At 71.2% G+C, this 112,839-nt stretch carries 100 protein-coding genes and 1 pseudogene (1 of these 101 running past the window's edge); 40 read left to right on the top strand and 61 right to left on the bottom strand.

Annotated features, from left to right (window positions below; translation table 11 throughout):
• Window positions 1–417: 417 nt before the first annotated feature.
• Window positions 418–1,653, bottom strand: a complete 1,236-nt coding sequence (lysA, locus tag ACIBEJ_RS37735) for a diaminopimelate decarboxylase (protein WP_397187726.1) — start codon at window positions 1,651–1,653, stop codon at window positions 418–420.
• 122 nt (window positions 1,654–1,775) lie between these two features.
• Between lysA and ACIBEJ_RS37740 the strand changes: the two genes are divergently transcribed.
• From ACIBEJ_RS37740 to ACIBEJ_RS37770, 7 genes are all read left to right on the top strand, one after another.
• A complete protein-coding gene (locus tag ACIBEJ_RS37740) occupies window positions 1,776–2,645 on the top strand; it encodes an ABC transporter substrate-binding protein (protein WP_397187727.1) in 870 nt (289 codons plus the stop codon).
• A complete protein-coding gene (locus tag ACIBEJ_RS37745) occupies window positions 2,642–3,481 on the top strand; it encodes an amino acid ABC transporter permease (protein WP_397187728.1) in 840 nt (279 codons plus the stop codon). The genes ACIBEJ_RS37740 and ACIBEJ_RS37745 overlap by 4 nt, the downstream gene beginning before the upstream one ends.
• A 2-nt stretch (window positions 3,482–3,483) precedes the next feature.
• Window positions 3,484–4,236, top strand: a complete 753-nt coding sequence (locus ACIBEJ_RS37750; protein ID WP_397187904.1) for an amino acid ABC transporter ATP-binding protein — start codon at window positions 3,484–3,486, stop codon at window positions 4,234–4,236.
• Complete coding sequence (locus ACIBEJ_RS37755) at window positions 4,236–6,074, top strand: amidohydrolase family protein (protein ID WP_397187729.1); 1,839 nt, start codon at window positions 4,236–4,238, stop codon at window positions 6,072–6,074. The genes ACIBEJ_RS37750 and ACIBEJ_RS37755 overlap by 1 nt, the downstream gene beginning before the upstream one ends.
• A complete protein-coding gene (locus ACIBEJ_RS37760; RefSeq protein WP_397187730.1) occupies window positions 6,071–6,844 on the top strand; it encodes a serine hydrolase in 774 nt (257 codons plus the stop codon). Before ACIBEJ_RS37755 ends, ACIBEJ_RS37760 begins: the two co-directional genes overlap by 4 nt.
• A 48-nt stretch (window positions 6,845–6,892) precedes the next feature.
• A complete protein-coding gene (locus tag ACIBEJ_RS37765) occupies window positions 6,893–7,816 on the top strand; it encodes a LysR family transcriptional regulator (protein ID WP_397187731.1) in 924 nt (307 codons plus the stop codon).
• Window positions 7,817–7,920: 104 nt separating this feature from the next.
• Complete coding sequence (locus ACIBEJ_RS37770; protein WP_397187732.1) at window positions 7,921–9,681, top strand: hypothetical protein; 1,761 nt, start codon at window positions 7,921–7,923, stop codon at window positions 9,679–9,681.
• A 318-nt stretch (window positions 9,682–9,999) separates the two neighbouring features.
• Here ACIBEJ_RS37770 and arc read toward each other — a convergent pair whose 3' ends face one another.
• A complete protein-coding gene (gene arc, locus ACIBEJ_RS37775; protein ID WP_397187733.1) occupies window positions 10,000–11,763 on the bottom strand; it encodes a proteasome ATPase in 1,764 nt (587 codons plus the stop codon).
• Between the two features lie 204 nt (window positions 11,764–11,967).
• Window positions 11,968–12,816 carry a tRNA (adenine-N1)-methyltransferase gene (locus ACIBEJ_RS37780; RefSeq protein WP_397187734.1) on the bottom strand — a complete coding sequence of 283 codons (849 nt, stop codon included), beginning with the start codon at window positions 12,814–12,816 and terminating at the stop codon, window positions 11,968–11,970.
• A 55-nt stretch (window positions 12,817–12,871) separates the two neighbouring features.
• Here ACIBEJ_RS37780 and ACIBEJ_RS37785 point away from each other — a divergent pair, with 55 nt between their 5' ends.
• Window positions 12,872–13,978 carry a GNAT family N-acetyltransferase gene (locus tag ACIBEJ_RS37785; protein WP_397187735.1) on the top strand — a complete coding sequence of 369 codons (1,107 nt, stop codon included), beginning with the start codon at window positions 12,872–12,874 and terminating at the stop codon, window positions 13,976–13,978.
• A gap of 88 nt (window positions 13,979–14,066) precedes the next feature.
• Window positions 14,067–14,561: a hypothetical protein gene (locus ACIBEJ_RS37790; protein ID WP_397187736.1), complete on the top strand. Its 495-nt coding sequence runs from the start codon at window positions 14,067–14,069 to the stop codon at window positions 14,559–14,561.
• A gap of 91 nt (window positions 14,562–14,652) precedes the next feature.
• Here the strand turns inward: ACIBEJ_RS37790 and ACIBEJ_RS37795 are convergent, their stop codons facing one another.
• Both ACIBEJ_RS37795 and ACIBEJ_RS37800 read right to left on the bottom strand, forming a co-directional pair.
• Window positions 14,653–15,009: a hypothetical protein gene (locus ACIBEJ_RS37795; RefSeq protein ID WP_397187737.1), complete on the bottom strand. Its 357-nt coding sequence runs from the start codon at window positions 15,007–15,009 to the stop codon at window positions 14,653–14,655.
• A 5-nt stretch (window positions 15,010–15,014) separates the two neighbouring features.
• On the bottom strand, window positions 15,015–15,977 hold the full coding sequence (locus ACIBEJ_RS37800) for a DUF4145 domain-containing protein (protein WP_397187905.1): 963 nt from the start codon (window positions 15,975–15,977) through the stop codon (window positions 15,015–15,017).
• Window positions 15,978–16,180: 203 nt separating this feature from the next.
• On the opposite strand from ACIBEJ_RS37800, the gene ACIBEJ_RS37805 reads away from it, so the two are divergent.
• The gene (locus ACIBEJ_RS37805) at window positions 16,181–19,234 is read left to right on the top strand and encodes an AAA family ATPase (RefSeq protein WP_397187738.1); all 3,054 of its coding nucleotides are present in this window, start codon (window positions 16,181–16,183) and stop codon (window positions 19,232–19,234) included.
• A 321-nt stretch (window positions 19,235–19,555) separates the two neighbouring features.
• Here ACIBEJ_RS37805 and ACIBEJ_RS37810 read toward each other — a convergent pair whose 3' ends face one another.
• Entirely contained in the window at window positions 19,556–21,034 is a 1,479-nt protein-coding gene (locus ACIBEJ_RS37810) for an FHA domain-containing protein (protein WP_397187739.1), read from the bottom strand.
• 195 nt (window positions 21,035–21,229) lie between these two features.
• A complete protein-coding gene (locus ACIBEJ_RS37815) occupies window positions 21,230–22,318 on the bottom strand; it encodes a site-2 protease family protein (RefSeq protein ID WP_397187740.1) in 1,089 nt (362 codons plus the stop codon).
• A gap of 151 nt (window positions 22,319–22,469) precedes the next feature.
• Here ACIBEJ_RS37815 and ACIBEJ_RS37820 point away from each other — a divergent pair, with 151 nt between their 5' ends.
• From ACIBEJ_RS37820 to ACIBEJ_RS37830, 3 genes are all read left to right on the top strand, one after another.
• A complete protein-coding gene (locus ACIBEJ_RS37820) occupies window positions 22,470–23,327 on the top strand; it encodes a RecB family exonuclease (RefSeq protein ID WP_397187741.1) in 858 nt (285 codons plus the stop codon).
• Window positions 23,328–23,720: 393 nt separating this feature from the next.
• The gene (locus tag ACIBEJ_RS37825; RefSeq protein WP_397187742.1) at window positions 23,721–24,899 is read left to right on the top strand and encodes a histidine kinase; all 1,179 of its coding nucleotides are present in this window, start codon (window positions 23,721–23,723) and stop codon (window positions 24,897–24,899) included.
• Window positions 24,896–25,579: a response regulator gene (locus tag ACIBEJ_RS37830; protein WP_397187743.1), complete on the top strand. Its 684-nt coding sequence runs from the start codon at window positions 24,896–24,898 to the stop codon at window positions 25,577–25,579. The genes ACIBEJ_RS37825 and ACIBEJ_RS37830 overlap by 4 nt, the downstream gene beginning before the upstream one ends.
• 394 nt (window positions 25,580–25,973) lie before the next feature.
• On the opposite strand, the gene ACIBEJ_RS37835 is transcribed toward ACIBEJ_RS37830, so the two are convergent.
• The 6 genes from ACIBEJ_RS37835 to ACIBEJ_RS37860 form a co-directional block, all read right to left on the bottom strand.
• Window positions 25,974–26,996 carry an ABC transporter ATP-binding protein gene (locus tag ACIBEJ_RS37835; RefSeq protein WP_397187744.1) on the bottom strand — a complete coding sequence of 341 codons (1,023 nt, stop codon included), beginning with the start codon at window positions 26,994–26,996 and terminating at the stop codon, window positions 25,974–25,976.
• Window positions 26,993–28,018: an ABC transporter ATP-binding protein gene (locus ACIBEJ_RS37840; protein ID WP_397187745.1), complete on the bottom strand. Its 1,026-nt coding sequence runs from the start codon at window positions 28,016–28,018 to the stop codon at window positions 26,993–26,995. Before ACIBEJ_RS37840 ends, ACIBEJ_RS37835 begins: the two co-directional genes overlap by 4 nt.
• Entirely contained in the window at window positions 28,015–29,034 is a 1,020-nt protein-coding gene (locus ACIBEJ_RS37845) for an ABC transporter permease (protein ID WP_397187746.1), read from the bottom strand. Before ACIBEJ_RS37845 ends, ACIBEJ_RS37840 begins: the two co-directional genes overlap by 4 nt.
• A gap of 94 nt (window positions 29,035–29,128) precedes the next feature.
• Window positions 29,129–30,895, bottom strand: a complete 1,767-nt coding sequence (locus ACIBEJ_RS37850) for an ABC transporter substrate-binding protein (protein ID WP_397187747.1) — start codon at window positions 30,893–30,895, stop codon at window positions 29,129–29,131.
• A gap of 70 nt (window positions 30,896–30,965) precedes the next feature.
• Window positions 30,966–31,964: an ABC transporter permease gene (locus tag ACIBEJ_RS37855; protein ID WP_397187748.1), complete on the bottom strand. Its 999-nt coding sequence runs from the start codon at window positions 31,962–31,964 to the stop codon at window positions 30,966–30,968.
• A 297-nt stretch (window positions 31,965–32,261) separates the two neighbouring features.
• Entirely contained in the window at window positions 32,262–32,765 is a 504-nt protein-coding gene (locus tag ACIBEJ_RS37860) for a cellulose synthase (protein ID WP_397187749.1), read from the bottom strand.
• Between the two features lie 576 nt (window positions 32,766–33,341).
• Between ACIBEJ_RS37860 and ACIBEJ_RS37865 the strand changes: the two genes are divergently transcribed.
• The gene (locus ACIBEJ_RS37865) at window positions 33,342–33,515 is read left to right on the top strand and encodes a hypothetical protein (RefSeq protein ID WP_397187750.1); all 174 of its coding nucleotides are present in this window, start codon (window positions 33,342–33,344) and stop codon (window positions 33,513–33,515) included.
• On the opposite strand, the gene ACIBEJ_RS37870 is transcribed toward ACIBEJ_RS37865, so the two are convergent.
• Window positions 33,512–34,180 carry an HAD family hydrolase gene (locus tag ACIBEJ_RS37870; protein WP_397187751.1) on the bottom strand — a complete coding sequence of 223 codons (669 nt, stop codon included), beginning with the start codon at window positions 34,178–34,180 and terminating at the stop codon, window positions 33,512–33,514. The genes ACIBEJ_RS37865 and ACIBEJ_RS37870 overlap by 4 nt on opposite strands.
• Window positions 34,181–34,712: 532 nt before the next feature.
• Entirely contained in the window at window positions 34,713–38,177 is a 3,465-nt protein-coding gene (metH, locus tag ACIBEJ_RS37875) for a methionine synthase (RefSeq protein ID WP_397187752.1), read from the bottom strand.
• A 127-nt stretch (window positions 38,178–38,304) separates the two neighbouring features.
• Between metH and ACIBEJ_RS37880 the strand changes: the two are divergent.
• From ACIBEJ_RS37880 to ACIBEJ_RS37900, 5 genes and pseudogenes are all read left to right on the top strand, one after another.
• Window positions 38,305–38,700, top strand: a pseudogene (locus tag ACIBEJ_RS37880) (universal stress protein); the annotation flags it as partial.
• 121 nt (window positions 38,701–38,821) lie between these two features.
• Window positions 38,822–39,676, top strand: coding sequence for a PAC2 family protein (locus ACIBEJ_RS37885; RefSeq protein WP_397187753.1), 855 nt, complete (start codon window positions 38,822–38,824; stop codon window positions 39,674–39,676).
• A gap of 244 nt (window positions 39,677–39,920) precedes the next feature.
• Entirely contained in the window at window positions 39,921–40,415 is a 495-nt protein-coding gene (locus tag ACIBEJ_RS37890; protein WP_397187754.1) for a hypothetical protein, read from the top strand.
• An 82-nt stretch (window positions 40,416–40,497) separates the two neighbouring features.
• Window positions 40,498–40,908: a hypothetical protein gene (locus ACIBEJ_RS37895; RefSeq protein ID WP_397187755.1), complete on the top strand. Its 411-nt coding sequence runs from the start codon at window positions 40,498–40,500 to the stop codon at window positions 40,906–40,908.
• Window positions 40,905–41,102, top strand: coding sequence for a DUF6186 family protein (locus tag ACIBEJ_RS37900; protein WP_397187756.1), 198 nt, complete (start codon window positions 40,905–40,907; stop codon window positions 41,100–41,102). Before ACIBEJ_RS37895 ends, ACIBEJ_RS37900 begins: the two co-directional genes overlap by 4 nt.
• Here the strand turns inward: ACIBEJ_RS37900 and ACIBEJ_RS37905 are convergent.
• The 7 genes from ACIBEJ_RS37905 to ACIBEJ_RS37935 all read right to left on the bottom strand — a co-directional run bounded on the left by ACIBEJ_RS37905 (window position 41,033) and on the right by ACIBEJ_RS37935 (window position 50,479).
• On the bottom strand, window positions 41,033–41,740 hold the full coding sequence (locus tag ACIBEJ_RS37905; protein ID WP_397187757.1) for a sirohydrochlorin chelatase: 708 nt from the start codon (window positions 41,738–41,740) through the stop codon (window positions 41,033–41,035). The genes ACIBEJ_RS37900 and ACIBEJ_RS37905 overlap by 70 nt on opposite strands.
• Window positions 41,737–42,873, bottom strand: a complete 1,137-nt coding sequence (locus ACIBEJ_RS37910; protein ID WP_397187758.1) for a uroporphyrinogen-III synthase — start codon at window positions 42,871–42,873, stop codon at window positions 41,737–41,739. The genes ACIBEJ_RS37905 and ACIBEJ_RS37910 overlap by 4 nt, the downstream gene beginning before the upstream one ends.
• Window positions 42,870–43,208 carry a nitrite reductase small subunit NirD gene (nirD, locus tag ACIBEJ_RS37915; RefSeq protein WP_397187759.1) on the bottom strand — a complete coding sequence of 113 codons (339 nt, stop codon included), beginning with the start codon at window positions 43,206–43,208 and terminating at the stop codon, window positions 42,870–42,872. Before nirD ends, ACIBEJ_RS37910 begins: the two co-directional genes overlap by 4 nt.
• The gene (gene nirB / locus ACIBEJ_RS37920) at window positions 43,205–45,643 is read right to left on the bottom strand and encodes a nitrite reductase large subunit NirB (RefSeq protein ID WP_397187760.1); all 2,439 of its coding nucleotides are present in this window, start codon (window positions 45,641–45,643) and stop codon (window positions 43,205–43,207) included. The genes nirD and nirB overlap by 4 nt, the downstream gene beginning before the upstream one ends.
• Window positions 45,640–47,034 (bottom strand): FAD-dependent oxidoreductase, encoded by a 1,395-nt coding sequence (locus tag ACIBEJ_RS37925; protein ID WP_397187761.1) that lies wholly within the window; start codon window positions 47,032–47,034, stop codon window positions 45,640–45,642. The genes nirB and ACIBEJ_RS37925 overlap by 4 nt, the downstream gene beginning before the upstream one ends.
• Window positions 47,031–49,082 (bottom strand): molybdopterin oxidoreductase family protein, encoded by a 2,052-nt coding sequence (locus ACIBEJ_RS37930; protein ID WP_397187762.1) that lies wholly within the window; start codon window positions 49,080–49,082, stop codon window positions 47,031–47,033. Before ACIBEJ_RS37930 ends, ACIBEJ_RS37925 begins: the two co-directional genes overlap by 4 nt.
• A gap of 86 nt (window positions 49,083–49,168) precedes the next feature.
• Window positions 49,169–50,479, bottom strand: coding sequence for an MFS transporter (locus ACIBEJ_RS37935; protein WP_397187763.1), 1,311 nt, complete (start codon window positions 50,477–50,479; stop codon window positions 49,169–49,171).
• Between the two features lie 178 nt (window positions 50,480–50,657).
• Here ACIBEJ_RS37935 and def point away from each other — a divergent pair, with 178 nt between their 5' ends.
• Entirely contained in the window at window positions 50,658–51,137 is a 480-nt protein-coding gene (gene def, locus ACIBEJ_RS37940; RefSeq protein WP_397187764.1) for a peptide deformylase, read from the top strand.
• Window positions 51,138–51,246: 109 nt separating this feature from the next.
• On the opposite strand, the gene ACIBEJ_RS37945 is transcribed toward def, so the two are convergent.
• The 6 genes from ACIBEJ_RS37945 to ACIBEJ_RS37970 form a co-directional block, all read right to left on the bottom strand.
• Window positions 51,247–51,849 (bottom strand): D-glycero-alpha-D-manno-heptose-1,7-bisphosphate 7-phosphatase, encoded by a 603-nt coding sequence (locus tag ACIBEJ_RS37945; RefSeq protein WP_397187765.1) that lies wholly within the window; start codon window positions 51,847–51,849, stop codon window positions 51,247–51,249.
• A gap of 701 nt (window positions 51,850–52,550) precedes the next feature.
• Entirely contained in the window at window positions 52,551–53,774 is a 1,224-nt protein-coding gene (gene mshC, locus ACIBEJ_RS37950) for a cysteine--1-D-myo-inosityl 2-amino-2-deoxy-alpha-D-glucopyranoside ligase (RefSeq protein WP_397187766.1), read from the bottom strand.
• Window positions 53,771–54,427 carry an NRDE family protein gene (locus ACIBEJ_RS37955; RefSeq protein WP_397187767.1) on the bottom strand — a complete coding sequence of 219 codons (657 nt, stop codon included), beginning with the start codon at window positions 54,425–54,427 and terminating at the stop codon, window positions 53,771–53,773. The genes mshC and ACIBEJ_RS37955 overlap by 4 nt, the downstream gene beginning before the upstream one ends.
• Before the next feature lie 33 nt (window positions 54,428–54,460).
• A complete protein-coding gene (locus ACIBEJ_RS37960; RefSeq protein ID WP_397187768.1) occupies window positions 54,461–55,228 on the bottom strand; it encodes an SCO1664 family protein in 768 nt (255 codons plus the stop codon).
• Window positions 55,225–55,773 (bottom strand): DUF3090 domain-containing protein, encoded by a 549-nt coding sequence (locus ACIBEJ_RS37965; protein ID WP_397187769.1) that lies wholly within the window; start codon window positions 55,771–55,773, stop codon window positions 55,225–55,227. The genes ACIBEJ_RS37960 and ACIBEJ_RS37965 overlap by 4 nt, the downstream gene beginning before the upstream one ends.
• 9 nt (window positions 55,774–55,782) lie before the next feature.
• Window positions 55,783–56,469, bottom strand: coding sequence for an MSMEG_4193 family putative phosphomutase (locus ACIBEJ_RS37970; RefSeq protein ID WP_397187770.1), 687 nt, complete (start codon window positions 56,467–56,469; stop codon window positions 55,783–55,785).
• A 64-nt stretch (window positions 56,470–56,533) separates the two neighbouring features.
• On the opposite strand from ACIBEJ_RS37970, the gene ACIBEJ_RS37975 reads away from it, so the two are divergent.
• A complete protein-coding gene (locus ACIBEJ_RS37975) occupies window positions 56,534–57,481 on the top strand; it encodes an aldo/keto reductase (RefSeq protein WP_397187771.1) in 948 nt (315 codons plus the stop codon).
• Window positions 57,482–57,606: 125 nt separating this feature from the next.
• The gene (locus tag ACIBEJ_RS37980) at window positions 57,607–58,419 is read left to right on the top strand and encodes a hypothetical protein (protein ID WP_397187772.1); all 813 of its coding nucleotides are present in this window, start codon (window positions 57,607–57,609) and stop codon (window positions 58,417–58,419) included.
• 283 nt (window positions 58,420–58,702) lie between these two features.
• Here ACIBEJ_RS37980 and fabI read toward each other — a convergent pair whose 3' ends face one another.
• Both fabI and ACIBEJ_RS37990 read right to left on the bottom strand, forming a co-directional pair.
• Window positions 58,703–59,467 carry an enoyl-ACP reductase FabI gene (fabI, locus tag ACIBEJ_RS37985; RefSeq protein ID WP_397187773.1) on the bottom strand — a complete coding sequence of 255 codons (765 nt, stop codon included), beginning with the start codon at window positions 59,465–59,467 and terminating at the stop codon, window positions 58,703–58,705.
• A 1-nt stretch (window position 59,468) separates the two neighbouring features.
• Complete coding sequence (locus ACIBEJ_RS37990) at window positions 59,469–60,164, bottom strand: beta-ketoacyl-ACP reductase (RefSeq protein WP_397187774.1); 696 nt, start codon at window positions 60,162–60,164, stop codon at window positions 59,469–59,471.
• A 77-nt stretch (window positions 60,165–60,241) separates the two neighbouring features.
• Here ACIBEJ_RS37990 and ACIBEJ_RS37995 point away from each other — a divergent pair, with 77 nt between their 5' ends.
• Together ACIBEJ_RS37995 and ACIBEJ_RS38000 are read left to right on the top strand one after the other, a co-directional pair.
• The gene (locus ACIBEJ_RS37995; RefSeq protein ID WP_397187775.1) at window positions 60,242–61,735 is read left to right on the top strand and encodes a TldD/PmbA family protein; all 1,494 of its coding nucleotides are present in this window, start codon (window positions 60,242–60,244) and stop codon (window positions 61,733–61,735) included.
• On the top strand, window positions 61,735–63,102 hold the full coding sequence (locus ACIBEJ_RS38000; RefSeq protein WP_397187776.1) for a metallopeptidase TldD-related protein: 1,368 nt from the start codon (window positions 61,735–61,737) through the stop codon (window positions 63,100–63,102). The genes ACIBEJ_RS37995 and ACIBEJ_RS38000 overlap by 1 nt, the downstream gene beginning before the upstream one ends.
• A 50-nt stretch (window positions 63,103–63,152) precedes the next feature.
• On the opposite strand, the gene ACIBEJ_RS38005 is transcribed toward ACIBEJ_RS38000, so the two are convergent.
• Entirely contained in the window at window positions 63,153–63,365 is a 213-nt protein-coding gene (locus ACIBEJ_RS38005; RefSeq protein ID WP_397187777.1) for a dodecin, read from the bottom strand.
• A gap of 134 nt (window positions 63,366–63,499) precedes the next feature.
• Between ACIBEJ_RS38005 and ACIBEJ_RS38010 the strand changes: the two genes are divergently transcribed.
• The gene (locus ACIBEJ_RS38010; protein ID WP_397187778.1) at window positions 63,500–63,778 is read left to right on the top strand and encodes a DUF3099 domain-containing protein; all 279 of its coding nucleotides are present in this window, start codon (window positions 63,500–63,502) and stop codon (window positions 63,776–63,778) included.
• Window positions 63,779–64,071: 293 nt separating this feature from the next.
• Here ACIBEJ_RS38010 and ACIBEJ_RS38015 read toward each other — a convergent pair whose 3' ends face one another.
• From ACIBEJ_RS38015 to ACIBEJ_RS38030, 4 genes are all read right to left on the bottom strand, one after another.
• Entirely contained in the window at window positions 64,072–64,863 is a 792-nt protein-coding gene (locus tag ACIBEJ_RS38015; protein ID WP_397187779.1) for an NTP transferase domain-containing protein, read from the bottom strand.
• A gap of 160 nt (window positions 64,864–65,023) precedes the next feature.
• On the bottom strand, window positions 65,024–66,013 hold the full coding sequence (gene moaA / locus ACIBEJ_RS38020) for a GTP 3',8-cyclase MoaA (RefSeq protein WP_397187906.1): 990 nt from the start codon (window positions 66,011–66,013) through the stop codon (window positions 65,024–65,026).
• A gap of 19 nt (window positions 66,014–66,032) precedes the next feature.
• Window positions 66,033–66,938 (bottom strand): GNAT family N-acetyltransferase, encoded by a 906-nt coding sequence (locus ACIBEJ_RS38025; RefSeq protein ID WP_397187780.1) that lies wholly within the window; start codon window positions 66,936–66,938, stop codon window positions 66,033–66,035.
• A 31-nt stretch (window positions 66,939–66,969) separates the two neighbouring features.
• On the bottom strand, window positions 66,970–68,157 hold the full coding sequence (locus ACIBEJ_RS38030; RefSeq protein ID WP_397187781.1) for an RtcB family protein: 1,188 nt from the start codon (window positions 68,155–68,157) through the stop codon (window positions 66,970–66,972).
• Window positions 68,158–68,343: 186 nt separating this feature from the next.
• Between ACIBEJ_RS38030 and ACIBEJ_RS38035 the strand changes: the two genes are divergently transcribed.
• Both ACIBEJ_RS38035 and ACIBEJ_RS38040 read left to right on the top strand, forming a co-directional pair.
• Complete coding sequence (locus ACIBEJ_RS38035; RefSeq protein ID WP_397187782.1) at window positions 68,344–69,129, top strand: isocitrate lyase/phosphoenolpyruvate mutase family protein; 786 nt, start codon at window positions 68,344–68,346, stop codon at window positions 69,127–69,129.
• Window positions 69,130–69,175: 46 nt separating this feature from the next.
• A complete protein-coding gene (locus ACIBEJ_RS38040) occupies window positions 69,176–70,033 on the top strand; it encodes a VOC family protein (RefSeq protein WP_397187783.1) in 858 nt (285 codons plus the stop codon).
• A gap of 26 nt (window positions 70,034–70,059) precedes the next feature.
• Here the strand turns inward: ACIBEJ_RS38040 and ACIBEJ_RS38045 are convergent, their stop codons facing one another.
• Complete coding sequence (locus ACIBEJ_RS38045) at window positions 70,060–72,264, bottom strand: glycogen debranching N-terminal domain-containing protein (RefSeq protein WP_397187784.1); 2,205 nt, start codon at window positions 72,262–72,264, stop codon at window positions 70,060–70,062.
• Window positions 72,265–72,353: 89 nt separating this feature from the next.
• Here ACIBEJ_RS38045 and ACIBEJ_RS38050 point away from each other — a divergent pair, with 89 nt between their 5' ends.
• Genes ACIBEJ_RS38050 through ACIBEJ_RS38065 form a run of 4 tightly spaced genes read left to right on the top strand, consistent with a single transcriptional unit; the run spans window position 72,354 to window position 76,330 of the window.
• Window positions 72,354–73,319, top strand: a complete 966-nt coding sequence (locus ACIBEJ_RS38050; protein WP_397187785.1) for a LacI family DNA-binding transcriptional regulator — start codon at window positions 72,354–72,356, stop codon at window positions 73,317–73,319.
• Window positions 73,316–74,539, top strand: coding sequence for an extracellular solute-binding protein (locus ACIBEJ_RS38055; protein WP_397187786.1), 1,224 nt, complete (start codon window positions 73,316–73,318; stop codon window positions 74,537–74,539). The genes ACIBEJ_RS38050 and ACIBEJ_RS38055 overlap by 4 nt, the downstream gene beginning before the upstream one ends.
• A 4-nt stretch (window positions 74,540–74,543) precedes the next feature.
• Window positions 74,544–75,527: a carbohydrate ABC transporter permease gene (locus ACIBEJ_RS38060; RefSeq protein WP_397187787.1), complete on the top strand. Its 984-nt coding sequence runs from the start codon at window positions 74,544–74,546 to the stop codon at window positions 75,525–75,527.
• Window positions 75,524–76,330, top strand: coding sequence for a carbohydrate ABC transporter permease (locus ACIBEJ_RS38065; protein ID WP_397187788.1), 807 nt, complete (start codon window positions 75,524–75,526; stop codon window positions 76,328–76,330). The genes ACIBEJ_RS38060 and ACIBEJ_RS38065 overlap by 4 nt, the downstream gene beginning before the upstream one ends.
• A gap of 95 nt (window positions 76,331–76,425) precedes the next feature.
• Here the strand turns inward: ACIBEJ_RS38065 and ACIBEJ_RS38070 are convergent, their stop codons facing one another.
• Both ACIBEJ_RS38070 and ACIBEJ_RS38075 read right to left on the bottom strand, forming a co-directional pair.
• The gene (locus ACIBEJ_RS38070) at window positions 76,426–77,049 is read right to left on the bottom strand and encodes a trimeric intracellular cation channel family protein (RefSeq protein ID WP_397187789.1); all 624 of its coding nucleotides are present in this window, start codon (window positions 77,047–77,049) and stop codon (window positions 76,426–76,428) included.
• Window positions 77,050–77,059: 10 nt separating this feature from the next.
• Window positions 77,060–78,547: a peptide MFS transporter gene (locus ACIBEJ_RS38075; protein ID WP_397187790.1), complete on the bottom strand. Its 1,488-nt coding sequence runs from the start codon at window positions 78,545–78,547 to the stop codon at window positions 77,060–77,062.
• 150 nt (window positions 78,548–78,697) lie between these two features.
• Here ACIBEJ_RS38075 and ACIBEJ_RS38080 point away from each other — a divergent pair, with 150 nt between their 5' ends.
• The 3 genes from ACIBEJ_RS38080 (at window position 78,698) to ACIBEJ_RS38090 (ending at window position 82,210) form a co-directional block, all read left to right on the top strand.
• Window positions 78,698–80,536 (top strand): AMP-dependent synthetase/ligase, encoded by a 1,839-nt coding sequence (locus tag ACIBEJ_RS38080; protein ID WP_397187791.1) that lies wholly within the window; start codon window positions 78,698–78,700, stop codon window positions 80,534–80,536.
• 68 nt (window positions 80,537–80,604) lie between these two features.
• The gene (locus ACIBEJ_RS38085) at window positions 80,605–81,588 is read left to right on the top strand and encodes a hypothetical protein (RefSeq protein ID WP_397187792.1); all 984 of its coding nucleotides are present in this window, start codon (window positions 80,605–80,607) and stop codon (window positions 81,586–81,588) included.
• Window positions 81,589–81,715: 127 nt separating this feature from the next.
• Window positions 81,716–82,210: a hypothetical protein gene (locus ACIBEJ_RS38090; protein WP_397187793.1), complete on the top strand. Its 495-nt coding sequence runs from the start codon at window positions 81,716–81,718 to the stop codon at window positions 82,208–82,210.
• A 59-nt stretch (window positions 82,211–82,269) separates the two neighbouring features.
• On the opposite strand, the gene ACIBEJ_RS38095 is transcribed toward ACIBEJ_RS38090, so the two are convergent.
• Window positions 82,270–83,697 carry a PLP-dependent aminotransferase family protein gene (locus tag ACIBEJ_RS38095; protein WP_397187794.1) on the bottom strand — a complete coding sequence of 476 codons (1,428 nt, stop codon included), beginning with the start codon at window positions 83,695–83,697 and terminating at the stop codon, window positions 82,270–82,272.
• 71 nt (window positions 83,698–83,768) lie between these two features.
• Between ACIBEJ_RS38095 and ACIBEJ_RS38100 the strand changes: the two genes are divergently transcribed.
• Window positions 83,769–84,374, top strand: a complete 606-nt coding sequence (locus ACIBEJ_RS38100; protein WP_397187795.1) for a YitT family protein — start codon at window positions 83,769–83,771, stop codon at window positions 84,372–84,374.
• Window positions 84,375–84,455: 81 nt separating this feature from the next.
• Window positions 84,456–86,228 carry a glycoside hydrolase family 15 protein gene (locus ACIBEJ_RS38105; RefSeq protein WP_397187796.1) on the top strand — a complete coding sequence of 591 codons (1,773 nt, stop codon included), beginning with the start codon at window positions 84,456–84,458 and terminating at the stop codon, window positions 86,226–86,228.
• A gap of 116 nt (window positions 86,229–86,344) precedes the next feature.
• On the opposite strand, the gene ACIBEJ_RS38110 is transcribed toward ACIBEJ_RS38105, so the two are convergent.
• The 4 genes from ACIBEJ_RS38110 to ACIBEJ_RS38125 all read right to left on the bottom strand — a co-directional run bounded on the left by ACIBEJ_RS38110 (window position 86,345) and on the right by ACIBEJ_RS38125 (window position 90,322).
• Window positions 86,345–87,646: a lanthionine synthetase LanC family protein gene (locus ACIBEJ_RS38110; RefSeq protein WP_397187797.1), complete on the bottom strand. Its 1,302-nt coding sequence runs from the start codon at window positions 87,644–87,646 to the stop codon at window positions 86,345–86,347.
• A 118-nt stretch (window positions 87,647–87,764) separates the two neighbouring features.
• Window positions 87,765–88,661 carry a hypothetical protein gene (locus ACIBEJ_RS38115; protein ID WP_397187798.1) on the bottom strand — a complete coding sequence of 299 codons (897 nt, stop codon included), beginning with the start codon at window positions 88,659–88,661 and terminating at the stop codon, window positions 87,765–87,767.
• A gap of 43 nt (window positions 88,662–88,704) precedes the next feature.
• On the bottom strand, window positions 88,705–89,610 hold the full coding sequence (locus ACIBEJ_RS38120; RefSeq protein WP_397187799.1) for an LD-carboxypeptidase: 906 nt from the start codon (window positions 89,608–89,610) through the stop codon (window positions 88,705–88,707).
• Window positions 89,597–90,322 (bottom strand): SIR2 family NAD-dependent protein deacylase, encoded by a 726-nt coding sequence (locus ACIBEJ_RS38125; protein ID WP_397187907.1) that lies wholly within the window; start codon window positions 90,320–90,322, stop codon window positions 89,597–89,599. Before ACIBEJ_RS38125 ends, ACIBEJ_RS38120 begins: the two co-directional genes overlap by 14 nt.
• A 42-nt stretch (window positions 90,323–90,364) precedes the next feature.
• Here ACIBEJ_RS38125 and ACIBEJ_RS38130 point away from each other — a divergent pair, with 42 nt between their 5' ends.
• The gene (locus tag ACIBEJ_RS38130; protein ID WP_397187800.1) at window positions 90,365–91,249 is read left to right on the top strand and encodes a sulfotransferase family protein; all 885 of its coding nucleotides are present in this window, start codon (window positions 90,365–90,367) and stop codon (window positions 91,247–91,249) included.
• Here the strand turns inward: ACIBEJ_RS38130 and ACIBEJ_RS38135 are convergent.
• From ACIBEJ_RS38135 to ACIBEJ_RS38155, 5 genes are all read right to left on the bottom strand, one after another.
• Window positions 91,221–93,107: an ABC transporter ATP-binding protein gene (locus ACIBEJ_RS38135; RefSeq protein WP_397187801.1), complete on the bottom strand. Its 1,887-nt coding sequence runs from the start codon at window positions 93,105–93,107 to the stop codon at window positions 91,221–91,223. The two genes, ACIBEJ_RS38130 and ACIBEJ_RS38135, sit on opposite strands and share 29 nt — an antisense overlap.
• A gap of 39 nt (window positions 93,108–93,146) precedes the next feature.
• Window positions 93,147–93,968, bottom strand: a complete 822-nt coding sequence (locus ACIBEJ_RS38140; protein ID WP_397187802.1) for an enoyl-CoA hydratase/isomerase family protein — start codon at window positions 93,966–93,968, stop codon at window positions 93,147–93,149.
• 122 nt (window positions 93,969–94,090) lie between these two features.
• Window positions 94,091–94,306 carry a helix-turn-helix domain-containing protein gene (locus ACIBEJ_RS38145; RefSeq protein WP_157247547.1) on the bottom strand — a complete coding sequence of 72 codons (216 nt, stop codon included), beginning with the start codon at window positions 94,304–94,306 and terminating at the stop codon, window positions 94,091–94,093.
• A gap of 113 nt (window positions 94,307–94,419) precedes the next feature.
• On the bottom strand, window positions 94,420–96,018 hold the full coding sequence (locus ACIBEJ_RS38150) for an ABC-F family ATP-binding cassette domain-containing protein (protein WP_397187803.1): 1,599 nt from the start codon (window positions 96,016–96,018) through the stop codon (window positions 94,420–94,422).
• Window positions 96,019–96,211: 193 nt separating this feature from the next.
• Window positions 96,212–96,889 carry an acVLRF1 family peptidyl-tRNA hydrolase gene (locus ACIBEJ_RS38155; protein ID WP_397187804.1) on the bottom strand — a complete coding sequence of 226 codons (678 nt, stop codon included), beginning with the start codon at window positions 96,887–96,889 and terminating at the stop codon, window positions 96,212–96,214.
• 678 nt (window positions 96,890–97,567) lie between these two features.
• Here ACIBEJ_RS38155 and ACIBEJ_RS38160 point away from each other — a divergent pair.
• Together ACIBEJ_RS38160 and ACIBEJ_RS38165 are read left to right on the top strand one after the other, a co-directional pair.
• On the top strand, window positions 97,568–98,569 hold the full coding sequence (locus ACIBEJ_RS38160; protein WP_397187805.1) for an EAL domain-containing protein: 1,002 nt from the start codon (window positions 97,568–97,570) through the stop codon (window positions 98,567–98,569).
• 304 nt (window positions 98,570–98,873) lie between these two features.
• Window positions 98,874–100,184, top strand: a complete 1,311-nt coding sequence (locus tag ACIBEJ_RS38165; protein WP_397187806.1) for an aminotransferase class V-fold PLP-dependent enzyme — start codon at window positions 98,874–98,876, stop codon at window positions 100,182–100,184.
• A gap of 33 nt (window positions 100,185–100,217) precedes the next feature.
• On the opposite strand, the gene hisG is transcribed toward ACIBEJ_RS38165, so the two are convergent.
• From hisG to ACIBEJ_RS38230, 13 genes are all read right to left on the bottom strand, one after another.
• Window positions 100,218–101,063 carry an ATP phosphoribosyltransferase gene (hisG, locus tag ACIBEJ_RS38170; RefSeq protein ID WP_397187807.1) on the bottom strand — a complete coding sequence of 282 codons (846 nt, stop codon included), beginning with the start codon at window positions 101,061–101,063 and terminating at the stop codon, window positions 100,218–100,220.
• A 14-nt stretch (window positions 101,064–101,077) separates the two neighbouring features.
• Window positions 101,078–101,341 carry a phosphoribosyl-ATP diphosphatase gene (locus tag ACIBEJ_RS38175; protein WP_184974198.1) on the bottom strand — a complete coding sequence of 88 codons (264 nt, stop codon included), beginning with the start codon at window positions 101,339–101,341 and terminating at the stop codon, window positions 101,078–101,080.
• 478 nt (window positions 101,342–101,819) lie between these two features.
• Entirely contained in the window at window positions 101,820–103,784 is a 1,965-nt protein-coding gene (locus ACIBEJ_RS38180; protein WP_397187808.1) for a DEAD/DEAH box helicase, read from the bottom strand.
• 310 nt (window positions 103,785–104,094) lie between these two features.
• A complete protein-coding gene (locus ACIBEJ_RS38185) occupies window positions 104,095–104,457 on the bottom strand; it encodes a metal-sulfur cluster assembly factor (RefSeq protein ID WP_397187809.1) in 363 nt (120 codons plus the stop codon).
• On the bottom strand, window positions 104,454–104,891 hold the full coding sequence (gene sufU / locus ACIBEJ_RS38190) for a Fe-S cluster assembly sulfur transfer protein SufU (protein WP_397187810.1): 438 nt from the start codon (window positions 104,889–104,891) through the stop codon (window positions 104,454–104,456). The genes ACIBEJ_RS38185 and sufU overlap by 4 nt, the downstream gene beginning before the upstream one ends.
• Before the next feature lie 2 nt (window positions 104,892–104,893).
• Window positions 104,894–106,147: a cysteine desulfurase gene (locus ACIBEJ_RS38195; protein ID WP_397187811.1), complete on the bottom strand. Its 1,254-nt coding sequence runs from the start codon at window positions 106,145–106,147 to the stop codon at window positions 104,894–104,896.
• Window positions 106,147–106,893: a Fe-S cluster assembly ATPase SufC gene (gene sufC / locus ACIBEJ_RS38200; RefSeq protein ID WP_397187812.1), complete on the bottom strand. Its 747-nt coding sequence runs from the start codon at window positions 106,891–106,893 to the stop codon at window positions 106,147–106,149. Before sufC ends, ACIBEJ_RS38195 begins: the two co-directional genes overlap by 1 nt.
• A complete protein-coding gene (locus ACIBEJ_RS38205; protein WP_397187813.1) occupies window positions 106,894–107,211 on the bottom strand; it encodes a non-heme iron oxygenase ferredoxin subunit in 318 nt (105 codons plus the stop codon).
• Window positions 107,208–108,329, bottom strand: a complete 1,122-nt coding sequence (sufD, locus tag ACIBEJ_RS38210; protein WP_397187814.1) for a Fe-S cluster assembly protein SufD — start codon at window positions 108,327–108,329, stop codon at window positions 107,208–107,210. The genes ACIBEJ_RS38205 and sufD overlap by 4 nt, the downstream gene beginning before the upstream one ends.
• Complete coding sequence (gene sufB / locus ACIBEJ_RS38215) at window positions 108,329–109,741, bottom strand: Fe-S cluster assembly protein SufB (protein ID WP_397187815.1); 1,413 nt, start codon at window positions 109,739–109,741, stop codon at window positions 108,329–108,331. The genes sufD and sufB overlap by 1 nt, the downstream gene beginning before the upstream one ends.
• On the bottom strand, window positions 109,738–110,490 hold the full coding sequence (locus ACIBEJ_RS38220; protein ID WP_397187816.1) for a helix-turn-helix transcriptional regulator: 753 nt from the start codon (window positions 110,488–110,490) through the stop codon (window positions 109,738–109,740). The genes sufB and ACIBEJ_RS38220 overlap by 4 nt, the downstream gene beginning before the upstream one ends.
• A gap of 82 nt (window positions 110,491–110,572) precedes the next feature.
• Window positions 110,573–111,790 (bottom strand): multidrug effflux MFS transporter, encoded by a 1,218-nt coding sequence (locus tag ACIBEJ_RS38225; protein WP_397187817.1) that lies wholly within the window; start codon window positions 111,788–111,790, stop codon window positions 110,573–110,575.
• Window positions 111,791–111,873: 83 nt separating this feature from the next.
• Entirely contained in the window at window positions 111,874–112,650 is a 777-nt protein-coding gene (locus ACIBEJ_RS38230) for a VOC family protein (RefSeq protein ID WP_397187818.1), read from the bottom strand.
• Between the two features lie 146 nt (window positions 112,651–112,796).
• Between ACIBEJ_RS38230 and ACIBEJ_RS38235 the strand changes: the two genes are divergently transcribed.
• Window positions 112,797–112,839 carry the 5' portion of an ABC transporter ATP-binding protein gene (locus ACIBEJ_RS38235; protein ID WP_397187819.1) on the top strand. The gene runs 866 nt beyond the window's last position, so 43 of the gene's 909 nt are visible here — the first part of the coding sequence; its start codon is at window positions 112,797–112,799; its stop codon lies beyond the right edge, outside the window.

The raw sequence follows: 112,839 nt of genomic DNA on the forward strand, positions 1-112,839 counted from the left end.
AGCCCGTGGCCCAAGCAGCCCGTGGTCCAAGCAGCCCGTGGTCCAAGCAGCCCGTGGTCCAAGCAGCCCGTGGTCCAAGCAGCCCGTGGTCCAAGCGTTCCGCGGCTCAAACGCCTACCAGCCACTCGGTAGTGCCAAGCGCGGCAGTCCTAGCGATCTGTGGCCCAAACGCCTACCAACCACTCGGTAGCGTCAGGTCACCTTCCGACCACTCGGTAGTCCAAGCGAACGGGCCCCGAACCACCAACCAACCACTCGGTAGCCCACAGCCACCCCTCACAGCCGCCTGTCGAGCGTTAGTCCCACGCTGCCTGCCTATCAAGCAGTCGGTCGGTAATCCCAAGCCACCTGTCAAGCGGTTGGTCGGTAGTCCCAAGTCGCCTGCCAAGTGGTTGGTAGGTGCGGGAGGGGGTGGGGTCAGGGGTAGAGGTGGAGGAGGTCGGATTCGGTTTCCCGGCGGACCACCACCCGGGCCTGGCCGTTCTGGACCGCGATCACCGGTGGCCGGGGCACGTGGTTGTAGTTGCTGGCCATCGACCGCTGGTAGGCACCGCTGGCCGGTACCGCGAGGACGTCCCCGGGCTCCAGGTCAGCGGGCAGGCGGGCGTCGTGGACGAGGATGTCGCCGCTCTCGCAGTGCTTGCCGACCACCGTGAAACCCCGGTCTGCAGAGGAGGGGCGGGAGGCCAGGGCGGCCGTGTACGGGGAGCCGTACATCGCCGGGCGCGGATTGTCGCTCATGCCACCGTCCACGCTGACGTAGCCGCCCTTGATGGTGCCGACCGTGTAGAGGGCCACGGTGGACGGGCCGGCGATGGAGCGGCCGGGTTCCACGGACAGGTGCAGGCCGCCGGTCTCCTTCTGCAGGACGGTCACGAGTTCCGCGGGCGTGGGCGGCTGGGGGTCGCCGGGGCGGTAGGCGATGCCCAGGCCGCCGCCCAGGTCCAGGCGGTCGACGCCCATGGCCGCGGCGAAGGCGGTCATGCGGCGGGCGGCCTCGGCGAAGCCGTCCAGGCTGAGGATCTGCGAGCCGATGTGGGAGTGCAGGCCCGACAGGCGCAGGGACGGCCGGGCGCGGACCAGGGCGACGGCGCGCTCGGCGTCGCCCGCCGACAGGGAGAAGCCGAACTTGGAGTCCTCCCCGCCGGTCGCGATGGACTTGTGGGTGCGGGCGTCGACGCCGGGGGTGACGCGGATCATGACGGGCTGGACGACGTCGTGCTCGGCGGCTATGGCGGCCAGCCGTTCCAGCTCCGTGGAGGAGTCGAGCACGACGCAGCCGACGCCCCACGCGACGGCGCGGCGCAGTTCGTGCTCGGACTTGTTGTTGCCGTGGAAGACGACGCGGCCGGGGGGCATGCCGCCGGCCTGGGCGACGGCGAGTTCGCCGCCGGTGCACACGTCGAGGTTGAGCCCGAGCCCGTCCAGCCAGCGCACGACCTCCGGGCACAGGAACGCCTTGCCGCCGTAGTGCACCTCGCCGCCGGGCAGCGCGTCGCGCCAGGTCTGGGCGCGGGCGCGGAAGTCGGCCTCGTCGAGGATGTAGGCGGGGGTGCCGTGTTCGCGTGCCAGGTCGGTGACGGCGATGCCGCCCAGGTGCAGGACGCCTTCAGACCACGTGGCGCCGATCGGCCACACGCTGTCGATGCTCATGGCGCGCCAGCGTAGGAAGCGTAACGGGTGCCTATGGGCCAGCGTCGAAGGTTTCGATGCTGAGGGGCAGAAGCGTGCACATCCCTTGGGATCAGGCGAACTGCTCGCCAACGATGGCCGCCATGCGAAAACACCTGGTCATCGCGCTGGTCGCGGTGTGCGCGCTGGGCGCGGGCTGCGGCAGGTCGTCCTCCGGTACGGCGGCGCCCGAGGCCCCTTCGGCGGCCGGCAAGAGCGCCAAGGAGCTGGTGCCGCAGAGCGTCCGCGACGCGGGCGTGCTGCGTGTGGCGACGTCGGAGGGCTACCCGCCGATGGAAATGTACAAACCGGGCACGCAGGAGCTGACCGGCGTGGACCCGGACCTGGCCGCGGCCATCGGCGCCCGGCTCGGACTGAAGACGACGGTGACGAACGCCGCGTTCGACGGACTCATTCCCGGGCTGCAGGGCGGCCGGTGGGATGTCGCGATGTCGTCGCTGAGCGACACCGCGCAGCGCCGCCAGGCCGTCGACTTCGTGGACTACTTCAACGCCGGCGGCTCGGTCATGGTCAAGAAGGGCAACCCCGAGGGCATCACGACGCTGGCCGACCTGTGTGGCAAGAAGGTCGTGCTGGCCAAGGGCTCCTCGAACCTCGACATCGGCAAGCGCCAGAACGACAAGTGCGACAAGAAGATGGAAATCCTGCAGAGCGAGGACGCGCCGACGGGCCTGCTGACGATCGACTCGGGCCGGACGGTGGCGACGATCGTGGACTCGCCGGTGGCGTACATGTACGCGAAGGAGACCGGCAAGTACGAGGTGCTGCCTGAGCAGTACGACGCCGGTCCCTGGGGCATCGCGATCGGCAAGCAGAACACGGGTCTGCGCGACGCCATCGCGAAGGCGCTGCAGGAGATGGTCGACGACGGGTCGTACAAGGCGATCCTCGACAAGTACGGCACCGGCCCCAACGCCGTCTCCAAGGTGACGATCAACACGGGTGCCCCGTGACGGCCGAGCTTCCGATCGAGGCGGTGAAGCCGCGGCGCCCCGGACGGATGGCCGCCGCGGCCCTCGCCGGGCTCGGGCTGGTGTGGCTGGCGTACACGGTCGTCGTCAACGAGAACCTGCACTGGGACGTGATCGTGGCGTTCCTGTTCGACGGCAGAATTCTCGGCGGGCTGCTGGTCACGATCGCGCTGACGGTGCTGTCGATGGGGCTGGGCGTGGTGCTGGGGGTGACGGCGGCGGTCATGCAGCTCTCCGACAGTCCTGTGCTGCGCGGCGCCTCGGCCCTGTACACGTGGTTCTTCCGCGGCACGCCGCTGCTGGTGCAGTTGATCTTCTGGTTCAACATCGGGCTGGTCTTCCCGGTGATCGGGATCGGCGTGCCGTTCGGCGGGCCCATGCTGGTGGAGTGGCAGGCGCACCAGCTCATCACGCCGTTCATCGCGGCGTTGCTGGGGCTGACGATCAACGAGGGCGCGTACATGGCGGAGATCGTCAGGGCGGGCATCCGCTCGGTGGACCCCGGCCAGCGCGAGGCGGCCGAGTCGCTTGGCATGTCGCACCGGAAGATCCTGCGCCGGGTGGTGCTGCCGCAGGCGATGCGGGTGATCATCCCGCCGACCGGCAACCAGTTCATCTCGATGCTGAAGACGACATCGATGGTGTCGGTGATCGCCGGCGCGGAGCTGCTGACCGTCTCGCAGCGCATCTACCTGGAGAACTTCGAGGTGATCGCGCTGCTGGTGGTGGCGTCGCTGTGGTACCTGCTGCTGACGAGCGTCGCCAGCGTCGGCCAGCACTTCCTGGAAAAGCGCTTCAGCAGGGGGTACGCGTCGTGAGCATGGTCAGGCTGGAGTCGGTGAGGAAGAAGTACGGCGCGCTGGAGGTGCTGAAGGGCGTCAGCCTGGAGGTGCCGGAGGGCGGTGTGGTGTGTGTCGTGGGCCCGTCGGGTTCCGGCAAGTCGACGCTCCTGCGCTGCGTGAACCGGCTGGAGACGATCGACGCGGGCCGCGTCTGGGTGGACGGCGAGCTCGTCGGCTACCGGGAGCGGGCCGGGCGGCTGCACCTGCTGCGGCCGGACGAGCTGTGCAGGCAGCGGCAGAAGGTCGGCATGGTGTTCCAGCGCTTCCATCTGTTCCCGCACATGACGGCGCTGGAGAACGTGATGGAGGGGCCGTGCGCGGTCCAGGGCGTGCCGAAGGCCGAGGCGGCGCGGCGGGCCGGGGAACTGCTGGTGCGGGTGGGGCTGGCCGACCGGGCCGGGCACTACCCCTCGCAGTTGTCGGGCGGCCAGCAGCAGCGGGTGGCGATCGCCCGCAGCCTGGCCATGAACCCGAAGGTGATGTTGTTCGACGAGCCGACCAGCGCCCTGGATCCGGAGCTGGTGCAGGAGGTCCTGGCGGTCATGCGTGACCTGGCGGCGAGCGGGATGACCATGATCGTGGTGACGCACGAGATGGGGTTCGCGCGGGAGGCGGGTGACCACCTGGTGTTCGTGGACGACGGACTGATCGTGGAGGAGGGCCCGCCGCGCGAGGTGCTGGCCAACCCCCGGCACGAGCGGACCCGGGCGTTCCTCGGGCAGGTGCTGTGATGCTGGACCTGCTCGTCACGGGCGCGCTGCTCGCCGACGGCACCGGCGCCCCCCTGCGCCGCGCCGACGTGGGCGCGCGAGACGGCCGCCTGATCCTCCTCCCCCCTTCCAACCCCACCCAGAGGTACGGCCCCGCCACCCCAGGCACCGCCACCCCAGGCAACGGCGCCTCGGGCTCCGGCGCCTCGGGCGGGAGTGCCCCGGGCTACGGCCCATCGGGCCATGGCGCTCCGGGCAGGGGCGCTCCGGGTTATGGCGCTCCGGGGAACGGCGCACCGGGACACGGCACCTCGGGTAGCGGCGCCTCGGGCGGCTACGCCTCGGGCCTCGACGGCCTCGGCGGCCTCGGCGGGGTGGGTGGCGATGGGCCGGGTGGGGGTGTCTTGGCTCGGGTGGTGCTGGATGGGACCGGGATGGTGGTGGCGCCCGGGTTCATCGATGTGCACACCCATTCCGATGCCGCCTCACTGTTCGGGCCCGAGTTCGCCGAGTTGGCGGCGGCGCCGGTGCGGATGGGGGTGACGACCGAGATCTGTGGCAACTGCGGGTCGAGCCTGTTCCCCGCGCTGCCGGAGCGGCTGGAGGAGCTGTCGCGGTCGAGCCGGGTCTCCTTCGGCGGACGGGTCCCGATATTTCGGGACTTCGCGGGGTTCGCTCAAGCGCATGCCGGGGCGCCGCGGGCCAATCATCTCGCCTCCCTGGTCGGGCACGGCACACTGCGGGCCGGAGTGGTCGGGTATGAGGACCGGGCGGCGACGCCGTACGAGCTGGACGTCATGTGCGGGCTGCTCGGCGACGCGCTCGCGGCGGGCGCGGCGGGGCTGTCGACCGGGCTGATCTACACGCCGGGCACCTACGGAGGGACCGACGAGGTGGTGGCGCTGGCCCGGGTGGCCGCGCGGTACGGCCGGCCGTACGTGACCCATCTGCGCGACGAGATGGCGCGCGTGGAGGAGGCGCTGGAGGAGGCGGTCGAGATCGCCCGCAGGAGCGGCGCGGCGCTGCACGTCTCCCACCACAAGACCGCGGGCAGGCACGCCTGGGGCAGGACCGAGCGGACCCTCGCCCGCCTGGCCGCGCTGCGTGCCGAGGGCATGGACGTCACCTGCGACGTCTACCCCTACACGGCGGGCAGCACCTCGCTGTCGGCCATGCTGCCGCCGTGGGCCAACGACGGCGGCACCGCCGCGCTCCTGGAACGGCTGCGCGACCGGAACCAGCGCGAGCGGATGCGCCAGGCGATCGCGGACGGCGTGCCCGGCTGGGAGAACACCGTCGGCAACGGCGGCTGGGACCTCATCTCGGTGGCCTCGGCGGCCGGGCACCGCGAGCTGGAGGGGCGCACGATCGCCTCGCTCGGCGGCGACCCGGTGGACGCGGCGGCCGAGCTGCTGCTGGCCGAGCGCGGCGAGGTGACGATCATCAGCCATTCGATGCGCGAGGACGACGTGCGCCGGGTGCTGGCGGCGGAGTTCACGATGATCGGCTCGGACGGGGTGCCGAAGCCGGGGCGGCCGCATCCGCGGATCGCCGGGACGTTCCCGCGGGTGCTGGGGCACTACGCGCGCGAGGAGGGCCTGTTGTCGCTGGAGGCGGCGGTGCACAAGATGACCGGGATGGCGGCCGGGCGGTTCGGCCTCACCGGGCGGGGGGTGGTGCGCGACGGGGCGCGGGCCGATCTGGTGGTGTTCGACCCGGCCACGATCGCGGACGCGGCCACCTACGCCGACCCGCTGCTCCCCCCTCGGGGGCTGGCGGCGGTGGTGGTGGCGGGCGTGCCGGCCGTGCTCGACGGCGAGCTGACCGGCGCGACTCCGGGCGGGATCGTCACCCCATGAGCACCCTGAACCCCGATAGCAACCTCAGCAGTCCCACGACTCTGGTAGAGCTTGCCGCGGCCTGCCCCGGGACGCTGGCCGTCGCGGTGCGCCACCCCGGCGGCGGGTTCGGCGTCAACGAGGACGCCGAACTGCCCCTGGCCAGCGTCGGCAAGCTGCTCCTGCTGGCCGAGGTCGCGATGAGCATTGAGGGCGGCATCCTGGACCCCGCCACCCCGGTGCACCTGACGGACGAGGACTACTGCGGCGGCTCCGGCCTGCTCCTCGGCTTGAGCGCGCGTACCTGGAACGTCGCCGACCTGGCCCTGATGACCGCGGCCGTCAGCGACAACACCGCCACCAACGCGCTCCTGCGCACCGTCGGCCTCGACCGGGTCAACGCGGCGGGCGCCGCGCTCGGCCTGACCAGGACGCGGCTGCTCGACCGCATCCGTGAGCCGCGCGGCCCCGAGCACCCGCCGACGTTCGCCGTGGGGACGGCGGCGGAGCTGGCGGGACTGGCGGCGCTGGTGGCCGGGAGCAACGGCTGGCAGGTCCAGCTACGCGAGTGGATGCTGGCCAACACCGACCACACACTCGTGCCCGCGCTGGTCCGCCACGACCCGGAGGGCGCGTGGCTGGCCAACAAGACCGGCACCGACGAGGGCGTGCGCTCCGACGTCGGGCTGATGGGCGAGCGGGCCTACGCCGTGCTCGCCTGCGGCCCCGCGGGCGCCGAGGACGAACTGGCCGCCGCGGTGCGCCAGGTGGGCCTGCTCATCGCCGCCTGACCTGGGCTGATTAGGGTAGGCCCACGTCCGTTCGACAGAGGAGGCCGCATGCTCGGCAGCCACCGACTCCGGGTGCTGCTGGAGGTGTTCCGCACCGGCAGCATCGCCGGGGCCGCGCGTGGCCTGAAGCTGTCGCCGTCGGCCGTCTCCCACCAGCTCGCCAAGCTGGAGGAGGAGGCGGGCGTCGGCCTGGTGGAGCGCAACGCGCAGAGCCTGCGCCTGACCGAGGCCGGCCGCCGGCTGGCCCACCGGGCGCAGGAGGTCGTTGACATCCTGGAGGCGGCGGAGAAGGACCTGCTGGCCCAGGCCAGGGTCGACGCGGGCGAGCTGCGGATCGGCTTCTTCGCCTCGGCCGGGTACCGCCTGCTGCCGCTGGCCCTGTCGCGCTTCGCCGCCCGCTATCCGAGCGTGCGGCTGGACCTGGTGGAGGGCCAGCCGTACGAGCTGCTGCCCGATCTCGAGCGCGGCGCGCTCGACGTGCTCGTCGTCTTCGAGCACGCGCTGGACCCGTGGAAGTGCCCGGACGGGGTCGAGGTCCTGCACCTGTTCGACGAGCCGCAGCTCCTGGTGGTGCCCGCCGGGCACCAAGCCGCCCAGCGTCCCCGTGTACGGCTGGCCGAGCTGGCCGGCGAGCACTGGATCACGACGTTCGGCGCCGAGCACCCGGTCTCGACGCTGGAACGCGCCAGCGCGCTGGAGGGCTTCACCCCGCAGGTGCGCTGCCGCAGCGACCACTACGAGGTGACGATCGGGCTGGTGCGCGCCGGGCTCGGCGTGGCGCTGGTGCCGAGCCTGGGCCTGCAGGGGGTCACCGGCGTGCAGGTGTGCCGGGTGGTCAACCAGCGGCTCTACCGCCGCATCGGCGTGGCCCGCCGCCCCACCAACCCGAACCCGGCGGCCCGCTCGTTCATCGCCTACCTGCGCACCGCCGCGGGCCAGCTCCTCAACTCCCTGGACCCCGGCCTGCGCTGAGGCGTGGGAAGCCGACGTCTTGACGTCGTGCGGGGATTGCCGCATCGTTTCTTGCAACCGTTTGCAGTCCGCCCCGACGATCGGCGATGGTGATGCGACGTCCCTTGTTATCCAGGCTGCCGGCCGTACTGGCCCTGATCTCCGCCGCCCTCCTGTCCCCCGCGACCGCGCGCGCCGAGAGCCCGCAGGACGTGCGGGGCTGGACGATCCTGTCCGACGACGACGCCGGCGCCGACGCGGTGATCGCCGCCGCGCCCCGCTACGACATCAACCACCTGCAGCTCAGCCACGACATCGTGCACGACCTGCGGGAGGTCAGGGAGGAGCCCAGGCGGGTCCAGGCCAACCGGCTGACCGCCGCCGCGCACGCCGCCGGCGTCGACGAGGTGGCCATCTGGGACCACTCGCTCTACAGCCTGACCTACTACCCCGAACGCTTCCGCACCGGCCCGAACGGCACCATCGACCTGGACGACCCCGCCTTCTGGGCGTGGTTCAAGCAGGACTACCGGGAGATGCTCGACCTGGTGCCCGACATCGACTCGGTGGTGCTGACGTTCATCGAGACCGGCGCCAGGATCGAGCGCCAGCACTCCACCCGGCTGACCACCGACAGCCAGAAGCAGGCCCACCTCATCGACCAGGTGGCCGACGTGATCGTCGAGGAGCGCGGGCTCAACCTGTACCTGCGCACGTTCGGCTACTACCCGGCCGAGATGCAGCGCACGATCGACGCGATCGCGCTGGTGGACAACCGGGACGTGCGGGTGATGGCCAAGGCGCAGCCGCACGACTTCTTCCTCACCCACCCCGTGGACCGCACGGTGGAGCGGATCGACCGGCCCGTGCTCATCGAGTACGACACCGCCGGGGAGTACAACGGCCAGGGCAAGATCGCCAACGCCTGGCCGGAGGAGCACGTCAACCGCCTGCGCCACTACCAGAGGCTCCCGAACGTGATCGGCTACGTGGCCCGCACCGACCGCTACGCCGACTCGCGCATCGTCGGCACCCCGACCGAGATCAACCTGTACGCGCTGGCCCGCGCCACCGCCGACCCCCGGGTCCGCCCCGCGAGCATGTATCGCGAGTTCGCCGCGCGCACCTACGGCCGCCGGGCCGCGGACAAGGTGGCCTCGGCGCTGTCGAAGTCGTACGACATCGTCACCTCCGCCCTCTACACGCTCGGCACCAACACCGCCAACCACTCCCGCCTGGACTTCGAGCCGTACTGTTCGAGCTGGCACCGCAGCGTCTCGGGCAAGTGGATCGAGCCGCCGCTCACCCGGGTGCGGCACACGGTGAACCGCACGTTCGACTTCTGGAAGGACGTCGTGCAGCACCTGGCCCCGGTCACCTGCAAGACGCAGCCGACCTTCCGCACCGAGGCCGGCTACGTCCTGGGCAACGGCTGGGTCACCCCGCACAACCTGATGAACGTCCGCTACCTGCGCTACGTGCTGAAGGAGAAGGACTTCGGCGTACGGCTGGCCGAGCAGGCCCTGCGCGAGATCAGGGACGCCAGGCGCCACCTGTCCTCCGATCACTACCGGCAGCTCAACGCCTACTTCGAGCGCACGGTCCTGACGGCGAGGCTGCAGCGCGCGGTCGCCAAGGCGTACTTCGGCTACCGCGTCTACGTCCAGGGCCCAGAACACCAGACAGACCGCCTCAAACGCCTCATCTGGCAGGGACTCGACGAGTCACGTGAGGTCGCCACCGCCATCACCACCTACCCGGACAAGGCCGCGGGCGGCGAGTGGAACTGGGTGAGGGACGCCGAGGAGGCGGAGAAGTATTACCAGCGCATCTCAACAGGCTGGGACCGCTACGACAACATAGCCGTCCCCCCGCCCAAAGGATGACGCAGCGTAGCCAACACCCCCGAATCAGCAGATCGCCCAGGAAAAGGGTCCCCCGAAACCACCCGGCCAAGGAAGGGGTTGCCGGTCGGGTGGGTAAGGAGCGCTCGTCACGGCGGGAAGCCGCGCGGCCGCCGGCCGTCACCCTGGAGTGCCGCCCGCGCGCGTCGGCGGGTGGGGGTGGGGCCGGCCTGCCGTAACGGATGGTGGGGTTGAAGCCGCGGACGGCGGGGTTGAGGCCGCGGAAGTTCGCGCGGGAGAAGCTTCAGACGCCGCGGGCCGCGCGGAGGGATCCGCGCGGCCCGACGAAAAGCATGGCAACTACAGGTACTGGCCGGTGTTGGCTACGGTGTCGATGGAGCGGCCGGCTTCGGATCCCTGCTTGCCGGAGACCAGGGTGCGGATGTACACGATCCGCTCGCCCTTCTTTCCGGAGATCCGCGCCCAGTCGTCCGGGTTGGTGGTGTTGGGCAGGTCCTCGTTCTCGGAGAACTCGTCGACGCAGGCGGTCAGCAGGTGCTGCACCCGCAGGCCCTTCTGCCCCGACTCCAGGAACTGCTTGATGGCCATCTTCTTGCCCCGGTCGACGATGTTCTGGATCATCGCGCCGGAGTTGAAGTCCTTGAAGTACAGGACCTCCTTGTCGCCGTTGGCGTAGGTCACCTCGAGGAAGCGGTTCTCCTCGCTCTCGGTGTACATGCGCTCCACGACGCTCTGGATCATGCCCGCGATGGTGGACTCGCGCGAGCCGCCGTGCTCGTTGAGGTCCTCGCCGTGCAGGGGAAGGTCGGTGACGAGGTACTTGGAGAAGATGTCCTTCGCCGCCTCGGCGTCCGGCCGCTCGATCTTGATCTTGACGTCCAGGCGGCCGGGCCGCAGGATCGCCGGGTCGATCATGTCCTCGCGGTTGGAGGCGCCGATGACGATGACGTTCTCCAGGCCCTCGACGCCGTCGATCTCCGACAGCAACTGGGGCACGATGGTGTTCTCGACGTCGGAGCTGACGCCGGAGCCTCGGGTGCGGAAGATCGAGTCCATCTCGTCGAAGAACACGATCACCGGGGTGCCCTCTGAGGCCTTCTCACGCGCCCGCTGGAAGACCAGGCGGATGTGCCGCTCGGTCTCGCCGACGTACTTGTTGAGCAGCTCGGGGCCCTTGATGTTGAGGAAGAAGCTCTTGCCTTCCTGGCCGGTCTTCTCGGCGACCTGCTTGGCCAGCGAGTTGGCGACCGCCTTGGCGATGAGCGTCTTGCCGCAGCCGGGCGGGCCGTAGAGCAGCACGCCCTTCGGGGGCCTGAGCTTGTGCTCGCGGAAGAGGTCGGCGTGCAGGTAGGGCAGCTCGATGGCGTCCCTGATCTGCTCGATCTGCCGCATGAGGCCACCGATCTCGTTGTAGGAGATGTCGGGGACCTCTTCGAGCACCAGCTCTTCGACTTCTGACTTGGGAATGCGCTCGTAGACGTAGCCGGAGCGCGGCTCGAGCAGCAGCGAGTCGCCGGCCCTGATGGGCTGGCCGACCAGCGACTCGGCCAGGCGCACGACGCGTTCCTCGTCGGCGTGCGAGATGACCAGGGCGCGCTTGCCGTTGTCGAGCAGTTCCTTGAGCATCACGATCTCGCCGACCTCTTCGTAGCCGAGTGCCTCGACCACGTTGAGCGCCTCGTTGAGCATGACCTCCTGGCCACGCCGGAGCGAGTCGACGTCGACGGCAGGGCTGACGTTCACGCGGAGCTTGCGCCCTCCGGTGAACACCTCGATCGTGCCGTCTTCTCTGGCCTCCAGGAAGGTGCCGAACCCGGATGGCGGTTGCGCCAGCCGGTCCACCTCTTCCTTGAGGGCGACGATCTGGTCCCTGGCCTCCTTGAGGGTTGCCACCAGGCGTTCGTTCTGGCCGGTCACCGCCGCCAGATTCGCCTGGACCTCGTGGAGACGCTCTTCGAGGACCCTGGCCTGACGGGGTGACTCGGCCAGCTTCCGCCTCAGCGCGGTGATCTCCTCTTGGAGGAAGGAGACCTGTGTTGTGAGATCAGCGACCTCCCGTTCGCGCTGCGCGGCTCGAGCCTCAGCATCATCGCGAGCTGCCACGCCCCGTCACCTCCTTCCCAGTCGAGGGCGACTACTAAGGACCTTACCTATCTCGGGCCCCTCCGTAACCTGGCCGGGCAGTGTTCGTAGAGTGACATTCGGTATTCGGTGAATAATCCCCAATGGTGCGTTTAATCCTGCCAGCATATGAACACGGCGAGATGTTCCCGTGTCACGCACCAACGCACCCTCGTGGCCAAATTGTCATAGTTCTTCGGTGGTCCCCTTCGGTCGTCTGCGGCGCGGCGGCGGGGTGACGCCGTCGGCCATGCGGCGGGCGGTGACGAGGAAACCCGTGTGGCCGATCATCCGATGATCAGGTCTCACGGCCAAACCCTCGACATGCCAGTCGCGAAGGAGGGTCTCCCACGCATGGGGCTCGGTGAAACTCCCGTGATCCCGAATCGTCTCGACCGTCTTGGACATCTGGGTCGTCGTGGCGACGTAACAGCAGATGACGCCACCTGGAGTGAGCGCCTTGGCGGCGGCGTCCACGCACTCCCACGGGGCCAGCATGTCGAGGATGACCCGGTCGACGTCGATCTCGTCGATGCTCTCGTTGAGGTCGCCGACGACCAGGCGCCAGGTGTCGGTCTCGCCGCCGTAGAACTTCTCGACGTTCTTGCGGGCGACGTCGGCGAACTCCTGGCGGCGCTCGTACGACGTGACGTGTCCCTCAGGCCCGACGGCCCGCAGCAGGAAGCAGGTCAGGGCGCCGGAGCCGACCCCCGCCTCGATCACCCGGGCGCCGGGGAAGACGTCGGCCATGCCGACGATCATCGAGGCGTCCTTCGGGTAGATCACCGCGGCGCCGCGCGGCATCGCCAGGGTGTAGTCCTGCAGCAGGTGCCGGAAGGCCAGGTACTGGGTGCCGCCGGAAGAACGCACCACCGAGCCCTCGGGCTGCCCGATCAGGTCGCTGTGCGGGATGGCGCCCTTGTGGGTGTGGAAGACGCCGTCCGCCTTGAGCGTGATCGTGTGGCGCTTGTTCTTGGGGTCGGTGAGCTGCACCTGATCCCCCGCCTGGAAAGGCCCATGCCTGCGGAAACCCATGGCGGCAAGGTTATCGGGATTCCGACTGGTCCCGGACGCGCGGTATGAAGGGGGGATGTTCCCGCACGATGTGATCTCCGCCGGCCCGCTCGTCCTGCGGCCCCCCACCGCCGAAGACACCGACGCCGTCGTGGCTGCCTGCGACGACCCGGTGACGGCCCGGTTCCTGCCGTTCCTCGCCTCGCCGTACACGGCCGAGGACGCCCGCGCCTACCTGCGCGCCGCCGAGGACAAGTGGGCGAACGGCGGAGCGGAGTTCACCGTCACCCGCGAGGGCCGTTACGTGGGCGCGGTGGGGCTGCAGCCGATCGACCGCTACGGCACCACCTCGGTCGGCTACCTGGTCGCCCCGCACGCCCGCGGCACCGGCGTGGCCAGCACCGCCGCGAGGGCGATCTCCGACTGGGCGCTCGACCACGGGGCCGCCCGCGTCGAACTGGAGGCCGAGGTGAGCAACCTCGCCAGCCTGCGCGCCGCCTACAAGGCCGGGTTCCGCCAGGAGGGCGTCAGGCGCGACGGCAAGCGGCTGCGCGACGGCAGCAGGACCGACCAGGTGACGTTCGGCAGGGTGGCGGGCGAGCCGGCGGAGCCGGCGGAGCCGTACTTCCCCTTCTTCCCCGGCGGGCACCTGACCGACGGCGTCGTACGGCTCTCGCCCCTCGGCGAGCAGCACGCCGCGGCGTTCCTGGCACTGTTGAACGACCCGCTCGTGCGCGCGTACTCGCTGGCCGCCCCCGGCCCGCTGGCCGACTACGTGCGCCGGGGCCGCTACACGGGCTTCTGGTGGATGTCCGGCCAGCGGGTGGAGGTGGCGATCACCGACGCGGCCACGGGCGAGTTCGCCGGGCACGTGCAGCTCGTGAACGTGGCGCCGGTGCTCCACCAGGCCATGGTCGGCTACTCCCTGATGCCGGCCTTCCGCGGCAGGGGCTACCTCAGCAGGGCGCTGGCGCTGCTGGTGGAGTGGGTGTTCGCGGCCACGCCGCTGCGCCGCCTGACCGCAGGCACCGCCGTGGACAACACCGCCTCCCACCGGGTGCTGGAGCGGGCCGGCTTCACCCGCCAGCACGTTCACAGGCAGCTTCTCCCCCGCCCCGACGGCGGCTGGTCCGACGACGTCGAGTGGCTGCTCCTGCACCCGAAGCTGGCGGAAAAATCCTGATTACCGGTTGGGGTCTGGCCAAGGGCGAATCCGGAGGTAATAGTCGAAACCACCGACCCATCAGGCACCGCCGGCTGTTGGGACCTCCATGGGAAACCGCCGCACCGACGTCGCTGTGCACGAGCTCATCCAGGACTTCTCCCGCGTGGACGTGGGCGCCCTCATCGAACGCCTGGCCCGGTCGGCGGCGGTCGTGACGGACGCGGACTACGCCGGGCTCGTCCAGGTGGACCCGCTCCAGGAGCTGGCCAGGTCCGTGGCCCTGCACGGGCCGCCCGGCGACCCGCTGCGGGTGCGGACGTGGCTGGCCGAGTCCGGGGTGCTGAAGGAGCTGGCCGCCTGCCACGAGCCGGTGCTTCTGCCGCGCGACCTGCCGGTGGGCGAGCCGGGGTTCCTGGCGGTGCCGGTGCCGCTGGCCACGCGGGAACAGGCGTTCCTGTGGATCGCCGGCCGGGACTTCGACGACGCCGACGCGCACCTGCTCGGCCGCTTCGCCACGGCCGCGGGACGCGCGCTGGAGGCGGCCAGCGGGATGGAGGCCGCGGTACGCCTGCTGCGCGGTGTCCAGGCATTCGCCCCCTGACCGGCGAGAACGCGCCTTCCAGGGCCGGGTGCGCTTTCGGAGCCGGGCGTGCCTTCAGCGCCGAGCGTGCCTGCAGGGCCGGGTGCGGCTTTCAGGGGCCCGCGGTGTGCAGGGCGTCGCGCAGCAGGGCGTCCACCTGCCTGGCCAGCCGGTCGACGTCCACGTCACCGCGCAGGTCGAGCTCGGTCACCTGCTGACCCACGCGCAGTTTCAGCGTGACCCCCCGGCCCCGGACCCGCAGCCACATCTCCACGGTACGGCCCAGCGCCTCCGCCTGAGCCTCGGCCTCCACCGCCACCAGCAGCTCCGCCGCCCCGGGGCCCATCCGCCCAGGCCTCGGCGGCGCCGTACGCGAGCTGACCCGCCCCCGCAGCGCGTCCACGTCGCGCAGCCACTCCTCCAGGGAGTGCACCAGGTCGGCCTCCCCCTCCAGCGTGATGTCCGGCATGGCTCTCATTTCACGATCGCGGCGGTGCGGGCGGAGGTGACGCGGATCAGGTCACGGGGCGCGAGCTCCAGCTCCAGGCCGTGCCGTCCGCTGGGGATGTAGACGCTGTCCTGCCCGGCCGCGCCCGCGTCGAGCACCGACGGCAGGTACGGTAGCGCCACCGGGCTCAGGACGTCGGCCTCGATCGCCTCGCCGATGCGTTCGACGTCGGCCCGCGAGGCCACCCTGGCGGCGCCGGCGCCGAACGCGGCGGCCAGCGCCTCCTCGTCGATGCGGCCCTCGATCGGGGCGACCGCCACGACGGCGTGGTGGCCGAGGTAGAGGACGACGGCCTTCAGCATGCGGGGCGGCGGGACGCCGAGGGCCAGCGCGACGGCGGCGCGGGACTTGGTCTGGGCGGGGTCGTGCGGATAGGGGTGGACGGCGAATGGCGTACGCGTTTTCCGGAGAATGCGCATCGCGGCGGTCTCCGGCGCCGGGGAACGGCCTTTCCCGGAGGGCCGGGCCCGCCGTACCTGAAAGTCACGATATTTCGGGGAAAATACATATAAATAGTCAATGAAGGCTTCGGCGAGTTCGACCGCGTCGGCGGCCTCCTGGCGGGTGAGCGGGGCGGCGCCGAGGTGGGCGGCCTCGTTTCCGAGTTCGCGCAGTTCCTCGGCCCAGCTCAGGAGCCAGCCGTCGATCCGGCCCGCCGCCCGCAGCTCGCGCAGGGCGTGGAAGAGGGTACGGCCGGCGATGCCGTGGTCGGCGCAGACCGCCTCCAGCAGGCGCCGCACGTGCAGCACGGCGGCGGCCGGAGAGCCCGCGCGCAGGCCCGCCCTGGCCTGGGTGAGCTCGGCCCGCACGAGGGCGGGAACCTGCTCGCCGATCTCCCTGCCGGGCGCGGGCCACAGCACCTCGGCGGGGCGCGCGGGCAGGTCGTCGGGGTCGGCGTCGGGCCCCGGCTCACCTGACAACAGCAGCATCACCTGGCGGCAGCTCTGACAGACGGCCAGTACAAAAGGGCGTAATTCGGACGGTAGAAAAACCCGGTGCGGCGCGTCGGCTTCACGGGCCAGCGTCTGCCGTCCGCAACCCGGGCAATCGACGTCGAATTTCGCCCCCCACCGCGCCACAGAACGGAAGATATTCGATCACATAAATTGCATCAAGGGCGTAATCTCCCAGTATGAAGACCTGGCCGTTCGCCGGGCGCAGGCAGGAACTGGAGCACCTGGTCCGCCTCGCGCGCGACCCGACCGCGCAGGGCGTGCTCGTCGCCGGTCCCGCCGGGGTGGGCAAGAGCAGGCTCGCGGGGAAGGTCCTGGAGTCCTTCCGCCCCGGCAGGGTCGCCCTCCTGCCGGTCACCGCGACCAAGGCGGCCAGCGGCATCCCCAACGGCGCGCTGGCCGACCTCATCCCCCGCGACCACCCGCCCCACCTGGTCAACACCCTGCGCTGGGCCGGCGAGGAACTCCTCAAACAGGCCCGCGGCCGCACCCTCGTCCTCGCCGTGGACGACGCCCACCTGCTCGACAGCCACTCGGCCGAGGTCGTCGCCTCTCTGGTACGGGGCCGGCAGGCCCGCCTCGTGGCCACGCTCCGCACCGGCGAGCCCGCGCCCGACTCGATGACGGCGCTGTGGCGCGACGGCCACGTGCGCCGCCTGGACGTGGACCCCTTCAGCGAGGCCGACCTCGTGGCCGTGCTCGCCGCGGCGCTCGGCGGGCCGCCCGACGACGCCACCGCCCGGCGGCTCGGCGAGGTCACCGAGGGCAACGCGCTGTTCCTCCAGGAGGTCGTGACGGCGGCGCGCGCCTCTGGAGCGCTCCACCCCATCCAGGGGGTGTGGAAGCTGACCGGCGACCCGCCGCTGGCCCCGCGCCTGGCCGACCTCATCCACGAGCGCATCGGCGCGCTGTCACCGGCGTTGAAAGCGGTCCTGGAGTACACGGCCTTCGCCGAACCGGTAGGCGCCAGGACCCTGTCCGCGCTGTGTTCGGAGGAGGCCGTCCTGGAGGCCGAGGAACGCGGCCTCATCAAGGTCACCGTGGACCGGCGCCGCGAGATCGCCCGCCTCGGCCACCCCCTCTACGGCGAGGTGGCCCGCGAGCACTGCCCGGAACTGCGCCGCCGCCGCAGGCACGCCGACCTCGTCGCCGCCGTCGAGCCCACCGGCCTGCGCCGCGTCGAGGACCTCGTCCGCGTCACGGTCTGGCGCCTGACCGCCGGCTTGGGCGCCGCCCCCGAGCCGCTGCTGGCCGCCTGCCGCCTGGCGTGGGCGGCCCACGACTACCCGACCGCGATCCGGCTGGGCGAGGCGGCGGTGGAGGCCAGCACGGACACGGCGCCGGCCACGGGCGTGGACGCGGCGAGCATGAGCGCCGCGAACACGGACGCCATGGCGGGCACCGGCGTGGACGCCACGGGCGGCCGGATGGAGCCGGCGGGCACCGGGATCGACGCGGCGGCGGCCATCCAGCTCGCCACCGTCCTCGACTACGCCCAGCAGCCCGACCGCGCCCGTGCGGTCCTGGACGCCGTTCCCCCGCCCCGCGACGAACCGGGCCGCGCCCGCCTCGTCCAGGCCGTGGCCAGCAACCTGGCCTGGGGCATGGACCGGCTGGGCGACGCGCTCGACCTCCTGGCCACCACCGAGAAGTCGCTGCGCGACCCGGCCCTGCGCCTGCAACTGGCCACCCGCCGCCTGTCCCTGACCGCCTCGGCCGCCCGCCCGGCCGACGCCCTCCACCTCAGCGACACCCTCCTGTCCCCCGCCACATCTGCGCCGCCCTCGGAGACGACCTGGCATCCTCTCCCTCCCGGCACCCCGACCACCGCTCCACGCCCGACGTCCGGGCCGATCGAGCCCGTGCCGCTCAAGGCCGTGGTGACCGGCATGCCGTTCCAGGAAGAGACCCCCCTCGACGAGGCAGCAACCCTCCCGGAGGAAGCAGCCCTCCCCGAAGCGGCGCTCCCAGAGGCGGCACTTCCCGAAACGGCGGCTTTCCACGAAGCGACAGCCCTTTCCGAGGGGGCGGCCCGTGGCGAAGCAGTGGCCTTGGCCGAGCGGCCCGGTGGGATCGCCGCGCCGGAACGTGGGGCACGGCTGGGGCCGGTGTTGCGGGCCCAGGTGCTGAACTCGCGGGCCCTCGCCCTCTGCTACTCCGGCCGCACCAGGGAGGCCACCGACCTGGTCCGCGAGGCGCTGGAGGACGCCCCGGCCTGGCGCGACGGCATCCCCGCGCTCGTCTCACCCCTGCACTCCACCTGGGCCATGTGCGGCTACTTCGCCGGTGACCTCCCTCTCATGGACGCCGCCATCGCCTCCATGCGCGCCGAACTGGCCGGCCGGCGCGGCTGGTCGCGCGGCGAGGGCAGCCTGGCGCTGTCACGTGGCCACGCCGCGACCCTGAGAGGCGAGCTGGGCGCCGCACTCCTCATCCTGCACTCCCCGGCCAACCACGAGACCGCCGTGACCGTGGGGGGCTGTATGGGGGCTTATGCGGCGGTTCAGGCGCTTCGAGGGGACGCCCCGGCCGCCCGCGCCACCCTGGACGCCGCCCTGGACCGCAACCGCGCCACGTGGACCGCGTTCACCCGCTGGGTGGCGCTGACCCGCGTGTGGATAGCCGCCGCGGCCGGCGACCCGGAACACGCCGCCGACCTCGCCCTCTCGGTCGCCGCGGAGTGCCGCGAGGCGGGCCTGTCGGCGTTCGAGTCGGTCGCGCTGCACGACGCGGTGCGCCTGGGCGCACCCCACTCCGCCCTCCCCCGCCTGGAGGAGCTCACCGCGGTGGTCGACGGCTCCAGGGTACGGCTGGCCGCCCGCCAGGCCCGCGCCCTGGCCGCCGAGGACCCGGGCGGACTCCTGGACGTGGCCGGCGGCTTCGACACCCTGGGCCTGCGCCTGCACGCGGCGGAGGCGGCGGCTCAGGCCGCGTCCCTGCTCCGCCGCACCAGGGGCGAGAAGGCGGCAAGGGCGGCCGCCACCGAGGCCTGGTCGCTGGCCGGAGCCTGCCAGGGCGTGGACACCCCCGCCCTGCGCGGCCTGGCCGCCCCCAACCTCACCAGCCGCGAACTCCAGGTCGCCAAACTGACCGCCGCGGGCCTGAGCCACCGCGAGATCGCCGAACGCCTGGGCATAGCCATCCGTACTGCCATGAACCACCGCAACCAGGCCTACTGGAAACTGGGCGTCAACACCCCGGCCGAACTCGCCAAGGCCCTGACCCGCCACTGACACCCACACCCCGGTGAACCCGCCCGACCAGGACGCAGACTGCCCCTGCGCATCCGAGGGCTCGGTCAGCGAGGGCGCGGTCAGGTGGCCGGCAGTGCGCACGTCGCGGCAGGGTGGCGTGCGGCCGACGACCGTTGCCCTGGAGGGCCGCCCGCCACCGGCGGCGGGTGGGGGTGGGCGCGGCCTGCCGTAACCCCGAGGCTCTTGGTTCTAAGAGCAACCACAACGGTTCCAAGAGCAACCACAACAGTGCGCGGCGGTTCTAAGAGCAACCGCAACGATGCGCGGCGGTTCCAGGAGCGACCACGACGATGCCCGGCGTCAGCCGCGGTGGGCCTCGAAGCGCATGGTGCGGGAGACGCCGACGCGGACGGTGGTGCCGGGGGTGATGGTGACGGGCTCGTTCGGCGGGATGTCGTAGAAGTTGGGGTCGCCGGGCGGCTGGATCTGGGTGCCGTTGACGGAGCCGAGGTCGACGAGGTTGACGTCCCAGCCGTCCAGGGCGACGCGCAGGTGGCGGCGGGAGACGGAGCCGTCGGGGCTGGTGACCTTGGCGGGGCGGGCGGTGCCGCCGGCCACCTCGGGGGCGCGCTCGGGGTCGCGGCCCAGCAGGTAGTCGGCCTCCAGCGGCAGCGCCATGCCGTCGTCCAGGATGAGGACGCCGAGCGAGGGCCGCGGGCCCTTGTAGGGGACGAGCGTGCGCTGCACCAGCGCGATGCCGCAGACCGCGCAGTAGGGGACGCGGGGGTCGTTGAAGTGGTCGTTCTTGCAGTCCACGCCGTAGACCATGGGACGCTGGTCGCCGTCCGAGGGCGCGGCGCCGTTGCCGGGGGGCACCTCGTCCGCCCGGGGCACCGCGCCCATGGGGCCGGACGGCGGCTGGGGCGGACCCTGCTGCGGCAGCGGCGGCGGACCCCACGGGTCCTGCGCGGGCTGCTGCCCGGACGGCGCGCCCTGCTGCTCGAAAGGCGGCTGCTCGAAAGGCGGCTGCTCGAACGGAGGCTGCTCGAAGGGCGGCTGCTCCAACGGCGGGGGCTGATCGAAGGTCGACTGCTGCTCGAACGGCGCGGGCTGGTCGAAAGGCGCGGGCTGGTCGAACGGCTGGGGCGGCTGCTGCGGGCCGGACGAGGGACGCTCCTCGCGCACCTGCTCGGGACTCGGCATCGGGTACGGCATCTGCACCGGTTCCGGCTCCGGCTTGGGCTGCGGCAGGAGGTCGGGCTCCATGTGGATGGCGGTGTGCGGAAGCTCCTCGGTCAGCGGCCGCGAGGCCGAACGCCGTCCCACGGACTCGGCGGGTTTGGCGGGCTGCACGGGCTGGGCGGGCGCGTCGACCATGTCCGCGACCAGGCCGGCGCCGCCGACCACGCCGCCGTCGAACTGCACCGCCGGGTGCGGCTGTCCCGCCCCGGGCAGGCTGAGCTCGACGCGGTGCACGTGTCCGGTGATGAGCCGGTCGGCCCACGTGAGGGAGTCGCTGCCGGCCAGACGGGTCTCGCCGTCCGCGGTGGTGACCGTGGCGGTGGCCGCCCCGCTGACGAGTACGGCCACGCCGCCGCCCACCGGCCCGGCCACGGCGCAGGTGGCCGGGTCGCCGGTCATCGCGCGGGCCAGCGCCTGGGCGGCGCGACGGGCCAGCGCCCTGCCGTCGCCACCGGTGGCGGCGGTCTCCCGCAAGGCCTCGATCAGCTCGGTGCCGGTCGCCTCAGAAGCGTCGCATACCAGCAGCAGGCCGCCCACGTAGGCGACCAGCCCGTTGCCAGGAAGCGGACGCACCACTCCGAAGCCCTGGTCCGTCACTGAACCTCTCCTCCCCGGAAGCCGGCGGTTGTGCGGCACCGGCACCTTGGTGCTGGCCGCCAGCCTTACGCATACCCAGTCGGCCGCGGAGACAAGGTCTCGATTCGGTGAAACCCCTGGACCGTGGCAAACCCCGCACTGGTGCAAGTCTGACCAAAGGGCACCCTATCGGCCAGACCTGCGGGGGGAAAACAGTCAGACCCCCGAGAAGACCTTGTTGACGTCCGCGGTGGCGAGCACGCCGTAGATCTCGCCGCCCCGCTCGACCAGCAGGTACTCGGCCGCGGGCGACTCGCGCATGGCGTCGATCAGCGGCTCGCCGGACAGGTCGGCGGCCAGGACCATCGCGGGTTCGAGCGACTTGGCCAGCGCGCCCACCTCGACCCAGGGGCGGCGGTGTTCGGGCGTGGCCTGGACGGCGGCCTCGTTGACGATCGCCACCGGCCGGCCTTCGTGGTCGACCACGACGACGGCGCCCGCGTGCTGCTCGGCGGCCTGGCGCAGCGCCTCCGACAGCGGCGTCGAGGCGGTCACCGGGATGGCCCTGCGGGCGAGCTGGCGGGCGTTGACCTGCGGGATGCGGGCGCGGATGCGGGCGACGTTCAGCGCCTGGCTGGCCCCCATCCAGATGAACGAGGCCAGCACCACCGACCACACCAGTTGCAACGTGTCGATCGGACGGTCGCTGAGCAGCGACAGCACCACCGGGACGAGGATCAGCACGACGGCCAGGCCCCTGCCGGTCCAGCCCGCGGCGGCGGTGCCGCGGCCCGGGTTGGAGGTGATCTTCCACACGCCGGCCCGCAGCATGCGCCCGCCGTCGAGCGGCAGGCCCGGCAGCAGGTTGAACACGCCGACGATCAGATTCGACCACCAGAGCTGCCTGATCAGGATCTCGGGGATGCCGGCCCCGTCGATCACGAACGCGTCGGCCAGCAGGCCCACCGCCGCCAGTCCCAGCGACAGGATCGGCCCCGCCGCGGCGATCATGAACTCCTTGCCGGGCGTCGGCGGCTCCTTCTCGATCTCGGACACGCCGCCGAGGAGGTAGAGCGTGATGCGCCGGACGGGCAGGCCGTACCACTTGGCGAGGACGCTGTGGGCGAGCTCGTGCAGAAGCACCGACAGATAGAGGAGTACGGCGAAGGCGAAGGCCACCCCGTATGCCTCGAAGTCCCCCATGCCGGGCAGGCGGAAGACGTCCTGGAAGCTGATGGTGATGAAGCCCGCGATGATGAGCCAGGTCCACGACACGTAAACGGGGATGCCGAACGGGCTTCCCATCCGAAGACCGGAGAATTCCTGCCGCGGCCGCTGGTCGCTCACTGGACTCCCTCTGAGATCGTGCTGTTGCTGCCTTGATGCTACGCGGCCGATCGCGTGATCCCGGCTCCGCGGCCCCCATTCTGTCGGGGTCTTGACCTACAGTGCCTGCATGACGTTGACCGAGCCCGAGATCATCGGAGCCCTCTCACCCTCCCGGGCGGGCGACTTCATGACCTGTCCGCTTCTCTACCGCTTCCGCGTGATCGACCAGTTGCCGGAGAAGCCGTCGCAGGCGGCCGTGCGCGGCACGGTGGTCCACGCCGTGCTGGAGCGCCTGTATGACCTGCCCGCGCCGCGCCGGTCGGTGGCGGCGGCGCTGGAGCTGCTGGGGCCGCAGTGGGAGCGCCTGCTGGGCGAGGAGCCGGCGTTCGCCGAGATGTTCGCCGACGACGCCGAGCAGCGGGAGTGGCTCGACCAGGCGCGGGCGATGCTGGAGCGCTACTTCACCCTGGAGGACCCCACCCGCCTGGAGCCCGCCGAACGCGAGCTGTACGTGGAGGCGGTGCTCGACAGCGGCCTCCTGCTGCGCGGCTACGTCGACCGCCTCGACGTGGCGCCCACGGGCGAGGTGCGGGTGGTCGACTACAAGACCGGCAGCGCGCCGGGGCCGGACTTCGAGGCCAAGGCGCTGTTCCAGATGAAGTTCTACGCGCTGGTGCTGTGGCGGCTGCGCGGGTCGGTGCCGCGGTTGCTGCAGCTCGTGTATCTGGGCGGGAGCGGCGAGGTCCTCAGGTACGCACCCGACGAGGCCGACCTGCGCGCCACCGAACGCAAGGTGGAGGCGTTGTGGACGGCGATCCGGCGGGCGCTGGAGACCGGGGAGTGGCGGGCTCGGCGGTCGCGGTTGTGTGACTGGTGCGACCATCAGGCGCTGTGCCCGGAGTTCGGCGGCACACCCCCGCCGGTGCCGGACCGCAAACCCGGCGACGCCGTCCGCACCCGCCGCTCCGCCACCGACGAGCTCTAGCCCTTTCCTCCCTGCTCCCCCCGGACCCCAGCCATCAACCCCCGCCCTACCCACCTCCCCGGCCGCTCGGCCCGCTCCTTCGGCCGCCCTACCGTCAACCCCTAACCGCCTCGGACACCGCACGCTGGGCAACCACTCCAGGCCGACCGCACGGGCAGAGTGCCACCGCTTGGGATCAGCAGGGTGCCACCGCCTGGGGGCGCCCACCGCTTCGGCCCGGTGAGGGCGGGCGCCAAGGCCCTTTGCCAGCGACACCGGGCCGGTGAGGCGGGCTCTGGCCAAGGCAGGTCGCGTGTGTGGCCAGAGCGCTGATGGGTTTCTGCGGTGGTGAGGAGGGGGGATTCCTCCCAGAGTAGGAGGAGTCACGGCTTGAGCTGGGCCTACAGTGAATCCGTGCGCAACGATCGAGCCCTGTTTCGCGACACGGTCCTTGCCGTGGTGCTGGCCGCGGGCTCGCTCGCGTTGTTCCTCTTCTACGATGCCGCCGACCTGCTGACCCAGCCCGGCCAGCCCTACGGCGCGGTACGGTCGCCCGATCTGGTGGGCGGGGCCCTGGTGGTGCTGACGGCGGTGCCGCTGGCGGTTCGCCGGCAGTGGCCGGTCGGGGCGCTGGTGGCCAGCGCGGTCCCCGACACCCTGCTCAACGCGCTCGGCTACAGCATCGGCCTGGCCAGTGTCGCGGGGCTGGTGCTGCTGTACTCGGTGGCGGCCAGGCGTGGGCTGGCGGTGGCGCTGGCGGCGCTGATGTTCGCGGTGCTGGTGTATGCCGTGGGGGCGCTGATCAGCCCGCTCGATGCGCTGACCTGGGCGGACCACCTGATCGTGGTGGTGCTGCTCGCCGGAGCCTGGGGAGTGGGGCGGGCGATCCGGCTCCGGCGGGCGTACTTCGAGGAGCTGAAGGACCGGGCGGCGCGGCTGGAGCGGGCCAGGGAGGCCGACACCCGGGCGGCGCGGGCCGAGGAGCGCTCGCGGATCGCGCGCGAGCTGCACGACGTGATCGCCCACCACGTCAGCGTGATGACGGTGCAGGCCGCCGCGGCGCGCAAGGTGCTGCTGTCCGATCCCGAGCTGGCCAGCGAGGCGCTGTCGGCCGTGGAGCACACCGGGCGCAAGGCCATGGCGGAGATGCGGGAGATCGTCGGCGTGCTGCGCGCCGGTTCACCGGCCGAGCTGGGGCCGCAGCCGGGGATGTCGGCGCTGCCCGCGCTGGTGGAGCAGATGCGCGAGGCCGGGCTGACGACGCGGCTGACGGTCGAGGGGCAGGCGGCGCCCGTACCGGCGGGGATCGAGCTGGCCGCCTACCGGCTGGTCCAGGAGGGGCTGACCAACAGCCTGCGGCACGCGGGGCCGGGGGCTGAGGCGGTGGTGACCGTACGGCACGAGCCGCGCGAGCTGGACGTGCGGGTCGAGGACGACGGCCGGGGCGCCGCGGGGGTGGCGGCACGGCCAGGGCATGGTTTGGTGGGGATTCGCGAGCGGGTGGCGCTTTATGGTGGAATCCTGAGCATCGGTCCTCGGCCGGGGGGCGGTTTCGAGGTGCGGGCCAGGTTCCCGCTGAAGGACGGAAGATGACGATCAGAGTGCTGCTGGTGGACGACCAGCCGCTGCTGCGTACCGGTTTCCGCCTGATCCTCGAGGCCGAGCCCGACATCACGGTGGTGGGACAAGCCGGCGACGGCAAGGACGCGCAGGAGCAGACCAGGGCGCTGCTGCCCGACGTGGTGCTGATGGACATCCGCATGCCGGGCGTCGACGGCATCGAGGCCACGCGGCGGATCGTGCGCGAGGCGGCGTCCGGGGCGCATGTGCCGAAGGTGCTCGTGCTGACGACGTTCGACCTGGACGAGTACATCGTGGAGGCGTTGCGGGCCGGGGCCTCGGGGTTCCTGCTGAAGGACGTGCCGCCGGACGAGCTCGTGCAGGCGATCCGGGTCGTAGCCGACGGGGACGCGATCGTGGCGCCGAGCGTGACGCGGCGGCTGCTGGACCGGTTCGCGGCCAAGCTGCCCTCCGCCTACGAGGAGAGCACTCCGGCGCGGCTGGACCGGCTGACGGAGCGGGAGCTGGAGGTGCTGCGGCTCATCGCCAAGGGCATGTCCAACGCGGAGATCGCGGCCAAGCTGGTGGTGAGCGAGACCACGGTGAAGACGCACGTGGGCAACGTCCTGACCAAGCTCGGCCTCCGCGACCGCGTCCAGGCCGTCGTCCTGGCCTACGAAACCGGCCTGATCACCCCAGGCGCCCTGTCCTAACCCCCAGAAACGCCCCTGGCCCCGGGCGGAGGGGCCCGGAAGGCTGCCCTGCTCCGGCCGGTTCGCCCCGAAGTCAGCCCTGCCCAGGATGGTTTGCTCGGAAAACTGTCCTGCCTTGGATGGGCGGTGAGGTGGGCGACAGCCGAGGGCGCGCCGCGCGGTGAGCGCCCCGTGCGGCGGGGGTCGGCGCGGAGAGCGGTGGCGAGCTGGGCGGCGGTGCCCGGTCTACGGATCGCCGTTGCGGCGGGGAGCACGTCAGACTGCCGGGCGACCTTGCACGGACGCGCGCCCGCGTCGGCGGGGGGCGTCTGGTGGGCTTGCCGTAACGGAAAAGCGGCCATAAAGAAGGGCGCCCACCGAAACCACGACTATCGGTGGGCGCCGGAACGACCGGTCAGGAGGCCGCCTCGCTCGTCACAGCGGAAGGCGCCGGGGCGTTCTCGGGGAAGTGGCAGGCGACGCGGTGGCCGCTGGAGAGTTCCTCGAGCGGGGGTTCCACCGTCTTGCAGATCTCCTGCGCCTTCCAGCAGCGCGTGTGGAAGCGGCACGCGGGCGGCGGGTTCAGCGGGCTCGGAACGTCGCCCGTCAGCCGGATGCGCTCGCGGTCCTTGCGGTTCTTCGGGTCCGGCACCGGCACCGCCGACAGCAGCGCGTTCGTGTACGGGTGCATCGGCGCGCTGTAGAGCCGCTTGCGGTCGGCGATCTCGACGATCTTGCCCAGGTACATGACCGCGACCCGGTCGCTGATGTGGCGGACCACCGACAGGTCGTGGGCGATGACCACATACGTCAGGTCGAGCTCGTTCTGCAGGTCTTCCAGCAGGTTGACGACCTGGGCCTGGATGGAGACGTCCAGGGCCGAGACGGGCTCGTCGGCGATGATCAGCTTGGGCTTGAGCGCGAGCGTGCGGGCGATGCCGATGCGCTGACGCTGGCCGCCGGAGAACTCGTGCGGGTAGCGGTTGTAGTGCTCGGGGTTGAGGCCGACCAGCTCCAGGATCTCCTGGACCGCCTTCTTGACGCCGCCCTCGGTGCTGATGCCCTGGATGCGGAACGGCGCGCCGACGATGGCGCCGACCGTGTGCCGGGGGTTCAGGGACGAGTACGGGTCCTGGAAGATCATCTGCATGTCGCGGCGGAGCGGCCTGAGGCGGCCCTGCGACATGTGGGTGATGTCCTCGCCCTCGAAGACCACCTGGCCGCCGGTCGGCTCCAGCAGGCGGGTGACGAGACGGCCGGTGGTGGACTTGCCGCAGCCGGACTCGCCGACCAGGCCCAGCGTCTCACCCTTGAAGACGTCGAAGGAGATGCCGTCGACGGCCTTGACCGCGCCGACCTGCCGCTTGAACAGGCCCTTGGTCACGGGGAAGTGCTTCTGCAGGTCGTTCACGGACAGCAGGGGCTCGTTTTCGCTCACTGGGTCTCCAGCACTGGCTTGATCTCATTCTCCCACAGCGCGCGCCGCTCGGTCTTGGGCAGGTGGCAGCGCACCATGTGCCCGCCCTCGGTTTCGAGCAGGGCCGGAACCTCGGTGTTTGCCTTGCCGCCGGTCCGGTCGGCGTAGGGGCAGCGCGGGTGGAAGGCGCAGCCGTCGGGCACGTTGATGAGCGAAGGGGGCGAGCCCTTGATCGGCAGCAGCCGTTCAGTGCGCTCGCGGTCCAGCCGCGGCATCGATCCCAGTAGACCCCATGTGTAGGGGTGCTCGGGCCGGTAGAAGATGTCTTCCGCGGCGCCGTACTCGATGCACTTTCCGCCGTACATGACCAGGATGTCGTCGGAGAGCTCGGCGACGACGCCCAGGTCGTGGGTGATGATGATCAGCGCGGAGTTGAACTCCGTCTGCAGGTCGCGCATGAGGTCCAGGATCTGGGCCTGCACGGTCACGTCGAGCGCGGTGGTCGGCTCGTCGGCGATGAGCAGTTCCGGGTCGCACGACAGCGCCATGGCGATCATGGCGCGCTGGCGCATGCCGCCGGAGAAGTGGTGCGGGTAGTCGTCGACGCGCTTGCCCGGCGTGGGGATGCCGACGCGGCCGAGCATGTCGATGGCGTGCTTGCGGGCGACCGACTTCGACACGTCGTGGTGGATGCGGTACGCCTCGATGATCTGGTCGCCGACCGTGTAGTACGGGTGCATGGCCGACAGCGGATCCTGGAAGATCATCGCCATCTTCTTGCCACGCAGCCGGCGCACGTGCTCGGCGGTGGCGGAGACGAGTTCCTCGCCGTCCAGCCAGATCTCGCCGGAGATCTTGGCCCTGCCGCCCTTGTGCAGCCCCAGGATGCCGAGGCTGGTGACGGACTTGCCCGAGCCGGACTCGCCCACGATGCCGAGCGTCTTGCCGCGCTCAAGGCTGAACGACAGGCCGTCCACGGACTTGACCAGGCCGTCGTCGGTCGGGAAGTGGACCTTAAGGTCCTTCAGTTCGAGGAAGGTCACGACAGCCTCACTCTCGGGTCCACGACCGCGTAGAGCAGGTCGACGATCAGGTTGGCGGTGACCACGAAGAGGGCGGCCAGCAGGGTCACCCCCATGACCTTGGGCAGGTCCTGGTCGGTGATGGCCTGGATGGCGTACTTGCCGAGCCCGTTCAGGGAGAAGGCGCTCTCCGTCAGTACGGCACCGCCGATGAGCAGGCCGAAGTCGAGACCGAAGATCGTGATGATGGGGGTCAGCGCCCCGCGTAGCCCGTGTTTGACGACCACTCTGCGTTCCTTCAGGCCCTTGGCCCTGGCGGTGCGGATGTAGTCCTCGTTCATGGTCTCCAGCATGCCCGCCCGGGTCAGGCGCGCGTACCCCGCGGCGAACTGGAAGGCCAGCGTCACCCACGGCAGGATCAGCGCGTAGGCCCACAGGGGCAGGGAGTCCTGGATGGTGGTGTAGGTGCCGCCTTGGGCGGCTATGGCGAAGGGATTGCCATAGGAGAAGACCTGGAGCGCGATGAGCGCGGTGAAGAAGATCGGCAGTGAGACTCCGGCCAGTGCGATGATCATCGCGGTCCGGTCGAAGACGCTGCCTCTTCGCAGGGCGGACAGCACGCCGATGCCCACGCCCAGACCGACCCAGAGCACGGCCGCGCCCAGGGCGAGCGAGAGCGTGACCGGGAGCCGGTTCATCAGGTCGGGGAACACCGGCTGCTGCGTGATGAACGAGTAGCCGAGGCAGGGCGGCGGGCACTGCTCCACACCGGCGCCGTAGTCGTACTCGGCTCCGGCGACGATGCCCTTGACGTACCTCCCGTACTGGACGACCAGCGGGTCGTTGAACCCCAGCCGTTCCGCCGCGAGCTTGGCGGTCTCCCCGGTGGCGGTGCGGCCGACGTAACGGCTGGCCATGCCCTCGGGGGTGGCGCCGGCGAGTTGCGGCACGAGGAAGAAGATCGCGAAGGTGACCATGCTGACGATTCCGAGCATGACCACCGCGCCGATCAGACGCCTGATGATGTATGTGACCACAGTGCCCGGCCCGGTGGCCGCCGGAAGGGTCGCTCCCGGCGGCCACCTGTGGCCTTCACCTGCCTTAACTACTCGTTGACTACAGGGGGATGACCTACTCGACGCCCATCGCGACGTAGTCGTACATCTGCTGACCGTCGGAGATGAGCACGTTGGTCACGCCCTTGCCACGCACGAGCAGCGACTTGGCCCAGATGCCCGGCATGATCACGGACTCCTCCATGACCCGCTTGTCGATCTCCGGCCACATGGCCTCGCGCTTGGCGGCGTCCGGCTCGATGCGGGCCGCGTCGAGCATCTTGTCGACGTCGGGGATGCGGACCGAGGTGTTGGAGGAGCCGCCGCCCTCACGGATGACGCGGCTGTCGGTGATCTGCTGGAGGAAGCCGTAGCCGTCAGGCCAGTCGGAGCCCCAGCCGTTGACGACCAGGCCCAGGTTCTCCTTCACGACGAAGGAGGGCTTGCCGGCGAAGCTGGAGAAGTAGTCCTTCAGCGGGTACGGCTTGATGGTGACATTGATGCCGGCCCTGGCCAGCGAGTCCTTGATCGCCTCAGCGGTCGCCTTCTCCTTGGGGCGCTCGGCCCGGTAGGAGACGGAGGTCTCGAAGCCGTTCGGCTGACCGCACTTGGTCAGGTGCTCCTTGGCCTTGTTGATGTCGCCCTTGCCCTCGGGAGAGGGGTAGAGGTCGATCTTCTGGGCACCGGGGATCGTCGGCGGCAGCAGGTTGGTCGCGATCTCGCCGCCGGTCGGGCCGCCGTAGGCGGCGACGTAGCCGGTCTTGTCCATCGCGTACTGCACGGCGATCCGGCAGTCCTTGTTGTCCAGCGGCTTCACCGTCGGGTTGATCGAGGTGTACCAGAGACGCTGGATGGTGATGTTGTCGGCGCGGGCCTTCAGAGCCGGGTCCGGCAGGACCTTGCTCAGCGCGGCCGGCTGGACACCGGTGCCCTCGATGGCGACGTGGAGGTCACCGGAGATGACCCGGTTGTCCATGTCGTCGGCGTTGACGTTCGTCGAGACCTCGTACTTGTCCGGCAGGGCCGGACGGTTCGGGTCGACGGCCTCGCTCCAGTGCGGGTTGCGGACCAGCGTGAAGCCCTTGCCGATCTCGTTCTTCTCGAACATGTAAGGACCGGAGGAGACCACGTGCTCGCGGTACTTCGCGCCGGTGTCCTTGGCCTCGGGGACCGGGATCGTCGGCGACATCTGGACGATGTAGTCGAAGCCCGAGTACGGCTCCTTGAGGTGGAAGACGACGGTCTTGTCGTCCGGGGCCTCGACGGCGGAGCTGAAGTCGGCGCCCTTCGACTTGTACGGGCCCTTGTAGTCCTTGGGCCAGTTCAGCATGTCGTTGAGGTAGGTGGGGCCGTTGGGGAAGGTCACCTTGTCGAAGGCGCGGGCCACCGCGTACGCGACGTCCTTGGCCACGATCGGCGAGCCGTCCTCGTACTTGAGACCGTCACGCAGCGTGTAGGTCCAGGTCTTGAAGTCGGCGCTCGGCTTGCCGGCCTCCGCGGCCAGGTCCGGCACCGGCTTGGCGCCCTCGGCGCCGGGCTTGCCGGGGAACATCATCAGCGCGCGGCCGTACAGCCGGATGAAGTTCCACGAGTAGCCGTAGTAGGTGTCGGCCGGGTCGAGGGAGTCCCAGTCGCCGGAGTTCGCCATCTTGAGGGTGCCGCCCTTCTTCGTGGACGGGTTGAACACCCCCGTCAGCGCGGCGTTGTACGACTCCTGGGCGGCGGGCTTACCTGACTCGCCGGCCTTGGGAGGCGTCTGGGTGCTGGTGCCTCCACAGGCTGCCAGGCCCATGGCGAGCGCCGCGACGAGCGCGGCCTTCGCCAGAGCGGGCTTTTTCATCATCTCTTACTACACCCCTTGTAGGTAGGAGCCAGGAAATTGCGGTGGTCGGTCATGCGGTGGGTCGTGCGGGTCATCGGTTGCCGCGCGGGTCGAGGGCGTCGCGCAGGCCGTCGCCGAACAGGTTGAAGGCCAGCACGGTGAGGAAGATCGCCAGACCCGGGAAGATCGCGTAGTGCGGGACGGTGTAGATGCGCGCCGCGTCGGAGAGCATGCCGCCCCAGGTCGGGGTCGGCGGGCGCACACCCACGCCGAGGAAGCTCAGCGCCGCCTCGAACAGGATGTTCGACGGAATCAGCAGCGTCGAGTAGATGAGGATCGGGGCCACGAGGTTGGGCAGGACCTCACGGAAGATGATGTACGGCCCGCGCGCCCCCAGGCTCCTCGCGGCGTCGACGAACTCCCGCTCGCGCAGCGAGAGCGTCTGCCCCCGGACGATACGCCCGATGTAGGGCCAGTTGAAGAAGCCGATGATGAAGATCAGCAGCGAGACGCGCAGCGAGTCGCCGGTGAGCCCGAAGGCGGTGTCGGGCACGACGCCGGCCAGGGCGATGGCGAACACCAGCAGCGGGAAGGCCAGGAACACGTCCATGAGGCGGCTGATCACGGTGTCGACCCAGCCGCCGAAGAAGCCGGCCGTGACGCCGAGGATGGTGCCGATGCCGACCGAGAGCAGAGTCGCCAGGAAGGCGATGAGCAGCGAGATGCGCGCGCCGTAGACGACGCGGCTGAAGATGTCGCGCCCCCACTGCGGGTCGACGCCGAACAGGAAGTCCCAGCTGATCCCGCCGAACCTGTCCTTCGGGATCTGCGTCTCCTGGTCGATCATCTCGCGGTGGAACTCGAGCGGAGGGTGCCCGAACCACTTCACGATCAGCGGAGCGAAGACCGCGACCAGGATCAGGAAGATGATGACGCCGGCGCCGACCATGGCGACCTTGTCACGCTTCAGTCGCAACCACGCGATCTGTCCCAGCGAACGTCCCTGGATCGCCCTGCGATCCACGCCCGTCACCACGGCTTCGGGAACTGCTTCCTTCGCCGAGTCGGGAACATCCAGCGGTGCGGTCATGCGCGCCCTCCCACGCCCGCACCCGCAATGCCAGAAGTTGTGCGCATTGACTTCCGGCCCCCTGGGTTGCAGACGACATCGTCCGTTCGGGGGTGCCCGGTCAGGGACCCCCGTGATCTCAGGACCGTATGTCACGGCCCCAGGGTGCAGAATGTATGCGCTGAGCTGCGCTGACTAGTCCCTCAGACAGCTATGTGGCTCAACTGTGATTCTCGTGAAACTCATTCGTATTGATCTTGACGTGTTTGTCTACACGCAGTCCCGGTTGGGTCTCGGAACTGTGACATTGCACAGATATCACCCGATACCGCGGCGCTTCAGGATCTCCTCGATGTCAGAGAAGTCATCGTCATTTGTCCGCCCCTTGGCGGGGGCGGGCGACGGATTGACCGCCTGCGGCGCCGTGGGAGCCTGCGCGGCAGGCGTTTCCGCCGTCTTGACCCCGCTCTTGACCTTGGCCTGTTTGGGCTGCTTCGGCTTGGCCCCGCCGACGCCGCGCTTGCGCATCACGCCGGAGGCCACGAACAGCACCGCCGACAGCCCGGCCAGCACGATCCCCGCCCACACGAACGGGTTGATGATCCCCGCGACCAGCCCCGTCACGAACCCGACGGCGGAGGCCACGATCCCCCAGATCAGCGCGTGGGCACCGGTCAGGTAGGCGGCGATGGGCAGCAGCGACCACGCCACCCCGCGCACCCCGGCGGTCACGCCCCTGCGCCGCCAGGCCAGGAAACTCAGCACCAGCCCCAGACCGGTCGCCCCGGCACAGACCGGCAACCACAAAATGGTGTCGAACATGCCCACATCCCTAGCTCTCGGTTACATCCATCCTGGCACGCGCAACCACGCCGCCCCCTCCTCCCTAAGAACGGCCCATCCCCTAGGGGAGGTTCCACGCCCCTATCCCATCCTCTTTCTGGGGGCATGCGTCTGCGCGGGCGCATCCGTGAGCGCGCTGCTCGTGACGGGCGCGCAGCAGCGCGGCGCCCGCGTCAGCGCAACGCTTGCGTGGGCGCGGCGCTTGTGCGGGTGCGCGTCAGTGCGGCGCCTCAGCGAGCGCGGTGCTTGCGCGGCGTGCGTCAGCAGGGTGCTTGTGAGCGTGCGCGTCCGTGCGGCGCTTGCGTGAGCGCGTGGGGTGTTTGTGCGGGTGTGGGGGTGCTTGTGAGGGCGCACGTCCTGGGGTCGGCTGACGTCTTCCACCCCATCCGTTACGGCTCCGCCACCGCACCCCGCCCCGCCGCCGTGGGCGCGCGCCCGTCGAGCGCCGCCAGTGAGGGCCAACGGGCTCCCCGCCGCAACGCCGCACCCCTGACACGCGCCACGGCACCCCTACCGAGCCCCGGGGCGGGCCGGTAGAGGCGTGGGGGCGATCGGGTGGATCGGGTCGATCAGGTGGATCCGGTGGATCCGGTGGATCAGGTGGATCAGGTGGATCAGGTGGATCCGGTGGATCAGGTGGATCAGGTGGATCAGGTGGATCAGGTGGATCCGGTGGATCCGGTGGATCAGGTGGATCAGGTGGATCAGGTGGATCGGGTGGTGGGCTAGATGGGGCGGGGTTCTGGGGCGTGGGTGGTTACCAGGTCGCGTAGGTGGGACGGGGATACCTGCTCCAACGAGCTGACCACGAGGCGGCCTGGGGCCTCTTCGATCGGGAGGAGGCTGGGGACGGCCACCACGGCGCAGCCCGCGGCCGTGCCCGCCGCCACGCCGTTCGGGGAGTCCTCCAGGACCACGCTGCGCACCGGCGAGACGTCCAGCAGGGCGGCGGCGGTCAGGTAGGGCTCTGGGTCGGGCTTGGTGCGTTCGACGTCGTCGGCGGTGATGATGACGTCGAAGCGGTCACGGCCCACGTAGGCCAGGATGGCTTCGGCGATCTCCTTGAGCGACGAGGTGACCAGGCCCACCGGTACGCCCTCGGCTCGCAGGCCCTCCAGGAGTTCCAGGGCGCCGGGCATGACGTCGACGCCACCTGCCAGCCGGGCCACCATGCCGTCGATCATCCAGGTGCGCAGGGTCTGCGGGGGCACCGACGATCCGGACACGTCCAGCATGTAGGCGACGGTCCGTTCCATGGAGCCGCCTACGAGGTGGGTCTGGTGCTCGTGGTTCCATTCGCCGCCGAGCCTGGCCATGACGTCGGTCTCCACCAGCAGCCACACCTTCTCGGTGTCGACCAGAAGACCGTCCATGTCGAAGAACGCCGCTTCCATCCATCCCCCGTTCCGTCCGATTGCCGATTGTCAACTGCCACCCCAGCATGGGCAGAGTTCAACGACCGCCCAGAGCCTCCACATTCCCAACCCACACAATCCCACGCCAACCAGACACCCCACCCACACCCCACCCCAGCCCACCAAGCTCCGGGCTCCGGGCTCCGGGCTCCGGGCTCCGGGCTCCGGGCTCCGGGCTCCGGGCTCCGGGCAACACGATGCGGGCCCGCAAGCCCAGGTCAAGCTGTCAACACCATGCGGATACCCGGCGCCCGGTAAGCCGTGACCACGCAGCGGGTCAAGGGTGCCTTGTCGCGGCGGTGCGTGTGTCCGGCTGCCGGGCGCACGCACCGATGGGCGAGCCCACGGCGGCGGGCGGTGGCCCGCTTGGCTTGCCGTAACGGAAACCCGGCCGGAAAGGGCCGAGCGGCCGCACACCGCAGCGCACAGACCCGCCGAACAGGACCGAGCGGGCCGCCGCACACAGCGCAGAGACCCGCCGTAAGGACCGAGACCGCGATCCAGAGAAATCTCAGACGTTGAAGTACTTCGCCTCGGGGTGGTGGGCGACGAGGGCGCTGGTGGCTTGTTCGGGGTGGAGCTGGAACTCTTCGGACAGGGTCACGCCGATCCGCTCCGGGTCCAGGAGCTGGAAGAGCTGGACCTGGTCCTCGAGGTTGGGGCAGGCCGGGTAGCCGAAGGAGTAGCGGCAGCCCTGGATGTTGACCTTGAGCATGTCGTCCAGCGACTCCTCTCCCCCGATCCCCCACTCCGAACGCACCCGCGCGTGCCAGTACTCGGCCAGGGCCTCGGTGAGCTGGACGGACAGGCCGTGGAGTTCGAGGTAGTCGCGGTAGGCGTCCTTGGCGAACAGTTCGGCGGTGGCCTCGGAGATCCTGCCGCCCATCGTGGCCACCTGGAAGCCGACCACGTCGACCTCGCCCGAGTCCTTGGAGCGGAAGAAGTCCGACAGGCACAGGTGCCGGTCGCGGCGCTGGCGCGGGAAGGTGAAGCGGGTGCGCTCGTTGCCGGCGTCGTCGAGGATGATGAGCGAGTCGCCGTCGCTCACGCACGGGAAGTAGCCGTAGACGACGGCCGCCTCCAGCAGGCCCTCGGTCTGCATGCGGTCCAGCCACATGCGCAGCCTCGGGCGGCCCTCGGTCTCGACGAGCTCGTCGTAGCCGGGGCCGTCGCCGCCTCGGGTGGGCTTGAGTCCCCACTGGCCGAGGAAGAGCGCGCGCTCGTCCAGGAACGCGGAGTACTCGGCGAGCGAGATGCCCTTGACGATGCGGTCGCCGGTGAACGGCGCGCGCGGCACCGGGTTGTCGGCGGCGACGTCGGAGCGGGCGGGCAGCGCCTCGACCGGGGTGCGGACCAGCGTGGCGCCGGACTTGACGCGGCGCTCGCGCAGCGGCGGCAGCGTGGCCCCCTCGACGCCGCGCTTGACGGCCATGAAGGAGTCCATGAGCCGCAGTCCCTCGAAGGCGTCGCGGGCGTAGCGGACCTCGCCCTGGAACAGCTCGGCCAGGTCCTGCTCGACGTAGGCGCGGGTGAGGGCGGCGCCGCCGAGCAGCACCGGGTAGCGCTCGGAGATGCCTCGGGAGTTCATCTCCTCGAGGTTCTCCTTCATGATGACGGTCGACTTGACCAGCAGGCCGGACATGCCGATGACGTCGGCCTTCTGCTCGTCGGCGGCCTCCAGGATGGCACTGACCGGCTGCTTGATGCCGAGGTTGACGACCTCGTAGCCGTTGTTGGACAGGATGATGTCGACGAGGTTCTTGCCGATGTCGTGGACGTCGCCCTTGACGGTGGCCAGCACGATGCGGCCCTTGGTCTCGCCCTCGACCCTCTCCATGTGGGGTTCGAGGTAGGCGACGGCGGTCTTCATGACCTCGGCCGACTGCAGCACGAACGGGAGCTGCATCTGGCCGGAGCCGAACAGCTCGCCGACCGTCTTCATGCCGTCGAGCAGGACGTCGTTGATGATCTCCAGGGCCGGACGCTGGCTGAGCGCGTCGTCGAGGTCGGCCTCCAGGCCCTTCTTCTCGCCGTCGATGATGCGGTGCTTGAGCCGCTCCCACAGCGGCATCGCGGCCAGCTCGGCCGCCTTGCCCTGGCGCAGGGCGGCGGCGTCGACGCCCTCGAACAGGTCCATGAAGCGCTGCAGCGGGTCGTAGCCCTCGCGGCGGCGGTCGTAGACCATGTCGAGGGCGACCTGGCGCTGCTCGTCGGGGATGCGGGCCATCGGCAGGATCTTGGAGGCGTGCACGATGGCGGAGTCGAGGCCGGCGTTGACGCACTCGTTGAGGAAGACCGAGTTGAGCACGATGCGGGCGGCCGGGTTGAGGCCGAAGGAGATGTTCGACAGGCCCAGCGTGGTCTGCACGCCCGGGTAGCGGCGCTTGAGCTCGCGGATGGCCTCGATCGTCTCGATCCCGTCGCGGCGGGTCTCCTCCTGGCCGGTGGCGATGGGGAAGGTCAGGCAGTCGACGATGATGTCCTCGACGCGCATGCCCCAGTTGCCGGTCAGGTCGTCGATGAGGCGGCTGGCGACGCGGACCTTCCAGTCGGCGGTGCGGGCCTGGCCCTCCTCGTCGATGGTCAGGGCGACGACGGCGGCGCCGTGCTCGCCGACCAGGCGCATGATCTTCTGGAAGCGGGAGTCGGGGCCGTCGCCGTCCTCGTAGTTGACGGAGTTGACGGCGGCGCGCCCGCCCAGCATCTCCAGGCCGGCCCGCAGGACCTCGGGCTCGGTGGAGTCGAGCATGATCGGCAGCGTGGAGGCGGTGGCGAAGCGGAAGGCCAGTTCCTTCATGTCGGCCACGCCGTCGCGGCCCACGTAGTCGACGCACAGGTCGAGCATGTGGGCGCCGTCGCGGGCCTGGTCGCGGGCGGTCTCGACGCAGTCGTCCCAGCGGCCTTCGAGCATGGCCTCGCGGAAGGCCTTGGAGCCGTTGGTGTTGCAGCGCTCGCCGATGGCCAGGTAGCTGGTGTCCTGGCGGAAGGGGACCGTCTGGTAGAGCGAGGAGGCGCCGGGCTCGGGGTGGGGGCGGCGGGTGGTCACCTCGCGCCCGCGCACGCGCTCGACGACCTGGCGCAGGTGCTCGGGGGTGGTGCCGCAGCAGCCGCCGACGAGCGAGAGGCCGTAGTCGCCGGTGAAGGTCTCGTGGGCGTCGGACAGCTCTTCCGGGCTGAGCGGGTAGTAGGCGCCGTCGGAGGTGAGCACCGGCAGGCCGGCGTTGGGCATGCACGACAGCCTGGTGCGCGAGTGTCGGGCGAGGTAGCGCAGGTGCTCGCTCATCTCGGCGGGGCCGGTGGCGCAGTTGAGCCCGATGACGTCGACGCCGAGGGGCTCGATCGCGGTGAGCGCCGCGCCGATCTCGGAGCCGAGCAGCATGGCGCCGTTGGTCTCGATGGTGACCTGGGCGATGATCGGGACGTCGCGGCCGGAGTCGGACACCGCCCGCTTGGCGCCGATGACGGCGGCCTTGACCTGGAGGAGGTCCTGGCAGGTCTCGATGATGAGCGCGTCGGCGCCGCCGGAGATCAGTCCCGCCGCGTTGTCCATGTAGGCGTCGCGCAGCTTCTCGTACGGCAGGTGCCCCAGCGTGGGCAGCTTGGTGCCCGGCCCCATGGAGCCCAGGACGAAGCGCGGGTGGTCGGGCGTGGACCAGTGCTCTGCGCGCTCACGCGCGATGCGGGCCCCGGCCTCTGAGTACTCGAAGACACGCTCGGGGATGTCGTACTCGCCCAGCGCGGCGAGGTTGGCGCCGAAGGTGTTGGTCTCCACGCAGTCGACGCCCACCTCGAAGTAGGCGTCGTGCACGCTCTGCACGATGTCGGGCCGGGTGACGTTGAGGACCTCGTTGCACCCTTCGAGGTCCTGGAAGTCCTCAAGGGTGGGGTCGGCGGCCTGCAGCATCGTCCCCATGGCCCCGTCGGCGACCATCACGCGCTGGGACAACACTTCTCGAAACGATGGGGAGTTGCTCATGGGCCCCAGCTTATCGGCTGCGATCGAGGCGCTATGGTGCCGGGGAAGATATTCGATAAAGTGTCCAATAGGAGGCGCTGTGCGTTATCAGACCATTCTTGTGGGGACCGATGGATCCCCTTCCTCGATGCGCGCCGTCACCACGGCCGCGGAGCTGGCCGCGGCCACCGGCGCCCGGCTGGTGGTGGCCTGCGCCTACCTGCCGATGCGCGAGAGCGAGCGGGCCGCGGCGGCCGACCGGCTGGGCGACCTGGCGTACAAGGTGAGCGGGTCGACGCCGGCCGAGGACACGCTGCGGGCCGCGCGCGAGTGCGCGGTGGCGGCCGGCGCCGGGCGGGTCGTGCTGGCCGCCGAGCCGGGCGAGGCGGTGGACGTGCTGGTCAGGCTGGCCGCCGAGCACAAGGCGGAGCTGCTCGTGGTCGGCAACAGGGGCCTGAACTCGCTGGCCGGGCGGCTGCTCGGATCGGTGCCGTCCGGCGTCTCGCACCGGGCGGGGTGCGACGTGCTCATCGCGCACACGACGTCCGGGCGGCGAAGGGCGACTCGTAGCAGGCAGTACGCCCGCGGCGCAACGAGATCAGTGACGCGAGACCCCCCTCAGCGCATAGGCTTAGTTGAATGCCAGCCGAAGGAGGAGGCGACACGTGATCGAGCTCGAAAGGTTCCCCGAGCTCGTCGACCCGGTGCTGATCGCCGCGTTCGAGGGGTGGAACGACGCGGGCGAGGCCTCCAGCGGTGTCATCAGCCACCTGGAGAGCGCCTGGAAGGCGGAGCCGCTGACCGAGCTCGATCCTGAAGACTATTACGACTTCCAGGTGACCAGGCCGGTGGTGGAGCTGACCGACGGCGCGGAGCGTCGCATCGTCTGGCCGACGACGCGGTTCTCGCTGGCCAGGGCGCCTGGCTCGGAGCGCGACGTGGTGCTGCTGCGCGGCATCGAGCCGAACATGCGCTGGAAGTCGTTCTGCGAGGAGATCATCGAGGTCTGCCGCGAGCTGGGCATCGAGACGACGGTCATGCTGGGCGCCCTGCTCAACGACTCCCCGCACACCCGGCCGGTGCCGATCCTGGGCACCGCCTCCGACGAGGGCCTGGCACGCTCGCTCAACCTGGAGCTCAGCCGCTACGAGGGCCCGACGGGCATCGTGGGCGTGCTGCAGCACGCCTTCGCGCAGGCGGGGATGAGCGCGATCTCGCTGTGGGCCTCGGTGCCCCACTACGTCGCCCAGCCGCCCAACCCGAAGGCGACGCTGGCGCTGCTGCGCCGCCTGGAGGACGTGCTGGAGATCCCCATGCCGCTCGGCGAGCTCGACGAGGAGGCGCGCGCGTGGGAGCACGGCGTGGACGAGCTGGCCTCGCAGGACAGCGAGGTGGCCGAGTACGTCAAGGAGCTGGAGGAGCGCAAGGACGCCGCGGAGCTGCCCGAGGCGAGCGGCGACGCGATCGCGGCGGAGTTCGAGCGTTATCTGCGCCGGCGCGACCGCGACACTGACAGCTGACTCTCAGGTAATAGTTGCCATATTTCTCCGGGGTTTCAGGTAATAATCAGTGACCCGCGCCATTTGTACGGAGTTGGAACACCAGCCGACAACAATTGCATAACCAGGAGAAACACGGCTCCATAACAACGGCGAAATCGCCGGGTGCCACGTCGAACCTACCCATGTGACTGCGCACGTTAGGCCAACCATGGCGACTCCCCACCTAGATCCGCACCAAAGAAGTCAGGACACCAGACGGCGTGTGCTCGAGATGGCCGTCTCGCTCCGCGAGGACCGCACCGGCGGGCCCGTGGACCACTTCCTCGCCCTGCTCCAGGATCGCCTGCCGCTGTGGCTGCGCATCCTGCACGACCTGTCGCACCTCGTCGGCAAGGGCCGCGTCAACGAGAACCTGCTGCCCATCGCGCGGGCCGGGATCGACTACTACGCGGAGATCCAGTCGGCGGCGCTGCCCGCCTTCACCTCGCCCAGCGTGACGGTCCGCTTCCGCGAGGCGATCCGCGACAACGGCCTCGGCCCGCTGGCCGAGATCGCGCCGCTGGCGGCCTACCTGGCCGCCGAGCAGCGGATCGGCAGGGTGGACCCCGGGGCCGATCCCGAGGCGAGCGCCCGGCTGCTGCTGGCCGGGTGCTTCAGGCACGCCTACAACGAGATGTTCTTCGGGGCCTATTCGGTGCCCACGCGGGACGTGAGCGCGGAGGAGATCATTCGCGAGCTCCGCCTTGAATCCGGCTGAATAGCCACAAAAAGGTTAATGAGGGTACGGCGGAGCGTCGCCGTACCCTCATTGTTGTCTCGTGAACCCTGAGGAGAGCCATATGGAAACGGGTGAACCCGGGCTGAAGGCGCCCAGGCGCGGCGCGCTGGGCTGGGTGCTCGGCGGGGCGGTCCTGGTGGCCGCCTGGGCCGGCGGCGGGCGGCTGCCGTCGTTCGGCGGGCTCACGTACGCGGTGGTCGGCGTGGTCGGGGCGCTCGCGCTGGCGGCGGCGCTGTGGCCGGGACTGCCGCGCAGGCAGGCGCCGCGCAGGCTGTCGGCGCCGGGGTGGCAGGTGTGGGTGGCGTTGTTCGCGGCGTTCGGGGTGTGGGAGGTGTGGGCGCTGCTGGCGGGCGAGGACCCGGCGCAGCCGACGCTCAGCGACCTGCTCGATCCCGTGCTGGTCGCGCCGGAGTGGCGGGGGTTGTTCTGGGTGGCGTGGCTGCTGGTGGGGTGGGGGCTGGTGCGGCGATGACGTGGGAGATCACGGTCTTCGGTTACGTGGCGGCGCTGGTGGCCATGCTGGTGCTGGAGGTGGTGGCGCGGCTGCCCGGGTCCACGACGCCGACCGCGGGCGACTGCTTCGCCTGGGTGATGCGTCATCCGGCCGGCCGGGTGCTGGTCATCCTGTCGTGGTGGTGGGTGGGCTGGCACTTCCTGGCCCGCTGAGCGTCGTCGTGGCGCCGCCAGATCAGCGCGGCCAGGCCGGGGTCGGCGCCGATGGGGGCGCTGACCAGGGCGGCGCCGGCGTTCTGGAGGCGGGTGTGGAAGAAGCCCGGCGCCAAAAGGTAGGAGGCCAGGGCGGTCCTGCGGTCCCATTGCCGGGGCAGGGCGGGAGTGCCCGAGGCGGCGAAGGCGGCGGTAACCGGGCGGCCGAGCCGTACCGACAGCAGGCGGGCCTGGGCGCGCACGCCGGCCAGGGCCGCGGGGTCGGAGGAGCCGGCGGCGGCGAGCACGACCGCGTCGCCGGCGCGCAGTCCGGCCTCGGCCAGGCGGCGGGCCAGCGCCCGTGACAGCAGCGGGTGGGGGCCGAGCGGGCGGGCGACGTGGGCGTTCGGGCGGGTCCTGGAGACCACCTCGGGCAGGTCCACGTGGACGTGGTAGCCGCCGGCCAGCAGGAGCGGGACGATCGTCACCGGGCCGGGCAGTCCGGGGAGCACGTCGGCCAGGAGGGGCCGGCTGATCTCCAGGTAGGCGAGTTCGACGCGGCGGCGGGGGCGGCGGGCGCGCACCGCCGCGGCCACATCACGCAGGACGGCCTCGCCGCGAGCGTCACGGGTGCCGTGCGCGGCCAGGACGAGCGTCACCGGACCGCCAGGCGGTAGCCGCGCTTGACGACCGTCTCCACGATCCCGGCCGGGCCCAGGGCGCGGCGCAGCCGGGTGACGGCCATCTCGACGGCGTGCTCGGCCGACTCGCGGGCATGGCTGCTGCCGGGCAGGACCAGGCGCAGGTCCGCGCGGGAGACGACGTGTCCCGGCTTGCCGGCCAGGCGCTTGAGCACGGCCATCGGCGCGGGCGGGAGGGGACGCAGTTCGCCGTCCACGACGACGGCGTGACCGCGGATCTCCAGCCGGTGCCCGCCCGCGTCCACCCGCGCGACCCCGAACTCGGGCAGGTGGCGAGCCAGCGCCCGCGCCAGCGCGCCGAGCCGGGAACGTTCCGGCTGCAACGTGGGGACGCCGCGCTCGACCAGCGGATGGGCGGTCACCGGACCCACGCAGGCCGCCACGACGCCGGAGGAGAACGCCCCCAGCAGCGCCTCCTCCTGGCCGCGGGCGCGGGCCTCGCGCAGCATGGCCAGGACGGCGGGGGCACTGGTGAAGGCGACGGCGTCCACGGCGCCGGTGACGGCCTGGCTGACCAGGCGGCGCAGCGGCGAGGTGTCGCGGTAGGGCAGCCAGCGGTAGACGGGCACCTCGATCACCTCGGCCCCCGCGCGCCGCAGGTCGGCCACGAACGCGGCCAGGGGCTCGCCGTGCAGTTGTACGGCGATGCGCCGCCCGTCCAGATCCTGCGCCAGCAGGTGGTCCTTGACCTCGTCGCAGGACTCGGTGGCCGGGGTCCAGTGGTCGGTGAGCCCGGCGGCGCGCACCGCTCCCCTGGCCTTGGGCCCGCGGGTGAGCAGCCGGGCGGCGGCGAGCGCGCCGGTCAGCTCGCCGGACAGCCCCCAGCCCTCGGCGGCGGCCATCCAGCCGCGGAAGCCGACCCCGGTGGTGATCACGACGTCGTCGATCGGCGCCGCGAGGGCCAGCCGGGTGGCGTCGAGCAGCTCGCCGTCCTGCTCCAGCGGGACCAGGCGGATCGCGGGCGCGCTGACCACGCGGGCGCCGCGCCGTTCCAGCAGCGCGCCGAACTCCTCGCGCCGCCGGGTGGCGGTGACGCCGACGGTGAACCCGGCCAGCGAGTCGGGCGCGGTCTCCAGGGCAGTCGCGCTCATGCCCGCACCTCGACGTGCTCGCCGCGCAGCCGGGTGGCGTAGACGGGGATCGCCTCGCCGCCGCCGTCCAGGCATGCGCCGCTGACCAGCGAGAACACCTGCTTGTGCATGGGCGAGGCCACGGTGGGCTCGCCGCCTCTGGTGCCGACGATGCCGCGCGACAGGATGTAGGCGCCGCTGAAGGGGTCGCGGTTGCCGACGGCGTACACGCGGCCGTCGAAGTCGCGGAAGACGGCGATCTGCCGGCCGTCCACCAGCGCGCAGACGCCGCGCTCCGGCAGCAGGTCGGTGTAGCGGCAGACGGCGGTCCACGCGCCGTGCACGAGCGTGGTCATCCCACGACCTCCAAGGGGATCAGAACGGGCTGGATCTGCTCGCGTACCGTCTCGAAGGCGATGGACGGGTCGGGCGTGCCAGGGGCGTTGACGAAGCTGACGAAGCGGGCGAGCTTGCCGGGGTCCTCCAGGGTGGCCCGCCACTCGTCCTGGTATCCGGCCACGTGCTGGGCCATCTGCGCGTCCAGGTCGGCGCAGATGCCGAGCGAGTCGCCGACGACGACCTCGCGCAGGTAGTCCAGGCCGCCCTCCAGCGCCTCCAGCCAGGCGCTGGTGCGCTGCAGCCGGTCGGCGGTGCGGATGTAGAACATGAGGAAGCGGTCGATGGTGCGCACGAGGTCGCCGGTGGTCAGGTCGGCGGCCAGCAGGTCGGCGTGGCGCGGGGTGAAGCCGCCGTTGCCGCCGACGTAGAGGTTCCAGCCGCTGTCGGTGGCGATGACGCCGAAGTCCTTGGACCTGGCCTCGGCGCATTCCCGGGCGCAGCCGGACACCGCCGACTTCAGCTTGTGCGGTGCGCGCAGGCCGCGGTAACGCAGTTCGAGGGCGATGGCCAGCCCGACGGAGTCCTGTACGCCGTACCGGCACCAGGCCGAGCCCACGCACGACTTGACCGTGCGCAGCGCCTTGCCGTAGGCGTGGCCCGACTCGAACCCGGCGTCCACGAGCCGCTGCCAGATCCGCGGCAGTTGTTCCACCCGGGCGCCCAGCAGGTCGATCCGCTGCCCGCCGGTGATCTTGGTGTAGAGGCCGAAGTCGCGGGCCACCTCTCCGATGACGATGAGCTTGTCGGGCGTGATCTCGCCGCCCGGCACGCGCGGAACGACCGAGTAGGTGCCGTTCTTCTGGATGTTGGCCAGGAAGTGGTCGTTGGTGTCCTGCAGCGCCGCCCGCTCGCCCTCCAGGACGTGCCCGCTGTGCAGGGAGGCCAGGATGGAGGCGACGGTCGGCTTGCAGACGTCGCAGCCCCTGCCGGTGCCGTGCGCGGCGATGAGCTCGGAGAAGGTGGTGATGCCGCGGACCCGCACGATGTCGTACAGTTCCGCGCGGCTGTGGGCGAAGTGCTCGCACAGCGCCTTAGGCAGCTCGACGCCGGACTTCTCCAGCAGCCGCTTCAGCATCGGCAGGCACGAGCCGCACGAGGTGCCCGCGCGGGTGCACTCCTTCAGCGCGGGCACGTCGCACGCGCCGTCGCCGATCGCCGCGCGCACCCGTCCGGCGCTGACGTTGTTGCACGAGCACACCTGCGCGTCGTCGGGCAGGTCCAGGGGGACGCCGCCGCCGCTGAACAGCAGGTCGGACGGCGCCGCGGGCAGCGCCTTGCCGACGAAGGGCCGCAGCGCCCCGTACGGCGCGGCGTCCCCCACGCAGATGCCGCCCAGCAGCGTCGAGGCGTCGTCGGAGACGAACAGCCGCTTGTAGACGCCGGCGACCGGGTCCATGTAGGTGACGTCGAGCGCCCCCTCCATCGCCCCGAACTGGGCCACCTCGACGCCGAGCAGCTTCAGCTTGGTGGACAGGTCCGCGCCGCCGAAGACCGCGCCGCCCCCGGTGATCCGGTCGGCGGCCACCTCGGCCATCGTGTTGCACGGCCCGACCAGCCCGTACACCTGGCCGCCGGCCAGCGCGCACTCCCCCACGGCGTAGACGGCCGGGTCGGAGGTGCGCATGCCGCCGTCCACGACGATGCCGCCCCGCTCGCCGACCTCCAGGCCGCACGCTCTGGCCAGCTCGTCGCGCGGCCGTACGCCGGCGGAGACGACCACGACGCCGGCGGCGAGCTCCTCGCCGTCGCCCAGCAGCACGCGGCCGGGTTCGATGCGCTCCAGCGAGGCGCCGGAGCGCACGCCGATGCCGAGGGCCTCGATGTGGCTCCTCAGCACGGCGCCGCCGCCCTCGTCCACCTGCCGCGGCATCAGCCACGGGGCCAGCTCCACGATGTGGGTGCGCAGGCCGAGCCCCTGGAGCGCGTCGGCCGCCTCCAGCCCGAGCAGCCCGCCGCCCACGACGACGCCGCCGTCCTGGCCGGAGCGCAGCGAGCGCCGCGCCGCGACGCGGATGGCGTCCAGGTCGGCGATCGTGCGGTAGACCAGGGCGTCCCCGGCGCCGGGCACCGGCGGCACGAACGGGGCCGAGCCGGTGGCCAGCACCAGCACGTCGTAGGACTCGACATGGCCGTCGGCCGTGGTCACGGTCCTGGCCGTCCGGTCCACGGCGGTGACGCGCGCGTCCAGGCGGGTGACGACGCCGGGCGGCGGCGTGTAGGTGAGGTCGGCGGCGCTCGTGCCCTTCAGGTAGGAGGTGAGCGCCACCCGGTCGTAGGCGGGCAGCGGCTCCTCCCCCAGCACCGTGACCCGCCCGTCGTACCCGCGCTCGGCCAGCGACTCCAGCAAGCGCTGGGCGGCGGGGCCGTAGCCGACGACCACGAGCCTGCTCATGCGTTCACCCCTTCCTGCTCGCACAGCCAGTCGACGATGCCCTCGACCGCGTCGCGGCAGGTGCCGCAGCCGGTCGTGGCCCGCGTCGCCGCGCTGACCGCGGCCAGGTCGCGTGCGCCTGCCTCCCAGCACGCGCGGATCTGGCCCTTCGTGACGTTGTTGCAATGGCAGACCTTGGCGGCGTCCGGCATCCTGACGGGGCTGTCGGCCACCGCCCCGGCGCCCGCCAGGCCGGGGAACAGCAGTCCCGCGCGGTCGCCGGGCAGCGGGCCGCCGCGGTCGTAGAGCTGGGTGAGGGTGCCGACGGCGTCGCTCTCCCCCAGCAGGATCGCGCCGACCAGCCGGCCGTCGCGGATGACGAGCTTGCGGTAGGTGCCGCGGGCGCGGTGGCTGAACCTGACCACCTCCGCCTGGTCCTCCTCCAGGTGCGTCTCGCCCATGGCGGCCAGCTCCACGCTGCGCGCCTTGAGGCGGGTGACCAGGCGCGAGCCCCGGTAGCGGGCCTTGCCGCCGGTGATGACGTCGGCGGCGACCGCGGCCTGCTCCCAGGCGGGGGCGACCAGGCCGTAGACGGTGCCGTCGTGCTCGGCGCACTCGCCGACGGCGAAGATCGAGGGGTCGTCGGTGCGCAGCTCGTCGTCGACGACGACGCCCCGCCGTACCTCAAGACCTGCCTGCGCGGCGAGGGCGGTGAGCGGGCGCACGCCGCACGCGAGCACGACCAGGTCGGCCTCCACCAGCTCCTCGCCCAGGTGGACGCCCGCGTCGGTGATCGCGGTGACGCCGACGCCGGTGCGGATCACGACGCCGAGCTCGCCCAGCGTCTCGCCGAGCATGAGCCCGGCCTCGGCGTCGAGCTGGCGTTCCATGAGGTGGCCGGCCAGGTGCAGCACCGTGACGGGCAGTCCGCGTCCGGCCAGGCCGCGCGCGGCCTCCACGCCGAGCAGCCCGCCGCCCACGACGACGGCGCGCCGGGCGTGCGCGGCGGCGGCCACGATGCGCTCGCAGTCGCCCAGCGTGCGGAACGGCACCGCCCGCGCCACCCCCGGGATCGGCGGCACGACCGCCTCGCTGCCGGTGGCGAGAACCAGCACGTCGTACGGCTCCCGCCGCCCGTCCCCGGTGATGACCGCCTGGGTGTCGCGGTCGATCTGGACGACCTCCGCGCCGAGGACCGCCTGGACGCCGTGCTCGGCGTACCAGGCGGCCTCCAGCAGGCGTACCTGGTCGGGCCCCGAGCTCCCGGCCAGGACGTTGGACAGCAGCACCCGGTTGTAGGGCTGCCACGGCTCGGCGCCGAAGACGGTCACCCTGGCCCGGGGGTCGCGCGCGCGCACCTCGCTGACCAGGCGCGAGCCTGCCATGCCGTTGCCGATGACGACGAGCCTCATGCCACCTTCTCCAGTCTCACGGCGCACACCTTGAACTCCGGCATCCGCGAGGCCGGGTCGAGCGCGGGGTTGGTCAGGCGGTTGGCGCCCTCCCAGTGGAAGGGCATGAACACGGTGTCGCGCCGGATCGCCGCGGTGATCCTGGCGACGCCTTCCGCGCTGCCGCGCCGGCTGTGCACGCGCACCAGGTCGCCCGCGGCGATGCCGTGCTGGTCGGCGAGGTCGGGATGGAGCTCGACGAACGGCTCGGGGGCGGCCTCGGTCAGCGCGGCGATGCGCCGGGTCTGGGCGCCGCTCTGGTATTGGGCCAGGACCCGGCCGGTGGTCAGGTGCACCGGGTAGTCGTCGTCGGGTTCCTCGGCGGGCGGGCGGTGCTCGACCGGGGTGAAGCGGGCGCGCCCGTCGGGGGTGGCGAAGCGGTCGAGGAAGGGGCGGGGCGTGCCGGGGTGGTCCTCGGCCGGGCAGGGCCAGAACACGCCGGTCTCGGCGGCGATCCGCTCGTAGGTGATGCCGGCGTAGTCGGCGATCCCGCCGGCGCTGGCGCGGCGCAGCTCGTCGAAGACGGCGGGCGGGCTGGCGGTCCAGGTGTGGCCGAGCCCGGCCGCGATGCCCTGGATGATCTCCAGGTCGGTCCTGACCTCGCCGGGCGGGGCGAACGCGCGCCGCCGCAGCAGCACGCGGCCTTCCAGGTTGGTCATGGTGCCGTCCTGCTCGGCCCACTGGGCGGCCGGCAGCACGACGTCGGCCAGCGCGGCCGTCTCCGACAGCACCACGTCGGCGACGACCAGCAGGTCGAGGTGGCGCAGCCGGTCGGCGAGCGGGCCCGAGCGCGGCGCGGAGACGACCGGGTTGGATCCGAACAGCAGCAGCGCCCTGGGCCCCTCTCCGGTGCCGAGCGCGTCCAGGAGCTCCTGGGCCGAGCGGCCGGGTCCCGGCAGCGCCGCCGGTTCGACGCCCCACACGGCCGCCACGTGGGCGCGCGCCGCCGGGTCGTCGATCCTGCGGTAGCCGGGTAGCTGGTCGGCCTTCTGCCCGTGTTCGCGGCCGCCCTGCCCGTTGCCCTGGCCGGTCAGGCAGCCGTAGCCGCTGCCGGGGGTGCCGGGCAGGCCGAGCGCGAGCGCCAGGTTGACGAAGGCGGAGACGGTGTCGGTCCCCTTGGCGTGCTGCTCGGCCCCGCGCCCGGTCAGGACGTACGCCCGCTCCGCGTTCCTCAGCAGGTGTACGGCCGAGCGCATCCGCGCCACCGGCACCCCGGTGATCCGCTCGACCCGCTCGGGCCACCACGACGCCACCGACGTCCGCACCGCCTCGAACCCGGAGGTACGCGCCGCCACGTACGCCTCGTCCACCCCGCCTTCGGCGATCAGCAGGTGCAGCAGCCCGAGCGCCAGCGCCAGGTCGGTGCCAGGGGCGGGCTGCAGGTGCAGCGCGGCCAGCTTGGCGGTGGGCGTCAGCCGGGGGTCCACGACGATCAGCCGGGGCTTGGTCAGGTGGCGCACGAGCGGCGGCATGGTCTCGGCGACGTTCGCCCCCGCCAGCAGGATGACGTCGGCCCCGGCCAGGTCGGTCAGCGGGAACGGCAGGCCCCGGTCCAGCCCGAACGCCCTGTTGGCCGCTGCCGCGGCCGAGGACATGCAGAAGCGGCCGTTGTAGTCGATCTGGCTGGTGCCGAGGGCGACGCGGGCCAGCTTGCCGAGGTGGTAGGCGCTCTCGTTGGTGAGCCCGCCGCCGCCGAACACCGCCACGCCGTCGGGGCCGTGGGCCGCGCGGATCTCGGCCAGGCGGCCGGTCACGTGGTCCAGGGCCTTCTCCCAGGTGGCGGGCTCGCCGTACAGGAGGGGGGTGGTGAGCCTGACGCCGGGCCGGAGCAGGTCGCCCGCGGTCCAGCCCTTCTGGCACAGCGCGCCGCCGCCCTGGCCGTTGGCCGGGATGTCGGTCCTGGGGGCGATCACGACCTCGCCGCCGCGCTTGCCGACGGTCATGCCGCACTGCAGCGCGCAGTACGGGCAGTGCGTCTTCACGGACGCGCCGTCGGGTGGTGAGGTCACGGGTTCGATCGTGGTTACGGGTGGTTTCACCCCTGGGTCCCTTCTGTTACCTCTGTGCTAACTGCGGCTCACCGCGGGTGTGAGCCTCACACGCGGGCGTGGGCGAGGCTGGGCAGGCGGGCGGCGCCGATCGTGCGCAGGTAGCACCACCAGGTCAGCGCGGTGCAGGCGGCGTAGAAGAGGGCGAAGGCCACGAAGGCCGCGGCGGGGCTGCCGGTCTCGGCGAACGACATGCCGAAGCCGCGGTTGATGAGGAAGCCGCCGAAGGCGCCGACCGCCGAGATGATGCCGATCGCGGCCGAGGCCTGGCGCTTGCCGTACACGAGGGCCTGCTCACCCTCGCCGTGCTCGGCGCGCGCCTTCGCCTGGAAGATGGCCGGGATCATGCGGTACGTCGAGCCGTTGCCGATGCCCGAGGTCACGAACAGCACCTGGAAGGCGAGGAAGAACGCCCAGAACCCGCCGCCCGCCGCGGCCGCCCACGTGAGCAGCACGCCCGCGCCCATCGCGGCGAACGTCCAGAGCGTCACCCGCGCGCCGCCCAGCCGGTCGGCCAGCCACCCGCCCACCGGCCGGATCAGCGAGCCGACCAGGGGCCCGGCGAAGGCGACGGCGGTCCAGGGCGCCGCCGGGAACAGGCTCTTGGCCAGCAGCGGAAAGGCGGTGGAGTAGCCGATGAACGAGCCGAAGGTGCCGATGTAGAGGAACGACATGATCCACGTCTGGCCGCTGCGCGCCACCGCGAGCTGCTCGCGCGGCCCGGCCTTGGCGGTGGCCAGGTTGTCCATGAAGAACCACGCGCAGGCCGCCGACACCACGATGAACGGCACCCAGAACCAGCCCGCCGCCGCCAGCCCCAGCGCCCCGATCACCAGCGGCACGACGAGTTGTACCGAGCTGACCCCGATGTTGCCGCCCGCCGCGTTGAGCCCGAGCGCCGAGCCCTGCTTACTCTGCGGATAGAAGTAGGTGATGTTGGCCATGCTGGAGGCGAAGTTCCCGCCGCCCAGCCCGGCCGTGGCCGCGATCACCAGCAGCACCCAGAACGGCGTGCCGGGATCGCGCACCGCGAACCCGAGCGCGATCGCGGGGATGAGCAGCAGCAGCGCGCTGACCACCGTGAACGTGCGCCCGCCGAACCTCGCGGGCCCGAAGGTGTACGGCAGGCGCAGCGCGGCCCCGACCAGGTTCGGCAGCGCCACCAGCCAGAACAGCTCGTCGGTCGACAGGTCGAGCCGGCCCGTCTTGGCCGCCACCACGCTCCACAGCGTCCAGACGGTGAAGCCGAGGTGCTCGGCCAGGACGGAGAAGACGAGGTTGCGCCGGGCGACCTTCTTGCCGGTGCGCTCCCAGAAGGCGGGGTCGTCGGGGTGCCATTCGGCGATCCATCGGGTCATGGCCGTGACCGTAGGGAGCGCTCGTTACGCACGCTGACGGGCTGTGACGGTGCGGCGGTTACAGCGGACTCACCGCCGTAACCCCGGCAACACGGATGTAACGCCCGGCTGCAGGTTGGCGGCGATCATTGCTGGGAAACTGTTCCCTGACATCGCGCGAGATCTCGGGGAGTTGCGTGTGAGGGTCCAGGCGATCCGGCTGTTCGGCGATCCGGTGCTGCGTTCGGTGGCGGAGCCGGTCAAGGACTTCGACCGGGAGCTACGGGGACTGGTGAAGTCCCTGACCATCACGATGCGCGCGGGAACGGGCCGCGCGGGGCTGGCGGCGCCCCAGATCGGGGTGCCGGCGCGGGTGCTCGTCTACGAGTACGAGGGCAAGGCCGGGCACCTGGTCAACCCCCGGCTGGAGCTGTCGGAGCGTAAGGTGACCGCGGACGAGGCGTGCCTGTCGGCGCCGGGCGCGTGGTGGCCGCTGGAGCGTTCCTACATGGTGGTGGCCCGCGGCCGTGACATGTTCGGCAAGCCCGCCACGGTACGGGCGCTGGGCGTGCTGGCCCGGGTGCTGCAGCACGAGTGCGACCATCTGGACGGCGTGCTGTTCAGCGACCACCTGCCCGAGGAGGAACGCGAGCGCTTCCTGGCCACCGTCGCGCCGTAACGCCGTCGCGCCGTAACACCGCAGAGCCGTAACGCCGCAGAGCCGTAGCGCCGTCCCGCGGCGGCGCCGTGGTGTCGTGCGGGGCCGTGGTGACGTCGCGGCGTGGTGGCTACCAGCGGTTCCAGCCCACGGCGCGCGCCCAGTCGGCGAGCCCGGCGCCGCGGATGCCCGCGCCCGCGAGCACGGGCTCGCTGAGGACGCGGTCGGCCACGTCGTTCAGGTCCGTGGCCACCTCGTCGGCGGCGTCGATCTCCTCCGGTCTGGTCAGCATGGTCGGCACCAGGATGCCGCGCGCTCCGGCGGCCCGCGCGGTCTCCATGTCCTTGCCCTCCTCGCCCACGACCAGGCACTCCCGCGGGCTGACGTCCAGGATGGCCGCCGCCCTGATCACCAGGCCGGGCGCGGGCTTGCGGCAGGTGCAGCCGTCGCCGTCGGCGTGCACGCAGATCGCCCACGCGTCGAACGGCCCCAGCATCGCCTCCACCTGGGAGTTGACCCGGTCCATCTCGTCCGGTGAGAGCAGGCCGCGGGCCACGGCCGACTGGTTGATGACCACTCCGACCGGCACGTCGGCACGCCGCAGCCTGGACAGCGCCGCACCGGCGCCGGGCAGGGGCTCCACGCGCGCCGGGTCGCCGTTGTGGGTAACGTCCCTGATCAGCGTCCCGTCGCGGTCGAACAGGACGGCCGCCGGACGATGATGATCGAACACTTTCACACCTCCGTCAGAACGGCGCCCAGCTACCCCCCGAACCCCGTTCCAAACGAGTCCGCCGCGTCAAGCGGGAGTTGCCACGCACCGCCCCGAGCCGGAAGCGCGACAGCCCAGGCAGAGGCGCGTGCGCGCGCGGAAAACCGGACGCGAGGGAAGGTGACGCCTCGATAGCGGTAACAATCGCCCGGCCGCTGTGGTAGCTTCTGCCCCGCACATGGCGACGGCACGGCTGTCGCGAGCGGATGGAGCCCCCGGCGCCTTGGGTCCCTCCAACAGCCGGGGCACTCACATCAACTCGGGGGTTCAGCTAGCGCGCAGCTAGCTGAGCCCCTTACTCCTCTGCAGCAGATCGAGCAGAACGAGCAGCACCTGGATCAGCCCCAGTAGCGCGTACTGCGGGTCGGACTCCTCGACCTTGTCCGCCATATCTCCCACCCTTTCGGACCCCAGACGTTCCTGGAGCTGATCGCGGGGTCAGCTCGACCAGCCCGCGGGGAGCGGATCGAGTGGTGAGAGTGGTGAGAGTGGTGACCGGGCAGAAGGTACCAGGTTTCGTGCTTTCCGGGACAAGAAAGCAGTGTCTTTAGTGAAAGCGCAGGTCAGAGAGGCTGCTGGGAACTCGCGACAATTACCCCGTCCTTGAATGGAATTCCATTCGACATAAGCGTTTCCACAAAAGGCGGCTTACTCCGCGGGTTTCACAGGCGTACGCCCAGGAGGGCGTCGGTGAGGGCGCGGACCAGGGCGGGCGCGTCGGGGTCGGGGCCGGAGCCGTCGGCCAGCGCCTTGGCCGCCCAGGTGTCCACGGCGGCCAGGGCGCCGGGGGCGTCGAGGTCGCCGGACAGCCGCGCGCGTACCTCGGCCAGCAGGTCGTCCGCCCGCGGGCCCGAGGGCAGGGCGGCCGCCTCGCGCCAGCGCGACAGGCGCTCCTCCGCCGCCGTGAGCTGGCCGGGGGTGTACTCCCAGTCCGCGCGGTAGTGGTGGGCCAGCAGGACCAGGCGGATCGCCATCGGGTCGTGCCCGGCGGCGCGCAGGCGCGAGACGAAGACCAGGTTGCCCTTCGACTTCGACATCTTCTCGCCGTCGAGGCCGACCATGCCCGCGTGGGTGTAGAAGCGGGCGAAGGGCCACTCGCCGGTGGCGGCGTGGCCTTCCGAGGCGCCGCACTCGTGGTGCGGGAAGATCAGGTCGGAGCCGCCGCCCGCCACGTCGAAGCCGGGGCCCAGGCTGGCCAGGGAGATCGCGGTGCACTCGATGTGCCAGCCGGGACGGCCGCGGCCCAGCGCGGTGTCCCAGGCGGGCTCGCCGGGACGCTCGGCGCGCCACAGCAGCCAGTCCAGCGGGTCGCGCTTGCCCTCCCGGCCGGGGTCGCCGCCCCGCTCGGCGAACAGCTCCAGCATCTCCTGCTCGGAGTAGCCGGACACCTCGCCGAACTTCGGCGCGGCGGCCCTGCTGAAGTAGACGTCGCCGTCGAGATCGTAGGTGTACGGCGCCAGCCGCTCGATCAGCTCGGCCACCTGGCCCACGACCTCGGTGACGCCCACGTACTCGCGCGGCGGCACGATGCGCAGGGCCTCCATGTCGGTGCGGAACAGCTCGATCTCGCGCTCGGCCAGGTCCTGCCAGGCGATGCCGGTCTGCTCGGCCCGCTCCAGCAGCGGGTCGTCGACGTCGGTGGCGTTCTGGGTGTAGTGGACCTCGTGCCCGGCGTCCCGCCACACCCGGCCGACCAGGTCGAAGGCGAGGTAGGTGTTGGCGTGGCCCAGGTGGGTGGCGTCGTAGGGCGTGATGCCGCACACGTACATGCGGGCGACGGGGCCCGGATCGGTCTGCCTGACCTGCCTCGCGGCGGTGTCGTAGAGCCGCAGCGGGACGCTCTCGCCGGGCAGTTCGGGAATGTTCGGGGCAGACCACGATCTCATGCCTGTGAGCCTATCCGGCCCGTGAGGTCGCGGAACTCGGTGGTCACCGCGTCCGCGGAGAGCGTGACCATGGTCACCGAGAGCGAGGCGAAGACGCGGCCGTCGGGCAGCACGTGGCGCAGGATCAGCGCGCCTGGCTCGGCGGAGTGGGGGCCGTCGGTGAGCGGCCACCAGTCGCCGGCGGCGGCGAAGCGGGGCCGCTGGGCGATCACGCGGGGGTCGTCGGGGTCCAGGCCGCTGTTGACGATGACGCTGACGCCTTCCGGCAGGGTCGTGGCGGCCTGCCGTACGCCGTCCCAGCTCCACAGGCGGGCGCCGGACGGGTCGGCGAGGACCAGGTGGAAGGGGTCGTAGACGGACAGGTCTACGGCGGGCAGGCCGCCCTCGTCCAGGGCCCTGAGCGGGAGGTCGCCGCGCGAGACCCTGATCGTGTCGGGGGCGGGGACGCCGCGGCCGTTGAGCAGCGCCGCGGCCCGGCGGGTGGCGGGGTCGACGGCGAGCCAGGTGCCGCCCGCCTTGAGGTCACGGCCGCCGGCGACGCCGGGATGGTCGGGCCAGTGCTCGCCGGGCCCCTCCCACGGCCGGTCGGCGAACTCGTCACGCACGCCCATCAGGGTCAGGGGGTCGCCGGTTCTCACGATCACCGTGCACATGGGGCACAGCGTAGTAAACGCTCCAGTACCGGGTCAGATGGGGGGCCAGGGTATGGCGGGCCAGTCCTCCGACGGATACGGGTGCACGCCGGTGTCGAGCAGCCGGCGTACGCGGTTCCAGGTGGCCTCGACCTCGGCCAGCGTCAGGAGCTGGCGCAGCCGCCGCCCCAGGCCGCCCGACTCGATGTCGCGTTCGAGCTTGGCCAGGACCGCGACGGCGTCGCGGGCCAGCGGCTTGCCCCGCCACTGCCACAGCACGGTGCGCAGCTTGTCCTCGGCGGCGAAGCAGACGCCGTGGTCGACGCCGTAGACGTGCCCGTCGGGCAGCGGCAGCAGGTGGCCGCCCTTGCGGTCGGCGTTGTTGACCACCGCGTCGAACACCGCCATCCTGCGCAGCCCGGGGTGGCGGCTGCGGACCAGGCGCATGAGGTCGATCTCGTGCTCGGTGTCGATCCACAACTGGCACATGCCCGGCCCGAACGGCCCGTCGCGGTAGACGGTGGGCGGCACGATGCCCCACCCGGTGGCCTGGGAGACCTCGAAGGCCGCGACCTCACGGGCGGCGAGGGTGCCGTCGGGAAAGTCCCACAGGGGGCGCTCCCCGCGCACCGGCTTGTAGACACAGGCCGCCGTGCGCCCGCCCAGGGTCAGCGAGCAGTACAGCGTCATGTTGGTGGCCTCGACCAGGCGGCCGGCCACCTCCAGGCGGCCGTCGCGCAGCAGCCTCAGCGCCCCCTCGTCCTGCACGGCCGAGGGCTGGGCGTTTCTGAGTACCGGCTCGCTCTCCTGGGCACTGCTCACGACGCTGCCTCACCCCCGCGGTATCCGTTCAGGCGCACGCACACATGTCCTTCGGCGTCGAGCGGCTGGCCGCACAAGGGGCACGGCGGCCGCCCGGCGGCGACGATCTGCAGGGCCCGCGCGGTGAAGGCGCGGGCTGCCCCCGCGCTGATCCGCACCCTCAGCAGGGCGGGCTCCGGAGCTTCCTCGTCCTCCTCGTCGACGATCTCCTGGGCTTCGATGACCACCTGGGAGGTGTCGGGATCCCAGGCCAGGGCCATCGTGCCCACCTTGAAGTCCTCGTCCAGAGGGGTTTCGAGCGGGCCGTCGTCGGTCAGGTCGTTGGGAGCCAGGGCGGGGATGTGGGCGGTGCCTCCGCTGCGTCGCAGCACCTCGTCGAGCAGCTCGTCCAGCCTGCCCGCGAGCGCCGCCACCTGGAGCTTCTCCAGAGCGACCGTGGTCAGCCTGCCTTCGGCACGGGCCTGAAGGAAGAAGGCTCGCGCCCCCGGCTGCCCCAAGGCACCGGCCACGAACCGCTCGGGTGGGTCGTAGTCGAAGACCGGCATAGCCTGACCTTACGTGGTCCCGGATCCGCCGCCGACGGCGGCATCGCTCCCGGTGAGTTTTTCTCCCCCGTCTTTCTCCTCCGAATCCTCGGGCAGCCGCAATTCCCCCATATCGTTAACTCTGAGAACAAAGGGACGCAAGGGCGTATAGCGAATCACGGTGAGCGCCGCAGGATCAGACGTTATGCGCTGAAACTGATCGAGATGGAGCCCTAGAGCGTCGGCCACGATGGCTTTGATCACGTCTCCGTGGCTGCAGACGAGGTAGACACCCTTCCCCCCGAGCCGCTCGTTCCACTCGCGGACCGCCGCCACCGCCCGCCGCTGCACCTCGGCCATGGCCTCGCCGCCCGGGAAGACCACCGCGCTCGGGTGCGCCTGCACGACCTTCCACAGCGGCTCCTCGGCGAGCTCCTTGAGCGAGCGCCCGGTCCACTCGCCGTAGCCGCACTCGACGAAGCGCTCATCGGTCTGTACGGCCAGCCCGCGCCCCGCCGACACCGCCGCGGCGGTCTCCTGGCAGCGCTCCAGCGGGCTGGAGACGATCGCGTCCAGGCGCACCTGGGAGATCCGCCCCGCCAGCGCCGCGGCCTGGGCCCGTCCAGCCTCGTTCAGATGCAGCCCAGGAGTGCGCCCTGCCAGCACCGGACCGGTCATTTCGGTCAGCCCGTGACGGGCCAGGAGAAGCGTGGTCACCTGGCAAGTGTCGCAGGCGTCGATCCCCGTGTCGGCCACGGCTGGGCGGTACCCTGGCGGGATCATGGAGCAGCGCTATGTCGGCCGCAGCGGCCTGTCGGTATCCCGGCTCGGACTCGGCACGATGACCTGGGGACGAGACACCGACGCCGATGACGCGGCGGTGCAGCTTCGCACCTTCCTGGAGGCCGGGGGCAACCTCGTCGACACCGCCGACGTCTACACCGGCGGCGACGCCGAGCGGCTGCTCGGCCGGATGCTGCGCGACTCGGTCCCGCGCTCGGAGCTGGTCGTCTCCACCAAGGCCGTGGTCACCCCGACCGGCCGCCGCCCCCGCGACGCCTCGCGCCGCCACCTGATCGCCGCCTGCGACGCCTCGCTCAACCGCCTCGGACTCGACTACGTCGACCTGTGGCAGCTCCACACCTTCGACCCCGAGGTGCCGCTGGAGGAGACGCTGGCCGCGCTCGACGCCATCGTCACCTCCGGCCGCGCCGTCTACGCCGGCGTCTGCGACTACTCCGGCTGGCAGCTCGCCGCCGCCGCGGTCGCCCAGCGGGCGGTGCCCGGCCGCGTCCCGATCACCTCGGCCCAGGCCGAGTACTCGCTGCTGGCCCGCGAGCCCGAGCGGGAGCTGCTGCCCGCCGCCGAGCACGTGGGCGCGGGCGTGCTGGCCTGGTCGCCGCTGGGAAGGGGCGTGCTGACCGGCAAGTACCGCACCGGCATCCCCTCCGACTCGCGCGCCGCCACCCCGCACTTCGCCGAGTTCGTCCGCCCCTACCTCGACGAGCGCTCGCGCAGTGTGGTGGAGTCGGTCATGACCGCCGCCGACGGCCTGGGCGTCTCGCCGCTGGCCGTCGCGCTGTCGTGGGTGCGCGACCAGCCGGGCGTGGCCTCGGCGATCGTCGGCGCGCGCACCACCGCCCAGCTCAACGCCGTCCTGCCGGCCGAGGACGTGGTCCTGCCGCGGGAGATCAGGGAGGCGCTCGACGACGTGTCGTCGCTCGACTGAGCAAGGAATGAGAGCGCCACTCGCGTATCACTAGTCGATACCGAATCGCAACTTTCGCCGAGAAACACCTGCGTCTCGGCGCTGATGTCCATAAAGATTTCCTCCGAGGCGAAGTAGGAGGGCGCATGGGGAGCAGGGCCGCAATCACGACGGGTGTACTCGCCGTGGCGTTGGCCGCCGTTCCGGGGGCGGCTCCGGCCGCCGCCGCCGTCCAGGACTGCGCCAAGGGCGGCGGGCTGCTCTCCGGTGTGACCAACAGCCTGTGCGACGTGGTGAACGCCGTCACCGACACCGTGGACGGATTAACGGGCAAGGCCGCCGAGCCCGTGACCAACGGGATCGACGAGACCACCGGCGAGGTCCTCGGCACCGTGGGCGAGGCCGCGCCGACGGGCAAGCCCAGCCCGGCCCCGAGCAGCCGGCCCACCTCGGCCAAGACGCCGGAACTGCTGCCTGAGACGCTGGGCGACGTGTGCCTGCCCATGCTGGCCTGCGAGGACCAGGGCGTGCTCGACACGCTGACCCCGGCGCCCGTCCAGACCACCCGCGAACCCCGCCCGACGCCGTCGGCCCGCCCCACGCACCGCCGCGAGGACACCGCCGTCCTGCCGACCCAGGCTCCGACGCCGCCGCAGAGCGAGCCGTACCTGATGGACAACGCCGAGCCGGTGGAGGAGCGCAGGACCGCCGACACCGAGGAGCCGCGCATCGACCTGCTGTGGCCCAACCCCTACGCGGACGATCTGACGGTTCCGCTGCAGGACCGCCGCCAGGTGGTCCGCCCGAGCGCCCCGGCCTCCGACGCGCTGGGCACCGCCCTGACCGCCGCCCTCCTCGCCTCCGCCATCCTCGCCACCCGCGTCGCCCACCACCGCAAACGCCGCGACGCCCCCTCCATCCCCCTCGACCCCGCACCCGGCCGCCACCGCCTCGCCTAGCCTCGTCGTCTGACGCCCCCTCACGGCCCGGCTTGTCGTCTGACGTCCCTTCACGGCCTCCATCCGTTACGGCAAGCCACCCCACCCGCCCCGCCGCCGCTGGTGACCGCCCGTCGAGCGCTGGTCGTGAAGGCCAACGTGGTCCCCGCCGTCACAACGCCCCGTTGGCCGGTTAGGTCGCTCCGCTGGCGCGCACCGTGGCGGGAGGCGGTGAAGTCGGCCTGCCGTAACACGAAAGGCCCTTCACCTCGATGTGAAGGGCCTTGGGAAACGTGCGGAGGAACTACGCGCCGATGGCGTGGACGCCGCCGTCCACGTGGAGGATTTCGCCGGTGGTGGCGGGGAACCAGTCGGACATCAGGGCGACGCACGCGCGGGCCGCCGGGACCGTGTCCGAGAGGTCCCAGCCCAGGGGGGCCTTCTCCGGCCAGCTGTCCTCGAACTCCTTGAAGCCCGGGATCGACTTGGCCGCCATCGTGCGCAGCGGGCCCGCGGCGACCAGGTTGACGCGGATGCCCTGCTTGCCGAGGTCGCGGGCCAGGTAGCGGTTGGCGGACTCCAGCCCGGCCTTGGCCACGCCCATCCAGTCGTAGACCGGCCACGCCTTGGAGGCGTCGAAGTCGAGGCCGACGACCGAGCCGCCCTCCTTCATGAGCGGCAGGCAGGCCACGGCCAGCGACTTGTAGGAGTAGGTGGAGATGTGCAGGGCGGTGGCGACGTCCTCCCACGTGGTGTTGAGGAAGTTGCCGCCGAGCGCGGTCTGGGGGGCGAAGCCGATGGAGTGGACGACGCCGTCGAGGCCGTCCACGTGCTCGCCGACCCTCGAGGCGAGGGTGTCGAGGTGCTCGGTGTTCTGGACGTCGAGCTCCAGCACCGGCACGGGGTGCGGCAGCCGCTTGGCGATGCGCTCGACGAGGCTGAGGCGGCCGAAGCCGGTGAGGACGACCTGGGCGCCCTCCTCCTGCGCGATCTTGGCCACGGAGAAGGCGATGGAGGCGTCGGTCAGGACCCCGGTCACCAGGATGCGCTTGCCTTCGAGAATGCCCATGTCAGTGCCCCATTCCGAGTCCGCCGTCGACGGGGATCACGGCCCCGGTGATGTAGGAGGCGTCGTCACTGGCCAGGAAGCGGACGACGCGCGCGATCTCCTGGGGCGCGGCCTGGCGGCCCAGGGGGATGTTCTTGACGATCGCCTCGGAGTCGAGGTCGGCGGTCATGTCGGTCTCGACGAAGCCGGGGGCGACGACGTTGACGGTGATGCCGCGCGAGCCGTACTCGCGGGCGAGGGAGCGGCCGAAGCCGACGAGCCCGGCCTTGGAGGCGGCGTAGTTGGCCTGGCCCGCCTGGCCCGACAGGCCGACGACCGAGGAGATGAGGACGATGCGGCCGCGCTTGAGCTTCATCATCGGCCGGATGGCGCGCTTGGCGACGCGGTAGGCGCCGGTCAGGTTGGCGTCGATGACGTCGGTGAAGGTCTCCTCCTTCATCATGGCCAGGAGGGTGTCCTTGGTGATGCCCGCGTTGGAGACGAGCACCTCCACCGGCCCCTGCTCGGCCTCCACCTTGGCGAAGGCGGCCTCGACGTCCTCGGTGCTGGTCACGTCGCAGCGGACGCCGAACAAGCCCTCCGGGGGCTCGCCCGATCGGTAGGTGACGGCGACGGCGTCGCCCGCCGCCTGGAGTTCGCGGGCGATCGCGAGGCCGATGCCCCGGTTGCCGCCGGTGACGAGTACTGAGCGTGCCATGGGACCTGACGCTATCTGCTACCGGCTGGTATGCGCTTGTCCAGGGCGTACAAGATCACAGGGTTAGGATCGTTGACATGCGTCAAATCGACCCTGATTTCCTCGCGCTGCCGCTCGGGCAGCTCGCGGACGCCGCCCTGCAACGTGCCCGTGACCTGGGCGCCGAGCACGCGGACTTCCGCCTAGAACGCATCAGGGGCGAGTCCCTGAGCCTCTACGACACGCGGCTCGAAGGCGCCGTCGACGCCGACGACCTCGGCTTCGCGGTGCGCGTGGTCAAGGGCGGCACGTGGGGTTTCGCCTCCGGCATCGACCTGACCCCCGAAGCCGCGGCCAGGGTGGCCGAGCAGGCGGTGCGGGTGGCCGAGGTGAGCGCGCCGATCAACAGGGAGCCGATCGAGCTGGCCCCCGAACCGGTCTACTCCGGCCTCACCTGGGTCTCGCCGTACGAGGTGGACCCGTTCGAGGTGCCGCAGGCCGACAAGGTCGCGCTGCTGGCCGAGTGGTCGGCGGGGCTGCTCAAGGGCGCCGACCACGTCTCGGCCCGGCTGCTGCAGGTCAAGGAGCAGAAGTTCTACGCCGACAGCGCCGGAACCTCCACCACGCAGCAGCGGGTGCGCCTGCACCCCGTTCTCAACGCCATGAAGTCCTCCGAGCAGGGCTTCGACGACATGTCGACGATCGCGCCGCCGGTGGGGCGCGGCTACGAGTACCTGACGGGCACGTTCTGGGACTGGGCGGGCGAGCTCGCGCAGCTTCCGGAGCTGCTGGCCGAGAAGCTGGCCGCGCCGTCGGTCGAGGCGGGCGACCACGACGTGGTCATCCACCCGTCGAACCTGTGGCTGACGATCCACGAGTCGATCGGCCACGCCACCGAGCTCGACCGCGCGCTCGGTTACGAGGCGGCGTACGCGGGGACGAGCTTCGCCACCTTCGACCAGCTCGGCGAGCTCGTCTACGGCTCCCCCGCCATGAACGTCACCGGCGACCGCACGGTCGAGCACGGCCTGGCCACGATCGGCTACGACGACGAGGGCGTGGCGGGCCAGAGCTTCGACATCGTGCGCGACGGCATCCTGGCCGGCTACCAGCTCGACCGGCGCATGGCGCTGATGAAGGGCTTCGGCCGCTCCAACGGCTGCGCCTTCGCCGACTCCCCCGGCCACATGCCGATCCAGCGCATGGCCAACGTCTCGCTGAAGCCCGCCCCCGACGGCCCGTCCACCGAGGAGCTGATCTCGCGGGTGGAGCGCGGCCTGTACATCGTGGGCGACAAGAGCTGGTCGATCGACATGCAGCGCTACAACTTCCAGTTCACCGGCCAGCGGGCCTACCGGATCGAGGACGGCGCCCTGGCCGGTCAGGTGCGCGACTTCGCCTACCAGGCCACGACGACGGACTTCTGGCGCTCGATGGAGGCCGTCGGCGGCCCCCAGACCTACGTGCTCGGCGGCGCGTTCAACTGCGGCAAGGGCCAGCCCGGCCAGGTCGCGCCGGTCAGCCACGGCTGCCCGTCCGCGCTGTTCCGCGGCGTCCGCATCCTCAACACGGTCCAGGAGGGTGGCAAGTGATGACTCCCCAGGAGATGGTTGAGCGGGCGCTGAAGCTCTCCGAGGCCGACGACTGCATGGTCGTGGTCGACGACGGCTCCACGGCCAACCTGCGTTTCGCGGGCAACACCCTGACGACCAACGGCGTGGCCCGCTCGGCCCAGCTCACCGTGATCTCGGTGGCCGGGCAGGGGGTGGGCGTGGTCTCGCGCGCGGCCGTACGTCCTGAGCAGCTCGCCGACGTGGTGGCCGCGGCAGACGCGGCGGCGCGCGCGGCGCAGCCCGCCGAGGACGCCCGCCCGCTGGTGTCGGGCGTGCCCGCGAGCGCGCACTGGGACGACCCGGTCACGCCCACCGACATCGGGGTCTTCGCCGCGTTCGCGCCGGCGCTGGGCGAGGCGTTCTCCGCCGCCGAGGCGGGCGGCAGGAAGCTGTACGGCTTCGCCGAGCACACGCTGACCTCGACCTTCCTCGGCTCCTCCACGGGCCTGCGGCTGCGCCACGACCAGCCGACCGGCAGGCTGGAGCTCAACGCCAAGTCGGCCGACCTCAAGCGCTCGGCCTGGACGGGCGTGGCCACGCGCGACTTCGCCGACGTGGACGTGGCCGCGCTCGACGCCTCGCTGGCGATGCGGCTGGAGTGGGCGAAGACCCGCGTGGACCTGCCCGCGGGCCGCTACGAGACGCTGCTGCCCCCGAGCGCGGTCGCCGACCTCATGATCTACGCCTACTGGTCGGCGGGGGCCAGGGACGCGCTGGACGGCCGCACGGTCTACTCCAAGCGCGGCGGCGGCACCCGTGTCGGCGAACGGCTGGCGCCGCTGCCGCTGACGCTGGCCAGCGACCCGGCCGCGGAGGGGATCGCCTGCGCGCCGTTCGTCGTGACCCGCTCGGCGGGGCGCGAGAGCTCGGTGTTCGACAACGGGCTGCCGCTGGCGGCCACCGAGTGGGTCGCGGACGGCACGCTCGCCGCACTGCGCCAGACCCGTTACTCGGCGGAGCTGAGCGGCCTGGCCGTCACGCCCGACATCGACAACCTGATCATGAGCGGTGACGGCGGCAGGTCGCTCAACGAGATGATCGCCTCGACCGAGCGCGGCCTGCTGCTGACGTGCCTGTGGTACATCCGCACGGTGGACCCGCAGACGCTCCTGGTCACCGGCCTGACCCGGGACGGCGTCTACCTGGTCGAGAACGGCGAGGTCGTCGGCGAGGTGAACAACTTCCGCTTCAACGAGAGCCCGGTGGACCTGCTGGGCCGCATCAGCGAGGCGGGCGCCGCCGAGCAGACGCTGCCGCGCGAGTGGAACGACTACTTCACGCGGGCGGTCATGCCGCCGGTGCGGGTGCCGGACTTCAACATGTCGACGGTCAGCCAGGCGAGCTGAGCGCGAGTGCGGGGCCCTGGACGACGCCGGAGGCGGGTCCAGGGCCCCGCTCACGCGTCTTCCAGGCGGAAGCCGACCTTCATCCCGACCTGGAAGTGCGCGACCTCGCCCTGGTCGATGTGGCCCCTGATCTCCGTCACCTCGAACCAGTCCAGGTGGCGCAGGGTCTGCGAGGCCCGCCTGATGCCGTTGCGGATGGCCTCGTCGACACTCTCCCCCGAAGTCCCGACTATCTCGGTCACCCGATACGTTCGATCCGTCATCTCCGCCTCCTCTTACTCGAAAGCCATGATCGCATGACCCTCACTCCGGCGGCGGCGCCCCGTCGCGCCCTTCACCTCCGAGGTCTACCGTGGGTGGTATGAGGGGGTGGCGTACGCGCAAGCAGGTCCACCAGGTGACGGACGCGCAGCCGTCGCTCTCGGACGACGTGCGCAAACGCGAGATCAGCTACTTCATCAAGATGGGCATCCGCACGCTCTGCCTCATCCTGGCGGTCGTGGTGCCGGTTCCCTGGCCGTACCGGCTGCTCTTCATCGCCGGTGCCGTCTTTTTGCCGTACATAGCCGTAATCGGAGCCAATGAGAGGTCGAAGGACGCCCCGCCTCCTACCTTTCACACACCGGAGGCTAACCAAAGCGAGATACCCCTGCACCGACGCGAGATCGGGTCGTGACTAAGTCTTGACGCATCCCACGGGTTGTAGGTGTACGCTTTAGCCAAGCGCTCCGGTCCCCCGTCGGAGTGCTGGTGCCGGCGTTCCGGGCCCCCGTCGGAACGCCGATGAAGCGAAGCCGGGTGGTTTGCCCCCGTAACCACCCGGCTTCGCCCTTTTCTCAGAAGACCTCATTGCCCCCGCTCAGCGGGTAGGTCTGCTTTCCCGAAATCGTTTACGACCCGTCGGTGCGCGAAATTCACAGGAAATCTTCAGGTTCGGTCACGGGTTGACACAGGGAGTTCGCCAGAGTGTCACTCGTCGGTCAAGGTCTCCCTTGTGGCCTGGGCCCAGTTGCCGGCCAGCGTGGTCAGCCGGGCCACGGCGTCCTCGGGCGCGGTGCCCGCCCCCTGGGCCAGACCGAGCAGGTACGCGGTCAGCGGCGCCGCCGGTCTGGCGACCCCGTGCGCCACCTCCTTGGTGAGGTCCAGGATCAGGTCCCGGTCCACCCGGGCCGGGTCGATGCCGAGCTCCTTGCAGACCAGAGCCGTCCATTCGGTGAGCACGTTCATGTGAGCCTCCTCGAGATCGTCTTCAGTGTCGCAGTCGAACCAGGGCCGCCCGGCCAGCGCCACCCGAACGGGTTCCAGGGGCCCGAGCACCCCGCGCAACGACCGTCCTGAGTACCGGTCCAGGGCCTCCCGGAGCGGATCGGCCCGCCAGACCCCGGCCAGCCACTGCTCCCGCCCTTCGTCGTCCACCAGAACCGCCCCGGCCCCGGGAAGGGCGGCGCGGAGGAGGGCGGCGACGTGCGCGGGCCGCAGAAGGGGCATGTCGCCCGCCAGAAGCGCCACCCAGGGCGCGAGAACCTCGGCCAGTCCCGCACGCAGCGCGGGCACAGGGCCACCGCCACGCGGCTCCTCAAGGACGTACAGAGCCCGAGGGGCGGCACGCTCCGGGCCCACGACGACCACCCGCCCGGCATCGGGCACGGCGGCCGCCACGATCTCCAGCAGCGAGCGCCCGCCCACGGTCAGTCCTGGCTTGTCCACCCCGCCGAGCCGCCTTGCCGCGCCTCCGGCGAGGATCACCGCGTCATACGCCACCCAGCCAAGGTAACGGCCGAGATCACCGATGTCCCACCCAGCCGGTCTGGGGGCGGTGTAGCGGCGCGCGGCCACGTCCGGCTGCCGGCCATCGCCCGAGGCCGCCCGCCCGCGACGGCGGGCGGGGGTGGGGGCGGCTGTGCCGTAACGGAGAGAGAGATCAGCCGCCGATGGCGGACATCGGCCGCGAGGGCTGGAGAAACGCCGGGTCGTCGATGCCGTGGCCGGGGCGCTTGGAGGCCACGGCGGCGATCCAGCGGGCGGCCAGTTCGTCGTCGGACGCGCCCGCGCGCATCGCCGTCTTCAGGTCCGACTCCTCGCGCGCGAACAGGCAGTTGCGCACCTGTCCGTCGGCCGTCAGCCGCACCCGGTCGCACGCGCCGCAGAACGGCCGCGTCACCGAGCCGATCACGCCCACCCGCGCCGGACCGCCGTCGACCAGGAAGCGCTCGGCGGGCGCGCTGCCCCGCTCCTCGCGGTCGTCCGGGGTCAGCTCGAAGACCGGCGACAGCATCGCGAGGATCTCGTCGGCGGTGATCATGTTGTCGCGGGTCCAGCCGTGCTGGGCGTCGAGCGGCATCTGCTCGATGAAGCGCAGCTCGTAGCCGCGCTCCAGGCAGTAGCGCAGCAGCGCGGGCGCCTCGTGGTCGTTGATGCCGCGCATGAGCACGGCGTTGACCTTCACCGGCCGCAGCCCCGCGTCCTCGGCGGCGGCCAGGCCGTCCAGGACGTCGGCGAGGCGGTCGCGGTGCGCCAGGCGCTTGAACGTCTCCCGCTCCAGCGTGTCCAGCGAGACGTTCACCCGGTCGAGCCCGGCCTGCGCCAGCGCGGGGGCCAGGCGGGCCAGCCCGATGCCGTTGGTGGTCAGCGAGACCTGCGGGCGCGGGCTCAGCCGGGTCGTGCGGGCGACGATGTCGGGCAGCTCGCGGCGCAGCAGCGGCTCGCCGCCGGTGTAGCGGACCTCGGTGATGCCGAGGCGTTCCACCCCGATCGTGACGAGCCTGACGATCTCGTCGGCGGTCAGCAACTTGGCGTTGGGCAGCCAGTCGAGGCCCTCGGGCGGCATGCAGTACGTGCAGCGCAGGTTGCACTTGTCCGTCAGGGACACCCGAAGGTCGGTCGCCACCCTCCCGTAGGAGTCGTTGAGCATCGGGGTCATGTGGCACACCCTACGGCACGCCCGGCGGCGCATCGCCGTTCAGGGTCTTCTCAAACCAGTGGTGGGCGTAGGGCTCCTCGTTGAAGCGGCTCACCTCGGTGTATCCGGCCGTCTGGTAGAGCCGCTTGGCCTCGGCGAGCGCCGCGTGCGTCTCCAGCCGGACCGTGCTCGCCCCGTGCTCGGCCGCGCGCGCCTCCAGCTCGGCCAGCAGCCGCCGTCCCAGCCCGAGCCCGCGTACGGCCGGCGACACCCACATCCGCTTGAGGTGGGCGCTGTCGCCATGCAGCTTGAGCGCCCCGCAGCCGACCGGGTCGGAGTGCAGAGTCGCCACCACGATCAGCCCCTTGGGCAGCGTCAGCTCCTCCTCCCCCGCCGGGATGCCGCGGCCGGGGTCGAACCCCCCGGGGAAGCGCCTGCCCAGCTCGGCGAAGTACTCGCCCAGGCTGTAGCGGGCGTCGGGGTGACGCGGGTCGGTCACCGCCACCTCGACCATGGAGGCGACCAGCAGGCGTTCGACCTCGGTCATGGCGGCGACCAGCCGTGCGCGCTGGCCGCCGTCGAGCGGCAGCAGGATGGAGGCCGCCTGCTCGTCGGAGCGCCGGTCGAGTTCCGCCCGCTCGGCCCGCCCCCGCTCGGTGAGCCGGGCCCGGCGCACCCGCGCGTCGCCCGCGTCGCTCTCCACGACCACCAGCCCGTCGGCCTCCAGGGCCCGCAGGATCCGGCTCAGGTACCCGGAGTCGAGGTCGAGGCGGGCGCGCAGCAGGCGTACCTCGCTGCCCGCCGCCCCGATCTCCCACAACACCCTGGCCTGGCCGAGCGGACGTCCCCTGGAGAGGAAGGCGTCCTCGAGCGCGCCCACGCGCTGGGTGACCGTGCGGTTGAAGCGCCGCACGCGCTCGACGAGCGTTCCGTCCATTCTCTGACTCTAGTCAGAGAATTTCGGGACGTCACCCCTTGACGCAGATGAGCTGGCGCAGCCGCGCGACCACCTTCACCAGATCGGTCTGCGCCGCCATGACCGACTCCAGATCCTTGTAGGCCCCGGGAATCTCGTCCACGATCCCCGCGTCCTTGCGGCACTCCACCCCGAACGTCTGCTCCCGCAGGTCCTTCACGGTGAAGGTCTTCTTCGCCTTCGTCCTGCTCATCTTGCGGCCCGCGCCATGCGAGGCCGAGTTGAACGCGGCCTCGTTCCCGAGCCCCTTCACGATGTAGGTGCCCGTGGCCATCGAACCGGGGATGATGCCCAGCTCGCCGCTGCCCGCCCGGATCGCGCCCTTGCGGGTCACCAGCACGTCCACCCCGTCGTACCTCTCCTCCGAGACGTAGTTGTGGTGGCAGGAGATGGGGGCGTCGAAGGCGATGCCGGGCAGGTGGCGGGTCAGGACGTCGCAGACCAGGCCCATCATGACCGCGCGGTTACGGCGGGCGTAGTCCTGGGCCCAGAACAGGTCGCGCCGGTAGGCGTCCATCTCCGGCGTGCTGCCGAGGAAGACCGCCAGGTCGCGGTCGACCAGGCCCTGGTTGTGCGACAGGCCGCGGGCGAGGCCGATGTGGTGCTCGGCCAGTTCCTTGCCGATGTTGCGCGAACCGGAGTGCAGCACCACCCACACCCACTGCTCGTCGTCCGCGCAGACCTCCAGGAAGTGGTTGCCGCCGCCGAGCGTGCCCATCTGGACCTGCGCGCGGTCCCGGCGGGCGTGCACCTGCGGCGCCAGCTCGTCGAAGCCCTTCCAGAACGCCGCCCACCCGGCCGTCTTCAGCGCGTTGATCCCATCGGGGTCGACGGGGAGCTTGTGGTGGCCGAAGCCGACCGGCACCGCCTGCTCCAGCTTCCCGCGCAGGTACGCCAGGTTGTCGGGCAGTTGCGAGCTCTTGTAGGACGTCTTGACCGCGGTCATCCCGCAGCCGATGTCCACCCCGACGGCGGCCGGGGAGACGGCGTCCTTCATCGCCACGACCGAGCCGACCGTCGCGCCCTTGCCGTGATGCACGTCCGGCATGACGGCGACACCGTGGACCCACGGCAGGTTCGCCACGTTGCGCAGTTGAAGCATCGCCTGCGGATCGACGGACTCGGGCTCCGCCCACATCCTGATCGGCCGGCGGGTGCCGGTCACCTCGTTGTACGTCATCTCGTATCGCCTCCTTCCGGCTACATCCCGAACGAGATCAATAACGCCAGACCTACCCAGGACCGGGCAACCCATTTACCGGCCGTCTCGCGGGCCGGACGGGCGGTTCGCGCTCCTCATGGCCACGGGGGGATGAGGTCCGATTCCAGCCAGTCGTGCGCGGCCGGGGTGCGTAGCCTCCGGGGCATGACGAGTTCCAAGGCTGAGATCTTCGCCGGGCTGCATCGTCCCGGGGCGCCGCTGCTGCTGCCCAACGCCTGGGACGTGGGGTCGGCCGTGGCGATCGCCGCGGCCGGGGCCCAGGCGATCGCCACCACCAGTGCCGGGGTCGCCTGGTCGCTCGGGGTCGCGGACGGGGCGGATCTCGGGGCCGAGCGTGTCGCCGCCGTCGTCGAGCGGATCGCGGGCGCCGTCGGGCTGCCGGTGTCGGCTGACATCGAGGCGGGCTACGACTCGGTCGAGGCGACCGTGACCGCCGTCGTCCAGGCCGGGGCGGTTGGGGTGAATCTCGAGGACCGCATCGGGGCCGGCCTGCTCGACCCCGCCGAGCAGGCGGAACGGCTCGCCGCCGCCCGTGCCGCGGCCGACCGGCTGGGGGTGCGCGTGTGGATCAACGCGCGTACCGACGTCTTTCTCGCCGGAAGCGGGCGGCTTGAGGAGGTACGGCAACGCGCCGAGGTCTACGCGGCGGCCGGGGCGGACAGCCTGTTCGTGCCCGGACTGGTCGATCTGGCAGCGCTGGCCGAGCTGTCGGCGGGGCCGTTGCCGGTCGCGGTGATGGCGTGGGCCGGGGCGCCCACGGTGGCGGAGTTCGCCGCTGCGGGGGTGGCGCGGGTGAGCCTGGGCGCGGCTGTCGCGCAGGCCGCCTACGGCCTGGCTGCCAGGGCGACCACGGAACTGCTGGAGACGGGTCGCTACGACGCCACGGCGGGTGGGCTGGCCTACGACGAGATGAATGCGCTCTACAAATAGAATGTGTACTCTCATTTAGGAGTCAGCTCCTGAAATGAGGTGTGTCGTGGGTCTGCATCACGTGGGACATGTCGTCGGTGACCTGGCGGCGGCGGCGCTGCGGTATCGGCAGCTCGGGTTCACGGTCGCTCCGGCCGCCTATCCCGTGCTGCCCGGCGTCGCGGAGCCGTTCGGGGTGGCGAACGCGCATGTGTATCTGACCGGCGGGTTCGTCGAGCTGGTGGCGGCGATCGACGGGCGGCCGGACGAGGCGCGGCCGATCCCGTTGCGGGTGCCCGAGGAGCGGCGGGCCGGGCTGGAGGCGGCGATCCGGGCGGCATCCGTGGCCGTCGGGGCGTTTCTGGAGCGGTTCCAGGGGCTGCACATCGTGATCGCCGGCACCGGCGACCTGGACGCGGTCGCCGCGCGGCTTTCCGCCGAGGGTGTCGGGCACGGCGGGGTGCACGCCATCCAGCGGCCGGTCGAGACCGCCTCGGGCACCGCGATGGAGCCCGCCCGTTACCTGGAGCTCACCGGGCCCCTGCCGGAGGGCAGGGTCGGGTTCGCGGAGAACGGCCGGGACTCCGCCGCCCTGCCCGTCCAGCACGCCAACGGCGCGCGGGCGCTGGTGGAGTGCGTGTTGTGCGTCGCCGGGGCGGAACTGCCCGCGGCGCGGGCCCGCTACCGGGACTGGGCCGGGGTCAGGATCGTGACCGCCCCGGAACTGCCCCGGCTGCTGCCGGGCGAGCGACCGCCCGCCCTTCCCGCCTTCGCCGCCTACGCGGTGTCGGTGGGCGACCTCGCCGCCACCGAGCGGTTCCTGAACGGCAACGGCGTCCCGGTCGTCAGAACCGGGCCGGGCGAGATCTTCGTCCCCGCGCAGGCGGCGCTGGGCAGCACGATCATCTTCCGGCAGGGCGGCTAGAGCCCTCGCGCAGGCTCTCGGACGGGCTAGAGCCTTTCGACGCGCAGGTCCCCGGGCAGTCCGGTGAGGCGGGCCGGGCCGGTGCCGTCGGTCGTCACGTCCACGGGGGCCCCGGCCACGCGCAGCCCCCGCACGGTCAGCGCGCCCAGCGGGGCGCCCGGACGCACCAGCACCCGCCCGCCCGGGACATCCGGATAAATCCCGATCGCGGCGTGCAGGATGGCGATCGCCGAAGCCGCCGACCACGCCTGGGGACGGCAGGCCGCCGGGTACGGCACCGCCCGTCCCATCAGCGACCGGTCATCCCCGGCGTGCAGTTCGGGCAACCGGTACCCGAACGTCTCCGCCGCCTCCAGCAGTCCCTCGGCCAGATGGGCGGCCGGCGCTCCGTGTCCGGTGCGGGCCAGGCCGGCGATCACGATGGCGGTGTCGTGCGTCCAGACGGAGCCGCAGTGGTAGGACAGCGGGCTGAACCCGGCGTCGCCCGCCGACATCGTCCGCAGTCCGAAACCGCCGGACATAGCGGGATCGGCCAGCGTCCGGGCGATGCGCGCCTCCTCCTCCGGCGTCAGCAGGCCGGTGCCGAGCAGGTGGCCGATGTTGCTGGTCAGCGCGTCCACGGGGCGCTTGTCGCGGTCGAGGGCGAGCGCGGGGTAGCCGCCGTCCACCCAGAACCGCTCACGGAAGCGGGTGGCCAGCCGGTCGGCGTAGTCCCGCCAGCGCCCGGCCCTCGGACGGCCGAACGCCTCCAGCAGCGCCGCCCCGGCCAGGGCCGCCTCGTGCGCGTACCCCTGAACTTCGGCCAGGGCGATCGGCGGCGCGGCGTGCGAGCCGTCGCGAAAGCGGACGGCGTCCCCCGAGTCCTTCCAGCCCTGGTTGGCCAGGCCCCGGCCGCCGGCGTCCAGGTACTCCAGGAAGCCGTCGCCGTCGGCGTCACCGTCGGTTTCCAGCCAGCCGAGGGCGGCCTCCAGCGCGGGCAGCAGGCCGGCCACCTCCCGCTCGGGCAGGCCCCAGCGCCACGCGTCGTGCAACAGGGCGATCCAGAGCGGGGTGGCGTCGATGGTGCCGTAGTAGGTGGACGGCAGGCGCAGCCCGCTGGTGAGGGTGAACCCGTTCCCGCGCAGCTCGTGCATGATCTTGCCGGGGGCCTCGCCCGAGGTGGCGTCGGTCTTGACGCCCTGGTGGCGGGCCAGGACGCGCAGCGTGCCCCCTGCCAGGGCGGTGCCGAGGGGCAGCATCATGCGGGCGGCCCAGATGCTGTCCCGGCCGAACAGCGTCAGGAACCAGGGCACGCCCGCGCCCAGGAACGTCTCGCCCGGGGCTCCTGGCACGGTGAGCCGCAGGGACTCCAGGTCGTCGAGCGACTGGCGGGCCAGCCGTACCAGGCGGGCGTCGTCGGCCTCGACCTCGGGCCTGCTCCACTCGCGCGCGCCCACCGGAGCCGCCACGACCGCACGCGGATCGGCGACGGCAAGCTCCCACCCCAGCCGCACCCGCTCACCGGGCGCAACCGCCACCCGCCACCGCACCCCCACCCCCGCCTGCCCGCCACCATCGCCCTCGCCGCCGCCGTTGTCGTTGTCGCCGTCGTCGTCGGAGAAGGGCGAGGAGGTGAGGACGACCTCCGATGAAGAGGTGGAGGCCGCGTTCGGGGCAGGGGCGAAGGAGGTGAAGACGACCCCCGAGGAAGGAGCGGAGGAGGAGGCCGGGGCCGGGGTGGAAGAGGAGGGGGTGGTGGTGGCGGTTACGCGGGTTTTGCCGGAGTGCCAGGTCAGCGTGCCGCCGGTGTGCTCGGGCTTCAGGGGTACGGCGCCGCCGCCCGATTTGACCACGTCCACGGGGGCGAAGTCGGCGGCCAGCGTGACGGTGACCGTACAGGTGAAGGGGGCCGAGGCGGTGGAGGCGATGGTGATCTCCTCGGCCATCGCGCCCGGCGTCACCCGGCGCACCCGCTCCACCCGCACGGTCGGGTCGGCGCCGGGGTCGCCCAGCCAGCGCGCCAGCGACACGAAGCGCGCGACCCCCGGCGACGGCACGGCGTGGCCGATCGGCTCCGGTTCGCGTCCGTCGATCTCCAGCGTGGCCTCGGACAGCACGCGGGCGTCGGCGTGGAAGAGCCCCTGCACGCCGGCGCGCCTGATCTGGCCGTCCGCGCCGCTGAGGGCGCTGGTGGGGGCCATGACGGTGCTGACGAGGTCGTGCAGCAGCGGTTGCAGGCGGTGGTCGTGCACGGTGAGGCCCCCTTGACACTCCGTTTACTTGAACGATCTAATCCTTTCATAAGCCTTTTGGATCGATCAAACCCATAGAAAGGCCATAAATGGCGGAAAAGGCGACGATCGCCGATGTGGCCCGGCAGGCCAACGTGTCCCGCCAGACGGTGTCGAACGTGCTCAACTCTCCCGAAGTGGTCAAGGAGGAGACCCGGCAGCGTGTGCTCGCGGCCGTCGAGACCCTCGGCTATCGGGTGAGCGCCGCGGCCCGGCAGATGCGGACGGGACGCTCGCGCCTGCTGGCCGTGCGGATCGAGGCGACCCAGGACGGCATGAACGTCTTCGACCGCTTCCTGCACGGCCTCACCGAGTCCGCCGCCGCCTCCGGCTACCGGGTGCTGCTCTACGCCGCCGCCGACGACCGCGCCGAGATCGCCACGATCGACGAGTTGCTGGGCGAGTTCGAGCCCGACGGGTTCGTGCTGACCAGCACCCACCACGGCGACCCGCGCGCCTCCTGGCTGGCCGAGCGCGACCTGCCGTTCGTCACCTTCGGCCGGCCGTGGGGCGCCCCGGCGGCGGTCCATCCGTGGGTGGACGTCGACGGCGCCGCCGGGACCGAGTCGGCCACCCGCCACCTGCTCGCCCAGGGCCACCGCAGGATCGGCTTCATCGGCTGGGAGGCGGGCTCGGGCGTCGGCGACGACCGCCGGGCCGGCTGGTCCAGGACCCTGGCCGCCGAAGGGCTCGGCGACGGCCTCGCGCTGGAGACCGACGGTTCGAGCGCCCAGGGCCAGGCGGCCGCCCGGGAGCTGGCCGGTCGCGGCGCCACGGCCCTGGTCTGCGTCAGCGACTCCGTGGCGCTCGGCGCCCTGCAAGTGCTCTCCGCCGTGGTCGGCTTCGACGACACCCCGGTCGCCGCCGCCGTCGGCCTCACCAGCCTCGGCCAGCCCCTCGCCGAGGCCGCCGCGCGCTGCGTGGAACTGCTCACCGGCCGCCTGTCCGGCCGGCCCGCCGCCACGCACGTGCTGCTCACCCCCTCCCTGGTCATCCGGAAGGAACCCCGCCCATGAAACGCCTCGCGATCCCGGCGGCGGCAGCCGTACTCCTGTCGGTCACCGCCTGCGGCAGCGGCTTCGACGACCAGCGGGCGGCGCCCGCGCAGCAGAGCGAGGGCCCCGCCGCGCTGCGGGTCCTGATGGCCTCCTCCGGCGACGCCGAGACGAACGCGGTCAAGCAGGCCGCCGAGACCTGGGCCAAGGCCAGCGGCAACACCGCCGCCGTCACCCCGGCGCAGGACATCCACCACCAGCTCGGCCAGGCGTTCGCGGGCAGCGACCCGCCCGACGTGTTCTACGTCGACGCCTCGCGCTTCGCCGACTACGCCAGCGTGGGCGCCCTGGAGCCCTACGGCGACAAGATCTCCGACGCCCAGGACTTCTACCCGAGCCTGCGCGAGACGTTCACCTACGACGGCGCCTTCTACTGCGTGCCCAAGGACTTCTCCACGCTCGCCCTGGTGGTCAACGACGAGCTGTGGAAGAAGAACGGCCTGACCGCCGGCGACGTGCCCGCCACGTGGGAGGAGCTCGCCGCGGTCACCAAGAAGATCAAGGGCGTGACGCCGCTGACGCTCGGCGACACCCGGGACCGGCTCGGCGTCTTCATGGTGCAGTCCGGCGGCTGGATCACCAGCCAGGACGGCCGGCGGGCCACCGGCGACAGCCCGGAGAACCTGGCCGCGCTGAAGTACGTCAAGGACCTGCTGGCCGACGACCGCATCCGGTTCGCCAGGGCGCTGGACGCCGAGTGGGGCGGCGAGGCGTTCGGCAAGGGCAAGGCCGCGATGACGATCGAGGGCAACTGGATCAAGGGCGCGATGACGGCCGACTACCCGGACGTCGCCTTCTCCGTGCACGAGCTGCCCGCGGGGCCCAAGGGCAAGGGCACGCTGTCGTTCACCCAGTGCTGGGGCATCGCCGCGAAGTCGAAGCACAAGGCGGCGGCGATCTCGTTCGTCGAGGCGATGACCAAGGCCGACCAGCAGATGGTCTTCGCCAAGGGCTTCGGCGTCATGCCCTCGCGGCAGTCGGCCAAGGACGCCTACCTCAAGGAGTTCCCCGGCGACGGCGCGTTCGTCGAGGGCGCCGCCTATGCCCAGGGGCCGGTGAACGCCCCCAAGATGGACAGCGTTTTGTCCGACTTCGACACCTCGCTGCAGCAGCTCGCCGCTCAGGAGCCCAAGGAGATCCTGGCCAGGCTCCAGAAGAACACCGAAAGCGCGCTCGGCTGACGTCATGCGCAGCCGTACCAGGGAGAACCTCGCGGGGTGGCTGTTCGTGGCGCCGGTGGTGGCGGTCCTCGGGCTGTTCCTGCTGCTGCCGATCCTGATGGCGCTCTGGGTGAGCCTGACCGGGTGGAACGGGCAGGGCAGCCCGTTCCGGGCGGGCGTGCCGTTCGTGGGCGGGGAGAACTACGCGCGCCTGTTCACCGAGGACGGCCTGGCCCGCGAGAACTTCATGACCAGCATCCGCAACAACGTCTACTACGTCGCGGCGGTCGTGCCGCTGCAGACGGCGCTGGCGCTGTTCCTCGCGCTGGCGGTGAACAGGCGCGCGACGTTCTTCAGGACCGCGTTCTACTTCCCGTCGGTGACCAGCTCGGTGGCGATCAGCGTGGTGTTCCTGTTCCTGTTCACCAACTCAGGGGCGGTCAACCAGGTCCTGGCGTTCCTGGGGGTGAACGGGCCGCAGTGGTTCTCCGATCCGCGCGGGGTGATCCACCTGCTGATCGGTACGCCGCCCGCCGCGCTCACCGGGAACGAGCTGCTTGGCCTGACCTGGTGGGAGTGGCTGTCGGGGCCGAGCGTGGCGATGTGCGCGATCATCGCGCTGGTGGTGTGGACGACGTCGGGGACGTTCATGCTCATGTTCCTCGCGGCCCTGCAGAACATCCCGGGCACGCTCGACGAGGCGGCCATGATCGACGGCGCCTCGCGCGCGCAGCGCTTCCTGCGGGTGACGCTGCCGCTGCTGAAGCCGACGATGTTCCTCGTGCTGACGCTGGGGCTGATCGGCACCTGGCAGGTGTTCGACCAGATCTACGTGATGAGCCAGGGCGACCCCGCCAAGACCACGCTGACCCCGGCGTTCCTGTCCTATCGCACGGCCTTCCGCGACTTCGACTACGGCGCGGGCACGGCGATCTCGTTCGTGCTCTTCCTGATCATCGTCCTGCTGACGCTGCTCCAGCGCTGGATCATGAGGGAGCGCCGGGCATGAGGCGCCTCGTCCTGATCGTCTTGTCCGTCGCCTTCGTCTACCCGTTCGTCATCCAGATCGCCAACTCCTTCAAGACCGACCCCGACGCCGCCGCGCACCCGCTCTCCCCCGTCCCCGACCCCGTCACGCTGTCGGCCTTCGAGCGGGTGTTCTTCGGCACGGACATGCCGATCTGGCTGACGAACTCGCTGCTGGTCACCGTGGTGCTCACGCTGGGGCGGGTACTGCTGGACTCGATGGCGGGGTACGCGCTGGCCAGGCTGCGGTTCCGGGGGCGGCGCGGGTTGTTCGCGGCGATCGTCGCGGTGATGGCCGTGCCCGGCGTCGTACTTTTTATCCCGAAATTTCTGGTCTTGAAGCAGCTCGGGATGTATGACTCCTACCTGGCGTTGATCCTGCCCATCATCGCCGACGCGACCGGTGTGTTCGTGATGAAGCAGTTCTTCGAGTCGGTGCCGCGCAGCGTCGAGGAGGCCGCCCGCCTCGACGGCGCGGGGACGTTCAGGGTCTTCTGGTCGGTCGTCCTGCCGATGTCGCGGCCCGCGCTGATCACGCTGACGATCCTGTCGTTCCAGAGCGCGTGGAACGAGTTCCCGCACACGCTCGTCGCCGTGCAGGATCCGGCGCTGTTCACGCTCCCGCGCGGGCTGGCCGACCTGGTGAGCGGCTCGCTCGGCGGCGGCACCCAGTTCCCGCTCAAGCTCGCCGCCGCGCTGCTGGCGACCATCCCCGTCGCGATCATCTTCGTGCTCTTCCAGCGCCACTTCGTCCGTGGCCGGAACGAGGGGGCGGAGAAGGGCTAGACGTCCCGACGCCCCCGCTCGCCGAGGTCGCTTGCGGTCGTCGGGGTCGTCGGGGTCGTCGGCGTCGAGGTCCGTTCGGGCGATCCTGCGAACTGTCAGTCGGAGGAGGAGGAAGAGCGGACGCCTCGGGCCAGGGGGGCGCGCCAGCCGTACCTCATGGCGGCGATGCGCAGGCCGAAGGCGATCACCGCGGCCGCCAGCGTGGCGGGCCAGCCGTGCAGGTCGTAGACGTACAGGGCGGCCATCACGGCGGAGCCGACCATCGCCGGCACGGCGTAGAGCTGGCGGTCGTACAGGAGGGTCGGGATCTCGCCGGCCAGCAGGTCGCGCAGCATGCCGCCGCCGACGGCCGTGGTCACGCCGAGCAGGACGGCGTGCAGCGGGGACAGGCCGTACTCCAGGGCCTTCTCGGTGCCCACCGCGCAGAACAGGCCGAGGCCCGCCGCGTCGAGGATCATGATCGCGGGCATGACCCTGGCCACGTGCGGGTGCCAGAAGGCGACGATGACCGTGGCCGCGAGCGGCACCAGGACGTAGCCGAGGCTCTGGAAGGCGGCGGGCCGCACGTTGAGAATCAGGTCGCGCACGACGCCGCCGCCCAGCGCGGTCATCTCGGCGAGCACCGCCATCCCGACCACGTCCAGCCGCTTGCGGACGCCCATGAGCGCCCCGGTGAGGGCGAAGACAAAGATTCCGGCCAGGTCGAGAATTTCGGACACGGTGGATGTTTTACCGGATCGGCGGCATCGTCGGCGTATCGTGCTCGGCCATCATCTCCCTCAGCTTGCGCACGAACATGAACAACGCCAGCCCGGCGACGATCGCCATCGCGGCCAGCACCAGGTAGTACGTGGTGTCCGACATGACGCTGCTCAGCCTGCCGGTCTGGCCGCCGACGGCGTCGCCGACCGAGACGGCGATGAACCAGACGCCGAGCATCTGGCCCTTGAAGGCCGCGGGCGCGAGCTTCGTGGTGACCGAAAGCCCGACCGGGCTCAGCGACAGCTCACCGAAGACCTGGATGAGGTAGACCAGCACCAGCCACCACACGCTGACCTTGCCGCTCTCGGCGAGCTTGGCGGCCAGCGCCATCACGACGAAGCTCAGGCCGACCATGATCAGCGCGAACGCGAACTTCTGCGGCGTGCTGACCCGGTTGCCGAGCTTGAGCCACAGCGCCGCGAACACCGGCACGAAGATCATGATGAACAGCGGGTTGAACGACTGGGTCGTGGCCGCCTGGATCGGGACGCCGAACAGGCTGAGGTCGGTGTTGTTCTGGGCGAAGAACAGCAGCTTGCTCGGCGCCAGATCGTAGATCATCCAGAAGATGGCGGCGGCGATGAACAGCCAGATGTACGCCTTCATCTTGGAGCGTTCGTCGGCGGTGAGCTCGTGGGGCCCGCGCAGCACGTAGATGAAGTAGGCGATCGGCACGACCAGGATGACGATCGTCACGACCAGCGTGAAGCGGTCGAGGTCGAAGGTGCCGGTGGCGATCCAGAGGGCCAGCAGGGCCAGCACGCCGACGACGCCGACCAGCGTCAGCCGCACGACCTTGGTGCGCTCGCGCGGGGTCAGCGGCTCGCCCGGCCGGTCGCCGACGCCGCGCAACTGCTTGCGGCCGAGGGTGTACTGCACCAGGCCGAGCGCCATGCCGACCGCCGCCGCGCCGAAGCCGAGGTGCCAGCGGTCGCCGGCGGCCAGCCAGCCCACGACCAGCGGGGCGAAGAAGGCGCCGAGGTTGATGCCCAGGTAGAACAGCGAGAAGCCGGAGTCGCGGCGGCCGTCGTCGCCCTCGGGGTAGAGCTTGCCGACCATCACGGAAATGTTGGGCTTGAGCAGGCCGGTGCCGGTGATGATGAGCAGCAGGCCGATCGCGATGAAGACCGGGCCCTGGACCGGGATGGCCATGCTGATGTGGCCCAGCATGATGACGAAGCCGCCCCAGAACACCGATCTGCGGGCGCCGAGGATGCGGTCGGCGACCCAGCCGCCGGGCAGCGCGACGAGGTAGATGAGCGCGCCGTAGACGCCGACGACGGCCTGGGCGGTCTCCTCGGTCAGGCCGAGGCCGCCGGTGGCCGGGGAGGCGGCAAGGAAGGTGGCCAGGATGGCGCGCAGGCCGTACCAGCTGAAGCGCTCCCACATCTCGGTGCCGAACAGGGTGGCCAGCCCCCATGGATGGCCGAAGAACGTCCTGCCGCCGCTACTCATGCGCGCCCCCCGAACGACACGTAATGCATGTGATCCAACACTCTACGTGACCAATGACCGGAAGCTGTCCCAGAGGGTCTTGCCGCTACCCCCGGCGTGTGGTGCGATGCATCCCACTCGTGCAAGTGATTGCTGACTGGAGGCGGGCGCATGGCCGAAGTCCTTGAGGTGCGGGCCGAGATCGAGTCCCAGATCGCCGGCCGCACCGTGTGCGAGCAGCTCAGACAGGTGGCCGCGGACCATCCGGACTCCCCCGCCTACTCCGACCCCGACGGCGACGGCTGGCGCACGCTCACCTACGCCGAGGCGCGCGAGAGGGTGCTGACGATCGCGGCGGCGTTCGCGGAGCTCGGCCTTGAGCCCGGCGAGGCCGTCGCGCTGATGATGGTCAACCGCAGCGAGCACGTGCTCGCCGACCTTGGAGCGGTGCACGCGGGCGGCGTCGGCTGCACCATCTACTCGACCTTCGCCGCCGAGCAGATCGCCTTCGTGGCCGCCGACGTGGGCGCGCGCTACGCGGTGCTGGGCGGGCCCGCCGACCTGGAGCGCTGGATGCCGGCCCTCGACCGGCTCACGGACCTGCGGCGGATCATCATGCTGGACGGCACGCCCGAGGGCGACGACCGCTTCCTGTCATGGGCGGAGTTCCTGGCGCTCGGCGAGCGCGCGCTGGCCGCCGACCGCGCCGCCGCCGAGGCCCGCTGCCAGGCCGTCGGCGCCGACGACACCGTCACCGTCCTGTACACCTCGGGCACCACCGGCATGCCCAAGGGCGTGCCCCTGACCCACCGCAACGTCTTCTACGAGGTGGCCTCCACCGACCGCCTCACCACGCTGCCGGTCCACGGCACGCAGATCAGCTACCTCACCTACGCGCACATCGCCGAGCGCGTCCTCAGCCTCTACCTGCCGCTGCTGAAGGTCTCGCACGTGCACTTCTGCACCGACCTGGCCAACCTCGGCGCCACGCTGGGGCAGGTCCGGCCGATGATGTTCTTCGGGGTGCCGCGCGTGTGGGAGAAGATGATGGCGCGCCTGCAGGCCGTCCTCGCCACCCAGCCGGAAGAGCAGCAGCAGCAGGTACGCCAGGCCATGGCCGCCGGCGTCGCCTACGTCGAGGCCGGCCAGCACGGCGGCACGATCACCCCCGAGATCCAGGCCGCCTACGACCAGGCCGACCAGGCGCTGCTGTCGATCGTCCGCGCGATGATCGGCTTCGACCAGGCCAAGTGGACCGCCACCGGCGCCGCGCCGCTGCCCGACGAGGTGCAGCGCTTCTTCGCCGGCCTCGGCCTGAAGGTCATCGACGTGTACGGCATGACGGAGACGACCGGCGCCTTCACCGGCAACAGCCCGGTCGACTACAAGCTCGGCACCGTGGGCAGGGCCGAGCCCGGCGTGGAGGTCCGCATCGCCGAGGACGGCGAGATCCTCACCCGCAGCCCGCTCAACACCGCCGGCTACCTGAACCGCCCCGAGGAGAGCGCGGCCCTGATCGACGCCGACGGCTGGCTGCGCACCGGCGACATCGGCTCGATCGACGAGGACGGCTTCGTCCGGGTCGTGGACCGCAAGAAGGAGCTCATCATCACGGCGGGCGGCGAGAACATCTCCCCCGCCAACATCGAGAACCACCTCAAGGAGCACCCGCTCATCGGCCAGGCGCTGGCCTACGGCGACAACCGGCCGCACCCGGTGGCGGTGCTCACGCTCGACGCCGAGCTCGCGCCCGGCTGGGCGCAGGCGCGCGGGATCGACTTCTCCTCGCTGGCGGAGCTGGCGCAGAACGGCGAGGTGCTCAAGGAGGTCGAGCGGGCCGTGGAGGCGGCCAACGCCAAGCTGGCCCGGGTGCAGCAGGTCAAGCGCTGGGCGCTGATCGGCAGCGAGTGGACGGCCGAGACGGAGGAGCTCACGCCGAGCCTCAAGCTGAAGCGGCGCGTCATCCACGCCAAGTACGCCGACGTCATCGAGGGGCTTTACGGGGACTGACGGCTTTTGCCGTTGGTGGCGTGTGTCCGACCCCTGGTCATTACCGGATGGTTCCTACCGTCTTGATCATGACCAGTAGAGTCCTTCTGGCTTCGCTCGCGGCGGGGGCCCTCACGGTGCCCGCGCCGGTGTCCACCGCGGCGAGCGAGCCCGCCATCCGAGAAATCACGATACGTCCGGCCGATCCGGTGGTCCGGGCCACCGGATCGGTCCGCCTCGTCATCGAGGTCGTCGCCCAGGGAGTGGACGGCCGCGACGGCGTCACCGTCAGGGTGGACCCGGGCACGCCACCGGACCCGCCGCCGGTGGACCCGCCGCCCGTCGATCCGCCGCCGGTGGATCCGCCGCCCGTGGATCCGGCCCCGCCGCTGCCCAAGCCCAGCACGCTGCCTTCCGTCGCGCCTACTCCGGCGCCTTCCCCGGTTCCGTCGGCCGTGCCTTCCGCCGCGCCGTCGGTCCTGCCGTCCGTGGCGCCGTCCGTCCCGCCCTCGCCGCTTCCGTCCCTGCCCGCTCCCCTGCCCGCGCCGGGGCTGGCCGTACCGGGGCAGGCTCCGCGGTGGCAGGGCGAGCAGGCCGCGCCGATGCGGCGCGGCGACGGCTGGCAGACCTGGCGCTTCCTGCCCGAGAAGGGCCTGACCCGCTACTACCCGTCGGGCACCTGGACGATCGCCGTCACGGCGACGGCCCCCGACGGCCGGAGCGTGACCGCGTACAAGACGTTCAAGCTGCGCAAGGAGACCCGCCTGACCTCGGTGCAGGCCACCAAGGTGGACGGCATGAAGGCGGTACGGCTGCGCGGCGTCCTGACCCGAGTGGACCCGATGGGCTTCACCGACTACTCCCCGTTCGGCAACCAGCGCATGGAGATCCTGCACCGCCGCGACGACAGCGACCCGTGGAAGCAGGCGGCCGTGGCGACGACCTCGGAGCTGGGCAAGTTCGGCAAGACGGTGCTGGGCCCGGCGCGGGGGCAGTGGCGGGCGCGCTTCCCCGGAACCGGTCACTACGCCGCGGAGCTCTCCTCGATCGAACACATCGGAGATCGTCCTTGACCTTTGGTTTAACGGTCGTTGCCGAATCGTGATCGTTTTTGAGACAACCTTTCCCTGCCTTGGCGCGTCATTGCCGTAGACGTGTTCTGTCCCGGTTCACGTCTACGAACGGGGAAGGAAGTTCTAGATGAAGCGACGTCTCGCGGCCGCGGCAGCTGCTGCCGCGCTCGGCACCGCCGTGCTGGCGACCGCCACTCCCGCCATGGCCGAACCTCCCGGCCTCGGCTTCGACACCGGCGACTACGGCGACGGCGGCAACACCCGCCTGTCGTTCGACGCCAACCCGGAGCCGGTATGGAAGGGCTCGAGGCTGGACCTCGAGGGCAAGCTCTCCGTGCAGTGCGACGATGACTACATCAACGGTTACGTGCAGGTGTTCAACGCCGACCACTGCCGTGAGGGCAGCTGGTACTGGCTCGGCGGCAAGCGGATCACGATCCTCTTCAAGCCGAACTACTCCGGCCGCTGGCACTACGTCGACACGGTCCGCACGGACCGCGGCGGCTACTTCCACACCTCGGCCCGCGCCTGGACGTCGGGCACGTGGAAGGCGGTCTTCGAGGGCAGCAGGTACCTCGAGGGCTCTGCCGCGACCGACTGGGTGAAGGTCGTCCGTCACTGACGAGCGCGAATCGGAACGCCCGGCCCTCTTGTCCCGAGGGGCCGGGCGTTCTCGCGTTCTCACACCATCGGGATGAGCGTCTCGGCCGGGCGGGGACCGACCGGGCCGCGGGCGTCGGCGGCGGCGAGCAGGCGCACCGCCTCGGCCAGCACCGCCGGAGGCTGCGTGTACGGCAGGCGGATGTAGGACTCCAGCGTCCCCTCCAGGCCGAACCAGGGACCGGGCGCCAGCCGCAGCCCGTGGGTGGCCGCTGCCTCGGCCAGGGCGACGGCTCCGCCGCGCGGCAGCCGTACCCAGAGGGTGCCGCCGCCGCGCGGGACGGTGAAGCTCCAGTCCGGCAGGTGCTCGCGCAGCGCGGCGACGAGCGCGTCGCGCGAGGCGCGCAGCGTGCGGCGGCGCTCGGCGCGCGTCTCCTCCATCCGGTCGAACAAGCGCGCCACCACCAGTTGCTCCAGCACCGGGCTGGCGATGTCGACGGCCGCCCGGTGCACGGCCAGGCGGCGGGTGAGCGCCTCGGTGCTGCGGATCCAGCCGATGCGCAGCCCGCCCCACCACAGCTTGGACGCCGACCCGATCGTGATCACGCGGCTGTCGGTGTCGAAGGCGGCCATCGGCGCGGTGCCCGGCACCTCCTCCATCGCCAGCTCCGCCCAGGTCTCGTCGATGAGCAGCATGGTGTCGGTACGGCGGGCCGCCCCCACGACCGCCGCCCGGGTGGCGTCGTCCATGAGCGCCCCGGTGGGGTTCTGGAAGTCGGGCATCAGGTAGGCGAGCCTGGCCGCCGACTGCCGCATCGCGCCCGCGACGAGGTCGGCCTGCCAGCCCGCGTGGGTGATGCCGACCGGCGCGATCCTGGCGCCGCGCTGGCGGGCGGCGTCGATGGAGTGCGGGTAGGTGGGCGACTCGACGAGCACGGTGTCGCCGGAGCCGACGAGCAGTCCCATGACGAGCTGGATGGCGTGCTGGGAGCCGGTGGTGACGAGGATCTGCTCGGGCCGGGTGGACAGGCCGCGCGCGCCGTAGTGGGCGGCGATGCGCTCGCGCAGCACCGCCAGGCCCATCGGGTCGTAGCCGTTGCCCATGCCGTAGCGGGGCACGTCCTCGACCGCCTCCAGCATGGCCTCGCGCAGGTGCGAGGAGGCCGAGGGGGCGGCGCAGTGCAGTTGCAGGAGCCCGTCGCCGCTGTCGCTCAGCCACGGGTTGTCCACGGTGACGGCCGGGTCGGGCAGCACCGTCCAGCTTCCCGAACCCTGACGGCTGTCCAGGTAGCCCTGCTCGCGGAGCAGGTCGTAGGCCGAGGTCACGGTGGTGCGGCTGACCCGTAGTTGCTCGGCCAGGTGGCGCTCGGCGGGCATGCGCACGCGTACGGGGATCTGGCCGTCCAGGATGCGCGCCCGCACCGCGCCGGCCAGCTCCCGGTAGTAGGGCCTGGCCTCCCGCGGCACCGCGACCAGCCGCGCGACCTGCGCCGCACTCAGAAACCTCATAAGGCCACTTTTCATGATTGGCCCTTTGATGCAAGCCAATCCCCTGCCACCATAAGACCACTATGAGCGAAATGTCCGTCCCTACTGTGGGTTCCCTTCCCTCCCGCCTCCTGCGCCTCTACGGCGGTCTGGCCCTGTACGGCCTCGGCATCGGCCTCCAGGTCGAGTCCGGCGTGGGCAACAGCCCGTGGGACGTCTTCCACCAGGGCGTGGCCATCAGGACGGGCCTGACCATCGGCACGGTCATCATCGCGGTCGGCGCGCTCGTGATGCTGCTGTGGATCCCGCTGAAGCAGCGGCCCGGCGTCGGCACGATCAGCAACGTGGTCTTCCTCGGCCTGTTCGCCGACGCCGCGATCTGGCTGCTGCCCACCCCCGGCCACTGGGCCCTGAGCTGGACGTACCTGCTGACCGCCGTCGTCGCCATCGCCCTGGCCACGGCCCTGTACATCAGCGCCGGCCTCGGCCCAGGCCCGCGCGACGGCATCATGACCGGCCTCATGCGCCTCGGCCTTTCGGTACGGCTCGGCCGCTTCCTCATCGAGATCACCGCGCTCGGCGTCGGCTGGCTGCTCGGCGGCACGCTCGGCCTCGGCACCCTCGTCTTCGCCCTCGCCATCGGACCACTCACGCAGATGTTCACCCGTTGGTTCCCGCTCACGAGGGAAGGACCCTGACATCCCGTGGAAGCCGCGGACATGACGCGACATGATCGATGGCTTCCACGGGACCACCCCGAACACGGGTAGCGTCGTCCCATGCGGATCGAGGACTACTCCATGATCGGAGACATGCAGTCGGCGGCCCTGGTGGGCCGCGACGGCTCCATCGACTGGCTCTGCCTGCCGAGGTTCGACTCGCCGTCGTGCTTCTCGGCGCTGCTCGGCGGCGAGCGCCACGGGCACTGGTGGATCGGCCCCACCGGCAGGAGACCGGCCGACCGGCGCCGCTACCGCCCCGACACGCTCATCCTGGAGAGCGAGTGGGACACCCCGACGGGCACCGTGCGCATCATCGACTTCATGCCGCCGCGTGACAAGAACCCCGACGTCGTCCGCATCGTCGAGGGCGTCAGCGGCGAGGTTGAGGTCTCCGCGCAGGTACGCGTCCGCTTCGACTACGGCCGCATCGTGCCGTGGGTACGCCGCAGTGACGGCCACCTGCAGGCGATCGGTGGCCCGGACTCGGTCTGGCTGCACGCCCCCGTCCCGCTCAAGGGCGGCGACTACGCGCACCGGTGCACCTTCACCGTGCGAGAGGGCCAGCGGCTGCCGTTCGTCTTCACCTGGCACCCCTCGCACGAGCCGATGCCCCCGCAGATCTCCGCCGAGGGCCAGCTCGCCGAGACCGAGGCCATGTGGGCGGAGTGGGTGGCCCGCTGCACCTACCAGGGCCCCCACCGCGACGCCGTCGTCCGCTCGCTGATCACGCTGAAGGCGCTCACCTACGCCCCCACCGGCGGCATCGTGGCCGCCCCCACCACCTCGCTGCCCGAGGACCTCGGCGGCGTGCGCAACTGGGACTACCGCTTCTGCTGGCTGCGCGACGCCACCCTCACCCTTGAGGCGCTCATCAGCTCCGGCTACATCGAGGAGGCCGGCGAGTGGCGCTCGTGGCTCCTGCGCGCGATCGCCGGCCGCCCCCAGGACCTCCAGATCATGTACGGCGTGGCCGGCGAGCGCCGCCTGCCCGAACTGGAGCTGAGCTGGCTGGACGGCTACGAGGACTCCCGCCCGGTCCGCATCGGCAACAACGCCGTCAACCAGCTCCAGCTCGACGTCTACGGCGAGGTGATGAACTGCCTGTTCATCGCCAGGAAGATGGGCCTGGGCGCCGACGACCGGGCCTGGGCGATCCAGCGCGAGCTCCTGGCCTACGTCGAGGAGCACTGGGACGAGCCGGACGAGGGCCTGTGGGAGGTACGCGGCCCGCGCCGCCACTTCACCCACTCCAAGATCATGTGCTGGGTGGCCCTGGACCGCGCGGTCCGCTACGTCGAGGAGTTCGGCCGCACCGGACCGGTCGACCACTGGAAGCGGCTGCGCGCCTCGATCCACGACGAGATCTGCGACAAGGGCTTCGACCCGGTGCGCAACACCTTCACCCAGTCCTACGGCTCGGCGGAGCTGGACGCGGCACTGCTGCTCATCCCGCTGGTCGGCTTCCTGCCCGTCGACGACCCGCGCGTGGCGGGCACGGTGGCGGCGATCGAGAAGGAACTGCTGTCCGACGGGTTCGTGCTGCGCTACCCCGTGGCCACCGACAACGACGTCGACGGCCTGGCCGGGGCCGAGGGCGCGTTCCTGGCGTGCAGCTTCTGGCTGGTCGAGGTGATGGCGTTGCAGGGACGCATGGAGGAGGCGGACGAGCTGTTCGGCCGCCTGCTGGAGCTCCGCAACGACCTGGGGCTGCTGGCCGAGGAGTACGACCCGCGCTACGCCCGGCTGGTCGGCAACTTCCCGCAGGCCTTCAGCCACGTGCCCCTCGTCCACGCCGCCCGCGCCCTGTCCCGCCCCCGCCCCACCCCCTGACAGCACCGCGTGACGACACCGCGTGACGGCCTGCCCGCCGCGTGCTCCCCACCGCATGACGGCACGGCCGCCGCGGCGGCGCGGCCGTACCGGGTCATGCGGGATGGCGCCCGTCGTCAGTGCGAGAAGGCGGGCGAGGGGATCGACGGGAAGGGGTTGTCGGGCGTCAGGATGACCCGGCGCGTCTCGCCCTCCTGCTCGGCCGCGTCCAGGTGCAGCAGCGCCGCCCCGATGCCCGCGGCCCCGACCATGTAGCCGGTGTCCGCGCTCACCTCGCCCGGCCGCAGCCGCCGGTAGGCCTGGTACCAGCGGTGGCCCCGGCCGTCGTGCCCGGTCGCCCGGCCGATGAGGTGCTCGGCGAGCGTGCGCGCGAACTCCCGGTACGGCTCGCGCCCCGTGGCCGCCCAGAGCCCCACGAACAGCTCCACCAGCCCGGCCGTCCCGCAGCACTGGCAGGCGGAGTTCCAGTAGCCGTCGGTCTGCTGGTACGGCACGCCGCTCGCGATGATCCCCGCGGCCAGGCGCTCGGTCCAGTCCAGGTCGCCCGGGTCGCCGGCCACGCGGTAGAGCTCGTAGAACATCCGGGCCACGCCCGCCGAGCCCGAGCAGTAGCCGAGGTAGTGCAGCCCACGCCCGTGGGGCACGTGGTGCGGCACGTACGCGGCGTGGCCCGTCACCTGGGCCACCGACCTGACGAACCCCGCTCCCCGCCGGGCCGCGGTGAGGAAGTCCTCGTCGCCGGTGACGCCGTACAGGCGGGCCAGGAGGAAGGCGGTGCCGGCCGTACCGGCGTAGAAGCCGGGCGTGACCGCGTCGACGGGGATGCCGGGGCAGTCGCCGAACTGGTGCCCCGGCACCGCGAGCCTGGCGATGCGCCCGCCCGCCTCCAGTGCCGCCTGCTCGACCTCGGGCAGGCCGAGCATGGCGGCGGCGCGCAGGAGGCCGAGCACGATCCCGCCGTCGCCGCGCTGGGCGGGCTCGTTCGACCAGCCGGGGCCGCCCGTCATGGGGCGGGCCATGGAGACGATGTGGGCGGCCGCGGCGCGCGCCTCGTCCTCCAGCCGCTCCTCCCCCAGCACCCATCCGGCCTCGGTGAGCGCGAACACCGTCCCGGCCAGGCCGTGGTAGAGCGTGAGGTCCCGCTGCTCGCGCCACGTGCCGGCCAGGTAGCGGGCGCCCTGGCGGGCCTCCTCCAGGTACGCCTCGTGGCCGGTGGCGGCGGCCAGGTCGAGGAAGAACAGCACGATGCCGGCGGCGCCCGCGTACAGGGAGGCCGGTTCCGAGCCCACGGCGGCGCGGCCGCGGTGGTCCGGGTTGGCCTGCCAGCGCCGCCCCTGCCCGTGGGCGGCCCCCGCCGACCTGATCCAGCGTCCGGCCAGGATGGCCGCGTTCAGAGGAGTGGTCCGCTCGTGGCTCACCCTCGCACTATCCCACACATTTGGTAGGAAATTAAGGGATCGGAGCGCCGAGACGCCGGAAAAACAGTAGAGGGCTAGGCTTCAGACGGCCAGGCGGGATTCAGACATCCGGGCGGGGTCAGACGGCGAGGCGGGCGAGGACCTGGGCGAAGTCCGGGGGCGGGGTGACCACGAGGCGGGCGTGGCCCTCGTGCAGCACGATGTCGGCCCGCAGGTGGGTCAGGCGGCCCTCGTTCCACCAGTACACCTGGTCGCTCAGCCCGTCGGTCCTGGCGGCGTGCAGGCGCAGCCGTTCGATGGCGCGCACGACGCCGAGGCCGTCGACCGGGTGCACCAGCATCGTGTACGGGTCGGGCAGCACCACCAGCACCCCGTCCCTCGGCACGGCCAGGTAGTCGGGCAGCCAGCGCAGGTGCGTCGGGGCGGTCGGCGAGGGGCCGGTCAGGCGGGTGACGGGCGTGCCGGACAGGTCGATCGACTCGACGGTCAGCCGCTCGTCCTCGCGCACGTTCCAGGTGGCCAGCTCGATCGCCTTGGCCGAGGGCAGCGGCCAGCACCCGGCCTCCTCGGGACGGATCAGGCGCGGGCCGACGCTCAGCAGTTCCACCAGGTCGCCGTTCAGGTGGCGGCCGACGACGCGGGTCAGGTCCTCGACGGCGTCCACGGACTCCACCCGGGTACGCAGCAGCGGGCGTACCTGGTCCAGGTCGCAGAAGTCGACCAGATCGCCGGAGACCGCGTTGGCGAGGTGCTCGGAGACGAGCGTGGGCCAGTCCTCGCGCGGCCGGCGTCCGGCCTCCCTGCGCAGGCCGGTCAGGCGGACCAGGATGCGTCCCTCGCGCGGCGGCCGGGCGTCCAGGTACCCCGTCGCCTCGGCGGGCGTCAGGGTCAGGGAGGCGCCGTCGGCGGCGAAGTCGCACGCGTAGCCCAGCGAGTCCGCCACGAGGGCGAGAAGCGAATCGAGGTCCACGTCCTCAGGGCGGCGGCGGGACGGCTCACGCCTGAAGAATTTCACGCGCTCTATCCCCTCATGCCGGTTTCGTCCCTGCGTGTTTCTCCTACCTTGCCGTGCCGACGTCGCTGAACCGACCAGCCAGCGAGCACGATTCGGTATCGATAGCACCAAGCGCACCAAGCCAGATGCTGAGCTGCGGGGTGCCGTGCCCGACGGGAAGCCCGGCCAGCACGGGGACGCCGAGCGGCAGCAACCGCTCCCGCAGGACCGGGTACGGATCGCCGCAGCCCTCCCACGAGCCGAGCGCAAAGCCGAGCACTCCTTCGAAGGCCCCTGCCAGCAGGAGTTGCGTGAGCATCCGGTCGATCCGGTAAGGCGCCTCTCCCACATCCTCCAAAAACACGATATTTCCGGTAAAGCGCGGCTGCCACCGGGTTCCGCACAACGACGCCAGCACCGACAGATTCCCCCCGGCCACCGGCCCCTCGACCTGCGTGCCGGGCGGCGTCCGGGTCAGCATCGACGTGCCCGCCACCGACCACGGCTCGCCCTTCAGCGCCCCGGTCAGCGACGCCCACGTGGCCGGCTCCGGCCCGCCCTCGTCGGAGATCGTCGTGCAGGCCGGCATCGGCCCGTGCAGCGTCGCCACCCCCAGCTCCACCCGGAACGCGTGGTGCAGCGCCGTCACGTCGCTCGACCCCACGAGCGTCTTCGGCCCGGCGGCCCGCATGGCCGCCCAGTCGAGCAGGTCCAGGACCCTGGCCGCGCCGTACCCTCCCCTGGAGCAGAACACCGTGGTGACGGCCGGATCGCACCAGGCGGCCTGGAGGTCGGCGGCGCGCGCGGCGTCGGAGCCGGCCAGGTACGGCAGGCCCTGCCGCGCCGTGACGTGCGCGCCCGTCACGACCCGCGCGCCGAGCCCTTCGAGCAGCGCCACCCCGCGCGCGAGCCGCACCGGGTCGGGCGGCCCCGAGGGGGAGACGACGGCGACGGTGTCACCCGGCCGCATCGACCAGCTCCTTCACCAGGGCGGGCAGCGCCTGTCCTATCGGCTCGCGGATGACCTGGTGGGCGAACTCGTCATAAGGGGTGGGCTCGGCGTTCATGACGACCAGGCGGGCGCCGGCGTCGACGGCCTCCCCGCACAACCCGGCCGCCGGGTGCACGGTCAGCGACGTGCCCACGGCGAGGAACAGCGCGCACGAGCGGGCCGCGTCCAGCGCCGCGCGCAGGACGAGCGGCTTGAGCGACTGGCCGAAGGAGATCGTGTCGGCCTTCTGGACGCCGCCGCACTCCGGGCACGGCGGGTCCTGCTCGCCCGCCTCGACCCGGTCGAGCACCTCGTGCATGGGCGTGCGCAGCCCGCAGGACATGCAGACGACGTGGAAGAGCGTGCCGTGCAGTTCGAGGACCTTCTCCGGCGAGCTGCCCGCGCGCTGGTGCAGCTCGTCGATGTTCTGGGTGATCAGGGCGCGCAGCAGGCCGGCGCGCTCCAGCTCGACGAGGGCGGCGTGGCCGTCGTTGGGACTGGCGTCCCAGGCGGCGTGCTCAAGCCTGCCGAGCCACGCGCGGCGCCGTACGCCGGGGTCGGCCAGGTAGTTGTCGATGGTGTAAAGCTCCTGAGCCGCGGGGTCCTTCGTCCAGACTCCCTGGGGTCCGCGGAAGTCGGGAATCCCGGAGTCCGTGGAGATTCCCGCACCGGTCAGGACGGTCACCGACATTGGCTCGCTCACCTGGCAAACGGTGTCACACTTGGATGCCGTATGCGACTTCCGCCTCACATCCTCGTGGTCAACGGCATCAAGGTCCGCCGCCCGGTGTTCCTGCTCGGAGCGCCGCATTCGGGTACGGATCTGCTGGCCCGCGCGCTGAAACGGTCCCCGGGCTTCCACGTGACGATGGGCCGGGCATGCGTGGCCCACGTGGTCTACGCCTTCGCCCGCAAACCGTCCATCGCCGGCGGCCCCGGCGCGGTCCGCGTGCTGCGCGACTCGCTGGCCGAGGCGTGGCAGGTGCTGCGCGCCTCGTGCGGGCAGTGCCCGGAGACCTGCCGCGAGGCCGGCGGCGTGACCGGGCTGGGACCCTGCGTGGCCACCAACACCGTGACCCGCTTCGGCGACGCCAGCCCCGACCTGCTCTACAGCGCGCCGGTGCTGCGGCAGGCCTTCCCCGACGCCCGGTTCCTGCAGCTCATCCGCGACGGCCGCGACGTGGCGGCGGACATGCTGGCCGACCCGGACTGCCTGGCCTGGTTCCGCCCTGCCATGCTGGCCGAGGGCACCGAGTTCCCGAACACGTTCCTGGGGATCAACCGCGACGAGCACCGCGAGCGCTGGAAGGACATGCCGGTCGCGGGCAAGTCGGCGCTGCGCTGGCGCAGCGCCGTGCGCCTCAGCGCCTCCCTGCACCGCGACCTGCCCGCCGAGCAGTTGCTCACGCTGCGCTTCGAGGACCTCGTGCTGCGGCCCGCGCAGACGGTCGCGTCGGTGTCGGAGTTTCTGGAGACGCGCGTGTCCAAGGTCGCCCTGTACGGCCGGCGCGTCCCCGAGGTCGGCGCCTGGCGCTCCGGGCTGCGTCCCGACGACCTGGCGCTGGTGGAGAAGGTCGCCAGGCAGGAGCTCACGCGCTTGGGCTACCTGTCGAGCTGAACTGGGTGCGGTAGAGCTCGGCGTACAGCCCGCCGCGCTCCAGCAGTTCGTCGTGCCCGCCCCGCTCGGCGATGCGGCCGTCCTGGACGACGAGGATCGTGTCGGCCTCGCGGATCGTCGACAGCCGGTGGGCGATGACCAGCGACGTACGCCCGGCCAGCGCCGTCTTCAGCGCCTGCTGCACCGCGGCCTCCGACTCGGAGTCGAGGTGGGCGGTGGCCTCGTCCAGCACGACCACGCGCGGCGCCTTCAGCAGCAGCCTGGCCAGCGCCAGCCGCTGCTTCTCGCCGCCTGACAGCCGGTAGCCCCGATCGCCCACGACGGTGTCGAGCCGCTCGGGCAGCGCCTCGACCAGGTCGGCGATCTGCGCCGCGCGCAGCGCCTCCCAGATCTCCTCCTCGGTGGCGTCCGGCCTGGCGTAGCGGAGGTTGGCGCCGATGGTGTCGTGGAAGAGGTGCGCGTCCTGCATGACGACGCCGACGGTCTCGTTGAGCGAGGCCAGCGTGGCCTCGCGCACGTCGACGCCGTTGATCCGCACCGCGCCCTCGTTCACGTCGTACAGGCGCGAGACCAGCGAGGTGATCGTGGTCTTGCCCGCGCCCGAGGGGCCGACCAGCGCGACGAGCTGGCCCGGTTCCGCGGTGAAGGACACGCCCTTGAGCACCGGGTGCGACGGGCCGGTGTCCTGGCGGGCGACCGACTCCAGGGAGGCCAGCGAGACCTCCTCGGCCGCCGGGTAGCGGAAGTGCACGTCGTCGAAGGTGATCGTGACCGGCCCGCCGGGCAGCGGCCTGGCGTCCGGCTTCTCGGCAACCATGGGCTTGAGGTCGAGCACCTCGAAGACCCGGTCGAAGCTGACCAGTGCCGTCATCACGTCCACGTGCACGTTGGACAGCGAGGTCAGCGGGCCGTACAGGCGCATGAGCAGGGCGGCCAGGGCCACCAGCGTGCCGAGCTCGAAGACGTCGCGGGTGGCCAGGACGCCGCCGATGCCGTAGACCAGCGCGGTGGCCAGGGCCGCGACCAGGCCGAGCGCGACCCGGAACACCGTGCCGTACATGCCCACGGTGACGCCGACGTCGCGCACCCTGGCCGCTCTCTTGCCGAACAGCTCGGTCTCCTCGTGCGGCCGGCCGTACAGCTTGGCGACCATCGCGCCCGCCACGTTGAAGCGCTCGGTCATCACCGAGCTCATCTCGGCGTCGAGCTGCATCTGCTCGCGCGTCAGCACCGACATGCGGCGGCCCACCCACTTGGCGGGCACGATGAAGATCGGCAGCAGCACCAGCGCGACCAGCGTGACCTGCCAGGAGAGCGCGAGCATGGCGCCGAGCACGAGGACGAGGCTGATGACGTTGGACACCACCGACGACAGCGTGCTCGTCAGGGCGCGCTGGGCGCCGATCACGTCGGTGTTGAGCCGGGAGACCAGCGCGCCGGTCTGGGCACGCATGAAGAAGGCCACCGGCATGCGTTGCACGTGGTCGAAGACCTCGGTGCGCAGGTTGTAGATGAGGCCCTCGCCGACGCGCGCGGAGAACCACCGCTGGGCAAGCGTCAGCCCGGCGTCGAGCAGGGCGAGCGCGGCGATCGACACCGCCAGCGCGACCACCACGCCCGGCTGCTTGGGCAGGATGCCGTCGTCGATGATGGCCTTCATGAGCAGCGGGTTGGCGACCACGATCACCGCGCCCGCCACCACCAGCAGCAGGAACGCGGTGATCTGCTTCCTGTACGGCCCCGCGTAGGAGGCGATCCGCCGCACGGTGCCAGGCGTGAGCCGCTGGTCCATGACCGACTCGTCACGACGCAGCGAGCGCATCACCTGCGGGCCGAACCCGCCCCCCATCATCGCCATTGTCTGGTCAGCACGCCGGCACGGGCGGCTGTTCCCCTCTCAGCTCCCGGCGAACAACGCCCGGATCCTCGCCGCCTGCTCGGTCCGCTCGGCGGCGCTCTGCTCCTCCAGGGTGCGCTGCGGCGCCCCCTGGAGGAGACGCTTGGTCGCCGCGGCCGCGTCCCGGTTGGTGGACAGCACCTCCGCGGCCTTCTCCTGTACGGCTTTCGCCAGCTCACCGGGCTCGACGACCCGTTCCGCCAGGCCGATGCGGTAGGCCTCCTCCGCCCCGACGACGCGGGCGGTCAGGCACAGGTCCTTCGCCTTGGCGAGGCCCACGAGCTCGACCAGCGGCTTGGTGCCGGTCAGGTCGGGGACCAGGCCCAGTGCGGGCTCCTTCATGCAGAACTTGACGTCTTCAGCCACGATCCGCAGATCGCAGGCGAGCGCAAGCTGGAATCCGGCGCCGATCGCATGACCCTGAACGGCCGCGATCGAGACGATCTCCGGTCGGCGCAACCACAGGAAACCCTGCTGTGCTCGTTCGATCCCCTTGTCGAACGTGTCCTGATCCTGCCGGGCCACAGAGCTGAACGAGCCCTGTCCCGGAACCCCCTCAGGGGTGAACATGCGTAGGTCGATCCCTGCCGAGAAGGACGGTCCCTCACCTCTCACCACGACGACGCGTACCCGCTCCGGCAGGCTTTCGCCGATGCCGGCCAGTGCCGACCAGGTCGCGAACGTTTGTGCGTTGCGTTTTTCCGGTCGTGCGAGCGTGATCGTGGCGATCTCACCGTCCACCTCGAAGCGCAGGCCCGCCTCCTCCAAAGAGGCGTCCTCCGCACTCCCCCCGCGCTGATAAGGCGCCTTCGCGTCCGCCATCGCCTCGCTCCATCCGTCGCTGTGCCGTCGCGCCCGAGCTTACAGAATAAGATTCTGACCCGGGCGCGACGGCCGGTCGACTGGAGACGAAGCGGCTGCGGTCGCTACGTTCCGAGGCGGCCTTAGCGCTTGGACTTGCCTCGGGTCGCCCCGCCGCGCCCGCGCAGAGTCACTCCGGACTCGCTGAGGATGCGGTGGATGAACCCGTAGGAGCGACCGGTCGAAGCGGCCAGGGCGCGGATGCTCTCACCCGCGGCGTAGCGCTTCTTGAGATCACCGGCCAGCTTGTCGCGGTCGGCCCCGGTCACCCGGGTGCCTTTCTTCAGAGTCTCGGCCACGAGTACCTCCTGTAGTGCCAGACTTCCGCAGCGTTACACCGCCATGATCAGTCATTTCAGCGGGATCGGCTACCTACTCCACGGGAAAAGATCCGTACCCACTCAAATTCAGATCAGGCGAGTGCCACAAGATCGGAAAATTCCTCGCTCCACGCGTCTTCAGTTCCGTCTGGTAGCAAGATCACCCTATCCGGTGAAAGCGCATCAACGGCACCCTCGTCATGGGTAACCAGGACGATTGCTCCTGAATACGACCTCAAAGCGCTGAGGACTTGCTCCCTGGAGACCGGGTCGAGGTTGTTGGTGGGCTCGTCCAGGAGGAGGACGTTGGCGCTCGACAACACCAGCAGGGCAAGGGCGAGGCGGGTCTTCTCGCCTCCTGACAGCACCCCCGCCGGCTTGTCGACGTCGTCGCCGGTGAACAGGAAAGATCCGAGGACCTTTCTCAGCTCGGTGTCGGTGAACTCCCCTCCGGCCGAGCGCATGTTCTCCAGGAGGGTGCGATCGGACTCCAGGGTCTCGTGCTCCTGGGCGTAGTAGCCGATCTTGAGGCCGTGACCTGGGCGGATCTCGCCCGTGTCGGGGGACTCGATGCCGCCGAGTATGCGCAGCAGCGTGGTCTTGCCGGCGCCGTTCAGGCCGAGGATGACGACCCGGTGACCACGGTCGATGGCCACGTCGACGTCGGTGAACACCTCCAGCGAGCCATAGGACTTCGACAGGTCCACCGCCTGCAGCGGCGTCCTGCCGCACGGGGCGGGGTCGGGAAAGCGCAGCTTGGCGACCTTGTCGCTCTGGCGCTCCTCCTCGGTGCCGGCCAGCAGGCGGTTGGCGCGGCGCATCATGTCCTGGGCGGCCTTGGCCTTGGTGGCCTTGGCGCGCATCTTGTCGGCCTGCGCCAGCAGCGCGCCCGCCTGCTTCTCGGCGTTGGCGCGCTCGCGCTTGCGCCGCTTCTCGTCGGTCTCGCGCTGGTCCAGATAGGCCTTCCAGCCGACGTTGTAGTGGTCGATCACGCAGCGGTTGGCGTCGAGGTGGAGGACCTTGTTGACCGTCGCTTCAAGAAGACCGACGTCGTGACTGATGATCACCAACCCGCCCTGATGTGATCGCAAAAAATCACGAAGCCACCCGATTGAGTCGGCATCAAGGTGGTTTGTCGGCTCGTCGAGAAGGAGAGTTTCCGCTCCGCTGAAAAGAATGCGTGCCAATTCCACGCGCCTGCGCTGGCCGCCCGAGAGCGTTTCGAGGGGCTGCTTCAGCACCCGGTCGGGCAGACCCAGGCTGGAGGCGATCGAGGCCGCCTCCGCCTCGGCCGCGTAGCCGCCCAGGACGTGCATCTGGTCCTCGAGCCTGCCGTACTTGCGCACGGCCTTCTCACGGGTCTTGTCGTCGGCCGAGGACATGGCCAGCTCCGCCTGGTGCAGCTTGCGCAGCACCTCGTCCAGTCCGCGCGCCGACAGGATGCGGTCGCGCGCCAGCACCTGCAGGTCGCCCGTGCGGGGGTCCTGCGGCAGGTAGCCCACCGCGCCCGTGGTCGTGACCGTGCCCGCGGCGGGCAGGCCCTCACCCGCCAGCACCTTGGTCAACGTGGTCTTGCCCGCGCCGTTCCGGCCGACTAGTCCTATCTTGTCGCCGGGGTTGACGCGGAAGGTGGCCTTCTCGATCAGCAGACGCGCACCGGCGCGCAGCTCGATGTCAGTAGCAAGGATCATGGTTGAAAGGACGCTCCCGGGATAGGAAGAGGACGTCGGAGGACGCGGGCATGCTTGCGCCGGTTAACCGGGAGTGTGCATGCCGCCAGTCTACGGTCCCCGCCGATCCCCGCACCCTGACCAGCCGGACCCGCGGCTCGCTCGGAAGGTCATCACCTCCAGAGCCCGGTTCCGCCGAGTCGGCCGGGTGGCGTCAGGGGTCGGCTGGATCGGGTTCTGGGCCGGGTTCCGGGTCCACGATCCGGATGCGTACCGCGCGGAACTGCTCCGGGGTCTGCCTCAGCACGGCCAGCTTGGGATCGGGCACCACCAGGAACGGCTCCGCCTCCAGCGCCACCAGCGGCGCCAGGCGCCGGTCGGACTTGAGCGCGTCCGCGGCCTTCCTGTCGCCGCCGAACACCACCGCCTCCAGCCCGTCCAGATGCGGCGTCAGGACACGCAGCGCCGTCTCGGCCGCGGCCTCGAACGCCTGGCTCGCCTGGAGCGCGCGCCGCCTGGCGTAGCGCTGCTGCGACCAGCCGCCCGCCGCGGTACGCCCCTGGACCAGCCGCGACCCCACCTTGGAGGCGACCAGTTCGCTCCCCTGGAAGACCCCCGCCGCGTACCCGCCGAGCCGCACCAGCACCACCCCGACCCGGCGCTCGCGCTGGGCATGCGCCACCATCCTGGACACATACGGCGCTCCCTGGGGCAGGGGCGGAAACGGCGCGTGTATCTCCGCCAGCGCCCCGTCCATGGCCCGCAGCCGCACGACGCTCTCGTCGCCGCTCGCCTCGAACGTTCCGTGCCGGTCGGCGAACCCGTCAATCCACTTGTTCAACCGCCCAGGCGCGACCGCCACCCATCGTCCCCCACCCCGCGCCGGCCCCATCCCCGCACCCTACTTGTTGACGCTGTCTATCCCTCACGACCGCCGTTGTCAGATCACCATCCGTTACGGCTCGCGCCACCCACCCGCCACCCGCCGACGCGCGCCGGCGCCGATCGGGGGGATCGCTTCTCACGTCGGACGCGGTCCCCGCCGCAACGGCCGACGTCACCCACCTCCAGCACCACCAGCAGCAGCCAGCACCCCGCCCCACCGGCGCACCCCGACCTCCCGGCGCACCCCGGCATCCCGACACCCCCGGCACCTCAGCACCTCCAACACCCTCGCACCCCAGGCGCCCCCGCACCTTAGGCACCCTCGGCACCCCCGGCACCCCGGCACCCCCAGCACCCCGGCCCGTCGAGCGACTCGTTCGGCGCCTCCGGTCGGCAGCACGGGGCTTGTTGGGTTTTCGTGGGCCTGGTGGGGTTCTGGTCAGGGTTTTCAGGGGCGGTTGGGTGGGTTCTGGTCAGGGGGTGGCGGGGTTGAGGTTTGGCGGGGCCTGGGGGTGCGCGGGAGGTCGAGGGGGTGGGGGTGCAGGTGGGGTGGGGGGTGGGAGGACACAGGAGGTTGGGGGTGGCCAATGTGCGGGTTCGGTGGTAAGGAACACCTCCTGAAATGTCGGTGAATTTCGGTTCCCGACACTTATGCCATAGCCGCCCACGGGCGGATCATTTTGGCGTGTCTTCCCAGTTCACAGCCCCTGTCGTAGATCTTGACACGGGGGCGGTCATCGCGACGCACGCTACAGACAGCATTCCCCAGGGACCGCTGCCGCTGCTGCTCGACCTGCCCGTCCAGGTGGTCCTGAACGGCGCCGGCGCGCTGGCCCCGCTCCACGAAGCCCTCCGCAGGGCGAACCGGCACCCGCGGGAGGTGGTGCTCACCCTCCGGGGCACGTGCGGGGAGACCGAGAGGGAAGTGTTCAAGGTGGGCCTCGACGGGCTGCGCGCCCACGGCTATCTGCTGGCCTTCAGCGGGTCCGGCGGGGTGCCGCTGGATCTGGTGGCGCAGGCGTCGCCGTACCTGCTGACGCTGGAGACGGAGCTGGTCGCGCGGATGCCGCGCGACCACCGCAGCGTCGCGGTGGCGCGCGCGACCGCGACGCTGGCGCGCGGGCTGGGGGCGCACGTGCTGGCGCCCGGCGTCGAGGACGAGGCCGAGCTGTCCGCCGCGCGCGGTTGCGGGGTACGGCTGGCCCACGGCCCGCTCCTGGCCCCCGGTCCCGACGGACGGGTGCGGGTGCCGCTGCCCTCGCCGGAGGAGACCCCGGAGGCGCTCATGCTGGGGCCCCGGGTGCAGGAACTGCTGCTGCCCGCCGTCACGCTCCCCGCCCAGGCCAACGCCGAGGAGGTCGTCGCGGCGTTCGGGCACGAGCCGTCGATCTCCAGCGTGATCCTGGTCGACGAGTACCAGCGGCCGAAGGGGAGCCTGGATCGCAGCCGGTTCCTGCTGTCGTTCGCGGCACGGTATGGGCATGCGTTGCACGGCAAGAAGCCCGCCCACCGGCTCGCCGACCCGCCCCGGACGGTGCCGCGCACGACCCCGGCGGTGGCGGCCATGCAGGCGGCGGGCCGCGACTCGCTGCGCGTCTACGACGACCTGGTGGTGACGGACGAACTGAACCGCTGCCTGGGCATCGTCCGCGTCTCCGACCTGATCCGCCACGTCTCCAAAACCTGACCACCCCCCACCAACCCGTCAAGCCCGCCCAACACCCCACGCATCCCGACACTGGACACCCCCGCGTGGGCCGCACTCCCGGACGCCGTTGAGCCCGACACCATGGGTCCTGACCCCGACGTCGGGTCCACGTGGGTCGCACTCCCGCCGACCCGAATGCCGCAGCGCCCGACACCCCTTGGTCCTGATGCGCAGTGCCGGACTCCCCGCCCAACGCTCTGCGGGCGGCATTCCGCTGACATGTCGTGAAACCGTGATGGATCGGCCCTGTCTCGTGGCGTGGTCCACGGGGTAAGCAGGAGGCGTGAACCAGCAGCTGAACAGACGGGCCCTGCTCAGCGCCGGACTCCTCACCGGGGTGGGCGCGTGTACCTCCGCTCCCCCGGCAGCCGCCCCCACCGGCGGCGGTTCGGCGCCACCCCTCAAGGCCGACGACTGGGCCTCGGTGCGCGCCCAGTTCAACCTGCCGAAGGATCGTGCCGACTTCGCCGCGTTCGTGCTGGCCCGCCACCCCGCCGAGGTCCGCCGTGCGATCGAGGAGCACCGCAGGGGGCTGGACGCCGACCCCGAGTACGTCCCCGCCGGAGGCGACCCCGACCAGAAGGTACGCGAGGCCGCGGCACGCTACCTGGGCGGCGCCCCAGCCCAGATCGTGCTCACCGACAGCACCACGATGGGACTGGCCCTGGTGTACGGCGGCGTCAAGCTCCTGCCCGGCCAGGACGTGCTGACCACCGAGCACGACTTCCTCGCCACCCACGAGGCGCTACGGCTGCGCACCGAGCGCACCGGCGCCGCCGTACGCAGGGTGCGGCTCTACGACGAACCGGCCAAGGCGTCCGTGGACGAGATCGCCGGACGGCTGCGCAAGGCGATCGGCCCGCGCACCAGGGTCGTCGCCGTCACCTGGGTGCACTCCAGCACCGGCGTGCGGCTGCCGATCAAGGAGATGGCGCAGGTCGTCGCCGAGGCCAACAAGGGCCGCGCCGAGAAGGACCGGGCGCTGCTGTGCGTGGACGGCGTGCACGGCTTCGGCGCCATGGCCGACGGCGCGGAGGACCTCGGCTGCGACTTCCTGGCCAGCGGCACCCACAAGTGGCTGTGCGGCCCGCGCGGCACCGGCATCGTGTGGGGCCGGGCGTGGGACGCGGTGGTGCCCCTGATCCCGAGTTTCGGTCAGGTCAGTTTCGACTACTTCTTCGAGGGGTCCTCACAGCAGCCCGTCACCGCCGAGTACTACACCCCCGGCGGCTACAAGGCGTTCGAACACCGGTGGGCGGCCGGGGCCGCGTTCGCCTTCCAGGAGGCGATCGGCAAGGATCGGGTCCAGGCCCGCATCCAGGAACTGGCCACCCGGCTCAAGGCCGGGCTGTCCGGAGTCGCCCACGTCAAACTGGCGACCCCGGTCGCGCCCGAACTGTCGGCGGGCCTGGTCTGCATGGAGGTGGACGGGATCGCCAACCCGTACGAGGCAGTGGGCAGGCTACGCGAACAGCACAGGATCGTGGCCAGCAGCACCCCGTACCGGGAGTCGCTGCTGCGCCTCGGCACCACGATCGTGAACACGCCCGAGGAGGTCGACCGGGCCGTCAAGGCCCTCGCGGCCCTCCGCTAGCCGTACCCACCGCCACGCGGGCGGGCGGGTTCGCTAGATGCGGCAGGCGTAGATGTCGGTGACCAGGATGGCGCGGGCGCCGATGTCCCAGAGCTGGTCCATCACGTGCTGGTGGCCCTTGCGGCGGACCATGGCGCGGACCGCCACCCAGCCTTCGCGGTGGAGCGGCGAGACCGTCGGACCCTCCATGCCGGGGGTCAGGGCGATGGCCTCCTCGATCCGTTCGGCGCGGATGTCGTAGTCCATCATGACGAAGTCGCGCGCGTGGATGACGCCCTGCAGGCGGCGTACGAGCTGGTCGAGCCCGGGAGGGCCGGCGCCGTCGCGGTTTCTGATCAGCACGCCCTCGGAGCGCATGATCGGGTCCCCGAAGACCTCCAGCCCCACGTTGCGCAGCGTGGTGCCGGTCTCGACCACGTCGGCGACCGCGTCGGCCACGCCGAGGCGGATGGCGGTCTCGACGGCGCCGTCCAGCTTGATCACGCGGGCGTCGACGCCGCACTCGGCCAGGTACTTCTCCAGCAGCCCCGGGTAGGCGGTCGCCACCCGCAGCCCCTTGAGGTCCTGCACGGAGCTCATCTGCCCGCTGCCCGCGGCCAGGCGGAACGTGGAGCCGCCGAACCCGAGCGGCATCACCTCCTCGACCTCGGCCCCGGAGTCGATGAGCATGTCGCGCCCGGTGATGCCGGCGTCGAGCGTGCCCTCGCCGACGTAGACGGCGATGTCCCGCGGGCGCAGGAAGAACAGTTCGCAGGCACTGTCGACGTCGACGACGACCAGTTCCTTGCTGTCTCGGCGGGGCCGGTAGCCGGCCTCCTTGAGCATGGTCTGGGCCGCTTCGCTGAGCGCGCCCTTGTTCGGTACGGCAAGCCGCAACATCAGTGGTCAACCCCCTACAGGTGCTTATAAACCTCGTCCAGCCCGATGCCCCGGGCGATCATCAGCACCTGCACGTGGTACAGCAGCTGAGAGATCTCTTCTGCGGCGCGGTCCTTCGACTCGTGCTCGGCGGCCATCCAGCTCTCCGCCGCCTCCTCCACGACCTTCTTGCCGATGGCATGGACGCCGGCGTCGAGCGCCGCCACGGTGCCCGATCCCTCGGGGCGGAGGCGCGCCTTGTCTGACAGCTCGGCGAACAGCTCTTCGAAGGTCTTCATGATCTCTCTCGTCGGTCGGCCTACGTGCGGGTCCAGCCTAACGTTCGCGGCGGCTTCGTACGTGCCTCGTCCGCGACGCGAGACGCCGGGGTTTCGGTCCGTCGATAACGAATCGAAAGCGCCGGAGGCTACGCTCGCCCCTGTGTCGGGGGAGTGCGCCTCAGGGCGCACAGACACAACGGGGTGCTGCGGCCCGCCGTGTCTCCTCCGGGAGAACGGCGGGCACAGCCAATCCACGGGTACCGCGACGCGTAGCCGTACCGACAACCGCGCCAAAACGGACAGGACTGGAGCCGGGACCGCCGCAGACCGGACAGCCCTGGAGACGGAACGCCAGAAAACGGACAGCCTAGAAGCCGGGTCCGCTGCGGAAGGGCCGGGAATGCGAAAATCCCGGCCGATCGCGATGATCGGCCGGGATCCTCAGGAGGCGGGCCGGGTGTCACACCACGCGGGTGTCACGCCCGGCGCCCCAGGGTCAGCGGCTGTAGCGGCGGCCCGAGTTGCCGGTGTTGCCGGAGCGGTAGCCGTCACGGGGACGCTCGCCGCGGTCGGCCGAGAACGGGCGGCGCTCGCCACGGTCGTCGGCCCGGAACGCGCCACCGCGCGGCCCGCGGTCGTCGGCGCGGAAGGGACGCGAACCCCGGTCGTCGGAACGGAAGGAGCCACCACGAGCGCCACGGTCGTCCGAGCGGAACCCGCCACGGTCCTCCGCGCGGAAGCCGCCACGCTCGTCCGAGCGGTACCCGCCGCGGTTGTCGGAGCGGTAACCGCCACCGCCACGCGGGCCACGGTCGTCGCCACGCTGCTCGCCGGAGCGGAACCCCTGGCGGTCGTCGGAACGGAACCCGCCACGGTCCTCGGACTTGAAGCCGCCCTTGTCCTCGGAGCGGTAGCCGCCACGGTTGTCGGAGCGGTAGCCGCCGCCACGCGGGCCACGGTCGTCGGAACGGAACCCGCCGCCGCGAGGAGCCCGGTCGCCGGAGCGGAACCCGCCCTGACCCCGGTCCTCACGCTCACGACGGTTCTCGCCCACCGTGCGCGGCTCGCCGTCGAAGTGCCGCTTCGGGTAACGCTCGCCGTCCTCGTGGCGACGCCCGCCCGCGGGCCGGTCACCGCCCTCGTGCCGGCGACCGTAGGAACGCTCGCTACGACGGCCGCGACGCTCGCCGCCGTGCCCGCCCTCGCGGCGGGGACGCAGCGGCTTGCGCACGTCCGGCTCCCAGACGGGGATCGGCTCGCCACTCGGTACGCGGGCTCCGGTCACCTCGGCCACCCTCGGGTGACCGGGAGCGGCCTTGAGGCGGAACGGGTGGATGCCCGCGCGCCGGGTGAGCTGGTCGGTCGAGCGGCGCTCGTTGGGCAGCACCAGGGTGACGACGGTGCCCTTCTCCCCCGCGCGGGCCGTACGGCCACCGCGGTGCAGGTAGGACTTGTGGTCCTGCGGCGGGTCGACGTGCAGCACCAGGCTGATGTTGTCGACGTGGATGCCGCGGGCGGCCACGTCGGTGCAGACCAGGACGTTGATGGAGCCCTCGCGGAACTCCGACAGGATGCGCGTGCGCTGGTTCTGGCGCTTGCCGCCGTGCAGGCCGCCGGCGCGTACGCCGACCCTGGCGAACTGCTTGCACAGCCGGTCCACGCCGTGCTGGGTGCGGACGAAGATGATCGTGCGGCCCTCGCGGTTGGCGATCTCGGCGGCCACGTCGAACTTCTCGTCGCGGGTGACCTGCAGCACGTGGTGCTCCATGGTGTCGACCGGAGAGGTCGCCGGGGCCACGGAGTGGGTGATCGGGTCCTTCAGGAACTTCTGCACCAGCTTGTCGACGTCGCCGTCGAGCGTGGCGGAGAACAGCAGCCGCTGCCCGCCGGGCGAGGTCTGCGCGAGCAGATCGGTGACGACGGGGAAGAAGCCGAGGTCACACATGTGGTCGGCCTCGTCCAGGACGCTGATCTCGACCTCCGACAGCGAGCACTCACCCTGGCGGATGAGGTCGCCGAGGCGGCCGGGGGTGGCGATGACGAGGTCGATGCCGCGGCGCAGCGCCTCGACCTGCTTGCCCATGGACATGCCGCCGACGACGACCTTCATGCGCAGGCCGAGGCCGCGGCCGAGGGGTTCGAGGGCGTCGTGCACCTGGAGGGCGAGCTCGCGGGTGGGGACGAGGATCATGGCGCGCGGGTGCTTCGGCTTGGGACGCTCGCCGGCGATGCGGGCCAGCGTCGGCAGGCCGAAGGCCAGGGTCTTGCCGGAGCCGGTCTGGCCGCGGCCGAGCACGTCGTGACCCGCCAGCACGTCCGGGATGGTGGCGCTCTGGATGGGGAATGGGGCGTTGATGCCCTGACGGGCGAGGCCGTTCACGAGCGGCGCGGGCAGACCCAGCAGCTCGAACTCGGACGGACCCGACTCCGGGGAGGTTTCGGGCAGGACAACGTCAAGCATGGTCACGGACAATCGTGCCTTTCGGTCGAAGTGGCGCGTCACTTCTGCGAAAGGACGAGCCGGGGCGTACGGCAGCGCCGTACCTGTGCAGAGAAAACACCTCGGGGTGGGGACGAGCCCGCCTTGATGGAGACGGTCGTCTACGCGCACCCGGTGCCGGCGCAGGCGGCTGAAGACGCGAGATGATGCGTCAGGTGCACGTGGTGGCCAACACGGGAGGACATCGATCTATTCCCGCCCTGGCACGCTGAAGCGGCTGACGCGGGCTGCGTCAGCCGTGCAGCTCAAGAAAAAGTCAGACCCTAAGGGATCAGACGTTGAAGCCTAGCATACGGAGCTGCTCGCGCCCCTCGTCGGTGATCTTGTCGGGGCCCCACGGCGGGAGCCAGACCCAGTTGATCTTCACGTCGGAGACCATGCCGTCGAGCGCCGAGTGCGCCTGGTCCTCGATGACGTCGGTCAGCGGGCAGGCCGCGCTGGTCAGGGTCATGTCGATGGTGGCCACGGGCGCGGCGCCCTCGGCCGGGTCCAGGTTGAGACCGTAGATGAGGCCGAGGTCGACGACGTTGATGCCCAGCTCGGGGTCCACGACGTCCTTGAGGGCCTCCATGACCTCCTCGACGGTGGCCTCACCGTCGTACCCCTGCGTCGGGGTCTGCGTTGGCTTACTCACGAGGCACTCCTCACCACAGCGTCCTTGTAGGCCATCCACGACAGCAGCGCGCACTTCACCCGGGCCGGGAACTTGGCCACCCCGGCGAAGGCGACCGCGTCGCCCAGCACGTCCTCGTCGGCCTCCACCTGTCCCCTGCCCTGCATGAGCCGGGTGAACTCGTCGACCACCGACAGCGTCTCCTCGACGGTCGAGCCGGTGGTCAGCTCGTGGAGCACCGACGCGGCGGCCTGGCTGATGGAGCAGCCCTGGCCGTCGTAGGACACGTCCTCGATCTTGCCGCCGTCACCGAGCTTGACCCGGAGCGTGATCTCGTCGCCGCACGTCGGGTTCACGTGGTGAACCTCGGCGTCGTACGGCTCGCGCAGCCCCCGCCCCTGCGGGTGCTTGTAGTGCTCCAGGATCAGCTCCTGGTACATCGACTCGCCGATCATGACTATGCGAACACCTTCTGGACGTGATGGAGGCCGCGCACCAGGGCGTCGATCTCGCCCGTGGTGTTGTACAGGTAGAACGACGCCCGCGTGGTCGCGGGTATTCCGAAGCGCAGGTGCAGCGGCCGGGCACAGTGGTGTCCGACGCGTACCGCGATGCCGAACTCGTCGTCGAGGATCTGCCCCACGTCGTGGGGATGAATCCCCTCAAGCGTGAACGCGAGGGTGCCGCCGCGCTCCTCCAGCGTGGAGGGGCCGATGAGCCGCAGCGACGGGACCTCGGCCAGCGCGTCGAGCGCGTGGGCGGTCAGGGCGCGCTCGTGCGCCTCGATCGCCTCCATCCCGGCGGACTGAAGGTAGTCCACGGCCGCGCCCAGGCCGATGGCCTCGACGATCGGCGGCGTGCCCGCCTCGAACTTGTGGGGGTAGGGCGCGTACGTCGAGTGGTCCATCCAGACCGCCTCGATCATCTCGCCGCCGCCCAGGAACGGGGGCATGGCCTCCAGCAGTTCGCCGCGGGCCCAGAGCACGCCGATGCCGGACGGGCCGAGCATCTTGTGACCGGTGAAGGCCACGAAGTCGACGCCCAGCGCGGCCACGTCCACCGGGTGGTGCGGGACCGACTGGGAGGCGTCGAGCATGACCAGCGCGCCGACCTCGCGGGCCCGCCTCAGCACGGGCGCGACGGGGTTGACGGTGCCGAGCACGTTCGACTGGTGCGCGATCGAGACGATCTTCGTGCGTTCGGTGATCACGTCGCCGGACAGGTCCAGCCGGCCCTCGTCGGTGACGCCGAACCACTTCAGCGTGGCGCCGGTGCGCTGGGCCAGCATCTGCCACGGCACGATGTTGGAGTGGTGCTCCATCTCCGAGATGACGATCTCGTCACCGGGGCCCATCGTGAAGCGCGGGTCCTCGTTGGTGCGGTTGCCGAAGCTGTAGGCGACCAGGTTGAGGGCCTCGGAGGCGTTCTTGGTGAAGACGATCTCGTCGCGCGAGGGCGCGCCGACGAACGCCGCGACCTTGTCACGGGCGTCCTCGTACGCCTGGGTGGACTCCGCGCCGAGCACGTGCATGGCACGCCCGACGTTGCTGTAGTGCATCGCCAGGTGCTCGCGCATGGTCTCCACGACCTGCGCCGGCTTCTGCGAGGAGTTGCCCGAGTCGAGGTAGACCAGCGACCGGCCGCCGGGCAGCTCGCGGGAGAGGACCGGGAAGTCCTTCCTGATCCTCTCCACGTCGAAGGCTGCGGACATTAGACGGCGGCCTTCGTGTAGGCCACGTAGCCCTCGGCCTCCAGCTTGTCGGCCAGCTCCGGCCCGCCCTCCTCGACGATCTTGCCGTTGGCGAAGACGTGCACGAAGTCGGGCTTCACGTAGCGCAGGATGCGGGTGTAGTGCGTGATCAGCAGGACGCCGGTCTCGCCGGAGGCGCGGAAGCGGTTGATGCCCTCGGAGACCACGCGCAGGGCGTCGACGTCGAGGCCGGAGTCGGTCTCGTCGAGCACGGCGATCTTCGGCTTGAGGAGTTCGAGCTGGAGGATCTCGTGGCGCTTCTTCTCGCCGCCGGAGAAGCCCTCGTTGAGGTTGCGCTGGGCGAAGGCCGCGTCGATGGCCAGCGCGTCCATGCCGCCCTTGAGGTCCTTGGCGAACTCGCGCAGCTTCGGCGCCTCGCCGCGGATCGCGGTGACGGCCGAGCGCAGGAAGTTGGAGACCGAGACGCCGGGCACCTCGACCGGGTACTGCATGGCCAGGAACAGGCCGGCGCGGGCCCGCTCGTCGACCGACAGCTCCAGCAGGTCGACACCGTCGAGCAGCACCTGGCCGCCGGTGATGGTGTACTTCGGGTGGCCGGCGATGGCGTAGGCCAGTGTCGACTTGCCCGAGCCGTTGGGGCCCATGATGGCGTGGGTCTCGCCCGCCTTCACGGTGAGGTTGACGCCGCGCAGGATTTCCTTGTCCTCGACGGCGACCTTCAGGTCACGGATTTCGAGAGTGCTCACTTATGACTCCTTCGAGAGCGAGACGAGCACGTCATCGCCATCGATCTTCACTGTGTAGACGTTCACGGGCTTGGTGGCCGGCGGGCCGGTCGGCTTGCCGCTGCGGATGTCGAAGCACGATCCGTGCAGCCAGCATTCGAGGGTGTCGTCGTAGACCTCGCCCTCGCTGAGCTTGACCTCGGCGTGCGAGCAGATGTCGTGCAGCGCGAAGACCTCCGCGCCCTTGCGCACGAGCGCGACCGGCGTCTGGCCGACCTCGACGGCGATGACCCCCGAGTCGGGGATGTCATTCACCCTGCACACCTTCTCGTAGGTCACCGCGCCAGCTCCGCTTCCACCGCGCTCATCACGCGTTCGCGGATCGCCTCGACCTCGATCCTCTCGATGAGCTGGCCGAGGAAGCCCCTGATGACCAGGCGGCGGGCCTCGTCGAAGGGGATGCCGCGGGCCTGGAGGTAGAACAGGTGCTCGTCGTCCAGGCGGCCGGAGGTGGAGGCGTGACCCGCCCCGGCGACCTCGCCGGTGAGGATCTCCAGGTTCGGCACCGAGTCGGCGCGGGCGCCGTCGGTGAGGATGAGGTTGCGGTTGAGCTCGTAGGTGTCGGTGCCCTCCGCCGCCACGCGGATGATCACGTCGCCGATCCAGACGGCGTGCGCCTCCTCGCCCTGCAGCGCGCCGCGGTAGTCCACGTTGCTCTTGCAGTTGGGCTCGGAGTGGTCGACCAGGAGGCGGTGCTCCAGGTGCTGCTTGGCGTCGACGAAGTACACGCCCGACAGGTCGGCGTCGCCGCCGGGGCCGGTGTAGGAGACGCTGGGCGACAGGCGTACCAGGTCGCCGCCGAGCGTCATCACGAAGCTGCGGAAGGTCGCGTCCTTGGCGAGCTGGGCGTGGTGGTGGGAGACGTGCACGGCGTCGTCGGCCCAGTCCTGGAGGCTGACGACCTTCAGCGTGGCGCCGTCGCCGACCACGAACTCGACGTTGTCCGCGTAGACCGCGCTGCCCTTGTGGTCGAGCACGACCACGGCCTCGGCCATCGGCTCCACCTTGATCACGATGTGGCCGAAGGCGGCGCCGTCGCCGGAGCCGGTCAGCGTGATGACCGTCTCCTTGGAGGTGACAGCCTCGCGCGGCACGGTGATGACCGTGGCCTTCTCGAAGGAGTTGTACGCCTGCGCGCTCACCCGGTCGGCGGGCACGTACGCCTTGCCGACCCGGGCGTCGTCGCGGCCGACCGTCTCGACGGTGACCTCGGGGGCCGCGTCGACGTCCACGACCACGTGGCCTGAGGCGGCGGCGGTGCCGTTGTGCAGGCCCTTCAGGCGGGACAGCGGCGTGAAGCGCCACTGCTCCTCGCGGCCCGTGGGCACCTCGAAGTCGTCCAGGTTGTAGGAGGACTTCTCGTGCAGGGTCGACAGGGGCTTCTCGTTCAGGCCCATCAGCCGACGGCTCCTTCCATCTGCAGCTCGATCAGGCGGTTCAGCTCAAGGGCGTACTCCATGGGGAGCTCGCGGGCGATCGGCTCGACGAAGCCGCGCACGATCATCGCCATCGCCTCGTCCTCGTCGAGCCCGCGGCTCATGAGGTAGAAGAGCTGGTCCTCGCTGACCTTGGAGACCGTGGCCTCGTGCCCCATCGAGACGTCGTCCTCGCGGACGTCGACGTAGGGGTAGGTGTCGGAGCGGCTGATCTGGTCGACCAGGAGCGCGTCGCACTTGACCGTGCTCGCGCTGCCGTGGGCGCCCTCCTCGATCTGCACCAGACCGCGGTAGGAGGTACGGCCGCCGCCGCGCGCCACCGACTTGGAGATCACGCTGGAGGAGGTGTGGGGCGCCAGGTGGACCATCTTGGAGCCGGCGTCCTGGTGCTGGCCCTCGCCGGCGAACGCGACCGACAGGGTCTCGCCCTTGGCGTGCTCGCCCATGAGGTAGACGGCCGGGTACTTCATCGTGACCTTGGAGCCGATGTTGCCGTCGATCCACTCCATGGTGGCGCCCTCGTAGGCGACGGCGCGCTTGGTGACCAGGTTGTAGACGTTGTTCGACCAGTTCTGGATGGTCGTGTAGCGGCAGCGGGCGCCCTTCTTCACGACGATCTCGACGACCGCGGAGTGCAGCGAGTCGCTGGAGTAGATCGGTGCGGTGCAGCCCTCGACGTAGTGGACGTAGGAGTTCTCGTCCACGATGATCAGGGTGCGCTCGAACTGGCCCATGTTCTCGGTGTTGATCCGGAAGTAGGCCTGCAGCGGGATCTCGACGTTGACGTTCGGCGGCACGTAGATGAAGGAGCCGCCGGACCAGGTCGCGGTGTTGAGCGCGGCGAACTTGTTGTCGCCGACCGGGATGACCGAGCCGAAGTACTCCTTGAAGAGCTCCTCGTGCTCCTTCAGGCCCGTGTCGGTGTCGACGAAGATGACGCCCTTCTCCTCGAGGTCCTCACGGATCTTGTGGTAGACGACCTCGGACTCGTACTGGGCGGCGACGCCGGCGATGAGGCGCTGCTTCTCGGCCTCGGGGATGCCGAGCTTGTCATAGGTGTTCTTGATGTCCTCGGGCAGCTCGTCCCAGGAGGCGGCCTGCTTCTCCGTGGAGCGCACGAAGTACTTGATGTTGTCGAAGTCGATGCCGGTGAGGTCGGAGCCCCAAGTCGGCAGCGGCTTCTTGCCGAACAGCCGCAGGCCCTTCAGACGCAGGTCGAGCATCCACTCCGGCTCGTTCTTGAGCGCCGAGATGTTGCGGACGACCTCTTCGGACAGGCCGCGCTTGGCGGCCGCGCCCGCCTCGTCCGAGTCGGCCCAGCCGAACTTGTAATTCCCGAGGCCTTCCAGCTCCGGGCGGTCGGTGACAGTCACCTTCCGGTCTCCTTGCTCTCAGTGTCCAATGGGTCGCGCACCGCTCCTCGCTCATTGCGCTGAGCGGGCCGATGCGTTCCCTGTATCCGAACGGGGCTCACATGCGTGGTGCAGACCCCGTCGCCGTGTGCGATGGTGGCCAGGCGCTGCACCGGGGTGCCGAGCAGTTGCGCGAACGCCTCCGTCTCGGCCTCACACAGCTGCGGGAACTCCGCCGCCGCGTGCGCCACCGGGCAGTGATGCTGGCAGAGCTGGTCGCCGCCGGACTTGGCCTTGCTGGCCGAGGCGGCGTAACCCTCTGCCGACAGCGCCTGGGCCAGCACGTGCACCCGCTGGTCCTCCGGCACTGTCGCCATGACCGGCTCAAGCCGCTGCAGCAGGCCCTTGACCTGCGAGCGGGCGAACTCGGTCACCGCTTCCTCACCCATGCGCTCGGCCAGGAAACGCAGCGCGCTCCCGGCCAGGTCGTCATAGGCGTGCTCGAAAGCACTGCGCCCCGCGTCGGTGATGGCGAACAGCTTGGCCGGCCGCCCTCTGCCGCGCTGCCCGCGCGGCCGCACGGTGCGAGGCTCGATCATCCCGTCGGTCAGCAGCGCGTCGAGATGGCGTCGCACGGCTGCGGGCGTGAGCCCGAGCCGCTCGCCGAGCGCCGCGGCCGTGACGGGACCGTGCTCCAGGATGAGTCGGGCCACGCGGGCGCGTGTGCTGCGCTCGCTTCCCGGCTCGATCGAGGAGGTCACGTTTTTCACAACATCAGTGTGCCGTAATTCCTTCCCCGTTCACAAACGGTTCCGGAGATGCGGGGAATGCAATTTCTCACGCAGGGTAGCCTTACCTAACTCCACGCCGGAGCAGGGTGAACGCCGCCCCGGAGGCGACGATCAGGGCCAGCATGACGGCCGCCATCGGCACCGCCGTACCGGATCCGGCGAGTCCCACCAGCGGCGCGGCCAGCGCGCCGAGCGCGAACTGGAGCACCCCGAGCAGCGCCGAGGCGCTGCCGGCGACCTGCGGGGGCTGGCTGGCGAGGGCGAGCGCGCCGGTGCCCGGCAGGACGAGTCCCTGGCCGCACATGATGACGAACAGGCCCGCCACGATGCCGCCGAGGCCCAGGCCCGCGGTGGCGGCGGCGACCAGCAGCGCGCCGCCCGCCAGCGTGACGGCCAGGCCGACGCGGACGAGGAGCTCGGGCCGGACGCGCCCGGCCAGGCGCCCGCCGACCTGGGCCATGACGGTCAGGCCGAGGGCGTTGAGCCCGAAGATGAGGGAGTACTGCTGCGGCGTGGCCTGGTAGACGCCCTGAAGGACGAACGGCGAGCCGGAGATGTAGGCGAACATGGCCGCGAAGGCCAGGCCCGCGGTCAGCGCGCTGGCCATGAAGGCGCGGTCGCGCAGCAGGCGCCAGAACGTCCTGGCGGTGTGCCTGAGGCCGCCGCTCTCGCGCCGGTCGGCGGGGAGCGTCTCCTTGACGCCGGGGACGACCGCGAGCAGCAGCGCCAGGCCCAGCAGGCTCAGCGCGACGAAGACGCCGCGCCAGGAGGTGAACGCCAGCAGTTGCGCGCCGGCGATCGGGGCCAGGATCGGCGCGAGGCCGCTGACCAGCATGAGGGTGGCGAAGATGCGGGCGATGGCCGCCCCGTCGTACAGGTCGCGCACCACCGCGCGGACGATCACCAGCGCGGCGCCGCCGAGCACGCCCTGCAGCAGGCGCAGCGCGATCAGCGCGGGCACGTTGGGGGCGAAGGCGCACAGCAGCGAGGCCAGCGCGAAGCCGCCGACGCCGACGAGCAGGGGGCCGCGCCGCCCGCGCACGTCGCTGAGCGGGCCGGCCAGCACCTGGCCGAGCGAGACGCCGATGAGACAGGCGGTGAGGGTGAGCTGGACCTGGGCGGGGGCCGAGACCATCTCGACGGAGATGGCGGGCAGCGCGGGCAGGTACATGTCGATGGACAGCGGCCCGATGGCGCTCAGCGCGCCCAGGATCAGGAGGAGCAGTCCGCGGCGTTCTCTCCTGACCTCGACCGCCGGCGTGGCCTCTGCCACGGACATGCGTTCACCCCTCTCCCTCGCGGACCGATGGCCCACGAGGGCCGAGGGATGGAACAGGGATTAGGTCGGCCTAATTCCCTATTTCAGGAATTTTCGTGAAGTTGGATGACGTTGAAGCTCGCCCCCTGGGGGTCGGTGAGCACACTGAACGGCCCGGGCGGGGAGTCCATGCGCTCCACGAGGACCGTGGCGCCCTTCTCGCGGGCCTTGGAGACCGTGGCGCCGAGGTCGGCCACGCAGAAGTAGGTGCCCCAGTAGGAGGGCACCTGGGGCGGGTGGTCGGCGTCCATGGCCATCATGCCCGCGATGCTGTTCTCGCCGTTGTACCACTCGGTGTAGGCCATCTCTCCCATCTGCTGGGCGTGCGGCCGCCAGCCGAAGACCTCGCTGTAGAAGCGGGTGGCGGCCTCGACGTCGCGGCTGACGAGTTCGTTCCAGCAGAACGAGCCCGGCTCGTTGACCAGCGCCGCGCCGTTGTGATTGCCCGGCTGCCACGCGCAGAAGAAGCCGCCGTCGGTGGCCTGGAAGACGCCCATCGTCCCGGCGTCGAACACCGCGAACGGCTCGGCCACGACCGTGCCGCCCGCGTTCTTGACCCGGTCGGCGACCGCCGCCGCGTCGTCGGTGGAGACGTACATGTTCCAGACCGGGGGCATGCCCTCGGCCTGGAGCGGGCCGACTCCGGCCACGACCTTGTCGCCGACGTGGAACTGCCCGTAACCACCGGCGGCCGGGTCGTCGGCCATCTCGGCGCGCCAGCCGAAAAGCTCGCCGTAGAAGCCGACCGCCGCCGCCACGTCGGTGGTCGACAGATCCACCCAGCAGGGAACGCCTGGTTCATAAGTGCTGCGTACTGACACTTCCCCCTCCTTCTGTGAGATGGACCACAATCACCCAATCACGTCCCGTCCCACCCGTCAGGTGACTTGACGGGTTCGACCGCAAGCCTTTACGCGCTGCCAGGTCGGAGCCCGGACCACCACGCGCAGTCCCTAGACTCTTGGCCATGGATTCCCCAGCCGTCGAGATCATCGATCTGGTCAAGCGCT

It is taken from the genome of Nonomuraea sp. NPDC050790, assembly GCF_044456745.1.
In the GTDB taxonomy this organism is placed as follows: domain Bacteria; phylum Actinomycetota; class Actinomycetes; order Streptosporangiales; family Streptosporangiaceae; genus Nonomuraea.

Bases quoted from the DNA above. Each gene is read 5' to 3' on its own strand.
- lysA (WP_397187726.1), bottom strand. From the start codon at position 1,653: ATGAGCATCGACAGCGTGTGGCCGATCGGCGCCACGTGGTCTGAAGGC.
- ACIBEJ_RS37740 (WP_397187727.1), top strand. From the start codon at position 1,776: ATGCGAAAACACCTGGTCATCGCGCTGGTCGCGGTGTGCGCGCTGGGC.
- ACIBEJ_RS37750 (WP_397187904.1), top strand. From the start codon at position 3,484: ATGGTCAGGCTGGAGTCGGTGAGGAAGAAGTACGGCGCGCTGGAGGTG.
- ACIBEJ_RS37755 (WP_397187729.1), top strand. From the start codon at position 4,236: ATGCTGGACCTGCTCGTCACGGGCGCGCTGCTCGCCGACGGCACCGGC.
- ACIBEJ_RS37760 (WP_397187730.1), top strand. From the start codon at position 6,071: ATGAGCACCCTGAACCCCGATAGCAACCTCAGCAGTCCCACGACTCTG.
- ACIBEJ_RS37765 (WP_397187731.1), top strand. From the start codon at position 6,893: ATGCTCGGCAGCCACCGACTCCGGGTGCTGCTGGAGGTGTTCCGCACC.
- ACIBEJ_RS37780 (WP_397187734.1), bottom strand. From the start codon at position 12,816: ATGGGTTTCCGCAGGCATGGGCCTTTCCAGGCGGGGGATCAGGTGCAG.
- ACIBEJ_RS37785 (WP_397187735.1), top strand. From the start codon at position 12,872: ATGTTCCCGCACGATGTGATCTCCGCCGGCCCGCTCGTCCTGCGGCCC.
- ACIBEJ_RS37790 (WP_397187736.1), top strand. From the start codon at position 14,067: ATGGGAAACCGCCGCACCGACGTCGCTGTGCACGAGCTCATCCAGGAC.
- ACIBEJ_RS37795 (WP_397187737.1), bottom strand. From the start codon at position 15,009: ATGCCGGACATCACGCTGGAGGGGGAGGCCGACCTGGTGCACTCCCTG.
- ACIBEJ_RS37800 (WP_397187905.1), bottom strand. From the start codon at position 15,977: ATGCTGCTGTTGTCAGGTGAGCCGGGGCCCGACGCCGACCCCGACGAC.
- ACIBEJ_RS37805 (WP_397187738.1), top strand. From the start codon at position 16,181: ATGAAGACCTGGCCGTTCGCCGGGCGCAGGCAGGAACTGGAGCACCTG.
- ACIBEJ_RS37815 (WP_397187740.1), bottom strand. From the start codon at position 22,318: ATGGGAAGCCCGTTCGGCATCCCCGTTTACGTGTCGTGGACCTGGCTC.
- ACIBEJ_RS37820 (WP_397187741.1), top strand. From the start codon at position 22,470: ATGACGTTGACCGAGCCCGAGATCATCGGAGCCCTCTCACCCTCCCGG.
- ACIBEJ_RS37830 (WP_397187743.1), top strand. From the start codon at position 24,896: ATGACGATCAGAGTGCTGCTGGTGGACGACCAGCCGCTGCTGCGTACC.
- ACIBEJ_RS37850 (WP_397187747.1), bottom strand. From the start codon at position 30,895: ATGATGAAAAAGCCCGCTCTGGCGAAGGCCGCGCTCGTCGCGGCGCTC.
- ACIBEJ_RS37855 (WP_397187748.1), bottom strand. From the start codon at position 31,964: ATGACCGCACCGCTGGATGTTCCCGACTCGGCGAAGGAAGCAGTTCCC.
- ACIBEJ_RS37860 (WP_397187749.1), bottom strand. From the start codon at position 32,765: ATGTTCGACACCATTTTGTGGTTGCCGGTCTGTGCCGGGGCGACCGGT.
- ACIBEJ_RS37870 (WP_397187751.1), bottom strand. From the start codon at position 34,180: ATGGAAGCGGCGTTCTTCGACATGGACGGTCTTCTGGTCGACACCGAG.
- metH (WP_397187752.1), bottom strand. From the start codon at position 38,177: ATGAGCAACTCCCCATCGTTTCGAGAAGTGTTGTCCCAGCGCGTGATG.
- ACIBEJ_RS37895 (WP_397187755.1), top strand. From the start codon at position 40,498: ATGGAAACGGGTGAACCCGGGCTGAAGGCGCCCAGGCGCGGCGCGCTG.
- ACIBEJ_RS37900 (WP_397187756.1), top strand. From the start codon at position 40,905: ATGACGTGGGAGATCACGGTCTTCGGTTACGTGGCGGCGCTGGTGGCC.
- ACIBEJ_RS37910 (WP_397187758.1), bottom strand. From the start codon at position 42,873: ATGAGCGCGACTGCCCTGGAGACCGCGCCCGACTCGCTGGCCGGGTTC.
- nirD (WP_397187759.1), bottom strand. From the start codon at position 43,208: ATGACCACGCTCGTGCACGGCGCGTGGACCGCCGTCTGCCGCTACACC.
- nirB (WP_397187760.1), bottom strand. From the start codon at position 45,643: ATGAGCAGGCTCGTGGTCGTCGGCTACGGCCCCGCCGCCCAGCGCTTG.
- ACIBEJ_RS37925 (WP_397187761.1), bottom strand. From the start codon at position 47,034: ATGAGGCTCGTCGTCATCGGCAACGGCATGGCAGGCTCGCGCCTGGTC.
- ACIBEJ_RS37935 (WP_397187763.1), bottom strand. From the start codon at position 50,479: ATGACCCGATGGATCGCCGAATGGCACCCCGACGACCCCGCCTTCTGG.
- mshC (WP_397187766.1), bottom strand. From the start codon at position 53,774: ATGAGATCGTGGTCTGCCCCGAACATTCCCGAACTGCCCGGCGAGAGC.
- ACIBEJ_RS37955 (WP_397187767.1), bottom strand. From the start codon at position 54,427: ATGTGCACGGTGATCGTGAGAACCGGCGACCCCCTGACCCTGATGGGC.
- ACIBEJ_RS37965 (WP_397187769.1), bottom strand. From the start codon at position 55,773: ATGCCGGTCTTCGACTACGACCCACCCGAGCGGTTCGTGGCCGGTGCC.
- ACIBEJ_RS37975 (WP_397187771.1), top strand. From the start codon at position 56,534: ATGGAGCAGCGCTATGTCGGCCGCAGCGGCCTGTCGGTATCCCGGCTC.
- ACIBEJ_RS37980 (WP_397187772.1), top strand. From the start codon at position 57,607: ATGGGGAGCAGGGCCGCAATCACGACGGGTGTACTCGCCGTGGCGTTG.
- fabI (WP_397187773.1), bottom strand. From the start codon at position 59,467: ATGGGCATTCTCGAAGGCAAGCGCATCCTGGTGACCGGGGTCCTGACC.
- ACIBEJ_RS37990 (WP_397187774.1), bottom strand. From the start codon at position 60,164: ATGGCACGCTCAGTACTCGTCACCGGCGGCAACCGGGGCATCGGCCTC.
- ACIBEJ_RS37995 (WP_397187775.1), top strand. From the start codon at position 60,242: ATGCGTCAAATCGACCCTGATTTCCTCGCGCTGCCGCTCGGGCAGCTC.
- ACIBEJ_RS38000 (WP_397187776.1), top strand. From the start codon at position 61,735: ATGACTCCCCAGGAGATGGTTGAGCGGGCGCTGAAGCTCTCCGAGGCC.
- ACIBEJ_RS38005 (WP_397187777.1), bottom strand. From the start codon at position 63,365: ATGACGGATCGAACGTATCGGGTGACCGAGATAGTCGGGACTTCGGGG.
- moaA (WP_397187906.1), bottom strand. From the start codon at position 66,013: ATGCTCAACGACTCCTACGGGAGGGTGGCGACCGACCTTCGGGTGTCC.
- ACIBEJ_RS38025 (WP_397187780.1), bottom strand. From the start codon at position 66,938: ATGGACGGAACGCTCGTCGAGCGCGTGCGGCGCTTCAACCGCACGGTC.
- ACIBEJ_RS38030 (WP_397187781.1), bottom strand. From the start codon at position 68,157: ATGACGTACAACGAGGTGACCGGCACCCGCCGGCCGATCAGGATGTGG.
- ACIBEJ_RS38035 (WP_397187782.1), top strand. From the start codon at position 68,344: ATGACGAGTTCCAAGGCTGAGATCTTCGCCGGGCTGCATCGTCCCGGG.
- ACIBEJ_RS38050 (WP_397187785.1), top strand. From the start codon at position 72,354: ATGGCGGAAAAGGCGACGATCGCCGATGTGGCCCGGCAGGCCAACGTG.
- ACIBEJ_RS38055 (WP_397187786.1), top strand. From the start codon at position 73,316: ATGAAACGCCTCGCGATCCCGGCGGCGGCAGCCGTACTCCTGTCGGTC.
- ACIBEJ_RS38060 (WP_397187787.1), top strand. From the start codon at position 74,544: ATGCGCAGCCGTACCAGGGAGAACCTCGCGGGGTGGCTGTTCGTGGCG.
- ACIBEJ_RS38065 (WP_397187788.1), top strand. From the start codon at position 75,524: ATGAGGCGCCTCGTCCTGATCGTCTTGTCCGTCGCCTTCGTCTACCCG.
- ACIBEJ_RS38075 (WP_397187790.1), bottom strand. From the start codon at position 78,547: ATGAGTAGCGGCGGCAGGACGTTCTTCGGCCATCCATGGGGGCTGGCC.
- ACIBEJ_RS38080 (WP_397187791.1), top strand. From the start codon at position 78,698: ATGGCCGAAGTCCTTGAGGTGCGGGCCGAGATCGAGTCCCAGATCGCC.
- ACIBEJ_RS38085 (WP_397187792.1), top strand. From the start codon at position 80,605: ATGACCAGTAGAGTCCTTCTGGCTTCGCTCGCGGCGGGGGCCCTCACG.
- ACIBEJ_RS38090 (WP_397187793.1), top strand. From the start codon at position 81,716: ATGAAGCGACGTCTCGCGGCCGCGGCAGCTGCTGCCGCGCTCGGCACC.
- ACIBEJ_RS38095 (WP_397187794.1), bottom strand. From the start codon at position 83,697: ATGAGGTTTCTGAGTGCGGCGCAGGTCGCGCGGCTGGTCGCGGTGCCG.
- ACIBEJ_RS38100 (WP_397187795.1), top strand. From the start codon at position 83,769: ATGTCCGTCCCTACTGTGGGTTCCCTTCCCTCCCGCCTCCTGCGCCTC.
- ACIBEJ_RS38105 (WP_397187796.1), top strand. From the start codon at position 84,456: ATGCGGATCGAGGACTACTCCATGATCGGAGACATGCAGTCGGCGGCC.
- ACIBEJ_RS38120 (WP_397187799.1), bottom strand. From the start codon at position 89,610: ATGCGGCCGGGTGACACCGTCGCCGTCGTCTCCCCCTCGGGGCCGCCC.
- ACIBEJ_RS38125 (WP_397187907.1), bottom strand. From the start codon at position 90,322: ATGTCGGTGACCGTCCTGACCGGTGCGGGAATCTCCACGGACTCCGGG.
- ACIBEJ_RS38130 (WP_397187800.1), top strand. From the start codon at position 90,365: ATGCGACTTCCGCCTCACATCCTCGTGGTCAACGGCATCAAGGTCCGC.
- ACIBEJ_RS38135 (WP_397187801.1), bottom strand. From the start codon at position 93,107: ATGGCGATGATGGGGGGCGGGTTCGGCCCGCAGGTGATGCGCTCGCTG.
- ACIBEJ_RS38140 (WP_397187802.1), bottom strand. From the start codon at position 93,968: ATGGCGGACGCGAAGGCGCCTTATCAGCGCGGGGGGAGTGCGGAGGAC.
- ACIBEJ_RS38150 (WP_397187803.1), bottom strand. From the start codon at position 96,018: ATGATCCTTGCTACTGACATCGAGCTGCGCGCCGGTGCGCGTCTGCTG.
- ACIBEJ_RS38155 (WP_397187804.1), bottom strand. From the start codon at position 96,889: ATGGGGCCGGCGCGGGGTGGGGGACGATGGGTGGCGGTCGCGCCTGGG.
- hisG (WP_397187807.1), bottom strand. From the start codon at position 101,063: ATGTTGCGGCTTGCCGTACCGAACAAGGGCGCGCTCAGCGAAGCGGCC.
- ACIBEJ_RS38175 (WP_184974198.1), bottom strand. From the start codon at position 101,341: ATGAAGACCTTCGAAGAGCTGTTCGCCGAGCTGTCAGACAAGGCGCGC.
- ACIBEJ_RS38180 (WP_397187808.1), bottom strand. From the start codon at position 103,784: ATGCTTGACGTTGTCCTGCCCGAAACCTCCCCGGAGTCGGGTCCGTCC.
- sufU (WP_397187810.1), bottom strand. From the start codon at position 104,891: ATGATCGGCGAGTCGATGTACCAGGAGCTGATCCTGGAGCACTACAAG.
- ACIBEJ_RS38195 (WP_397187811.1), bottom strand. From the start codon at position 106,147: ATGTCCGCAGCCTTCGACGTGGAGAGGATCAGGAAGGACTTCCCGGTC.
- sufD (WP_397187814.1), bottom strand. From the start codon at position 108,329: ATGGGCCTGAACGAGAAGCCCCTGTCGACCCTGCACGAGAAGTCCTCC.
- ACIBEJ_RS38225 (WP_397187817.1), bottom strand. From the start codon at position 111,790: ATGTCCGTGGCAGAGGCCACGCCGGCGGTCGAGGTCAGGAGAGAACGC.